We start from the raw sequence: 115,343 nt of genomic DNA on the forward strand, positions 1-115,343 counted from the left end.
TGTCGCTGGCCACCCTGGCCGCGGCGGCGGCGCTGCTCGGGTAGGTCCGTCAGCTGACTCGTCCAGCATCATGGTGACCAACGAACACGAACCGGACTCGATTCGCCTACCGCCGTTGCAGGATTAAGCGTCGCGACGGCGGAAAGTGACAGCGGCAAGCGTTAGTACGGAGAGTGTCCATGTGACCGTGGCGGCGGCACCGCGGGTCGGGTCGAGGGCGGCCGTGTCCGGCAGGTAGGCGGCGTTGGTGCAGCTCCGGGCCCGCAGCAGCGGGCCTGCGATGAAATACAGACCGAGCAGCAGAACCACGGCGGGCACTGCACGGCGAACGACGCCGGCGACTGCGGCCCCCAGCAGCGTGGTGAGCGTCAGGTAGGCCGTCGCGGCCGGCATCCAGGTGCCCGCACCGCCCGCAAGGGTGCTGGTGGCCGCTGTCACGGCGGCCACCGGAAGCGCCACCACAGTCAGCGCGACGGCCTTCACCGCCTGTAGTGGCAGGCGCCGGGGCATCGCGAGCAGCGTGGTGCTGATTTGGCCGCCCTCCTGGTACTCGGACGCGGCCGCGAGCACGCCGAGCACCAGGAAGCCGGCCTGGGTGTAGCCGAGTGGGGCCAAGGCGGCGACCTCGCCGAGCGACTCACCGTGGAACTCGGCAGATGCGTACACGTACGTCAGCAGCAGGTTGGCGGTCCAGGTCAGTAGTGCGGTCAGGCGCAGCGACGGCAGGGTCAGCAGTTTGCGCAGTTCAGCGCGGGCGGTGTTCATACGTCCCGCCGCTCAAACAGGACCGCGCCGACCACGAGTAACGCGATGACCCAGGCCGTCATCACCAGGCCGGCGGTCACCGGGGCGATCTCGACCGGGAAGTCCGCGCTGCCGATGAACATCTGCGCTCCGACGATGTCCGGCAGATAGGAGGCAAGGTCGGTGACCTTCGTCAGCAGGTACGACACTGACACGACGGAGCTGTTGATGATCAGCAGCGTCAACGGCACGATGCCGTTGCGGGAAATCAGCGCGATCGCATACGCCAGTAGTGCGGTCAACGTCCAATAGAGGATCGCGGCCACGACTCGGGCCGGGGCGGGTGCCGGCGCGTGTTCGCCGTACAGCACCTGGGTGAGGGTGAGTGTGGCGGCTGTGGTGACCGCTGCCTGGGCCGCGACGACCAGCACGAGCGCGGTGGCTTTCGCCACAAGCAGACGCAGCCGGTCGGGGACTGCGGCGAGCGTCGCGGTGAGCTGGCGGGCGCCGGGGGCGTCCTGGCCGGTGGACGTGTATTCGCTGCTCACCACGATCACGCCGAGGACTATCGGACCGATCAGGCCGATACCCAGGTCGCGTAGGCCCAGGTCGGACGTGTCAGTGAGGGTGCCGGCGGCGATCGCGCGGCGGGTGTAGGGCGCGTTCAGCAGGAGGACCACGGGTGCTGTCAACGTACCGAGAACCAAGCCGACCCAGGCGGTGGGCAGGCCGAGCAGCTTACGGAGTTCGGCGCGGACCGGGCTCACCACGGGCCTCCGGCCTCGGTAGCGGTCAGCTCGAAGAAGGCGTCCTCGAGCGTGCGATGATCGCCGATGACGTCGGCGAGTCCGCCCTGGATCACGATCCGGCCCTTGTCGATCACGATGACGTCGTCGGCGGTCTCGGCCAACTCGCCCATCAGGTGGCTGGAGAGTAGGACCGTGCGGCCCTGCGCGGCGCTGTCGCGGAGGAATTCACGCATCCAGCGGATCCCGGCCGGGTCGAGGCCGTTGACCGGTTCGTCGAGAACCAGCACCGCGGGATCGCCGAGCAGCGCGGTGGCGAGCCCGAGCCGGCGGCTCATGCCGAGGGAGAAGCGGCCGGCGCGTTTCCGCGCGTCGCCGGTCAGGCCCACGACCTCAAGGACCTCGTCGGCACGGGAGTCGGGCAGACCGTTGCTGGCGGCTACCCAGCGCAGGTGCGCGCGGGCCGTGCGGGCCCGGTGCGCACCGCTGCCGTCGAGCAGCGCGCCGACAGTCAGGAGCGGACGGTCCAGTTTCTGGTAGCGGCGCCCACAGATCAGCGCGGTCCCGCTCTGGGGGCGGTCCAGGCCGAGCAGGATACGTAACGTCGACGTCTTCCCGGCGCCGTTCGGCCCGAGAAAGCCGGTGACCCGGCCGGGTCGGGCCTCAAAGGTGACCTCGTGCAGGATCTGGGTCCTGCTCTTGGTCTTGCTGATGCGATCGATCGTGATCATAAGCCCAGTCAACGCAGGTTCCGGCCCTCGCGCATCGGACCGTTCTCGGATCCCGACGGCCGGGTCGGCCCGCAGACCGTCAGACCCTGGTCTGAGAACTACAGTCGGGGTGGTGAACGCCCATCCGCGCCCCTCCCGGCGGTCCACGGCAGTGCCGGCGGCTGCCGCGGTGATGAGCGTTCTGGTGATGTCCATGTGCACGGTCGGCGCGCAGGGCCCGTTCGCGCTCGTACTGCCACCGCTGATAGTCGGTGGCGCTGTCGCGGCTGCGCTATGGGCTGTGCGGCGGTCACGCGCCGACCGGACCGCCTACGAATCACGGCTGACCGCCTGGGCGGCCTCCGAGGCGGTGCTCGCCGAGCGGTTGCGGATTGCCCGCGACCTGCACGACATCGTCTCGCATGGCTTGGGTTTGATCACGGTCCGCGCGGCGGCCACCCGACATCTACCCAAGCCTGTGGAGGTCGAGGCGGCGCTCACCGACATCGAGGAGGCGAGCCGGCACGCCACCGCTGAGCTACGCCGCATGCTCACGGTCCTGCGCGAGCCGTCGGCCGCCAGCCGCCGTGCGCCCGTGGACAACCTCGACGACCTGCCCGGCATCGTGCACGCGGCGTCGCTCGCCGGGCTTCGGCCACGGCTGATGATCGAGCCGCTCGGCCCGGTATCGCAGGGTGTGCAAGTCGCCGTCTGCAAGACCGTGCGGGAGGCGCTCAGCAACGCGGCGCGGTACGCGGGACCGACGGACGTAGGGGTGCGGGTGTATCGGGACGGAACATCCGTAGTGGTCACGGCGGCGGACACCGGCCCAGTCGACGAATGGCGGGCATCGCCGGGCGCCGGACACGGGCTGGCCGGGTTACGGGAGCGGGTGGGCAGTCTCGGCGGAACGCTGTCGACGGAGCGGGTCGACGCGGGCTTCCGCGTCACCGCGAGGATCCCGGACGAGGCGGTGTGAGCGACATCCGCGTACTGCTGGTGGACGACCAGCCGCTGCTCCGACACAGCCTTGCCATGGTCATCAACAACGAGCCGGGCCTGACTGTCGTCGGCGAGGCCGGCGACGGCGCACATGCCGTGTCGTGCGCCCGCACCACCCGCCCCGACGTCATCCTGATGGACGTACGGATGCCGCACCTCGACGGCCTCAAGGCCACCCGCCGCATCTGCACGGACCCGGCACTGTCCACCGCCCGCGTCCTAGTCCTGAGCATGTTCGAGCTCGACGAGTACGTCTACGAGGCACTGCACGCGGGCGCGTCCGGTTTCCTGCTCAAGGACGCCCATCCCGAGGAACTGATCGAGGCGATCCGCCGCACTCACCGCGGTGAGTCGCTGTTCGCGCCGTCGATCCTCACCCGGCTCGTGGCGCATTACGTCGCAGCACCACGGCCGGATAGGCCGTCGCCGAAACTGAGGCGGCTGACTGGCCGCGAGGTGGAGGTGCTGACACTGATCGGCGGCGGCTTGTCGAACGACGAGATCGCAACTGCCCTGGCTATATCGGTGAAGACGGTGAAAACGCACATCACGCACCTGATGGCGAAGCTGACCGTTCGCGATCGGGCACAGCTGGTGATCGCGGCGTTCGACGCAGGGCTGGTGCGGCCACGCCCCTGACTGGAACGCGACGGTTTGCATCGATCGTCTGGCTCCGACACAAAGCAAATCTGCTGCGAAACCGAGGCCGGATCCGGGCATGCAGCCGGTCGAACTCCCCATGCCACCGATCAACATCAACGTCCGCCACAGGCAGACCAACGAACACGAGCCGAACTCGATTCGCCTACTGCCGTTGCAGTATTAATCCTGCCCTCAGGTTGATCGGGGAGGATGAGCGCAAAAGCATCAACTGGAGGGCGGGCCGGCGTGCAGATCATGATCGCCGATGACGAGGCGGCCATCCGTGAGTCGCTGGAGCGGGTGCTTCAGGTCGAGGGTTATGGCACTAGCACCGCCGCCAACGGTCTCGCCGTGCTCGACGGGATCGGTGGCGCGGCGCCGGATCTGCTGATCCTCGACGTGATGATGCCCCGCCTCGGCGGGTTGGAGACCTGCCGGCGGTTGCGGGCGGCGGGTCGGGATCTGCCAGTGCTGATGCTGACCGCCCGGGATCAGGTCTCCGACCGGGTCGCGGGGCTGGACGCGGGCGCCGACGACTACCTGCCCAAGCCGTTCGCCACCGAGGAGTTGCTGGCCCGGGTCCGGGCTCTGCTGCGCCGCCGTGCGCCGGGCGACGACGATTCGCAGATCCTGTCGTTCGCCGACGTCCGGCTCGATCCCGACAGGTTCGAGGCGTGGCGGGGTGGGCGGCCGCTGTATCTGACCCGGACCGAGTTCTCCCTGCTACAGGTTCTCGTGCGCAACGCGACCCGGGTGTTGACCCGCGACGCGCTGTTCGAGGCGATCTGGGGCTTCGACATGAGCACCACCGCCAACAACCTTCAGGTGTACGTGAGCTATCTGCGCCGCAAGATGGAGGCCGAGGGTGAGCCGCGATTGATTTACACGCTGCGCGGCTTGGGGTACACGCTGCGGGAGACTCCTCCGTGAGCAGGCGCGCCGGCCGGGAATCGCGTCGGCTGATCCGATGGTGGCGCCGGCGGTCCCTGCGGACCAGGCTGACGGTGATCGCGGCGACGGCCATCGCGGTCAGCGTGTTCGTGGCCTTCCAGGTGGCCAGCGAGCTGCTGGACTCGGAGCTGCAGGACAGCGCCGAGGATCAGCTGCGCGCGGACTCCCGCATTCTGGCGACGACCGTGGAGCACACCGGCCTGGCGCAGGTCCAGCTACCGCCGTATCCCGGATCCGGTCGGCTGGTGCGGGTCATCCTGCCCGACGGTTCGACCCGGACGCCGGCCGGCCAACCCGCGCTGCCCCCCGTCAGCGGGCACGCCGGGCGCGTGGCGCAGGGCGCGTCGGCCGACCTGATGGAGTCGAACGACAGCGACGACGACGGTTACCTCATCTACACGCTGCGGGCGGGCGACGGCGCGGTCCAGGTGGCCCGCAACAACGACGACAGCCCAATCAACCGATTCGGGTTGGGCATGCTGCTGATCGGACTGCTGTGCGTGGCCGGAGGCGCCCTTGTCGGGCGGACCGTGGCGCGGACCGGGCTGGCACCGATCGACCGGCTGACTGCCGCCGCGGTTCGTGTCGCGCAGACCCGGGACCTCGACGCCGACATCCCGGACGAGGGCGGCGGGGAGATCCGGCGGCTGATCCAGTCAATCAACGACATGCTCGCCGCGCTCCGGGACTCCCGGCGGGCCCAGCGGCTGCTCGCCGAGGACGCCGCCCACGAACTCAAGACCCCGCTCACCAGCCTGCGCCTCAACGTTGAGCTGCTGATCCGGCTCGATCGGCGCGGCACCCTGGACAGCGCACTGCCGGCGGAGAGCCGGACCCGGCTGCTCAACGATCTCGGCGCCCAGGTGGCCGAGTTGAGCACCCTTGCCGCCGAGCTGACCGACCTGGCGCGCGGCGACGTCAGCGACGAGAGCACCGAACTACTCGATGTCGCCGACGTGGTGGTGGCCGCCGCGACCCGGGCTCGTTCCCGCGTGCCCGACATCGAGGTCGCGCTCGACGTGACCTCCGTGTGGGTGAGCGGGCGTCCCGCTGCGCTCCAGCGGGCGGTGCTCAACCTCATCGACAACGCCGGCAAGTGGTCCCCCGCTGACCAACCGGTCCAGGTCCGGCTCCGTGCCGAGGGCACGTCGGCGGTCCTCGAGGTCGACGACGCCGGGCCGGGCATCGACGCCGCCGACGTACCGCGGGTGTTCGACCGGTTCTACCGTGCCGACAGCGCCCGGGCGCTGCCGGGATCAGGTCTGGGCCTGTCGATCGTGCAGCGGGTCGTCGACGCCCACGCCGGCCGGGTCACCGTCGCCCGGTCCGCACGCGGTGGCGCGCTGCTGCGGATCATCCTTCCGGCCGCCGCCCCGCCCGCCCGGATCGCGCAGCTCACCGCGGGGATGAACACGGTGGCGCGCTGACCCGCTGCGGCACGGCGCCGGGACCGCCACGGCGCGCGGTGCAACGACCCGCCGCAGCGGGCGACGCAGGACAAGGGCGGCGGACACGGTGACGGCCGCCGGGCCATGACAAAGATCCGGAACGGGCAGGAGCCCGTCCCGGATCTCGACTGTGCCGCCGCGCTCACCGTTGCGGCGCGGGCCCCTCCACGAGCGGCCGTTGATCGTCCGGCAGCTCCACCGGTCGGGACAACCGGCTCGGCCACCACATCCGCCGGCCGATCAGCAGGGTGAGGGCGGGCACCAGGACCGACCGCACCAGCAAGGCGTCGAGCAGCACGCCGAAGGCGACCAGGAACCCGACCTCGATCAGCATCACCAGCGGAAGTGAGGCGAGGACCGCGAACGTGGCCGCCAGGACCAGGCCTGCCGAGGTGATGACGCCACCGGTGGCGGAGAGGGCCTTGAGCATGCCCTCTCCGGTGCCGAGGCGCACGGTCTCCTCCCGGGCCCGGCTGGTCAGGAAAATGTTGTAGTCGATGCCGAGCGCCACCAGGAACAGGAATGCCAGCAGCGGCACCGAATAGTCGACGCCCTTGAACCCGAGGATCGTGTCGAAGACGAACACGCTGCCGCCGAAGGCTGCGGCGAATGAGACGATCACGGTCGCCATCAGGACCAGCGGGGCCACGATCGCTCGGAGCAGTAGCCCGAGGACGATCAGGACGACGATGAGCACCAGCGGGATCACCAGCTTCTCGTCGCGGGTGGTGGTGACCTCGGTGTCGAGGTTCTCCGCGCTCGGCCCGCCGACGATCGCCTCCGCCCCGTTCACCGCGTGCACGGCGGTACGCACCCGCTTGATCGTGTCGTACTCCGCGGCGGTGTCCGGCGCGTCGGTCGGGAACACGGAGATGTCGGCCCAGCCTCCGCTGGTCTGCCCCGGGACGGCCAGGGCCACACCGCGAGTGCCCTGAACGATGTCGAGCACCCGCTCCTGGTACGCCGGCCGCGTGAAGATCGTCATCGGCTGGCCGCCGAGCTCCGGGAAGTGCTGGCGGAGGACGGTGAAGCCGGTGACCGACTCCGGCGCGGACAGGAACTGGTCCTGCTCCCGCAGGGCGCCGGTGTTGCCCGCCAGCCCGATGGCGAGCACGCCGAGGACTCCGAGCGAGCCGAGCGTCGCCACCCACCGGCGGCGGCTGATGGCGGTGCCGAGCCGTCCCCACAGCCCGGGCTTCTCCTGGCCGGGCGTGTTGAACCGCGGGATGGCCGGCCAGAAGATCCGCCTGCCGAGCACCACGAGCACCGCCGGGAACAGGGTCAGCATGGCCACCAGCGCGCACAGGATGCCGGCGGCGCCAATCGGGCCCAACCCGCTGGTGCTGTTCAGGTCGGCGGCGAGCAGGCAGAGCAGGCCAGCGATCACTGTGGCCGCGGACGCGACGATGGCCGGCGCCGCGCCGCGTAGCGCGTGGACCATCGCGACCCGGACGTTCTCGTGGTGGTGCAGTGTCTCCCGGTACCGGGCGATGAGCAACAGCGCGTAGTCCGTTCCGACGCCGAATACCAGGATCGTCAGCAGCGCCGAGTTCTGGTCGTTGATCACGATGCCGAAGCCCTTGACGAGCAGGTAGACGGTCGCCATCGCGGTCAGCGCGGCCGCGCCCACAGCCATGAGCGGGATGAGCCACAACACCGGGCTGCGGTAGGTGAGGATCAGCAGGAGCGTGACGACGACGACGGTGGTGAGGAAGACCTGCAGGTCGATGCCGTCGAAGACGGCGTCCATGTCGCCGTCGACCGCGGCGGGTCCGGTCACGTCGAGTTCCAGGCCCGCGGGGCGGTCCTTCGCAGCCTCACGCAATGGGCCGACGATGGTCTCCGGTGCGCCGTAGGTCGTGCTCACGTCGAGGGTGAACATCATCGCCTTGCCGTCGGTGGAGGGTCTCGTCGGTTGGTCCTCCTCGTCCTCGCCGCCCGCCGCCGTCGCCTTCGGCGGGTACCGCCTGGCAAGGGTGTTGTGGTGGCGCTCGACCGACGCGCGGTCGGCGTCGGTCATGCCGCCGGCGCGGTGATACACGAAGACGAACGTGTTGTCCTCACCGCCGGGGAGGCTGTCCTCCAGCACCGCCACCTTGGTGGACTCGGCGCTGGCCGGCAGGGTGTCCACGGCTCTGTCGGTGGTTACCGAGCTCAACTTCCCGCTCAGCGGCACCATCACCGCCGCCAGCGCCACCCACAACCCGATCACCAACCATGGCACCCAGCGGCCTGCCAAGCGACCGGCCGGCGCTTCCCCGGGCGGCGCTGCCTTGACTGCCATCACTAGCTTCCTCCATACGGGTTAGTTCGCTCATCCGATGCCGACTTCGTACCGGGCGAATCTGAGACGACCGTTAATGCGCCGATCAGGCCGGGTGGCCGAACCAGGTGCCGAGCGCACGCACCAGCGCGGTGGTGTCCAGATCCTGCGCGGTGGGCAAGGCCCAGGCGACGCATCCGTCGGGCCGGATCAGCTACGCGTCGACGTCCACCCGGCCCGTGCGGGCGGTGACGGTGTTGACCCGTCCGGTCCACGCGGCCGGGCGTCGCGGACCTTTGTTTCCGCAGGCCAGCCACGCTGACAAGGTATGGGGGCAGAACGTATTCACCACATTGGACCGTCGGCTTGAGGTCCGCCAATCTCGACCAGGTGTTGAGGAGAGAAACGCACAGGCATCGCCAGCGATGTCAGCAAGCTCGACGACCTGGATCCGACCCGCCGATCCCGACAGATCCGGCCAGCCCTACGGCACCGGCACAGCAGTCGGATCGCCGCCGCCTTGCTGTCCTTCGCTGGTGGGATCTCGATTCCCTTGGCGATCACCGCCGGTGGCAACGCGTTCGGCGGCACGATCGCTCTTTGCTGGCAGTGGCGCAATTCCTCACCTGCGGCCGCGTTCGGTGACCTGCATAGGGCTTTGTCGACTGCTGCGCAAACCGTGAGCGCTTCAAGGCCGTTCAGGGCACCCCGCTGCTCCCAATCTGCTCCCCTAGACCGGGCTCGCACCAACATTCGGGCCATAGGATTCACTTCTATGGTCCGTACCACGCCTCCGCGTCCCCTAGCCCTCACCGAACTCTTCCCCGAACTGCGGGAACATTCCATCACCGCTACCCGCCTGCATCCCCGACCCGGCGCTCCGACCATTACGGACAGTTCGGTCGGCGGACCGCTGCTATGGCCGGCCGACGAGGTATGGCCGGTCTGCGACGACGCCGGGGCGCACGAGCCATGGAACCTGACGACCCCGGCCGCCCTGCACCGCAGGCGGGAGATCTTCGCGACCGCAGAAGCTCGGGAGCCGCTGCCGGGCGGAGACTTCTTGACTGCGGAGGAGCGGGCCGAGCTCGATGCGGCCGACGCTCTGGACCTGGACGACCTGATCGAGGTTCCCATCCCGTTGGTTTCGGTCGCGCAGTTGTACCGACGAGATATCCCGGACTACGTCGGTCCGGACGGCACCGACCTGCTCCAGGTGCTGTGGTGCCCGGTGGACCACTCAGACCGGCACTACAGCCCTCGCGTCTTTCTCTACTGGCGCGACAGTTCCGCCGTCGGCCCCCTGCTCGAAGCGCCTCCCGAGCCGCCGGTGATCAGTGACATGTACCTGCCGCTTCCGTGCGTGGTGCACCCGGAGCAGGTCCGCGAGTACCAATACGCCGACCTGCTCCCCGATGACCTACGCGAGCGGCTCGACGAGTGGGATGACGACGAAGACGAGAGCCGTCCCCACTATCAGAGCGACTTGTCGCTGGCGCCGGGATGGAAGGTCGGCGGGTACGCGAACTGGTCACTGACCGATCCGTACCCGATGGACTGTGCTGCCTGCGGCACCACGATGACCTTGATTCTCACGGTCGGCTCCAGCGACTGGAACGGCATGCATTGCAGCTGGCGCCCGTCCGAGGAAAATCCGACCGCGTCCCCAGACACCGTCGGCGTGCAGATCGGGCGCGGCTACTCGCTGTACACCTTCTGCTGCCCCGAATCAATCGATCATCCCCCGGCCACCGCTATGCAGTGACGCGGCATCCCTCCATGGCGTGCCGACAAGCGGGTCGTCCGCTACGAAGCCCCATCCAACTCGCCGCCATCGACGAATGGCTGTGACGGATTTGAACACATGCCCTGGACCGGGGCACCTTCTAGTGCAGTCACCGTCGGGCCACCGGTCGAACGGCTCGCTCACCGGCAGCGCGATCCCTTCGTGCCTCGGCAGCTCGGCTGGGCGTTACCGGCCGCACCCGGGTCGCCCGGAGCCGAGCGCCGCCGACACGGGCGAGCGTGATTCACCTCGCACAAATTTGCCCCTGACGTCAACGTGAGGTCTTAGCGTGGCGATATGCAAATCAACGGCTCAACAGCTCTCGTGACCGGAGCTAACCGCGGCCTCGGCAAGGCCTTCGCCGAGGCCCTCCTCGCCCGGGGCGCCACCGTCTTTGCGACCGCCCGTCGCCTGGAAAGCATCGACATCCCCGGTGCCGTCGCGCTCCAGCTGGACATCACGGATCCCGCGTCCATCGAGGCCGCCGCAGGCAAGGTGGGCGACCTCGACATCCTCATCAACAACGCCGGCACCTCCACTGAAGCCCCGCTGCTCGGCCCCTCCACGGAGAACATCCGCCGCGACCTCGACACCAACTTCTGGGGCACTCTCAACGTCACCCGCGCCTTCGCGCCCAGGCTGGCCGGTGGCGCCATCCTCAACGTCATCTCGGCGCTGAGCTGGTACACCTTCAGCCCCGGCAGCAACGGCTACGCCGCCTCCAAGGCCGCGGAGTGGTCCCTGACGAACGGCATCCGCCTCGAGTTGGCCGACCAGAAGACTCTGGTCACCGCCCTGGCGCTGGCAATCGCCGACACGGACATGATGGCTGGCGTCGACATCCCCAAGCTCGCGCCCCACGAGGTGGTCGCCCAGGCCCTCGACGGACTGGAAGCAGGCAAGATCGAAGTCATCGCTGACAAGCCCACCGCCAACGTCAAGGCCTCCCTCTCCCGCGATCCCGCCGACTTCTACGCCGACATCACCGGCAACCTCTTCGCCTGACTTCACCGGTAATCCGCCTGCCGGAGTAAGCGGCTTGGTCAACGGGCGTACGCCCGGCGGGCGGCCCGGATTCTCATGAAGCCGGGCCTCCGCCTGACCGCCGCAGGGGTGCGGACGTCGAGCGAAGTCCTGAAGGTCGTGATCGGCTTCGTGGTCTTGAAGCTGGCGCCCCCAAGGGGCGGCCGAGAGCTCCGGGAGGTCACTGGTCCGGTGCGGTGTGTCCGGGCGTCGGGATCACGTCGAGCGCGGCCATGGTCTCGCCGGTCCAGGGTGATCGCGCTCGCGGACAGGTTCTCGTCTAAGGGACGTCTCGTAATGGCTGCGCCGCCGCCGGGGCTACGATCGGCCGTGCAGTTCGGGATCTCGGAGTTGGGTGAGGCCGCAGCCTTGGATGCTGCCTTCCCACGTCGTCTCGGTGACGACGTGCGGGAAGCGTTGGCAGTCCTACCGCCGGCGCCGAACGCGCCGACGCCGCCGTTCCGTGTGCTGGTCGATGGTGAGCCGGTCCTGATTCCATACCGGATCTACTTTGACGAGCCGTCCGTTGCCGCGGAGGCGGCGAGATTCTGCTGGTCATTCGGCGAGTTCTCGCGCCGGAGCTGGTTGTTCCGCACAGCCCTACGGACGCCGTCTACGGGCGATTTGCCGCCGAGAACCCGGCTTTGGTGGCGCTCACCGGCCGGCGGATCGCCAGCTACTGGGACTGTTACCACCGACGGCACTACCCCACGCTGATCGACTACCCAGGGCACACCGTGATGGCAGCGCTGCAGGCGGCGGCACTGAGGCATGACGTCTCGGACGGTGATGCAAGTTAGCCGACTTCCCGCGCCCACCGCGATGTCGCACGCAGTCGTGTTGACCGTCGGTGCCCGGCACCCCACCGCCGTACGCGCTCCGGTCGACTGACCGCCGGCCACCGGCGCCCGCCCGTGACCGTGCGGACAGCCGCAAACGCGTTTCTCCGATTGACGTTCGCTGCGTAGCATCTCCGGCGATCAAGGGGGATGAAACGGTGGGCAATTTCCAGCAGTTCGTGGCGGATGTGACTTCGCGGCTGTCCACGATGTCCAGGGGTGAGTTGTACGCCGTCGGCGACGGTCTCGACGGGGACTCACTCTGGCTCACCTTTCTCGACTCCTTCCCCGCTGGCACCAATCTGCGGTTCCGTGAGCGATCCGAGTACGACTGCTCGACCTGCCGCGGTTTCATCAAGCACTTCGGCAACGTCGTCGAGATCCACGACGGGCGGGTCCGTACCGTCTGGTCCGGGGTGTCGGCATCCGACCCGGTCTTCTCCGTCGTCGCCGCCGCTCTCGACGAGTTCGTTCTTTCGCTCCCGTTGTCCACCATCTTCCGGTCCACCCAGGCGCAGTACGGGACGAAGACCACCCGAACGCTGCGCGACGGCCAGGTCGAGGTGTGGCACCACCTGCACGGCCGGGTGGAAGAGCGGCATCGCATCGAGGACGTCGGCGCGGCACGGGGCAACTTTGAAGCCGCGGTGCAGGTCTTCCAGCGTGGCCTGGCCGAGCTGACCCGGCACGCTCTGGACACCGTCGTCGACCTCGTCGACGGCAACGCCCTCTACCGCGGCGCGGAGCATCGCCGGGCGGTGATCGAGTTCCGCTCGCTGCAGAACCGGTGGACCCAGGCGACCGACCGGCGTGCCTTCGTCTTCGCCAACGCCATGAACCCGGCGGCCCGGTTCCGCAACACGGTGATCGGCACCCTCGTCCAGGATCTCGCCGCGGGCGTCGACCTGGAGCAGGCGGTCCGGTCGTTCGAGGCGAAGGTGGCGCCGCAGAATTACCAGCGCCCCACGGCGTTGATCACCCCGGGCATGGTCAAGGCCGCCATGAGGACCATTGCCGAGCTGGGCATCGAGGAGTCGTTGCAGCGACGGTTCGCCCAGCTGTCCGACGTGTCGGTCACCAACGTGCTGTGGGTCGACAACGACACCCAGGCACGGATGAAGGACGGCATCGAAGGGCTGCTCATGCAGGCGGCCACCATCCGGTCGTCAGGTGCGCTCCTTCGCGACGCCAAGCCGGAGGAGATCCCCGTGGTCTCCTTCATGAAGGACGTCCTGCCCGGCGCCGCCACGATCGACCTGTGGGTCGCCAACACCTACGAGCCGCACCTCGTCAGCCTCACCACCGGCCGGCGCCCGGCTGCTCCGCGGTTGTTCAAGTGGGACAACGATTTCGGCTGGTCGTACGGCGGCAACGTCACCGACTCGATCAGGGAGAAGGTCAAGCGGGCCGGCGGCAACGTCACCGGCAAGCTGCGGGTGAGCCTGTCCTGGTTCAACCACGACGACCTAGACCTGCACGTGTACGAACCCAACGGCGACCACATCTGGTACCAGGAGAAGCGCAACAAGCTGGACGTCGACATGAACGCCAGTGGGACGCTCTCCCGCGAGCCGGTGGAGAACGTCACCTGGACCGACCGTGTCGCCGACGGTGAGTACCGGATCGAGGTGAACCAGTACCGCAAGCGGGACAGCACCCAGGTCGGCTTCGTGATCGAGACAGAGAGCAACGGGAAGATCGAGCATTACAGCCACGAGCGCGCGGTCGGCCACAAGGAGACCGTCGAGGTGGGCCGGATGACTGTTGCCGGCGGGGTGATCACCGCTTTCCGGCCGGGTAAGGACGTGCATCCGGGCAGTGCGGGCAAGGAGTTGTGGGGCATCACCACCGAACAGTTCGTACCGGTGTCCACCATCATGTACTCGCCGAACTACTTCGACGACAACGAGGTCGGCAACCGGCACTACTTCTTCATCCTGAAGGGGTGCGTGAACGACCAGCCGACGCGGGGGATCTACAACGAGTTCCTCCGCAGCGACCTGCAACCGCACCGCAAGGTGTTCGAGGTTCTCGGCGACCGCACCAAGTGCGAGCCGTCTCCAGATCAGCTGTCCGGCCTCGGCTTCAGCTCCACGGTCCGCAGCTCTGTGGTCGCCAAGGTGACCATGACCGGCGGCCGGCGCCGCCTCATCAGCATCCAGTTCTGATTCCCTATCCAGATATTCCAGAGAGGCTACCGTGACCATTTTCGAGAAGGCCACACGGGAGAAGTTCCGCTATCCGTCGGCCAAGGGACTGCTGACCACGGAACAGCTGTGGGAGCTTCCGCTGACCGCCCGGTCCGGCTTCAGCCTCGATGATGTGGCCAAGGCGGTCAACGCCGAGCTCAAGGCCGTCGACACCGAGTCGTTCGTGGCCACCGAGGCCAATCCGGCCAAGGCAACCTTGGAGACCAAGCTGGAGGTCGTCAAGCACGTCATCGCCGTCCGCCTCACGGAGGACCAGGCGGCGAAGGAGGCGGCGGCCAAGAAGCTGGAGAAGGAGAAGCTGTTGGCGGTCCTGGGCCGCAAGCAGGACGCGGTCCTGGAAAACCTGACCGAGGCAGACCTACTGGCCCGAATCAACAACCTGTAGCCCGCCGACAATCAGCGTCTGCCAGCGGGCCCGCACATCGCCGAGAAGTACGGTCGCCATGCAATACCTGTGCGGCCAGGCCGGCACTGGCAGCGACATCGTCACTGCCGGCCAATGGTTTGCGGGACAAGCGTCCCGGCCGGTCGGAGCAACGCCAGGTTCTTTCGATCGTCATCGCATCTGAGCGGTGAGCGATGGCACACAGTTATGAGCCCTGGGTGTACCTCCTTTCGTGGGCCGCCATCCCGACATGGGCCGGCTCACCGTGGGGTGATCAGTGGGGCGTAGTCGGCGCGGCTGAGCGGCTGTTCGGACAGTGAACCGTCGGCGCGGGGCACGCCCAACGGCCTGCCGTCGCGCAGGAACGTCACGCTGGTGACGTCATCGCGGCTGGTGAGGGTGCAGACGATCTGCCCGAAGGCGAGGACTTCGTCGCTGCGCCCGGCGTCATCGCCGGGTTCGTCGACCGTGACGCGCGCCTGGGTGCCGGTCACTGTCGCACCGGCGGCGTTGACCGCCCCCGGCAGTGCGCTGGTCAGGTCGGTGTCGCGTTCGCCCTCGGTGGGTCCGGCGAGCAGGTGCCGCAGGTGGTCCTCGATGGTGGGTAGGCGGTCCACGCGCCGGAGCACCGGGACGATCCGGTTGTCGCGAACCAGGCAGAGGGTTTCGGTGGCCGGGCCGGCCGGTGCTGTGTCGGCGGGGTCGGAGGTCGGGAACGGCCCGCGCGGCGGTTGTACGGGGCGGGGGGCGTTGTCGGTGGGGATGCCGCAGCCGGTCAGCAGCGCGACGAGCCCCACGGCGAGAAATCGGCGATGGTTCACGTCAGGCTCTCCGGCAGCGTGATGCGGAAGCGGGCGCCCCCGCCGGGGCGGTCGGTGACAGTAACGTGTCCGCCGTGTGCGGTGGCGTGCTGGGCGACCAGCGCGAGGCCGAGTCCGGTGCCGTCGCCGGCACCCCGGGTGTGGGCGGCTCGCCCTCGAACGAAACGGTCGAAGATCACCTCACGGTCCTCGAGGGGCACACCCGGACCGTCGTCGTCGACCTCGATGACGCCCGCGCTGCCGTCGCGATCGAGCAGGACACACGTCGGCCCACCCCCATAGGTGACGGCGTTGTCCAACAGGTTCGCCAGCACCTGCGCGACACGCCGCCGCTCGACCAGCCACGTCGCGGACACCTCTGGTGCGAGGCGGACGATTGAAGCGGGCAGGTCCAGGGCACGGCAGGCGTCCCTGGCCAGCGCCACGACATCGACGGGAGCACGGTGGGCGGGCTGGTCGCTACGAGCCAGGTCGATCAGGTCGTTGACGAGCCGCTGAAAACGGTCGATCTCGTCGGCGACCAGCCCCGCCGCGATCGCCGTTCGCTCGTCCTGCTGTTCACGACGACGGGCCAGAACACTGGCCGCCGCCGCGAGAGTCTGCAGCGGCGAGCGCAGCTCGTGGCTGACGTCGGCGGCGAAGCGCCGGTCCCGCTCGATGCGCCGGGCGAGCTGGTCGACCATCTGGTTGAACGATGAGGACAACCGGGTCAGGTCAGGGTCGGTGGCCGGGTCCAGCCGGGCGGTGAAATCACCGGCGGCGATCTTCTCCGCCGCGTCGGCGACCGCCGTCAGCGGGCGCAGCCCGTGCCGGGTGGCGTACCAGCCCAGGGCCGCGCCGGAGCCGGCGACCATGATCGCGACGGTGGTCAGCGCGAGCGCCAGGACCTGGAAAGTCTGTTCCAGCTCGCGCAGCGAGTTGACCTCGAAATACGTCGCCGTCGCTGACAGAGGCACGCCGACGACCAAGGCGGGCTGGTCGTCGACGCGTACCCGCTGCACGGCGGGTTTGCCGGCGGTGACGACCCGGCGCAGCTCGACAGGGATGGCGGCGGTGGTGCCGGGGTCGGCGGTGCGGGCATACCACTCGCCGTCCAGGTGCAGCACCGGCCGCCGACTCCCGCCCGTGTCCAGCGACCGAAGCACCTGTACGACGTTGGGGGTCTCGGTGTCGATCCCGGCGCGGACGACGGTCGCGTCGAAGTAGGCGGCGCGCAGGGCGGCGCGTTCCCGCTCGTCGAGCAGGGATCGGCGGGTCAGATCGTAGGAGATCAGGGCCATCGACGCCGAGAGCAGGAGCGCGCCGACCGCGAACGCGGCGGTCACCCGGGTACGCAGCCCGAGGCGTCTCATCGCTGCAGCTTGTAGCCCAGGCCCCGCAGGGTGACCAGGTGCCGGGGGTTCGCCGGGTCTGACTCGATCTTCTGCCGCAACCGGCCGACGTGCACGTCGACGAGCCGTTCGTCGCCGCTGTCGTACCCCCAGACCCGTTCGAGCAGTTGCTGGCGGGACAGCACCCGACCGGCGTGTTCGGCCAGCTCGCACAGCAGCCGGAATTCGGTACGGGTGACCGGTACGGGTTGGCCGGCTCTGCGCACCTCTCCCCCGTCAGGGCTGATCTCCAGCTCGCCGACCACGAGCACTGGCACCGGCTCCGGCGTGTGCCCCGCGACGCCGCTACGGGCCCGGCGACGCAGGGCGCGCAGCCGAGCGGTCAGTTCCTTGATCGCCACCGGCTTGACGACGTAGTCGTCGGCGCCGGCCTCCAGGGCGGCGACAATGTCGTGGGTGTCGTCGCGGGCGCTGACCACCACGATCGGGACATCGTCGTCACGGCGCAGTTGCCGAATGCATTCGAAGCCGTCGAGACCGGGCAGCATCAGGTCGACCAGCACGTAGTCGGCGGGGTCGCGGCGCTGAGCGCGCAGCCCCTCCTCGGCCGTGGCCGCGCCCACCGCGTCGTAACCCTCGTCCTCCAGTGCGAGCAACAACGCCAAGCGGATGCGGTCGTCGTCCTCGATCACCAGTACGGCCGTCATACCCGGCATCATCCCCAGACGACCGGCTCGGAGGCCAACCGTGGCGGCCGGTTGGCTGATTTGTCACGGAACTGTCACAGATCTGCGTAGTGGCCGCCAAACCCGCCCGGCAGGGTGACAGGCGACCGGATCCGCGGAGGGAGAGGGGTGTGCCTGTGACAGGGCCACTGGCAACCACGCCATGCACGCTGCCGCTGGTCGAGGTGCGCGTCGCGGAGTTCGACCTTGCCTGCCTGCCGGCGACCGGAGCCGTGTTCGACCGCCTGCTCGCCCTGCATCCCGCACAGGTGGTGGTCGACCTGTCTGAGTGCCGGCACATTGACGCCGCTGCCATCGGCCTCCTCCTCGATGTGCACCGGCGGTTGGCCCGTGCCGACGGGGTGCTCACCGTCCGCGATCCGAACCCGCGGATCCGGCGCATCCTGCAGGCCGCCCGCCTGGACCAGATCCTGCCGGTCGTCGACACTGCCCCGTCGTCGCCGCCCGGCGGGCAGGCACCCATCCGCACACAGCCGACGCTGGTCGCTCATGGTCGCGCCTCGGTAAAAGTCGCTCACTGACGACCGCCCAGCGGGCTTCCCTGCCCACCATCGGGCGCAACGGCTATCAGCGCCGGAAACATCACGCTCGAGAGCCGGCCTCCGCATCAGCTCTGCACGATCGCCGTGTCCCACCCCATCGGTAGACATGGCCCCAGGAAGGACCAGCAGAATGACCGTTGTCCCGGACGACCACCTGATGACCCTGATCTGCGACACCTGCGGCGACAGCGTCAAGGCCACCGCGTGCGTGCTCCCCGATGCCGAGGTCGTCTGGACCCTGGTGTCCGAACAGGGTTGGAGCGGTTCCCCGTTCGCCACCGGCCCGCACCGCTGCCCGCACTGCAGTCTGCTGCCGCTCCCCGGTGGCGGCCACGCGTCGTGCGGCGACCACGGTCCTGGTGGCATCCTCGGCATCGACCACCTCGACGACGTGACCGTTGTCGCCGCCGGCGGTGACGTCGATCTCGACACCGGGGACACCCTGCGCACCGCCCTGCGGCACGCGGCGGACATGGGCGGACACGTCGTGGTCGACCTGAGCCGAGTACACCTCATCGACTCCACCGGCCTCGGTCACCTCGTCCGCGCCCACCGCGAAGCCCGAGATCGTGGGGCCACCCTCTGCCTGGCCGCACCGTCGCGGTTCATCCGCACCGTCCTGCACACGATGCGCCTGGACGGAGCCTTCCCCATCTTCGACAGCCGCGAAGACGCCCTCGCCCAACTGTCCAAGGGGTCGGTGTCGGAACGGCCAACCGCCACCGCCGCCACCCGTTATTGATCTCACTCCTCCGGACCGAAGGCATCCTCGCCGCCGGTAGCGACAACCGACACCCCTGGCATCGGATCACAAGAAGCCAGTGGCCATTCGAATGGCCGCTGATGGCGCGGCGAGTCTCGAGAACCGGCCCTCAATTGTCGTAGCACTCGTACTTGAAGGAGATCGAGGGAGCCCATGAGCATCGTTGGTCTCGTCACCGCGCTCCTCGTCGGCGTCGCTGTCGGCCTGCTCGGCAGGCTCGTCGTCCCAGGACGCCAGGAGGCCCCGATCTGGCTGACAGTGTCCGTCGGGGTGGTCGCCGCGCTGGCGGGCAGCATTGTCGCCCGTCTCGCGGGTGTCGATACCAGCACCCTCAACCTCCTGAACCTGGTCGTCCAAGCCGGCCTCGCCGGCATCGGCGTTGTACTCGTCGTGGCCACCGCCAGGCCCGACCCATCCGACTCCCCCTGAACGGGAGACGCGACGCAGCGCCAGCACCAGAAGGCCAGCCCCAAGCACGGTCAGGCCGGTTTCCGTTCAAGTTCATGAGTCCCATCCGATCGGGTATCTGACCGGCCTGAGGACGTCACTGGCTCGCCGTCCGCTATCCCACCCGGCCTCGTCACAATCAAGGAGCTGACCATGTACATGCCATGGCCGTTGCCCGATGAGAACTGGTTCGCCGACACCTCGCGCCAGCCCGAGCCGGACCACGAGGACCTGAGACTTGAGGCGCTGGTCGCGCAGCGATTGAGCATCGACTGGACCACGCGGCGCCAACAGATCACCGTCGCCGTGCAGAACCGAGTCGTCATCCTCGCCGGCGTGGTGAGTAACGCGAACGCGCGGCAGGTCGCGGCGGACCTCGCCTACGACGTGCCGGGCGTCTTCGACATCTGCAACACACTGCGGCTCAGCGGCCCGCGGCGTAGCCACCGGTGACTCCGGCTCAGAGCCACGTCGAAGGCGCGAATGACCGGTCAGGCTGCACGCTGCCCAGCCGTGGATGACACGCTCCTGTTTTCAGGCGCGGTGACAGGCTGATGGTCGTCGTTTGGCTAACGTAGTAGCCGGTGTGCCGGGAAGACTGGTCGGCGATTTCGTTACCGACCCCACCGGAGGACCACGATGAGCCGCCCCCCGGCTAACGGCACGCCACTCCTGCTCAGCCGCAGGAGTTGGCCTGAGGTACGCCGGATCGGAGATATTCTCCGGACCGAAACGGTCGGTGGGGTGCTGCTGCTGGTCGCCGCCGTGCTCGCTCTCGCCTGGGCGAACTCGCCCTGGTCCGACGCGTACCGCTCACTCGCCGACGTCACCGTTGGCCCCGAGGCGCTGCATCTGGACCTCTCATTGGCGCAGTGGGCCGCCGATGGCCTGCTAGCGATCTTCTTCTTCGTCGCCGGGCTGGAGCTCAAGCGCGAGTTCGTCGCCGGTGATCTACGCGAGCCCCGCCGAGCGATGCTGCCCGTCGCCGCCGCGCTCGGCGGAATGACGCTGCCGGCGCTGATCTACGTGGCGTTCAACGTCGGGGCCGGCGACGGGGCGTTGACCGGATGGGCGATCCCGACCGCCACGGACATCGCGTTCGCCCTCGCCGTGCTCGGCGTGATCAACACCAGCCTGCCCTCGGCGATGCGCACGTTTCTGCTCACTCTCGCGGTGGTCGACGACCTGCTTGCCATTGTGATCATCGCGGTCTTCTACACCAGTTCACTGCACTTCGGGCCGCTGCTGCTCGCGCTGGCCCCGATGGCGCTGTTCGGTCTGCTGGTTCAGCGCCGGGTGCGGTCCTGGTGGCTGCTGCTGCCGCTGGCCGTCACGGCGTGGGCGCTGGTGCACGCCTCCGGCGTGCATGCCACCGTCGCCGGGGTCGCGCTGGCCTTCACCGTTCCGGTGCTACGCCGCAAGCCGGGACCTGGCCCTGGCCTGGCGGAGCACTTCGAACACCGCATCCGGCCCCTGTCAGCCGGGGTCGCGGTCCCGGTTTTCGCGTTCTTCGCCGCCGGAGTCTCGGTTGCCGGGGCGGGTGGCCTCGGCGCGACCCTGACCGACTCGGTCGCTCTGGGCGTGATGGTGGGGTTGGTGGTGGGCAAGGCGGCTGGCGTCCTCGGTGCCACCTGGCTCGTGCAGCGGTTCACCCGGGCCCGGCTCGCGGAAGGGCTCGCCTGGTGGGACATGGTGGGGTTGGCGCTGCTGGCCGGGGTCGGGTTCACGGTGTCGCTGTTGATCGGCGAGCTGGCGTTCGGCGCCGGCACCGAACGCGACGACCACTCCAAGATCGGTGTTCTGCTCGGATCGCTGCTGTCGGCGGTACTGGCAACCGTCGTCCTCCGCGCTCGTAACCGGCATTACCAGGGTGTCTGCGCGCTGGAGGAGCGCGACAGCGACGCCGACGGGGTGCCGGACGTCTACGAGGAACAGCCGACCACGACAAGGCCGTCCTGAGCTCGGCTACGGTGGCCAGCCGAGCAGCCGAGCGCCGAGTACGGCTGTTTGCAGGGTGAACCTTTGGGTGGCTTCGCCGGGGTGGTAGCCGGTCAGGTCGCGGATGCGGTCGAGGCGGTAGGTGATCGCGCGGACAGACAGGTGCATCTGCCGAGCGGTCGCGGTGTGGTTGCCCTGGTTGTCGAAGAGCACGGTCAGGGTTTTCAGGTACGGGGCGGCACCGCCGCGAGCCGTGGTCAGTGGCCCGAGGACCGTGGTCACCAGGTCGGTGATGGCGTCGCGGTCACGCAGCAGCACGGGAAAAACCAGCAGGTCGGCAGCATTGAGTACGGGCGTGCTGAAGCCGAGCCTGACGGCGTAGTCGAGGGTTTGGCGGGCCTCGTCGAGGGACGTGGCCAGGCCGTGCACACCAGGTTGGGTGCGGCCGACGGCGATCTGCCAGTTGCCCGTACCGAGTTCGGTCAGAAGCAGGTGGGCGAGTTCGGCCGCGATGCCGCGCAGACCGCCGGCACTGATGCAGACCAAATCGCCGTCGCGCAGGGTGGTGAGGGTGTTGCCTTCGCCGAATCTGGCGGCAAGTACGGCATCGATGCGGTGTGTGATGCCGGAAGTCAGGCCGGCCGCACGGGCGATGAGGACGGTGTGGGTGGCCGACAGGCGGATGCCGTATCGGTGTGCGCGCTCGGCCAGTCCGCCCGGGTCGGCGCGGCCGGTGAGTAGGTCGTTGACGAAGGTGGCGCGTTCGTTGTCGTGGCGATCCAGCTCGGCGCGGTTTTGCCGGGTGTACCCGTCCACGGCGTCGGTGAGCAGGACACGGGCGGTGTCCAGCAGTGTCTCGGCGCGGGAATGCACGGCGACGGCGGTGTCGGTCGACGCGACCGGGGTGGCGTTCCAGTGGGCAGTGGTGGCATCTAGCAGGCCGGTAACGAGCTCGCTCAGCGTCAGCCCTTCGTCCGCTGCGCGGGCACCCAGGTTGACCGCTGCCTGACGCCGGGTACTGGCTGGGACGTACAGCAGATCCTGGCAGTTGGCCGCCAGCCAATTGTCGTCGCTCATGGGCTGTTCCTTGTCGGCGTGCTGGTGGCCGCCGGTAACCGGCGGCCACCAGCCTCAGGTTTACACACCGATGTCGCGGCGGTCGAACACGATGACTCCGGCGATCGTGGTTACCGCACCGAGGAGCACGAGGGTGAGAAGCTCGGGCGGGTGCCAGCCGGTGTGTAGAGGGTCAGTGCCGATGAAGTAGTGAAACGGTGACAGCCATCGCACCCAGTGCCACCCGTCGAGCATGCCGCCGATGGCGTTGGCCATGTAGGTGGCCACGGCAAGGCCACCGGTGATCGCGAGGACCGAGGCACGTTTTCCGGTGGCGGCGCCAACGAGGAAGGCGACGCCGGCGAAGCTCCACACCAGGGCGACCAGGCCGGCGGACGCGGCGGCGACGTTGGACAGGGGGATGTCCATGCCGATCCAAGGGACAATGATCATCAGCAGGATCCCGGGGATGGCGGCGATCCCGGTGAGCGCGCTGCCGGCGGCGCCCACCCGTTGCCAGGCGAAGGCGGTTCGCGAGACCGGGTTGGCCAGCATCAGCTCCATGCCGCCGTCCTCCTCCGGCCGAGCGATCGTGCGGGCTGCCAGCGTGATGGCGCACATCAGGACCAGCAGTGGGCCGACCAGGCTGAAGATGGTCGCCTGCAGATAGCCGGCGGGTGACAGCATGTCGGCGATGCCGAGGAAGTCCAGCATGCCCTGGGGCAGCGCGTCCTGCTTCAGCTCCGCGGCTCCCTGGAACTGGCTGTAGAACGAGGTGTAGATGGCGGTGAAAGCGGCGACGCCACCGGCCCAACCGATCAGTGCCAGGCGGTCGTCACGCCAGGTCTTACGCACCAGCGCGGGAAGCATCGCCGGCTCCTTCCCCGTGGTAGTAGAACGACAGGAACGTCTCTTCCAGGTCGGGCTCGGCCGACAACATGTCCACCACCTCATGACGCGCCGCTGCCTTGATCAGCGGGTCGATGCGGCCGTCAACGGTGCATTTCAGCACCGGGCCGGACACCACCACGTCACTTACTCCGGGCAGGACACTGAACTCCGCCGGGTCCACCGGGTCATCGAAATGAATCTCGACGGCGCGGACCGCCCGCTTCCCCAGTGACTCAACCCGCTCGACCGCGACCAACTGGCCGTCGCGGACGATGGCGACCCGGTCGGCCACCTGCTGCACCTCGGCCAGGACATGAGAGGACATGAAGATGGTCTGCCCAGCACCACTGGCGTCGCGGACCATGGCCAGGAACTCCTGCTGCATGAGTGGATCCAACCCACTGGTCGGCTCATCCAGGACCAGCACCGCCGGCCGGTGCATGAACGCCTGCACCAACCCGACCTTCTGCTTGTTGCCCTTACTCATCGTCCGTACCGAGCGCGAGAGGTCCAGGTCGAGCCGCTCCGCGAGCTCGGTCACCTGCGACCAGGCCACGCCGCCGCGTGCTGCGGCGAAGAAACGCAGCAGGTCTTCCGCCTTGTCCCGCCCGGGAAACACGAGCTCACCGGGCAGATAGCCGATCTGACGGTGCAGCGCGGCCTTGTCGCTGCGCGGGTCGAGCCCGAGCACAGACGCGTGCCCACGAGTGGGGCGCAGAAAGTCCAACAGCAGCCGGATCGTGGTGGTCTTCCCCGCTCCGTTCGGTCCCAGGAAACCCACCACCTCCCCGGCCCGAACCTCCAGGCTGAGCCCCTCGATACCGCGACGCTGACCATAGAACTTGGTCAGGTCCTCGGTGAGTAGAGCGATGTCGCTTGTCATGCCCACATCGTCGTCGGCTTTCCGGCCCGGCATCAGGTCCGCATCCGGCCGACAACTCGCTGATGCCGTTGCCGGACATCGGAAACCACAGCCCGAACGCCGCCAGTGCGGGCCCGCACCATCCTTGACGATGCTCCCTGCGGCGCCAAGGCCGTTCGTAACCGTGCAGCCGGGCGGTCCCCGAGCCTTGGCTGCCGGGAGTACTCTCAGGTCAGGTGCGCCGGGAAGTCTGGTCGGCAGGTCATGTCGTGCTGCGGCTCCTGGAGGCTCCGATGGGCGTTTCTGCCCTGCGCACCGAAAATCTGTCCAAGCGGTACGGGCGGCTACTCGCCCTCGATGACCTCACCCTCGACGTCGCGGCCGGCGAGGTGTTCGGGTTTCTCGGCCCCAACGGCGCCGGAAAATCAACCACGATCCGGCTGTTACTCGGCCTTGCCCGACCCACCTCCGGACAGGCGTGGATCTTCGACACCGACGCCACGGACGTCGCCGCCGCCCACCGCAGGCTCGCCTACGTGCCTGCGGATGTGGCGCTGTGGCCACGAATGACCGGCGCCGAGGTTCTGGACCTACTTGCCCGCATCGGCCCTGGCACGGACACCGCCTACCGCGACGAGCTCGTCCAACGATTCGCACTCGATGTGTCCAAACCGGCCGGCACCTACTCGACGGGCAACCGGCAGAAGGTCGCTCTGATCGCGGCGTTCGCCACCCGGGCGCCTCTGCTGGTGCTGGACGAGCCAACCAGCGGCCTGGACCCGCTCATGGAAATGCAGTTCCGGCAGGCGGTCGGGGTTGCCCGCGACAACGGGCAGACGGTGTTCCTCAGCTCCCACCAGCTCGCCGAGGTCGAGGCCGTCTGCGACCGCGTCGGCATCCTGCGCGCTGGCGAACTGGTCGAGGTGGCGTCCGTCGCGCAGCTGCGTCGACTGCACCACACCGAGGTGGCCGCGACGTTCACCGGCGCGCCACCGGACCTCACCGGCGTCCTCGGCGTCGACGGCCTGCACAGCGATGGCGCCACGACCGTGCGGTTCACCCTGAACGGCTCCCCCGCCGCCGCGCTGCGCGCCCTGGCCGACGCTGACGTGGCAACGATCGTCGTCCGCGAGCAGAGCCTGGAGGAGATCTTCCTCGCCTACTACGGGCAGAACGCCCGATGACCGCGACCACAACGACAGCAGCCCACCCGCAGCGGGCACTGAGAGGGCTCGCAGCGCGCCAGGTACGCCGCGGCGCCCTGGTCGTGACCACCGTATGTGCGGGCATCTCCGCCCTGGTGGTGGCTGGCTACCGCACGGACGCGCTGGATCCGACCGCCCTGGCGGCGCTGGCCCGCAACCCCGCGATCCGCACCCTGTTCGGCGAACCGATCGCACTCGACCAGGCAGGCGGGTTCACCGTGTGGCGCACAGGCACCGTCCTGGCCGTCCTGCTCGGCGTGTGGGCAATGCTCGCCGCCACCCGGATCACCCGTGGTGAGGAGGACGCCGGCCGGTGGAGTCTGTTGCTGTCCGGCCCCACCACCCTCGCCGAGGCTGTCCGCCAGCACCTCGGTGTCCTGGCCGTCGTACCGGTCCTCGTCGGAGCGGCGACCGCGGCGGCGATGATCGCTACGGGAGTGGACGCCCCCGGTTCCTTGTTGCACGGAACCGGGCTCGCTGCCATCGGGCTCTTCTTCGTCGCCGTCGGGGGCGTCACCGCGCAGCTGTTCGTCAGTCGGTCGGCGGCCAACGGCGTCGCGGCCGGCGTCCTGGTCGTCGGGCTCCTCATGCGGATGGTCGGCGACGGTGTACCCACGCTGGCCTGGCTCCGGTGGCTGTCCCCGATCGGGCTCTTGGCGCTCACCCGCCCGTTCGACACCAATCGAGGGCTACCGGTGTCGGTGCTGACGTGCGCCGCAGTGCTGCTAATGGCCCTCGCCAGTCGGCTCGCGGCGCGGCGTGACGTCGGCGCAGGGATTCTTGCTACGGCCGGCAGGCGGCCGGCGCGTACCGCCTTGCTCGGTTCGGTGCGCGCCTTCGCGGTACGGCGCACCACGCGGCCGCTGGTTGCGTGGTCGGTCGGGATCGGCGCGTACTTTTTGCTCCTGGGCCTGATCGCCCGGTCCATGACCGAATTCCTGACCGGCAACCCCCAGTTCGCGACCCTGGCGGCCCAGGCCGGCTTCCCCGCCCTCGGCACTGTCGAGGGCTACGCGGCCACCCTGTACGCGCTGCTGGCCGTTCCGGTCGGGGTGTTCGTCGCCGTGCGGCTCGCCGCCGTCGCCGCGGACGAGAACGCCCGGCGTCTCACCCTGCTGCTGGCCGCACCGGTGACCCGGGTACGGCTGTTGGGCGCCGAGGCGGTCGTCGCTGGCTGCGCCGCGCTGGTCCTGATCACGGTCGCGGGCATCGCCATGTGGGCCGGTACTGCCACTGTTCAGGCCGGCCTTGGGGTCGGCGACGCGCTCGCCGGGGCCTGGAACGTCGTGCCAGTTGTGCTGCTCTGTCTGGGAGCTGCTGTCCTGGCGCTCGGATGGGCACCGCGCGCCGTCGCGGCGATCGGCGCCCTGCCGGCCGCTGGCGGGTTCATCTGGCAGGTCATCGCCGACAGCATCAACGCGCCCACCTGGATCCGTGCGCTGTCCCCGTTCGCGCACCTGGCCGCGGTACCGAGCACCGCACCGGCATGGCCACCAGCGTTGGTGATGGTCGGCATCGCCGCGGCAGGAGTGGTCGCCGGCACAGTCGGCTACCGCCGACGTGACCTGAGTGCCTGACCAGCCCCATCACAAACACGGTAAGGGGTGTGGCGCACTCAGACGTCGCATCACCCACCTGCAGACCGCCGGCTCGGTGGCGTCTCAGAGCGCCGGAGTCATCGTGCGAGCCGTGACCTTGCCGTCATCCCCTGCCATGGTGGCGCTCGCGCTTGACGTCGGCCTCGGTGGCAACGTCATCGCCGTCGGCGCCACCCGCTCCGTTACTTCGCGTTTGCCTGACCGTCCTCGGCCTCACCGTCGATGTCCGGTGCGGCAACGGCCGCAGGGTCGCCGGCAGGCCGACTCGGGACCGTTATCCGCCGACGCACCCGGCGCAGCGCGTCGTGCCAGTTGGGCGTGTCGCGGGTGTCGTCAAAGGCCTGAGCGATCACGACGTCGGTCGAGGAGTGCGCCAGGATCGAGATGACGATCGTGAGCGCGACCAGGTGGAAGATCTCGTCGGCTGCGGCGATGCCAGACTCGATTACCAGCAGGCCGTAGACCACCGAGGCGAAGCCCTTGGGCCCGAACCACATGGCGGCCGCCTGCTCCCGCAGGCTCAGCCCTGAGCGCAGGAACGAGATCCACAGTGCGATCGGACGGGCGACCACGATGGCCAGAACGGCGAAGACCCAACCGGTCCAGGAGATGTCGCCGAGGAACTCCACCGAGATCAGGGCACCGAACACCAGCAGCGCCCCCAGCTTGAGCAATTCGGCGATGTTCTCCCCGAAATGCTCGAACGCCGCACGTTCGCGGGGCCCGAAGGTCGCGACAGTGATACCGGCAGCGAACGCGGCAAGGAACAGATTACCGTGGGTAGCCTTGCCGAGCGCCAGCACCAGCAGCCCGATCGCGACCCCGTTCAGCGGCGCGTACGCCGCCGAGGCAGCGAAGAAGCGTGTTCGCTCCAGCGCGAGCGCCGCCAGCGGCACCAGCACCCCGATCGCCAGGCCGACGGCCAGTTCAGTGGTCAACTCACCCAGGTGCAGGTTGTCGGAGCCGGCCGCGACCGCGAGCAGCACCACCACGAACGGCAGCGCTAGTCCGTCGTTCACCCCGGACTCGACGTTGAGGAGGTGCCGCAGCCGCGCGGGCACCTTGTCGTTGCCGACCAACGCGGCCGCGAACACCGGATCCGTGGGCGCCAGGATCGCCCCGATCAGGAGGGCTTCCGCCCAGCCCAACCCAGCCACGTAATGCGCCAGTACTGCGGTCACCAGCAGCGTCAGCGGCAGGCCCCAGCCCAACGCCCGGCCGGGCAGCCGCCACGCGCTGCGCAGGTCCGCCCAGCCCACGCGCATCCCGTCGGTGAACAGCACCGCGAACAGCGCCAATTCGGCCAGTTGAGCCACGATCGGTGAGTCGGCCTGCAGGTGCAACACCCCGGTGGTGTCCTCGCCAAGGACGAACCCGGCGACCAGGAACAACGCCGCCGTGGACAGGATCGTCCGGTGCGCGAGCGCCGACACGAGCACGGCGGCGAGCAGGACAGCGGCGAAGCAGAGGAGCAGCACAGGAAACCTCCGGGGCGCAGGGTTCAACACGGTGCCGACCAGACTTCCCGGCGCTCCACAGACCTCGCAGATCATAACGGCCCGCCGACGGTGCCGTTCTCGGCGTTCGGGAACGCAACGGCTGTGGCCGGGACGCTCGGCGGCCTCACCGACGGCGGCGATCAGGCCCAGCACGACAACGGCATCCAGCGCGGCCGGAGGCGGTGGCCGTCGCGCCAGGTGAACCGTCCGGACCTCGCCACTCTTCCGGCTGGGCTTGCCCCGCACCAGGGCGTTTCCCGAGATTCCGCCGCAGGCGGCTGCCTATGGTTGAACCAGCGCAACGGACATCAAGCGGCTGTGACGGCAAGACGGTCTGGGCTCAGATCAATGGCGCCCGTGCATGACCCCCAGGGCTTCCAAATCGCCGGGGTCGCGAGGGCCAGACGTGACCTCGCAGCCAACGGCGTGCAGTGGTACCGCAGCGCGGCTACACGTCAATAAACGACATCCACCACACGCAGCCGGGAGGTTGAGGGCAGCCGGCCCGATAGTCGTCATCAGACCGGCCCGCCCTCACCAGCGGCCACCGGCATGTGCTGCGGCCGGGGCACCCACCGTCAACGGCGTCCGTTGGACCGACTGTTACCGCTCCAGCGGGCGTAGCCGGTTGTTGACGTCGTGCACTCCCGCAGTGCTCCAGGCGCGGGCGTGGGCCTCGCTGCTCACGTCGGCGCACGTGACCACACCGTCCAGGATGACCACGCGGTTCTGCACTTCGATGCAGATGCGTTCGTGACGCAATCGGGGATCGCGCTGCATGCTCTCCAGCAGCCGGCAGGCCAGCTGGGCATCCGCAGAGGCCGGCTGGACCTGGATCAGCGATGGAAAATCGTCGGGCAGAAACCAGGGGACGTAGGTCATGACGTTTCCTCACAGGTGTTTCGGTGTTTCGGCCGTGTCCAGCCGCCGAAACACCGGTCGGTCGCGGGCACCCGGAAACTCAGCGTCGGGTCGGGGGCACCGGGTACGGCGCAGCAACCCCACGCGGGCTGAAGAACGGGGCGTAGCCGTAGTACCAGTACACGTCCTCGTAGTAGCCGGCCTCCTCGACGACCTCCGGGTCGTACGTTGGGGCCTGCTCGATCTTCTCCCGGGTCAGGTCGACCCGCACGGTGTCGTCGGTGACGTCGCTGACCGCCTCGACGGGGAGGAAGGTGGCGGTGGCGCCGATGCCGAGAATTCCTCCGTGCTCGACACGCAGGAACCGCACCTTGTGCTCCTCGCGATCGATCAGCAGGTCATCAACCTTGCCCAGGTCGTCACCGTCGACGTCGAGGACGCGCCGGCCGCGCACGTCGTGCTCGGCCTCCGCGATCGTCTGCCCGGAGTCACTGAGCTTGACCAGAATCGCCGTCGTATCGTGTGGCATGAGCTGCTCCTTCCGTAGCGTCTGATTCTTATTCGCTACCCAAGGGACGGCCGGGACTAGACGACGAAACGATGACGGTTGCTGCCCACTTTCGTGACGGCTCGCCGTGCCCGTTCGTGACGGGCCGTCGAGCGACTGGCGGAGACGACGAGGGGCCCCGCCGAACCGGCGGGGCCCCACGAGTCATGCGGTTTCAGGAGAGCGTGTTGGGAAAGTCCGGGTTGGCCTTCAGCCACTCCTCGACGGCCTTCTCCTCGTCGCCCTTGTGGGTGTTGAACATCAGGTCCTCCAGGGACGCGAGCTGCTCACCGTCCATCTTGAACTTCTTCAGCATTGCGGTGACCTCGGGGAAGTCCTTGCCGAAGCCGGTGCGGGCGAGTGTGTTGATCTGCTCGGCCTGGCCGAGGGTGCCCTTGGGGTCGGCGAGGTCCTTCAACTCGTACTTGGCGTAGGCCCAGTGCGGGTGCCAGAGGGTGACAACGATCGGCTTCTTGTCGGCGATCGCGCCGTCCAAGGCGGCCAGCATCGCCGGGGTGGAGGAGGTCTTCAGCTTCAGCTTGCCGTCCAGGCCGTACTCGGGGATGACCTTCTCCTGGGTGGCCTTGGTCAGACCTGCACCCGGCTCGATCCCGATGATTTCCCCGTCGAAGCTGGCGGCCTTGCCGGCCAGGTCAGCCAGCGAGTTGATGCCCTCGACGTACTTCGGCACGGCGATGCTCAGGCTGGCGTCGTCGTACCAGACGCCGAGCTTTTCCAGCTTGTCGCCGTACTTCTCCAGGTAGGAGGCGTGCGTCTGGGGTAACCAGCTGTCCAGGAACAGGTCGATGTCGCCGTTGGCGAGACCGCCGTAGACGAGACCGGCCTCCAGGTTCTTGAGTTCGACCTCGTAGCCCTTGTCCTGCAGGATGTCCTGCCACAGGTGGGAGGCCGCGATCGCCTCGTCCCAGGCCATGTAACCAATGGTGATCTTCTTGCCGTTGTCGGACGCGTCGTCCTGCTCACTGCAGGCGGCAGCACCACCGAGAGCCAGGGTGGCGGTCACCGTGAGCGCGAGAGCGCGCTTCAGTGTCGTGAACAAAAGGGTTGTCCTTCCTCTTTCGGGTATGCCGGCTGACCCCGCGTAGGCGGGAAAGGGGATTGCCGGCGGAGAGCGACGGTCAGGCGGCCTGCCGCGCGAGGCGTTGCGCCCGGGCGGACGGGAAACGGTCGCCCGCCGAGTCGGTGAGGCGGTCGAGTACCACGGCGAGGATCACGACGGCGATCCCACCTTCGAAGCCGCTGCCCACCTCCACCTGGGACAACGCGAACATGATCACGTCGCCGAGGCCGCCGGCGCCCACCATGCCGGCGATAACCACCATGGACAGGGCCAGCATGATGACCTGGTTGACGCCGGTCATGATCGTGGGCAGTGCCAGCGGCAGCTTGGTCCGCAGCAGCACCATCCACGGCGGCGCACCGAAGGACTCGGCGGCCTGGACGATTTCCTTGTCGACCTGACGCAGACCCAACTCAGTCAGGCGGACGCCGGGCGGCATGCTGAAAACCAGGGTGGCCAGCACGCCCGGCACGGTGCCGATGCCGAAGAAGAAGATCGCCGGAATGAGGTACACGAACGCGGGCATGGTCTGCATCAGGTCCAGCACCGGCCGGGCCACCGCGGAGGCCCGCTTGTTCTCGGCGACGAGCACACCCAGCGGGACAGCCATCAGCAACGCCAGGGTGCTGGCCACGAGCACCTGCGCGAGCGTGCTCATGGTCTCCTCCCAGTACGGCATTCCGGCCACCAGGCCGAGGCCGACCGCGGTACCGAGGGCGAACTTCCACCCGCGCAGCCACCAGCCGAGCCCGGCGAGCACCAGAACGACCACCACGGCCGGTACGCCGGTGAGCAGGTCGTTGAGCGGTCGCACCAACGCCTCGACCACCGCGGCGACACCGTCGAAGAACGGGCCGAGGGCGCCGGTGGCCCAGTCGACGGCGGACTCGGTCCAGGCGCCCAGCGGCACCCGGGGCAGCCAACTGTCCAGCGGCGACTGCGTCAGGCTCATGCCGGCTCTCCCTTCGTTCCGACCAGGTCCACCTGGTCCTGGCCCTGTGTCGGCTCGTCCGGGGTCGCGGCGGCCAGCGCACTGAGCAGGGTGATCCGGGGAATCACCCCGATCAGCCGGTCGCGCTCGTCGAGAACGGCCACCGGGTGCTGACTCTCCGCGCAGTCGGCGAAGAGGTCGGCCACCGAGGTGTCCGCGGTGACAGTGCGGACCCGCTCGGTCGACACGTAACCGTCGAGGTGGGGACGGGCCTCGCGGAGCGCCCGCAACACCTCGTCCTCAGTGACCGTGCCGAGGAACTTTTTCATCGGACCGGTCACGTAGACCACCGAGGTTTGGCTTTCCCGCAACGCCTTGGCGGCGACCCGGGGGCCGGCGTTGACGTCCAGCACCTGCTGGGGCTTCTCCATCACCGACGCGGCGGTGAGGATCCGGGTCCGGTCGACGTCGGCGACGAACTGCGCCACGTAGTCGTTGGCCGGGTCGGTCAGGATCTCCTCGGCGGTGCCGATCTGAACGATCCGACCGTCCCGCATCACCGCGATACGGTCGCCGAGCCGCATGGCCTCGTTCAGGTCGTGCGTGATGAAGATGATCGTCTTGCCAAGTTCGGCCTGCAGCTCCAGGAGCTGGTCCTGAATCTCCCGGCGGATCAGCGGGTCCAGCGCCGAGAACGCCTCGTCCATCAGCAGGATCTCGGTTCCGGCCGCGAGCGCTCGGGCCAACCCGACTCGCTGCCGCATGCCGCCGGAAAGATCGTGGGGCAGGTTGTCCGCCCACTCCGTCAGGCCCACCATGCGCAGCGCGTCCATGGCCCGCTCACGTCGCTCGGCCTTGGGCAGCCCAGCGACCTCCAGCGCGTACCCGGCGTTCTCCAGCACCGTCCGATGCGGCATGAGCGCGAAGTGCTGGAACACCATGCTGATCTTCTCGCGGCGTAGCTTGCGCAGCGCCGCCGGCTTGAGCGTGGTCAACTCGACCCCATCGACGCGCACGCTTCCCCTGGTGGGCTGCAGCAGGCCGTTGAGCATCCGGATCAGGGTCGACTTTCCGGAACCGGAGAGGCCCATGACGACGAAGATCTCGCCGGGGCGTACCTCGAAGTTCGCATCGATAACCGCGGCCGTGGCCGGCAGCCCGGCGAGCGCCTCGGCGCGGGGCTTGCCGTCCGCCAGGCGTCGTACCGCTTCGTCAGCCCGGTTGCCGAAAATCTTGTAGAGCGACTGCACTATGAGCGCGGACACGATCCCCCTCTCGACGGAAACCGGCTGGTGTATCGCATCACCGGCGCCATCTTCGCGTCTCTTCGTCGATATCAACATCGATCACATTCCGCGGGTCACATAGGCCCGGCGGCGAAACCTACCGACGGTCTCGCCACAAATCCAGTCGGCACCGCAGGGTTGTGGATATGCACACAAAAATTTGCGAGTACCGGTGCCGGACTGGTCGTCCGGGGGATGTTGCGCAACCCATCGCCCACAGCGGTCAGACCGGGCAGGATTGATGCAGCCTGCGTCGATCGTCCCGCTGGAACGCCTCCCACCGGCGGATCGGCGCTCGACCGGGGAGAGCAGTTCCAGAATTTGTTGGGGTTGATAGAGAACTGTCATACAACTGTCATATTCCATCATGGGTCGATCGCGTAATCTCATCTTCGGCGCAGTGCCGCAGCTTCCGATTTCGGCCGGCTTCGAAGACACCATCTCCATTCAGCCGACACCCCAAATCGTCGTGACAAGCGATCAGGCAGGCGTGGGGTTACGTGATCGGTGCGCCCTCTTACCACGGTCTCCCCTTAGCGACTCACCGAGGCGTCGGTATTCTTGATCGGGCACTGCCGACACCATTGCCCGTCAGCTGAGGGGGAACCGTGCCCGATCAGATCGACCTCGCTCGCCTGCGGGACGTGCTCGACGGACCGTGGGCCGCAGTCCGCAACGCGCACCGGGAGCACCTCGACGCGCGTTTCCTCCCGGTCTACGGCGAGACCGGTGACCAGGCACGGGAGCAGATCACCCGGTTGCTCACCGAACTCCCCGCCGAGCTCGGTATGGCGTCGGCCTTCCCCACCGAGTACGGCGGCAGCTCCGACGTCGGCGGCTCGATCATCGCCAGCGAGATGCTGGCGCAGGTAGACCTGTCACTGATGGTCAAGGCAGACACCGCCGACCCTGCGGTTCGAGCGCTGCTGTCCCGGGTCTGTGACCTGTAAGCGCTCAGCATCATCGAGACCAACAAGGGCTGGTTCCTGGAACACAACCGGCATGACCGGTGACGGTATGACGAATAACCGTCACCGCGAAGCTCGCCCGGCGGTGGTCACCGAGAGTAGCGCCAGGCGCGGTGTCGGACGGGTTTCGGCGTGGTCAAGCATCCTTGACCACCGCTACGTCTACGTCGCACATATGAGACGTACCGGTATCCGATGATCGACACGAGTTGTGCTCAGCTAGTGCTGCGCGTTCACGACGCCGTCCCGATCGGCGGATAGCAAGCCAATCCGCCTGTGGGCCTGGGCTGTCAGCCCCAGCTAAGACGTGAGCGGGAAGAACTCGTGGGGCAGGCAGGCGCCGAGCTGGCTGCCGCCCCGGGAGAGGAAGATCTCGATGTGTACGTGTGAGTTGACGGCGCTGCCGGTGGAGCCGGTGAGCCCGAGCTGGTCGCCGACACTGACCTGAGTGCCGGAGCGCACCGCGATCTCATACATGTGGGAGTAGTAGACCGTCACCGTCAGCTCGTCGGGTGTGCGGCCGCGGTAGGTGTGGCACACCGACACCGAGGCGGCGCGCCGGTGGTCGTCGGCGCCAGCCGAGCGCAGCCACAGCAACAGCTGCCAGATCCGGTTGACCAACCTGCGCCGTTCGGTGTCGTACGCGGAGCTGCTGTCGCTGGAGAGCAACTCCCGTACCGAGGAGAGCAGCTCGCCCACCGTGATGTGGGGGGTGACGATGCGACCCAGCCCGAACGCGCCCGAGTCGGCGTGCAGCCGATCCGGGCGGAACAGCACCGTCCCCACCGGCAGGCCACGGGCCCGCACCACACCGGCTTCCAGGTCCCGGACGATCCTCGCGCGCAGCGCGTCGAAGGCTGCGGCGTTGTCGATCGGGGTGAGATTGCGGGCGACCAGACCGGTAAGCAGCCGGGACACCTCGCTGCCACTGGACGAACGGATGAGCACCTCGGCCGGGGCGATCTCGTCGTCGCCGTGCGCGCGCAGCAGCGCCCCCAGCTCCGTCTCCCGCGATCCCTGCCGGCCGAGCAGGCCGTACGCGATCTTGCCGAAGATGTCCTGGATGTCGTCGGACGCGCGCGCCTCGACCACCGCACTTCCCCCCGCCAGGCGGTACGCCGCCGCGTCGTCCGGGGTAGCGCGGAACCGCTCGGGAAGCCGGAACTCCTGCGGGGCCGAGAGCACCAGCGGCAGGCCGGCATGACAGTTCCAGTCAACGGCGTTGTCGCCGTGGCCGGGGTAGCTCAACCACTGCACCTGGCCGGTCATGTGTGCGGAGATTCCGATGTCCCGGCGCCGCTCCGCCGACGAGCTGACCTTCAGGAACGAGTCCATGAACAGCTCCAGCCCGAGGTTGTGGCTGTTCTTCAGCAGCCGCTCCAGTAGCAGCTCGTACCGCTGCCAGCGGCCGGTCTCGTCGGCGACTGACAGCCGGTGGCTCGTCAACGACGTGAGTTCCTGGTCCATGCGCTGCAGCAGGGCGTCGCGTTCCTGGCGGGCCTCGTCGTCCCGGATCCCGCGGCGTTCGGCGTCCTGGTAGGCCGCGATCCGGCTCATCGTCGCGCCGCTGAGCGCCCGGCGGAGGCTGGCGATCTCGCGGCTCATAGTCGTAAGCTCCTGCTGTTGCTCCTGAATTTGGGGCCAGAGCACCCGCAGCTGGGCCCTGCTAGCGGATCGGGTCTCGCGGGTCTCCGCAGAGGAGCCGGCTTGCCGGCGCAGCCGCTCCCGTTCCGCCCGGTCCGCGCTCAGCACCGCCTCCAAGTCGGTCCGGCGGCGGGCCAACGCCCGCAGCCGCTGGTACACCTCCAGGTCGGCCGGCGACGGTGGTGCTACCCCGGCCAACTGCGCCACCAGTTGTCGCCGCTGCCAGTCGGTCCGCCGGCCAGTGAGCATGGTGAGTTGCCGTTCCACCAGCGCCTGGTGGGTGTGCGGCACGTGGACGGTGGCGTCGACGAGGGCGCGTACTGCGGTGCTGAGCCGGTTGCGGCCCAGCCGCACCGCCCTGGTCAGGTCGCGAAACATGGCTGGCTCCGAGTCGCGGCGGCCCAACCGTTCGACGGTGATCACCACGCTGAGTGCGACCGTCCGCTCGTACCAGGCGAGCAGCGCGTGCAGCCGGGTCAAGGCGGCACCCCACGCCGGTCCGTGTAGCAGCGACAGCAGCGCCGCGAGCACCATGTCGTGCGGCGCGGCGGCTGGTACGGCAAGATCCAGCTCGCTTCGGTACGCGTCCGTCGCGGTGACGACGGCGCTCACGGTACGCCGCACCTCGTCGCGCGCCGCGGGGTCCAGTAGCGCACGCACCGTAGGTGAGCTGGCGCGCCCCAGCGTGGCGGTGCCGCCGTCGGCGAGCACCGCCGCCAACGCCTGCCGCAGCGGAGACGACTCGCTCCCGCCGTCGGCACCACCGCCGTCGGGCGGGTCACCGCCGCCGTCCTCACCGGCCGGGGGCAGAGTGACGCGGTACGGCGGGATCACCTCACCGGTCAGTGACGCCGATGAGCCCGCCGCGTCCGGATCGAACCAGCCGGCGGCGATGCTGTCGGCCAGCAGCAGTTCCAGGAACCGTCCGAAGTCCTCGTTACCGTCCATGCTGGAGCCGAGCCGCCAGCCCCGTCACCGGGCGTCCGATTCGTCCGGCCGCCAGGTGCCGTCGTCATGCTTGACCCAGCTCGGCAGCCCGCCTTCCGGGCGCAGCCGGACCAGTCGGGTCGGCACGCGTACCCGCCAGGGCGCCCCCTCCGGCACCTCGTCGCCCGGGGCGCCGGTACGTTCCTGGATCTCCTTGACGATCGGCAGGTACTCGGGGTCGGTGATCTCCGGTGGCGGCCCGCCCTGCCACACCTGCCCGGTACGCATGAAGTGCTCCACCGAGGTCTCGAACCCCTCCCGCACCGGCAGCAGCACCCGGGCGGCACCAGAGCGTACGAACTCGGCGAACTCCGGATCGCTGCTGTCGTACCGCACCCGGTCCAGCCAGGTGCTCTTCCGGCCCCAGAAGTACGGGTAGAACAGGAAACTCATGAGCTGCCACTCGAAGGCGTGTTCGAAGAACCGGATGTAGTTGCCCTGTTCCTCGACCACGGCCACGTCCACCTGCGGCACCCCCATCGCACCGGTCTCCACCGCGCCGAAGGCGTCGAAGTGCTGGTGCGTCAGCACCGAGATGCACGCCTTCTTCAGCTCGGTGAGCTCCAACGCCCGGTTGGCCCCCGGATTGCGGCCGTCGATGACCACCCCGTGGTTGGCCGCCGCACGGGCCGTCGCCTCGTCAAACCGCGCCTGCTGCTCCAGGTACGCCTGCTTGATCTCGGCGTGGGTACGGATCTGCCAGTCGAGCATCGCCCGCTCCGTGCGCCGGCAGACCACCTCGATGCTGACCGCGAACAGCGGCGTGTCGTTGGCGACCATCGTGATCGGGATCGTGCCTTCCTCCAAGTCGAGGTTCGTCGACCGCAGACCGGAGTGCGACTCGTACAGGAACACCTTGCGCCCAACCGAGATGTAGATTTGGGACCCGGAGAAGCCCGCGGTGACGTGGGCCTGCACCGCGTTGTACCCCTCGGGGATGGGCAGGTCCTGGCGCTGCGACATGTCGCCGGCCTCACCGCCGCCACCTGAGGAGAACGTCACCGAGCGGGTCTCCTCGAAACGCGGCGGCGGCTGGACGCCGGTGGCGTGGTACTTGTTCGCCCAGTAGAGGTAGTCGGCTTCGGTGAGCTGGCTGGCGTCGAGTTGGAACGGCTCCGGGCGCGGTCGCCCCACGTCCCGGGTGGCGTCCTCCTCCAGCGCACCGGTGAGGAACATCGCCGGCTCCGGAATCACGAAGTCGTACATGGTGCGACCGCCATAGCGGAACAGTTGGGCTTCGTACCACTTGTCCACCCACTGGTAGACACCCACCACGTGGCCGTCCCCGTCGACGTTGTCGACGCTGTGGTCGTTGATCTCCTCCACCTCGCGGGTCACCCGCAGCGTCTCCTGGGTACGGATTCGCTCGGCGAGCCTGTTCACCGACTTGTCGACCACCTCACGGGCGTACTCGCTGGCCTTCTTCCGGGAACTCTCGCGGGCGTTGGTGTACGCCGCCCGTGCGTTCGCCTCAATCAGCACGGCGGGGCTGACCTGGGCGCGGATCCGCAGCCCGCCCTCGACCTCCGCCTCCTCCTTGAGCACCTCGGACGCCTCGTGGCTGAGCTCGAAGCGCTCGGTGGTCTCCAGGTCGCGCTCCTCCTCCCGCTCGATCTCGCGCTCGGTCACGAAGATCTCCTCGGTGACCTCGCGCCGCCGGTGGGTGCGCTGCTTGTTCTCACCCCGCAGCACGTTCTCGATGTGGGCGACCTCGCCAGGCTCGTATCCGGTGAGCTGTTGCCGCACCACCAGCAACTCACCCTCCCCGATGGGCCGTACCGTGCCGTGCGTGGTCGGCAGCGGCTGCCGGTCGCCTCCGGGGAACCGCCACAGGAACGCACCACCCAGCCCGTACGAGCCGGCACGGAACATGTCGGCCAACGCCAGTACGGTGTTCCCCGCCGTGGGGCGCAGGTCGCGTACCAACCCGGCCTTCTCCGTGTCCAGCCGAGCCACCACCTGGCTCACCGAGTCCCGCGACAGGTCCAGCCCCAGTTGACCGAGGTAACGGCGACTGGCTTCGCTGATCACCTTGACGCCGGCCTCGGAGAGCGCGAGGCGGGGGCCGTCCCGGGTGCCCGCGATGCTGATGCCAGCGCCCTTCGCGGCAGCTTTCGGCGTGGGTCTGCCGTCGTCGAGCCGTGCGCCGCCCGGCTCCTGCGGATCGCCGTCCTGGGTACGGAAGAACCGGGGAGCGATAGTGGTCAGCTCTCGCACGACGCTGTCGATGACCTGCCCCTGCCGCCCGACCTGCTGCAAGTCCGCAAGCGGCGGCACCGCTCGTGCCGGAGGCGCGGTGGTGTTCGGCCGCTGTGGCGCCAGCTTCAGCCCGGAGAGCACCGGCAGCACCAGTGGCATGTCGAGGATCGGCAGGGTGGCCGCCACCCGGTCGGCGCCGTTGCGGTCTACCCAGGCTTCGACGAAGCGCACCGCGCGTAGCAACCCGACCAGCTCTGCCATCGCGCCCGGATCGCTGGTGGACAGCAGCTTCAGCGCCAGCGCGCTGTCGGCCAACTGTTCATTGCGTTCCCGCCACGTCGTAGCGCCGACCTGCTCGGCGTAGCCGTCACCGAGCATGTCGCGTACGGTCTGCTCCACCTGCTCCTCGGTAGGGTCCCGCAGCTCCGTCAGCCTGGTACGCAGCTCGCGCAGCTTCGGCCCGCCGGCTACCCGCTCGGCGTCGTCGACGAACCGGCTACTGGCGACGAACGCCTTCGCGCGCTCCATGACCTCGCTACGTGACTCGTCGCCGGTGACGCTGCCCAACTCCTGCTGCAGCGGTGTGTTCGACACCGATACCGCATCGGTCTGGGGATCCGCCGCTTCGGCGTTGCGCACCAATAACATCCGAAAGACCTGTTCCATGCGGCTGGCTCCCCACCGAGCGACGTCCATGATCGATAACGGTCCGACAACATGAGATATCCACGCCGGTGCCGGCGAAAGGCCTTGGTCGGCATTCCGTCAGCGGCGAATGAGCAATCTCCCGAGAGATAACCCACGTGAGGGGCCGCGTTACGTCGATGTGACTCGGCGGTCCTCGCCACGGGACTTGCGGGAAGCCAGGGGGACCAGATGCTTCACCCGCGAATAGCGGGTACCCCGCCGTACCGGCGTGGCCGGCAGCTAAACAGCGTCACGGACACCATGCGCGACAACCTGCGGTATCAGATCGCCGAAAGGCACCGCTGGACAGGGCAACGACGAACCCGCAAACCTGGGAAGTCATCACCGGCTACAGGGCGCCCTGGCTTACGTGCAACAACTCGCCCGCTCACGCGAGTTCACCTGGCAGCACATGCTGCTCAACGCACCGCACTTCATGATGCTCCACCATGACCTCAGCAAATGGCCGGGCCGCTTCCGTCCAGGAGACATCCACATCGACGAGGCGCACACCGGCCGACGCGTCTACACGGGCCCAGACGCCGACGACATTCCGTCTCTGATCTCCGAACTGATCGACTGGCTGGCCGGCGGCGAACCGAAGTCACCGCTGCTCGTCCGAGCCTCCATGGCCCACCTGAACCTGGTCAAAGCCCATCCCTGGCGAGACGGAAACGGCCGACTGTCACCCTGTTCTGATGGGAGCGGTCAACGCCCTGCCGGAGACCGTCACCGCCGCCGTGCGCCGCGGCGCGGTCACCCTCGCCGTCGCCGCCGTCCTCGGCGGGAACATCCTCGACGTGCTCACCCTCGTCGCCGGCGACATCGCCTACCGGCAGGGCTCCACCTACCACTCCGCCCGAGAGCAGAAGCTGCTCGCGACCACCACCAGTTGTTCATGACCGCCACCCTCCTCGGCGGTCTTCTCATCCGCAAGACCTGCGGCTGGGCCGCCTCTGCCCATTGGGGCTCAACGATCGTGGGTTCTTCCTGCGGTTACCGGGAATTCGGGTGGGGGTGTCGTCACAGAGGCCGAGCTTACCCAGTCTGTGGGTGGCAGGAATGCTCGCTGCGGGCGAGCGCCGTACCGGTATCCGTCTTGATGGCGACCAGCGTGCTGAGGTGTCGTAGCCGCGGACTAGACAGTCGCGGCCGGGGCGTACTCGGGCTCGCGACCCTCGCTCGCACCCGTGGCGTTGTTGCGGTCCGCTGTGGAACGCCGTACCACCAGCGCCAGCCCGGCGAGGACGGTCGCGGCTGCGGCCAGCTCCGTCGGGCCGACGGGCTCGTCGAGCAGCAGCCACGCCGCGCTGAGCCCGAAGACCGGCACCAGGAGGCTGAACGGCGCCACTCTCGCGACCGAGTACTGGGCGATCAGCCGGTTCCAGATACCGAAGCCGACGAGGGTCGACACGTACGCGACGTACGCCACGGCTAGCAGCCCGCGCCACGACAGACCGGTGATCGCATCCAGCACCGCCTGTCCGCCGTCGACAACGCCGGCCAGGCCGAGCAGCGGCAACGGCGGCACCAGGCTCGACCAGACCAGCAGCGAGAGCGGGCGCGTCTCGTCGCTGGCCCGCATGACTAGGTTTGCCAGGGCCCAACTTGCCGCCGCGAACAGCGTCAGCACGAAGCCGATCACGGAGGCGTGGCCGCCGCTGTGGATCGCCAGCAAGCCAATCCCGACCGATCCGACCAGCACGCCGGCCACCTGCGCCCGCGCCGGCCGCTCGCCCAGCACCGCCGCCGCCAGCAGCACCGACATCAGGGCCTGCGCCTGCAGCACCAGCGAGGCCAGACCGGCCGACATGCCAGCCGCGAGCGCCGTGAACAGCGCGCCGAACTTCAGGACGCCGAGCACCAGCCCGTAGGCGACCACGTAGCGGAGCCGGGCGCTGGGGCGCGGTACCAGGAAGACCAGCGGCACCGCCGCCGCGACGAAGCGCAGCGCGGTCAGCACGAGCGGCGGCAGGTCGCGCAGGCCCAGCTCGATGGCGACGAAGTTGACGCCCCAGATAGCGGCGACGAGCAGGGCTAGAAGTCGGTGTGATGCTTTCATGCCGGCTACGCTGCCCGAGGCAACGCTTAAGGACCAGTTCAACGTTCTTCATTGCTGCTGTAGCGTGGCTACATGAATATCGACGTGCGCCGGCTCCGCGTGCTGCACGAGGTCGCGCTGCGCGGCAGCGTCACCGCCGCCGCCGCGGCGCTGCACGTCACTCCGTCGGCGGTCTCCCAGCAGCTCGTCCAGCTGTCCCGAGAGGCCGGGCACGAGCTTGTCGAGCGGGCCGGGCGCGGAATCGTCCTCACCCCGGCCGGCCAGGTTCTGGCCAGCCACGCGAAGGACGTGCTGGGCGCGGTGGAGCAGGCGGTGGCCGGACTCGCCGCGCTCCGCCACGGCGTCAGCGGTACGGTGCGGGTCGGCGCGTTCGCGTCCGCAGCCGGCGCTCTGGTGGCTCCCTCCGCCGCCCGCCTGCGGGCGAAGCACCCTGAGCTGGACGTGCGGGTGATCGAGGCCGAAGACCAGCAGAGCCGCCTCGACCTGCGCTCCGGCACCCTCGATGTGGCGGTGCTGCAGGAGTACGACCACGTGCCCGCGCCGCTGGTCGACGACCTGGACCGGCATCCGGTCACCACCGACCCGATGCACCTGATCACCCCGGTCCGGTGGCGCCGTCACACCGGCCGGCTGACCGAGCTGAGCGACGTGCCATGGATCGCCAGCGCCGAGCACACGCCGTGCCTACGGTCCACATTGCACGCTTGCCGGCTCGCCGGCTTCGAGCCGGACATCCGGCACCGTGCCGTCGACTTCGCGCTCACGCTGGACCTCGTCGCGGCCGGGCTGGGCGCCGCGCTCGTGCCGGAGCTGGCGCTGCGCCACGTGCCACCCGGGGTGCACGTGGAGCCACTGGTCGAGCCGGTCACCGAGCGACGCATCTTCGCAGTCACTCGCGCCCTCGGCGGCACGCCGCAACGGCCCGCGGTAGACGCCCTCCTGGCGGAGCTAAGCGGCTCCGCCGACATCCCCCGTGGACAGCATCCGCCGACCATCGCCTGATTTACGACCGCAGTGCCCAGGCTGGTCGTCAGCGAGGAAACGTCCTGGTTCCGGCGGCTCAGAGGGCATCTGTTGACGGGATCGAGGTCTCGGTTTTGTCGATGGGCGCGGATGTCTTCGTGGAGTGGGCGTGCGGTGGGCGCCTGGACCACCTCGGCAGTAGCCCTCGCTGACGAGGACGGCACTCAAGTCCGCACCTGCGTGCCCTGCTGAGTAGGGCAGAGGCTGTGCCGCGGACGGCCGGGCCGGCGTACCGGTACCCGGCCATCCGCGTTCTGACCACTGGCGAAACTACCGGTCCAGCGGCTCGATCCAGATGTTGCGGTACTGGACCGGATTGCCGTGGTCCTGCAGTCGGATGGCACCCGTCGCCGGGCCCTCGGGCCGGCTGCCGCCAGTCGGGCCGAGGATCTCGACGTCGTCGTGCACCTTGACGCCGTTCCACACCACGGTGACGCGAGGGTTGGCGACCTTCTGCCCGGATGCGTCGTAGCGGGCCTGCCGATAGACGATGTCGTACGTCTGCCAGGTCTGCGGCGGCAACGCCGCGTTCACGTCGGGGGCCTTCTGGGTGTAGATGGCCGCGGCGTCGTTCTTCTGCGGCAGGTCGATGCCAAAGGAGTCCAGCACCTGGATCTCGTAGCGGTCCTGCAGGTACACCCCACTGTTGGCGCGCGCCTGGCCGGTCACGTCCGGCGGATACAGCGGCAGGTTGAACTCCACGTGCAGCCGGAAGTCACCGAATGCCTCCACCGTGCGCAGGTCCCCGTTACGCACCGTCATGGCGCCGTCGGCGACGGACCACGAGGGTTCGCGCCCGTCGGTGTGCTGCCACTCGGTGAGCTCGCCGCCGTTGAACAGCGTGATGCGTTTGCCGTGTGGCCGGACGGCGAGCACGTCCAGGTTCAGGTGCCCGGAGTCCGCTGCCTCCTTGCGGTACTCGACCACGTTGCGACCCTTGTTCAAGCGCGCGGTGGTGGTGACGGTGCCCCACTCTTCCCAGGTCACGGTGGAGGGGAAGACCGTCTGCTCGACCCGTTCACCGTTGACGTAGAGGCTCAGCTGCTTCTCGCCGGAGTACGGATTCGGGCCGTTGCTGTAGCGCATCGCCAGGTCGTATGTCCCGGCCTCGCGGACATCGGCAGAGATCCTGGTCGACGAGCCGTCCTGGGCGAACCCGGCGGCGAAGCCGGCACCGGAGTAGGCGGCGTGGTCGGTCGCCATGCCGACGCCGGCCGTACGGCCCTCCTCGGCCTCGAAGAAGGTCTGCGGCTGCACCACCCGGCCCGGAATCTCGTTGAGCGTGTACCAGGCCTCAGTGTTCCACAGCTCCTCGCCGTCGGCGGACGAGAACGGACGCGGGGAGCGCACGTGCACCACGCGGTTCTCCTTCAGGCCCGGGATCTTGAGCTTGACGGTGCGGCCGTCGGGCGACAGCTCGGCCTTGGCAACCTTGAGCGTCTCCAGCTCGAGCTTCGGACCGCCGTACTGGCTCGTCGCGCCGTAGCGCCACTGCGTCACCTGGTACGCGTCGGCGAGTTCCTGCGCGGTCTCGGCCGACAGCGGCTCGGTGTACTCCAGCTCGAACCCGACACGCGACGCGCGCATCTGTTTGACCTCGAAGACCGAGGTGCCGTTGGGCGTGAGCTTCTGCAGGCCGTAGGAGAGCTTGCCCTCCTGGCCCCAGTTGCCGCCGGCGCCCAGGCCACCGGTGTAGAGCGCGCCGTCGGGGCCGAGGGTGACCTCGTTGACGCCGGCCTCCAGGCCCTGCGTGTGCCGGAACACCGCGCCCTGGTACTGCCCCTCGATCTTCTCGAGGAACACGCGCTGCAGGCCGCCGTAGGTCACGTCGCCGACGACCAGTTGCCCCGCGTACGGCCCCTGCTTCAGCAGCACCGGAGTCGACGGCGAGTTACCGATCTCGTTCTGCGGGATCCAGACGATGGGACGCGTCACGGCCTTGTCGTCGAACGGACCCGCGGGCGTCGTGTAGTGGTTGTAGAACGCCCCCTGCTGGATCTGGACCAGCTTGGACGCGGGCAGCCAGCCGCCCTGGTTGTCGGTGACGAGGACCTCCCCGCGAGGGCCCCACCCGATCCCGTTGGGAGTGCGCAGCCCTCCTGCGACATAGGTGATCTCGCCGGTCTTGGCGTCCACCTTGATCGAGGTTCCGCGGTTCGGTGCCGGCTGGGGCACGGTGGTGGCGCCGCCCAGGTCGATGGCGACCGAGAGGTTGAGGTAGAAGTACCCGTCCCGGTAGAGCAGGCCGAACGCGAACTCATGGAAGTTGCCGCCCCATGGCCAGGTGGCGACCGTGCGGCGGTCGTCTGCGAGGCCGTCGCCGTCGGTGTCGCGCAGGGCCGTCAGCTCGTGCTTCTGGCTGACGTAGACGGTGCCGTCGACGACCGCGACGCCTTGGGGCTCGCGCAACCCCTCCGCGAACTTACGGTAGGCCACCTGCTCGGGGCTGGTCTGTCCGGTGACGCCCTCGACAACGTAGATCTCGCCAGTCGCGTTGTCGGTGCCGCCCCAGGTGGACATCATCAGGTCGCCGTCGGGCCGGAACGCCATACCGGTGACCTGCGGCTGAAGCCCTTCGGGGCGCAGGCCGGTGAGGGTGTAGCCCGGGTGCACCCGGTCGAGCGGCAGGCCGTCGCCGGCCGAGTCGGTGGCCCCCTCGCAGTACTTCCATCCCGGGGCGGTGACGCGTACGACGTCGGCGTCGGTGCTCAACGCGGAGTTCGGTACCAGCTCGAAGCTGGTCGCACCCGGGCGGCGCCATTCGAGCCGCAGGACCTGGCCGCCGCCGTTATCGAAGAACTCGATGCGCAATGGGTGCACGCCGGCGCTGAGGGTGGTCGACCCTTCCTTGGAGGTTTCGCCGTGCAGCCCGTCGTGGTCGACGACACGCTGATCGCCGATCGTCAGCCGTGACCCGTCGTCGCTGGTGAGCCGGAAGGTGTACTCGCCGTCGACGGGCGCGGCGAGGTTGGCGATGACGTGGCTGATGAACCGGTCGGAGAGGCCGAACTCGTCGGTGGTGGTCCAGCTGACCTGCGACATGAGCTTGTCGACGTTCGGTGTCTGTGCCGGCTTGAGGTCGCACAACGCCGACAGCGGAGCTCCCATGTCGTACGAGCGCAGGGTGACGCCGGGTTCCTGCGGCGGAACATCGGCGGTGATGGGTGCGGCCCCGGCTGGGGTGATGGGGACCGCAGCGAGCAGGGCCGCGACAGCGGCACCTGCGGCCACGAGACTGACGCGACGGCGACGGCGCCATCGGTTCGGTGCGGGCATGGTTCCTCCCGGTGGGTGGGTCCTGGCCGAGGTAGGAGCGCTTTCTCCTCCCTGGACGGGCCAGTACGGTCTCGGAACACAAAAGATCGATCGCAGACGCTATCACTTTGGATTGACCAAGCTGAACTTTTAGATTTTTGGATAAAAGTGGCCCCTGTTGGCCCATGACCTTGGTGGCATTTGGGGCAGCGCGAGCGGGGCATGTGGCGGCGTCGCGGAGCGGAGGCAAGGGCAGCGCGAGCCCGACGAAACGCCGCTACCACGGTGGCGCGGTGACTACCGACCGGCGCTGGGCGCCGACGAAGGACGCCTCACCGGCTGGCGGTTGGCACCTTGCCGTAGGTATCCCTCAGGGCCCGGCGACGGAGATCGGAGTGCCGAGTCGGCCCTCGTTCCCGCTGCGATCCAGCCCGGACACGCAATAGGAGAGGGAACGGTCGGCCGGGGCGGTGCGATCGATCCAGCCGGTTCCTCGGGCGGTGCCGACGAGCCGGGCCTCGTCGCCGTCCACCCGGTAGACGGCGTAGCTGGTGGCGCCGTCGCCGCGCCAGGTCAGCGTCACCCCGCCGGCGTCCGCACGCCGGGCGTCGGTGAGCGTGGGTGCGGCGGGCGGCGCCGCCGGGAGCTGCGCCATCGTGGGCACCAGCGCCGGGCCGGCGTAGTGCGCGCGGCTGTAGCGGCTGACCGCCCCGAGCTTGTCGGCGCGGACCTGCTTGGCACTGAAGTGCACGCTTCCGTGCACGCCGTTTCGGCGGTTGAGGGCCAACTGCCGGTCCAGTTCGGCCGGGTCGCGCCAGGCGCCGCGCTCACCCACCCGGTAGTCGGCCTGACCGATGTAGAGCTGCACCCTGGTGCCCCGCACGGTGTCGACCCACCACGGCAGCAGCTTGGCGTAGTCGGCCTTGGCGAACCCGACGTGCCAGTAGAGCTGTGGCACGACGTAGTCCAGCCACTGTTTCCGCACCCACAGCCGCGTGTCGGCGTAGATGTCGTCGTAGCTCTGCAGGCCGGCGGTCGCGGAGCCGGCGGGATCGGTGCGCTTGTTGCGCCAGATGCCGAACGGGCTGATGCCGAACCTCACCCAGGGTTTGATCGCCTTGATCCGCTCGCTCATCTCCCGGACCAGCGTGTTCACGTTGTCCCGGCGCCAGGCGTGCTTGTCCGCGAAGCGCCGGCCGTACCGGGCGAACGTCGCGTCGTCCGGGAAGTCCTGCCCGGCCTCCGGGTAGGGGTAGAAGAAGTCGTCGAAGTGCACCCCGTCGATGTCGTACCGCTGGACCGCCTCCAGCATCGAGTCCTCGACGAACGTGCGCGCCTCCGGGATGCCCGGATTGAAGTAGAGGCGGCTGCCGGGCCGGTCGGCGCTGGGGTAGGTCACCATCCAGTCGCGGTGGTGCCGTAACGGGTGGGCCGGCGCGAGCTGGTCCAGCCTCGGTCCGGGGCCGCCTACCGTGGCCGGTTGGCCGCCCCGGTAGGGGTTGAACCAGGCGTGGAACTCCAGGTTGCGGGCGTGCGCCTCGGCGACCATGAACTCCATCGGGTCCCAACCCGGGTCGCGGCCGTCGCGGTGCCCGGTCAGCCACTCCGACCACGGTGCGTAGCTGGACGGCCAGAGCGCGTCCCCGCTGGGCCGTACGTGCACGAAGACCGCGTTGTGGTTGTGCCGCACGGCCAGGTCCAGCCAGCCCCGGAACTCCGCCCGCACTGTCTCGGCCGGCAGCCCGCGCCGGCTCGGCCAGTCGATGTTGTTGACCGTCGTGATCCACATGCCGCGCAGCTCGTGGGGCGCCCGGGCTGGCCGGCCGGCGCAGCTGGGCGGACCGCCCGCCGGGCTGGCGTCGGTGGCCGCGCCGAACGCGGCGACGTCCCCGGTCTTCGGTGCGCCGCCGTCGCCGACAACCCGGTGCCGCAGCGACCATCCGCCCACCCCGAGCGCCACAGCGAGCGCGACGACCACCGCGACGAGAGCCTGGGTGCGACGACGGTGGGTGGTGGGAGCGGACGGCTCGGCGGCGGGCATTGTCACAGTCTGCCGAGTGTGGCTCACCGGGTGAACCAGGCGGCCCGTTACTTAACGGTCAGCTAAGGCCGGCGCGAAGCCAGCTCGCTCCCCCGTTTCGCCCGTCCGGGCAGTGTCACGCGGGAACGCCCTTTCGCGTCGCCCGACGTGGTCGTCTTACCAGCTCGCCAGACCTTATTCCTCGCTCCGACACCCGAGACTCGGAATGCGCCGCGTCAGCCCATGCGCTGGTCGTCAGACGTCACGAACGTCCGCAGATGGTCAACCGCCGCAGAGAGCGCGTCCTGCAGGGGGCCGATGTCCCGGGCGACCTGAGCGAGGAGCATGCCGCCTTGATACGCCGCGAGGAACATGTCGGCGAGCCGCGCGGGGTCGGCGGACGCGTCGATGCGGCCGAGTTGCCGCATGCGATCGAGCCCGACGCGGAAGATCTCGCGCCACTGCGCGAACACCTCCGCGAGCCGGTCGTTCACGACGAGATCGGTCTTGACGATCTCGCTCGCGAGCGAGCCGAGGCTGCAGCCGTCCTCGAACGGGCGCCCGGAGAGGACGAAAAAGTCCATCCAGTCCTGGAATGCCTCGACGGTGTCGAAGCTGGCAAACCGTTCGCTGCGATGGAAGCCGAGGACGCTGTCGGCCTGCCAGTCGACGACCGCCAGGACGAGGCTCTCTTTGGTGGGGAAGTAGTGACTCAGCTGTGATCCGCTCACGCCTGCAGCGCGGCGGACGAGCTCGTTGTTGGTTGCGTGGACCCCTTTCCGGTAGATCAACGCGGCCGCGTGCTCCAGTATTCGCTCGCGCGTGGCCTGGCCCTTGGCTGTGAGCTTCTGGGCTGCATCCGCCCCGTTGTCCACCTGCATGTCATCAAGGTAACACCACTGGGCTTGCCAACCCATTTTCTGTGGTGTTCACTCAAGCGAGTGGACGGAATGGTCCAGTAACGCCACACGGAGGTTCATCACGATGGCTCGCCTGACCGCTCCCGCACCCGCCGACATCGACGCGAAGACGCAAGGCGCCCTCGACGCCATCGCGAAGCAGTTCGGCTTCGCACCCAGCATGTTCACCATGCTCGCCGCTAACCCGACCGTGCTCGAGATCATGATGGGCCTGCAGGGCAGCATCGCGAAGCTCCTGGACGCGAAGACGCGCCACACGATCGCTCTCGCGGTCTCTCAGTCGAACGGCTGCCGCTACTGCCAGGCACTCCACGGTTTCATCTCGTCGAACCTCGGCGGTATGTCGGCGGGGGAGATTGAGCTCGCCCGCACAGGGCCGTCCAGCGACCCGAAGCGCGCCGCCGTCGCGAAGTTCGCGCAGCAGTTGATCGAGACGCGTGGCCAGGTCAGCGACGAGGACCTCGCAGTGATCCGCGAGGTCGGGTACATCGACCCGGAGATCCAGGCGATCGTCGCGATCGTAGTCGTCACCCTGCTCACGAGCTACCTCAACAACGTCAGCGACACCGTCGCCGATGTCCCCGGCGCCGACCATCAGTCGGCCTGGCTCTCCTCTCCATCCGCCGCTTAAACGAAAGAAACCACGACGTTGAATCTCGATAAGCTGATCACGAAGCACCTCACCCGCTACTTCGACCCGAGCAAGAGGATCCCGGAGGAGACGTTCCAGCAGCTGCTGCGTTACCTGCGCACCTCGCCGACGACGATCAACATCCAGCCGAACCATTTCCATGTGCTGGAAACGCAGGATGGCAAGGACAAGCTCGCGGACGCACTGGTCGGCCGCTTCGCGGACAACGCGGAGAAGGTGCGCAACGCGTCGCACGCCATCGTCTTCACAACGCGCAAGGACATCCCCGACACGCACCTGCAGGAGATCTTCGAGAAGGAGCGCTCCGACGGGCGCTTCGCCGACCCGGAGATCCAGAAGGGATGGGAGGCGGGCGCCTCCAACTTTGTGGAGATCCAGACCGAGAACTATGGCGGGGACGTGCTCCACTGGCTTGAGAAGAACACCTACCTCGTCGTCGGCGCCACGATGATGGCCGCGGCATCCCTCGGGGTGGACGCGACGCCGCTTGAGGGCTTCGACCGCACGACCGTGGACGCGGCCTTCCACCTGACCGACACCGACTACACGACCACGCTGCTTCTGGTGCTCGGCTACCCCGACGAGGCCCGGGTCTCCCGCCAGCCGGTCTCGCGGTTCGACGCGGAGAAGATCTTCACGCGCATATGACGGACGGGGCGGCCACGGGACCGCGGTGCCGGCCCCGTTCACGTCGACTCGGTTGCCCGGCTTCCGCACCTCCTCGCTGACGCTGGGCAATCGACCCCTTAAGGACTTCGAGGAGGTCAAGATGCAGATTGATAAGGCAGTGCAGGATCGGGCCACGGCCCGCGCCGCCGAGCTTCCCGGCTCCGAGCACACACACCAGTTCACCGGCGACTGGGAGGTATGGAAAGTCGGCGGCAAGGTGTTCATGCTGCAGACGTCCATGCCCGGCGAGCCCGTCGTGATCCTGAAAGCGGATCCATCCGACGCGGAGTCGCTCCGCGCAGCTCACGCGAGCATCTCGCCCGGCTACCACATGAACAAGAAGCACTGGATCACGGTGCGGGCAGGTGCGGACGCCGAGCCCGCGCTTGTCGACAATCTCGTGACCGAGTCGTACCTCCTCGTCGTCGCCGGCCTGCCGAAGCAGAGCCGTCCCGTCGATCCCGCTTCCTTCCGCGTCCCGCCCTCTGCCGACTGATCGCGATGACGCCGATCGCGCACAGAGCGCTGTTGCCCCTCATCCGAGCAGCCGCACCGGCGCATGGCGCCCTTGCCGGTTTCGGGAAGCGCACGTCAGGCCACCCCTCGCCTCGTTTCGATCTCCTCATTCCCTCCGGGCGAGTGTCACGAACCGTGCCGCCACCGCGGCGCTACCCCTACGCCTGCCGAGACAACCGTTACCCGTAACGACCAGCCTGCGCCCATGGCGCATGTTCAGGAAGGCTTGAGCGGCTGCTCGCGGCGACTGGCACCCGGGTCGCAGGCATGAGTGGTGTCGGTTGGCCGTGGAGACTCTCGCGCCGTGGACGTTGACGAGTTTTGGGCGGTCGTGGAGTTGGCCGGGGCGGGTCTCGACGGGCAGACTGGGGACGACGGTGAGGCCGTTGCCGCGGCAGTACACGATCGGACGCCTGCTCGACCGTCTCGAGGCAGCAGGCGCGGACAACACGCTGCTCGCAAACCTTGAGTGGTTCTACCAGCCGCTACTCGAGCACAGCCGCAGGCCAATCGCCCTGCATCGAGAACTCGCCCGCGATCCCGCCCGCTTCATCGGCCTCGTGTCCTCGATGTACCGGCCGGACCCGGACACCGGCGCGAACTCAGCCGACGAGGAGGCAAACGAGGAGTCAGCGTCATCACGGGCCTTCAGCGCGGCCTGGACCGTCCTGCGGGAATGGCGCACGCCGCTCCCGGGCTCCGTAAACGGGCACTTGCCGACCACCGAGGACATGCTGCGATGGGTGGAATCGGTACGCGAGATGCTCACCGCGTCCGACCGGGCCCAGGTGCTGCCCATCGTTTTGGGCGATGCACTATCCGGAGCCGTCGCGGACGAGGACGGCACGTGGCCCAGCGAGCCAGTCCGGGACGTCCTCGAGATACTCGGAGACGCGGACCTCGACGAGCATCTCGCTATCGCGCGAATGAACCAGCGGGGCGTCACAACTCGCGGTCTCTACGACGGCGGAACGCAGGAGCGCGCGCTCGCCGACCAGTACAGCGCGGCGGCGGACCGCGTGCGCGACCGGTGGCCCCGTTCGGGAGCACTACTCGACGGGCTGAGCCGGTCGTACCGCGATGATGCCCGCCGGGAGGACCGCTCCGCTGAGAGCCATGGCGATCGTTGACGGCCGGTCAGCTTGGCTCACTCGACCCGTCCCGTCACTGTCCACCGGGTCTGAGGCTCAAAGCACTCCGAGTCGGATTATTCGCATCCGCTCACCGGCACGTGCGGACGCCGCCCTGCCGCCTCCGCATGAGGCACCAACGCTGACGGCTTCGGATCCGCCGAAGAGGTCTTCAGCCTGAAGGGCCCGGTCAGCGCACTCCCCGTCGGATCGGTGTCTCGGATGACGGAACCGCGGCGACTCCAGCGTGCCCACCCGCAACGCTCCACATCGATCTGCAGCACGCCTTCAGGGGCGTGGCCTTACTAACCGAGACGCCGGCCGGCGCCAGCCATCCCTGGAGCAGCAACACCTGACCACTTCGACATCTACTGGGCGGTCACGCCGCACCGCGCCACCTCATCACCACAGGTCTCAGCCATCGTCTCTCTCCGGCGTCGGTGAGCACTTCGGGCGCGGAGACCACTTCGCCAACCCGCACCCAATCTGCTCCCAGTTGCAAGGCCAGGCCCACCAACAGCTCCTTACCGCCTCGACCTGCGCACACTCCCCTGCCAGGCGACATAGAACCTTGTCCTCCGCCGTGCAGAACCGCAGAGCACTCCGCGGGAAACAGGACCCCGCACCGACTCTGACCTGCGGCAACGTGGAGCCGCAGGCAGGGGAGGGTACAGTTGAGCGCCGTTCGACGCCGTTGGGCGCAGTTCAAGGCCGTTCAGGGCACCCCGCTGCTCCCAACCTGCTCCCCCACCCGGGCCCGCGCCGGGCCGCCGACCGCCGACCGACCGTGAAATGCCGGCCCAGTACCCATGCTTGGCGACAGCGCTGCCGCAACCGCTGCCCTGACCTCGACACCGTCGCCGACCTCGCCCGCGGGTTCGCCGCCCTGGTCCGCCATGCCGAGCGCGGGCACTAGGCGTGAGCCGCCGGGCGGTCACGAAGATGGGCGTTCGAAGCGAGATCGGAACAGACCGAAGCCCAGAGCCGGGATCTCCACACCGTTGTGCAGCTTAATCGCGGGAAGGCTCATGGCCCCGACGCTACGTACAGGTCGGACACCCAGGGAATGCTCGCGGAACCAGGGCCACCAGTGCCTCCCCGCTCGACGGTTAGACCAGCGGTGTGAAGAAGAACGTTTCGCGTCGGGCGAAGTGGCCAGTGTCGTCGAAGGTAAAAAAGTCAGCGAAACGGAGTTGAACATGACGCCCGTCGCGGAGCACGCCAACGAACTCGCCGTGCGCCGCCACCGCCTGCGCGGCATCGACGAGCAGGGCGATGCGGTGACAACCCTCGCGGATCACTCGCTGCTCTCGATAGAAACGCTCAATTTCCGCACGACCAACGATCGGCTGGTACCCGGGACGGAGGTACACAGCATCGACAGAGAACAGCTGCAGCAATCCGCCGACGTCGCCGGCATCCACCAAACGGTAATAGGCGGATACGGTTTCGCGCTCTTCTGAGGTCCGGGGCGCTCTCGCAGCGGCGCATACCTGGACGTCTTGCTCTTCGCCTGCTCGCAACGACGGTTCGCTCATCAGATGGCGGCCATGTCGCCAGTGGCGAGTCCCAGCCGACCGGCCAGGTCGCGGAAGGCGACACCTGCCCCGGAAGGTATTGGCGCCCCGTGTGCGAACAAAGCACGTTGTGCCCCGGTTCCCGCGAGCCTGACAAGCTGTGCGACCGCGCGGGAATGGTCCTCGTCGAAGGGTTCGATAGACGGTTCGAGGCTGGTCATGTTGACGGCAGCATCTCCGACGAAGAGGGTCGATGTAGTGTGTTCCAGGAAGCATACGTGACCGATGGTGTGGCCGGGCGTGGCGATCACTTCCAGGCCCCACACGTCGTCTCCGTCATTCAGAACGCTTACGTCGACGCCGCACTCCTCGGCGACGACTTCGGCGTCCCCAGAGCCGGCGTAGAGGCGGGCCTCGGGTGCCGCGCGCATCACGGCTGCCAGACTTCCGATGTGGTCCGGATGAGCGTGCGTGACGACCACGGCGCGTACGGCGGCGAAATCCAGGCCGCCGCGGTGAAGAGCCGCAGCGATAAGGTCCTCGTGGTCGGGCAGCAGAGCGTCGACGAGCACGGCCTGACGGTCCCTGACGACTGCGTAGGACCGGATGTCGAAGGTCTTTTCCGTGTCGCCGAACGGCCCGCCGGGCGGGAAGGTGTAGTGGGTGATCGCTGTCTCGACCCGTACCTCGTCTTTCACATGCCACCTGCCCTAACGAGATCGCGATTCAAAGCTTCGGCAATGGATGGGCGCAGGAGGCGAATGGGTTCGGATGGGGTCGCCGTCACCTGCTTCAGCAACCTGACGTATCCGACGACGAGGCACCGGACGGCCTCGCGGGCGAACAGTTCACTGGCGTAGTCGACGCGCACCATGGACTCGTCGTCGTCGACCCACACATTCCAGTTGGTGTCGTGCTCCACGAAGCCGCTCTCCGGTTCGTCGAACGGCTGGGCGCCGAGATGGCTGCGGTCCTCCGTTGCCGGAGACGACTCCTCCGTGGAGAACTGGTGTCGATGGAGCAGGACCCCCTCGCCATAGCCGCCCAGGCGATCGATCACCAGGTCGGTCGGGGCGTCCTGAGCCGTGAATCCCGCGAGCTGGTCAGCTCGCGCCCGATGCAGCACGGCCGCAAAGCTGTCACCCGGCAGGAAACGCGTGCGCATGACAGCCGTGGTCTGGAAGAGCCCGACGACGTTCGCAGCCGCCGGTCGGGTACGACCCATCATCGGCACACCGACGTTGATGTCGTCCTGCCCGCTGAGAAGATGCAGCAAGGTCACGAACCCCGCGAAAAGCGTCAGGAAGGTGGTACATCCGGTCGATCGACTCAGGTCCCGGACCTGCGACATGACCGCCGGATCGACCCGGACGCACAGCGTCGCCCCGTGACCGCCGGCATCGTCGGGTCGGGACTGGGCGATCGGCAGCTCCACGGTTCCCCGACCGCCGCCGAGGTAGCGGACCCAGAAGTCGATGTGGCGCTCGAGATCCCCCTGCTGGAGTCGACGTTGCTCCTTGAGTGCAAGCGTCCCGTACTGCTCCGCCACGAACGGCAGCGGGCTGGGGCGACTAGACCGCAGAGCTCCGTACAGCACGTCCAGCTCAGCCTCGAGCAACGCCCTGGACCACGCGTCGCACACCATCCGGTGGCTTGTGAAGATCGCCACGTGGTCATCGGACGCGAGACGCACCAGGTGGACTCGCAGCAGCGGTCCGACGGCGAGGTCGAACGGCAGACGGGCCGCCCGGCGGCCGAGATCGGCGACCAGACGATCGCGGTGTGGAGCGTCGTACCCGCCGAGGTCGGTGAAGGACCATGCTGCGGCAGCCCCATCCTCCACCACCTGCGTCGGTGTGCCGTCGACAACCATGAAGCGAGTCCGGAGGGCCTCGTGCCGCTGGACGACCCCGTCGACCGCAGCATGGAAGATGTCGGCCTCCAGCGCGGTATCGTACCGGCTGATCCAGCACTTGTTGCCGACCGGCCGGTCGGGATGCCGTTGTGTGAGGTGCCAGACGGCCCGCTGCTGCGGCATCAGCGGGTAATGGCTCGTTCCCACCGCTGCCCCCTTTCCCCGGCGTCGTCGTTCAGCGGTGTGAGGCCGGCAAGGGCAGTCGCCCCATTCCGCTTCAGCCGCACCCGCACCGGCAGGCGCTTGATCCCGGCGATGAAGTTGGAAGCGAGGTGGTCGACTGGCCCGGCGATCTCGAAGGATTCGACCAGGTCCCGTGTCTCCTCCGCGAACACACGTAGGGCAAGCCGCGCCAGCGGAGCACCAATGCACCGGTGCGCGCCGACGCCGAAGGCGATGTGCGCGCGCGGATCACGGTTGACGTCGAAGTCGTACGGCCGTTCGAACACCTCTTCGTCACGGTTGGCCGCACCGAGCCATACGGTGACCGGGTCGCCGGCCCGAATCGTGGTACCGGCGATCTCGATAGACCGAGTCGCGTGCCGTAGAAAGTGGTTGGCCGGTGAGGACCAGCGCAGCACCTCCTCGACGAGCGTGTCCGTGCAGCCCGTGGCACGCCAGCGCTCGTCCGCGCCGGGATTCTCGGCCAGCGCCAACACGGCGACGTTCGCGGCGTGGGACGTCGTCACAGTGGCGCCGAGCAGAACGCTGTAAGAGTTGAACAGCATCTCCTGCTGGGACAGCGGACAGCCGTCGACAGTAGCGTTTGCGATCGCCCCGATCAGATCGGCCCGCGCCGCCGGCTTGTTGGCGAGCTCACCTGCGAAGTACGAGAAGATCTCCGAGTGTGACCACTCCAACGCGTGGTCCCGCCGACCCGAGGTGACATCCGGGTCCTGATCGGCGATGGCGACGTAGGCGAACGTTCGCAGTCGGTGCCAGTGCGCCGGGTCGATGCCCATGAGTAGAGCCGTGATCGCGATCGGAAAAACCGCCGTCTGCGCGGCGAGGTCGAAGACCTGTCCGTCCAGGCCGGGCACGAACATTCGGCGTGCAAGCAGGCGGATCTGTGGTTCCATCGCCGCGACCGTGGCGGGCGTGAAGCAGCCGATGATTTGCCGCTTGATGGCGGTGTGCCGGGGTGGGTCGGTGACCGCCAGCATCTTGCCACCGGCGATGTCCCGTTGCCCCAGAGTGGTCAGCAGGTTGCCGTCCTCGGAGGTGAAGTCGCGGAAACTTCGCAGCACACGGCAGACGTCGGCGTGCCGGGTCAGCACCCAAAAGCCACGACCATCCGGAAGCTGTTGCCAGTACACGGGCTGCTCCGCACGCAGCTGCCGCCAGGCACTGTGCGGATCGCCGGTGGCGTACCAGGAGGGGTCGTAAAGGTTGACGGTGGTCAGGTCGACGTGTTCAGCGCCAGAGCTCAGTCGCATCGCTGCGCCCTTTCCACGTGCGGGACCGGCTGGTCGGGATGGGTAACCACGAACCGCAGAAGCTCCAGGTAGTCCTCTGCCATCCCGGCGATCTCAGCAGCGCCGTAGCGGTCCGTGCGGTACTGCAGGTGCCCGCCCATGCCGTCCGCGGACTCCGTGACCGTCAGGGTGAGGTCCCACACCGTCGTGCCAACGGGCGCGTCACGCACCGGCTCCACCAGCAGCCCGGGCCACCGCAGCGGCGTCTTCTGCTCGTACTGCATGGTGAACACCGCCCCGAAGAGCGCGGACTGGGTGAGGCCCCGCTGCGGGCGCAACTCCTCGACGAGCCGCTGGAACGGCACCTCTTGGTGCGCGTAAGCGCCCAGCGCTGTCTCGCGGACCTGCCGCAGCACTGCCCGAAACGACGCCGAGGCTGCGGACACGTCGGTTCTCAGTACGAGGGTGTTGACGAAGAATCCGATCAGGTGCTGCACGTCGGGCCGCTGCCGGTTGACGATCGGCGTACCCACCGCGATGTCGTCCTGTCCGCAGGCGCGGGCCAGGAGAAGCTGGAAAACGGCGAGTAGCACCATGAAGGGCGTGGCGTCCTCCTGCCTGCCCAGCCGTGCCACCGCGTCCACCGCTGACGGGGGGATCTCGAAGGTGTGGTCCCCGCCGTGAACGTCGCGCCGTGCTGACCCACTCGCCAAGCGCGGCAGGTAGGCCACCTCGGGCAGTTGGGCGAGTTTGGTACGCCAGTACTCAAGCTGCCGCTCGCAGTCGTCGCTCTGCGACCATGTGCGCTGCCACGCCGCGTAGTCGGCGTACTGGATCGGCAGCTCTTCCAGCTTCGCGGGTAGGCCGGTTACGTCGCCCCGGTAAAACTCCCCCAGTTCATGTAGGAGCAGGTCGGTCGACCAACCATCGGAGACCAGGTGATGCAGGTTGATCACCAGAATGTGGTCGTCTGGCCCCAGTCGGACCAGTTCGGCGTCGAGCAACGGACCGTTCTCCAGATCGAACCGGTGCTCGCTCACCTCGGCGAACAGCCGCCGCACCTCGCTCTGCCGATCACCGTCGGGCAGGCCCGACAGATCACGCTGACGCACCCGGCTGTCCAACTGGTCGCTGATTCGCTGCCACAGTCGTCCGCTTCGAAACACAAAGGTGGTCCGCAACGCTTCGTGCCGTGCCACGACGGCACGCAGTGCGCCGTCGAGTGCGGGGTGCGACACCGCACCGCGCAGGCGGTACAGCATCGGCGTCACGTAGAGTGACACGGACTGGTCGAGCTGCTCCAGGAACCACACCCGCTCCTGATCTGTCGAGCATGGCTCGAGCGCCTCCCTTCGGACCGGTGTGATCGACTTCGCCGGCAACCCGGTCACATCGGCGGTTGGCGGATCGGCGACGGCCGCTTGCAGCGCCCGGTCCACCTCGGCGGCGAAGGCGTTGACGGCCGGATGCTCGAACAGGGTCCGGAGGCTGATCTGCACCCCGACCTCGGTTCGCAGCCGGGAGACGATTCGGGTGGCCAGGAGAGAGTGGCCGCCGAGATGGAAGAAGTTGCCGTCGACCCCCACCTCGGACGTCCCGAGCACCTCGGCGAACAGCGCGCACACGAAACGCTCAGTGGCCGTCCGCGGGGCGCCGCCGGTGGTTGAGCCGTCGCTCTGCGGTACCGGCAGCGCCCGACGGTCCAACTTCCCGTTCCGGGTGAGCGGCAAGTCATCCAGCAGCGTGAAGGACGACGGCACCAGATAGCTCGGTAGCAGGCGCGCGACGTACGCGCGTAGCTCGGCGGCCGAGGGGCGCCCCCCGGCCACCACCACCACGTACGCGGCGAGCCGAACGTCGCCCGGCACGTCCTCCCGGACGATCACGGCAGCCCGGCTCACCTCAGGGTGACGTGCGAGGGTGGCCTCAATCTCCCCCGGCTCGATCCGGTACCCGCGGACCTTCACCTGCTCGTCGGCGCGACCAACGAAGTCGAGCAACCCGTCCCGGCGAACCCGGGCACGGTCCCCGGTCCGGTACATCCGACCGCTCACCGGTCCGAACGGGTCAGGAAGGAAGCGCTCCGCCGTGAGGCCCGCCCGACCCAGATATCCACGTGAAACGCCCGCACCACCCACGTACAACTCGCCGACAACACCGGGCGGCACCGGGCGTCCGGCTCCGTCGAGGACGTAGATCGGCAGGTCCGGGATGGCGGTACCGATCAGGCTGTGACCGTCCCGCCGGACCGTCTCCCCGTCCAGCGCCAGGTACGTCGCATGCACCGTGGTCTCGGTGGTCCCGTACATGTTGACGACAAGTGGCGCCCGATCGGGGTGCCGGTCGTACCACTGGGGAAGGCGACCAAGGTCCAGCGCCTCGCCCGCCAGGACGATGTACCGCAGCGCCAGCAGATCCCCCGTGTCCGGATCATCCTGATCCGCCTGGATGAGTTGGTAGAAGGCGGACGGGGTCTGACTCAGCACGGTGACGCGCTGCTCTGCCAGGAGCCGCAGGAACTCCTGCGGTGAGCGCGCCGTGTCCCATGGCACCACGACGAGCCTGCCGCCGTGCAGCAACGCGCCCCACATCTCCCAGACGGACACGTCAAAGGCGTATGAATGGAACAGCGTCCAGACGTCGTCCTGGTGGAACCCATACCAGTGCCGGGTGGAGCTGAACAGCCGGACGACATGTCGGTGCGAGACGACCACACCCTTCGGTCGGCCCGTCGAGCCCGACGTGTAGATCACATACGCCGCTTGATCCGGATGAGGGGCGGTCGTCGGCCCACCCGCCGGCACGCTCGACTCAACCGCGCCGACATCGATGACCGGCAGGTCCGGCGGAAGGAGTCCGGCCCCGGCCGGGTTCGTGACCACCGCGGTCGCTGGGCAATCGGAGAGCAGATATCGCACGCGATCGGCGGGTAGGTCCGGCTCGATCGGCAGGTAGCACCCGCCGGCCTTGAGGACGCCGAGTAACGCCACCACCAAGTCGGCGGAACGCGGCAGCACGACCGCCACCGGGCGCTCCGGCCCCACACCCAGCGCCGCGAGGGCAGCCGCCACCGCGTCCGCACGCTGCTGCACCTCGATGTACGTGAGCTCGGTGGCGCCGTCCACCACGGCCACCCGGTGCGGTGTGCGGCGCACCTGATTGTCGAACAGTTCCGGGAGCGTGGCCTCCAGGGTGTGCGATCTCGCGGGATCTGTTCCCAGCGGCGCGGCAGGTGCGGCCGGCAGCAGGGGCAATTCGGAGATCCGGGCGTCCGGGCTGGTAACGACGCCTCGCAGCAGAACCCGCCAGGAGTCGATGATCTGTTCCACGGTCGGCGCGTCGAACAACTCCGTGCGGTACCACAGGTCGCCCTCAAGGCCGTCGACCGTCTCGGTGAGGCTCAGGCTGAGATCGAACTGGGCGGTACTCGCGTCGAACGGCTCGGGGCTCACGGTCATGCCAGGCAACTCGACCGCCTCGGGCGGGGTGTTCTGAAGGGCGAACAGGACTTGAGCCACCGGGTTGTATCCGGGGCTGCGATCAGTGGCGACCTCAGCGACCACGCGCTCGAACGGCACGTGTTGATGTGCGAGGGCGTCCAGGGCCATGGCCCGCACTTGGTGCAGCAGGCTGCGGAACGGGGGGTCACCGGAGAAGTCCGCCCGCAGCGCCAGCGTATTGACGAAGAAGCCGACAACTCGGTCGAGTTCGACGCGGCCACGGCCGGCGGTGGGCGTGGCGACGACGATGTCAATCTCGCCGGAGAACCGCGCCAGCAGCGTCTGAAAGGCCGCGAGCAGCGTCATGAAGAGCGTGACGTTCTCCGTGTTGCTCAATGCCCGCAGGCCTTCGCACACATCTGCCGGGATGCCTACCTTGACCGCGCGTCCCCGGAACCCTCGAGCGCTCGCCCTCGGGCGGTCGAAGGGCAGCTCGATGGCGGCCGGCGCTTCTGCCAGTTGCCGCCGCCAGTACACCAACGACCGGTCGAGCACCTCACCCCGGAGCCATCCACGCTGCCACACCGCGAAATCGACGTAGTCCACCGCCGCCCGGGGCAGATTCGGCGCCTGACCGCTCGCGTAGCCGGCGTAGAGCGTCGCGAGCTCCTGGAAGTAGATGCTGCCCGACCACCCGTCGGTGACGATGTGGTGCATCGTCAGCAGTAGCACGTGCTCCTCGTCGGCGAGGCGCAGCAACGCGGTACGCATCAATGGACCCCGAGCCAGATCGAAGGGCCGCTCCGTCTCCGCCTGCACCAACCTGGCAACTTCCGGGTCGCGTTCGGCCACCCGCAGGAACGTCAGATCCCGGACAGGCAGCTCCCACCGGGGCACGTCACGGACCCGCTGGAACGGCACCCCGTCCTTGCTGCCGAATACCGTACGCAGCGACTCGTGTCGCTGGACGAGCGCCTCGAAGCTGCTGCGCAGTGCCGCCACGTCGAGCGGACCCTTCAGGCGCAACGGTGTCGCCAGGTTGTACGCGCTGCTCCCTGGCTCCAGCTGGTCGATGAACCACAGCCGCTCCTGATGGAACGAGAGGGGGTATTCGTCGAGGTCGCCGCGAGGCACCGCCACGATCGGCGGTGCGACCGGCAGCGCATCCGTGACGTCGCGAGCGGCCATCACCTGATCGGCGAGCCCGGCGATCGTGGGATTGTCGTAGATGGCCCGGACCGGGAGTTCGACGCCGAGTGCCGCGCCGATGCGCGCCAGCACCCGGGTTGCCAGCAACGAGTGGCCGCCGAGGGCGAAAAAGTTGTCCTCCACCCCGACGGCGCCGATCCCTACGAGATCCTGCCAGATCCCCCGGATGATCTCCTCTTCAGGCGTGCGCGGCGGCACCAGGTGACCGGTCGGCAACAGCTCCAGACCGGGATCCGGCAGCGACCGTCGGTCGAGTTTGCCGTTGGAGTTCAGCGGCATCCGCTCCAGGACCACCAATGCCGAGGGAACCATGTAACCGGGCAGTAGATCCCGCAGATGAGCGAGGATCTGCTCACGCACCTCGTCCTGCCACCGGGCGTCCGCGGCGTCGGACGGCGCGGGTCCGACCGCGATGTACGCCACCAGGTGTCGGTCACCGGGGGACTTGTCGCGTACGAGCAGAATCGCGTCCCGGACGGCGGGGTGACGCCGTAGCGCCTCCTCGATCTCGCCCAGCTCGATTCGGAAGCCGCGAATCTTCACCTGCTGGTCGGCCCGGCCGAGAATCTCGATCGTCCCGTCGGAGCGGAAGCGGGTCAGGTCGCCCGTGCGGTAGAGCCGAGATCCGGGCTGCCCACCGAATGGATCCGGAAGGAAGCGGTCGGCGGTCAGCCGTGGGCGCCCCAGATAGCCACGTCCAACGCCAGTGCCACCGATGTAAAGCTCGCCGATCACACCCACCGGCACAGGCTGCATGCTGCGGTCGAGGATGTAGAGCCGGTTGTTGCCGATGGGCCGACCGATCGGGACGACACTGTCCGGGTCGTCACCGGCGTGCTCGCCGACGAAGTGGGCATTGTCGATCGCGGCCTCGGTAAGCCCGTACGTGTCGATGAGCACGGTCGTTGACGCGCTCAGCCTCTTCGCCCGGTCGAAGTCACGCACGTACCAACTGTCGCCACCGGCCATCAGGAGATCCATGAACGCCAGGGAGTGTCCGCCCTCCTCGACGTAATCCAGCAGCAGACGCAGCAACGGCGGAATGAACTCGGCGCTGTTCACGCCCTCCCGGACCATCAGTTCGTAGAGCAGGCGCGGGGAGAGAGTCACCTCACGCGGACAGAGGACGAGGGCCGCCCCAGTGAAGAGCGCCCGCATGACGTCCGCGATGAACAGGTCGAACGCGAAGCTGGCCATCTGCAAATGCGCCCGCACTGTTGCGCTCAGGCCATACTGGCGATCGAAGTAGTGGAAGTAGTTAGCGAAGTTCTCGTGCGTCAGCATGGCGCACTTGGGCGTACCCGACGAGCCGGACGTGTAGATCAGGCAGGCGAGCTGTGCGGGCGTCGCCGTATTGATGGTCGAGACCACGGGCAGGGCGGCCAGCTCGGCCGCGTCGGCGTCCACAAGCAGCGTCGGCATCGTGCCGTCCGTCACCGCGGCGACAACCGAAGCCTGCGTCACCAGCAAACCGGCGTTGGAGTCGTCCAGCATGAACCTCACCCGGTCCACCGGATGCTCCGGGTCCAGGGCCACCAGGGCGCCCCCGGCCTTGAGGACGGCGAGCAGCGCTACGACCGAGTCGGTCGACCGGTACAGGCAGACGCCCACGATAACCTCGGGTCCGACCCCCCGGGCCTGCAATGCCCATGCCATCTGGTTCGCACGCTCGTCCAGTTCCCGGTACGTCAGCCGCTCACCCTCGAACACCACGGCGACGGCGTCGGGCGTACGACGAGCTTGCGCCTCGAACAGCTCGTGCAAGCAGTGCGACTCGAAGTCGACCATATCGGTGTCGTTCCACTCCGCCAGCAGTTGACGGCGCTCGGGCGCGGTCAGCAGGCTGTGCGACCGCCACGGCCGATCCGGCGCCCTCACCGCTGACTCGAGGAGCTGGTGCAGGTGGCCGGCCATCCGTCGAACAGTCGCCGGGTCGAACAGGTCAGTGCTGTACTCGAATTCGCAGAGCACGCCGTCCTCGGCGATCCGAAGGTCGACGCTGAGGTCGAACGGCGCGGTTTGCCGTGGCACCTCCACCGCCTCGACGAGCAGGCCCGGCAGCTCTGGCAGGCCGAGCATCTCCTCGTGAACGGCGTTGAACATCACCTGGAACAGGGGCGTGGAACTCGCGTCCCGCTCGGGCGAGACCGCCCGGACCACCTCGTGGAACGGCACGTCCTCGTACGACATGACGTCCAGCAGTTCGGCGGCCACGCGGCGCACCGCCGTCCGGAAGGTGGGCGCGCCGGACAGGTCGGCCCTCAGTACCACCGTGTTGGCGAAGAAGCCGATGACCTGATCGAGCTCGCTGTCGAGTCGATTGAGCATGACGGTGCCGATCGTCACCTCGTCTTGGTCACCGTAGCGGCCGAGCAGCATGGCCAGGCCGGTCAACACGGCGGTCGACAGGGTCGTCCGCTCACCCCTGCCGAACTCGACGAGCCGGGCCACCAGGTCGGCCGAGAGTGAGAGACGTTCAACCGCCCCACGCCCGCTGCGGACCGGCGCCCGCAGCCGGTCCACCGGCAGTTGCACCGGAGCTGGCGCGTCGTCCAGTCGTCGCCGCCAAAACTCCAACTGTTCCGCGTACGAGCGCTGCCGCTGTTCGCCGGCGTGGTCCACGTACTGAACCGTCAGCACCGGCAACTCTGGCCGTCGACCCGCCCGCAGGGCGCCGTAGGCGGTGCCGAGCTCCTCGTAGAGGATGCCCACAGAAGCCCCGTCGAAGACGATGTGGTGGGCCGTGACGACAAGCACGTGGTCCTCGGCGCCGAGGCGCAGCAGTCTGAGACGGATCAACGGCCCGGTCGCCAGGTCGAACGGCGTGTTGGCCTCCAACCCGAGCAGCCGCTGCACCTCGACGTCACGCGAGTGCGCGGCCACGGCGGTCAGGTCCACGATCGGCAGAGGGATGTCACTGCGAGATGCCACGACCATGACCGGCGAACCGTCTGCGGCGGGGAAGCGGGCCCGGAGGATCCCGTGCCGTCCGACGATCTCTGCGAAGGCTCCGCCCAGTGCGGCCACGTCGAGCGGTCCGCGCATCCGCAGCGCGACCGAGATGTTGTAGAACGCGCTTTCCGGCTCAAGGCGGTCGAGGAACCACAACTGTTCCTGCAATGACGAAAGTTGGGCGAGAGTGTCCGCGCTGTGGGTCACGTCGGCAGTCCTGGGTCGGTCCGGACAGGTGAGATGCGGTTGCCGGACGGTCGTGAGAATTCCCGGCACAGGCATGGCACGACGGATGCGGTCACGGCTTCGTTCCCGCAACTATCGACCCGAAGCGCGCAAGCCAGGTCTGCTCCAGCTTGGCGAACAGATCCTCGCTGTAGATGCGACGGGACTGCTCGAGCGCGTACTCGGCCAGGTACTGACGGAAGCGGTCCTCCGGTTCCTCGGCGAGACGCAGCATCCGTCGGTTCGGCACCACGGCCGGGTCGGCGAGCCGCGCAGCGGCCGACGCCACGGCCTCGGCCATCTCGTCGGCGTCGACGACCGCGTCGCACAACAGGGCGCCGTCGGTGTCCCCTGCCCGGATCGTGTGGTCGGAGAAGATCGCCTTCCGCGCCCGCCGCGACGGCACCAAGCGCGGCAGGCGCAGGTTCGCGACCCCTGGAACAAGCCCTTCCCGCAGCGCAGGCAGGCTGAAATAGGCGTCCTTCTCGGCAACCACGTGATCGGCGGCCAGCAGGATCTGCAGTCCCCCGCCGATGGCGAACGTGTCCACGGCGCCCACCCAGGGCTTCTCCGCGGCCGGCCGGCGCGTCGGGTCGTCCGGATCCGGCGCGAGTCCCCGGACCATCTTGGCGATGTAACCCATCTCCCGTCGCATGAGGAAGCCGAGGAAAGTGATCCCTCCGCGGTACAACTCGGTCAGGTTGATGCCGGCACTGAACACCCGACGACCGGCGTAGCGCGGGTGCCGCATCACCCCACCCCGCAGGACGCCGACGCGCACGTCATCGTCGAGCAGTACGAGATCCACGGCCGTCTCCAGTGCTTCCACCACTGCGTCGTCCTCCGCGTTGAGGCAGCGCTGGTTCTGGACGGTCACATGCCCGACGCCGGCCCGCCGTTCCACTGTCACCTCACCCAAGTCCACGAACCCGTCGGCACGGAATGCGGGTAACAGCGTCGAGGCGCGCGGCGTGGGCCGCGCCATCGCCTCCATGAGGTGCGCGCCAGAACCCGGAGACCGCAGCACACTCCACAGCAGAAGACCCTGGTCGATTTCCCGCCCCTCCTTGCGCGGCTGCTGGTAGCGCCCTTCCTCCGCCAACTGCTCCGCAGTGGGCACGAGGCCCGGCATCAGCTCGCCGGCCGCCGTACACAACACATCGACGCGCAAGTGCCGTCGCCGCCCGTCGGTGAGCTCGGCATACAGCTGGTCGGCGTGCACCGCCAGAAAGGCGAGTCGGACCGTCCGGCAGGCCTGGTGCACGGCGCGCGCCCGGGGGTCCTGCGGCCGGGAGTGGCGCTGGGTGGTCGAAAGCGTTCCCAGCATCTGCTCGCCGACGTCGAGGAAGCGCCGGGTCGCCGCGAAGTCCGATTGATAGCGCCCGGTCATCCTCGGTGGATCAAGACGGGTAGGAGGCGAACCCATCCCGAGGACCACCTCGCCCCCTGCGAAGGGTGCCAGCGTTCGGCCGGCTTCCTCAGACGTGTGCGTAGCGCCGTTCACAATGTCCATCGTCGACACCCGACTACTGCGAAGAGTCGGCGGAGCCGACCCTGCCGCTGGTCCGCTCATCGATGACGGCGGCTTGACTCCGCACCGTGTTGAGCTCGAAGAGCTCAGCCAGTTCCAGGAGACCGGGATAGATCTCGGAGAGGCGCCAGAAGAGCTGGAACATGCGCAGCGAATTGCCGCCCGCCTCGAAGAACTTGTCCGTGACGTTCAACTTCGCGGTCGACTCCAGTGCCTCCCGCCAGATCCCCAGGACGGCAGCTTCGGTCGGTGTACAAGGATTGGTCACGACGGATTTCCCCCATGCAGGACGGTCGAACATGACGACGTGATGGAGCAGCGCCTCGCGGTCCACCTTGTCGTTGGCGGTACGTGGCAGGTCGGGCAGCGAGATGAACTGGTCGGGGATCATGTAGGCCGGCAGGATGTCGGTCAGGTGCCGGCGCAGGGCCGGTGCCAGGGCGTCGTCCGCGCCACCAATCGGTACGAAAAAGGCGACCAGGCGCTTCGTGTGTCCCTCGTCCACGGCGAGCACGCAGCTCCGCCCAACCCCGGCGTACTGGTTCACGGCAGTCTCGATCTCGCCGAGTTCCACCCGGTATCCGCGGACCTTGACCTGTTCGTCGGCCCTGCCGAAGAATTCGATTGAGCCGTCGGACAGGTACATGCCGAGGTCGCCGGTGCGGTACAACCTCGAGCCCGAGCGCCCGCTGAACGGATCTGGGACGAACCGCTGCGCCGTCAGGCCTGGACGCCGCAGGTAACCGTGAGCGACGCCGAGGCCACCGACGTAGATTTCGCCTGTGGTGCCCACCGGCACCGGCTCGCCCCACTTGTCCAGGATGTAGCACTCGGTGTTTGAGATGGGCCGTCCGATCGGCACGGTGTGCGCCGAGTCTTGCGGATTCGTCACCGGGAAATGGGTGGCAAAGAGAGTTGTTTCCGTTGGCCCGTACACATTGGATATGCGGGTGTCCGGCAGCGCCGTCACGGCACGGCGGGTGTGTTCGGCAGACACCACGTCGCCGCCCACGAGTAACTGCCGCACCGATCGCAGGTCGGCCACCCGGTCATCCACGAGCAGGTGAAACTGGGGCGAGATCAGCAGGGCCACCGTAACCTGATGGCGCCGGATCGCCTCGACGGTGGTCTGCATCGATCCGTCGCCGTGCGGCGCGATGGCCATGGTGGCCCCGTTCAGCAGCGGGCCCCACAACTCCAGCACAGACGCGTCGAAGGACAACGAGGACTGGTGCAGAATCACCTCGCTCGGCTGCAGGATGGCGTAGTTCGCGCCGATAACCAGCCGGACGACGGCCTGGTGGGGGACGACGGTGCCCTTCGGGCGGCCCGTCGACCCGGAGGTGTAGATGACGTAGGCGGCGCTCACCGGAGCGCACGTACCAGCCGGCGGCCACCAGTCGTCAGCCCCGCCGACCGGCCGGCAGTCCTCTAGGTAAACGGCCGGGACCGTGCTGTGCACCGGCAGCACCACGTCGTGCTGCGTCAGCAGCGCGTCCAGCCCGCAGTCCTCCATGACGAAGGCCAACCGCTCGGCCGGATAGTCAGGGTCCAGCGGCACGTAGGCCGCCCCGACCATCAGCACACCCAGCAGCGCCGCGACCGCGTCGATGCTCCGCCTGGCATGGACACCCACGAAGGCCCCCGGCCGTACGCCCATATCACTCAAGCGACGGGCGACGGCCCGGGCGCGGAGGTCCAACTCCCGGTAGGTCACCGCCTCGGCACGGAAGAGCACCGCCGTGCTGTCCGGCCGCACCCGGACCTGTTCGGCGAAGAGACCGGTCACCGTCTGGTCGGACGGCAGTGTCACCGCAGTGCGGTTCCAGTCCTGCAGGACCCGCTGGCGCTCCGGCTCCGACATCAACGGCAGCCGCGAAATCCGCTCGTGGAGGCGCCCTGGCAGGGAGGTCAACAACACCTCCAACTGGGTGGCGAGCCGCCCTGCGGTATCCGACCGAAGCCGGTCCGTGCCGTACCGGAGGTGACCCACGAGGCCGCCGCCGATTTCCTCGACGGTTTCGAGATTCAGCGGGTGCGGAGAGGCGCCAGCCTCGTGTCCGCCGAGCACTGGCACGAACGTGCTCTCGTCCTGCCTGGCGCCTGACGCGGTGCGATGCACCGCCCGCACGGTGAAGGGCCACACCGCATCCTCCTCGCCGGCCCCCCGCAGGTGCTGGAGAGCTGCCGCAAACGGGGCGTAATCCCGCGTATTGGCGGCTTCCGTGGACCGGTGCAGCTGCTCAACCAGCTCGCGCATTATCGGATCGCCATCCAGCTTGACGCGCACGAACGCATCGTCAACGTATGGACCCACCGGGTCGGCGCCCTCCGGCGGTCCAGGCCGCACCGCGGTGCCGATGATCACGTCGGCGTCCCGGCTCCAGCGATGCACGAGCACCGCGAAGGCCGCCCGCAGCAGCACCTGTAGCGTCGTGGAGGCCCTTTCGGCGGCGGCCCGCAGGGCGTGGGTCTGCTCATCAGACAGGCGCAGAATGATCGTGCTGGTTGTGTACGTCGGGTCCGGCACCGGTGGATCGTCGTACGGGATGTCGGTAGGCCCTGGGAGTGCCGTGAGTGCGGCACCCGAGTCCACGGCGTCCACCGGCTCGAGGGTCACGGCCGCCGGTATCGCCGTCGGTAGGTCGCGCGGATGATCGTGCGGCCCGGTGTCGTCACGCGCCTCGCCTGACAGCACGGCATAGCGCTCCGCCAGCTCCCCGGCCAGTACGTCCATCGAATCCGCATCGGCGGCGACCGCGTGGGCCGACAGCAGGAGGAGCGACTGACCGTCGCCCCACCGGATGACGTCGGCCCGCAGCAGCGGACCTCGCTCAAGGTCGAACTGAGCCTTGCTCAGCGTATCGAGCAGGCGGTCGAGGTCCTGGTCGCGCCGGTCGTCCGAGGAGCGATCGAGGCGGTGGACGGTCAGCGGCACCACTGGCTGTTTGGGTTTCGTCGACACGCCGGTGTCGGCAGGTGCGGCGCAGGCAGACCCCCCGGTCAGGCTGGGGTGCCGGCGGACCAGCTCGGCCAGCGACGCATCCAGCGCCTCCTGGTCCAGCTCGCCGGATCGGGCGAGCAAGGTCCGGCAGAGTGGTGCCGTTGCCGCCCAACGGCACCAGGACAGCAGGCGTCGCGGGAAACCGGCAAGGATGTCGTCCCCGTGGATGGGTTCAGACGCGTTCAAGATATGGTCCCATCGATCTGGCTAGTCCGCTGAAGTCGGGTCGCCGACGTTGAGGGCAGGGCGAAGCACTTAGGCCGTCCAGCCCGTCCACGAGCGCGTGTGGAAACGGCGGGTCGAGGACGCGGTCGGCCGTTATCACGGCGTCGCCTCCCGCACGGTCGCATGGCGTCGCAGCTCACGGGAGAGGTAGGACAGCACCTCGGCCGGCTCGTCCCGAACGAAGAAGTGGTCGCCCGCGAAGGTGGTGAGGGTGAAAGCGGACTTCGTCTCCCGCTCCCACAACCGTGCGCGGGCAGCAGTCACGCCCTGGTCGCCCTCGGCGACGAGGGCATGGATCGAACAGCTCAGCGGCTCCGGTTCGGAGTACGACCAAGCGGCCGCAAGTGCGAGGTCTGCTCGCAGAGGCGGCAGGACGACGGCCATCACCGCAGGATCGGCGAGGACCTGCTGAGGCGTGCCGCCGACAGCGGTGAGATAGGCGATCAGGTCGTCGTCCGACGGTGCCCACCCCGGAGTGGGCGCCGAGAGGCAGGGAGCGGCGCTGGCCGCGACGTAGACCGCACGTGGTGCGGCGACGGCTCGGGCACGCAGCTCGTGGGCGAGGGCGAAGGCGACCTTCGCCCCCATGCTGTGCCCGAAGAATACGAATGGGATCTCGAGCAGTGGCCGGATCTCGTCAGCGAGGTACCGGACGAGCGGCTCCATCCGCCGGAACGCCGGCTCCGCGTAACGTTCGGCCCGGCCGGGCAATTGCACAGCGACCGCGTCGACATCGTTCGGCAATCCGGCGGGCCAACGCGAGAACATGGCTGCCATGCCACCCGCATGATGGAAGCAGAACAGCCGGACACTGGCGTCGACATGTTTACTGAGGCGCAGAAAGGAATCACTCATCGTTACGCCCGGCCCCGCCCCGCCACGGGATCGGTCTCTCGGATTGATCGACGAGGTGGGCGTCGGAGATGGTCCTACCGTCGATGGCACAATCCAGCCCAGCCACGTGGTTCTGGTGTGCTTCCAAGGCCATGTCGGGATGCCTTCGCATCAGCCGAGGAGACTCGCGTCAAGGTCTACAACGCGCAGACGACGAGTTCTCACCTCGGCGGACTTTTGCAGATCCTTTGTGATGCTTACGCGTTGCAGCCAGCGGTCGGTGCCGTCGAAGCGAGGGCTGTAGGCCGTACGTGCATGCAACGTGCGGTAGTTGTCCAGGATAAGTAGGTCACCGGCGGCCAGCGTGAGGTACCGCGCGGCGCTGGGGATGTCTCGCCGGAACGCTTCGAGGGCCTCGGCTGCGCCGATGTCGCCGGCCACCGCACACACCTGGTCCGTGTCGAGCCGGATGGTCAGGTTGCCGTCGGCATCCTCGCCCAGAATCGGCAGCATCGGTCCGTCCTCGGGGCGCCCGGACCCGCCGCTCGCCGGGTCCACCCCGATGTGGAAACGGGGCTGCATCAGAATCTTCCGATGCTCCGGGGTAACCGGCACTTGGTCAGCGTCGACGATGGCTGTTTTGGCGGACGGATCTGAGCGCACGCACAGGAGGGCAACGAAGTCGGCGCGCAGGCGGTCGTAGGCGTCCTCGGTGTGCCACTGAAGGAAGACTTTGCTGCCCGTGCCCTTCTGGGTGTAGGCGTCGGCGGAGATCGGTACAACGTTCTGGACGACATTGCCGTCGTGCTGCCGTGCGAATGCGAAGACCTCGCCCAGGACGGACGCGACGGCCAGCAGGAAGGTCTCCGTCTCCCACGTCCTCTTGGCCAGCGCCTCGACCGTCCAGTCAGCCGGCGTCGGACCGAGCGTGGCGTCGGCGATCGGCAGGCCGCGCAGCAGCAGTGCGCCACGTCCGCTGAGCCGACTGCCGAAGCGGATCAGTTCGCTGCGCACCTCATCGGGAAAATCCTCAACACACCGCTTCGCGTGCTCCCATAGTCGCTCCAACTCGGCGTCCGACCGGTAAGGCGAGAACGGGGCGGCCAAGAGGCCGTCCATCATTTCCCGGGCCCATGGCGCGGGAAGGTCGATCGTGAATTGGTGCTGCGTCCCGACTGATGTCATGCGCCCTCCTCATGCCACAGGTGCTTAATCTCAGAACTGGCGCGCAGCACATCTTCCAAAGTCCCTTGCGCCTCGATCCGACCGTCGGCCATGACGATGATGTGATCGGCCCGCTCCCATGCCACACGACGGTGGGACACTGCGAGACAGGTGCGCCCGGACACCTCCGCCAGTCGCTCCCACAGCCGACGTTCGGTGTCCACGTCCAAGGCGCTGGAAAGGTCGTCGAAGACCAACAGTTCCGGCTCACGAACGAACATCCGGGCCGCCGCCACCCGTTGCAGCTGACCACCGGAGAGCTTGGCCCCGCGCGGACCGACCAGGGTGGCGAGACCGTGCTTGAGGTGGTCGATGTCCTGTTCCAGAACCGCCGACCGCACCGCCAACCGCAACCGCTCGTCGTCCTCCGGCAGGCCGAGCAGGATGTTGTGCCGCATCGTGTCGCTGTACAACCGGGGAACCTGCGGGGTGTACGCGCTCTGCGGCGGTACGAAGAACTGCGCCGGATCAGTAACAAGCTCGCCGTTCCACCGGATCTCGCCGCGCTGGAGGGGTATGAGGCCGAGCAGCGACCGCAGCAATGTGGACTTTCCGGAGCCGACGCGGCCAGTGACCACGACGAACGTCCCGCGCTGCACATCGAAACTAACGTCGTGCACCCCCCTGGCGGAGTTGGGATGCACAGAGGTCAGGTCTCTCACCTCTAGGCACATCAGCGGAACGCGACGCGGGGCGTCAACGTCGACCAGTCTGGTGGATGCCGACGTGGTGAGGCAGGCCAACGATCCCCCGGCAGGCAAGATCTCCTCCAGCCTGTTGAGTGACGCCACCGACTGCTTGTACATCGCCAAGTTCTGACTGAACAGCGACGTGAAGTCCGCGATCCAGCCCAGATAGGCAACGAACAATGCCAGTTCACCGACCGTAAAAGTGCCCTCGTTCATTTGACCCGCGACGATGATCAGCACCAGGCCCACACCGACGTGGGCGGTGTTCGTCCACAGCGACACCATGAACGTCTCAGTGAACAGCCGACTTCGCAGGGTCCGGCGGCGCCGCTGCTCGTTGAGAGACGTGAGGCGCGCGATGATCGGACGCTGAGCCCCAGCCAACTGGATCGCCTGCACACCGTTGAAGGCGTCACCGAGGAACGCGCTGACCTCACCGGCGGCGAGACGACTTGCCCGGTGGTAGTCCTTGATCCTGCTGCTCGCCAGATTGATGAGCACGCCGGCCGCCGCGAGCGGAACGAAGACCACCAGGGTCACCAGCGGGTCGATCGTCATCATCACGATGACGGCCAACAGTGCCTGGACACCCGCACCAGCCACCATGAGCGCGTAGACGAACATCTCCGCAATGGTCGTGGTGTCCCCGCCGAGTCGGCTGACGACGTCACCCACTGGTTTCCGCAGCGCGGCGGCGCCCGGCGCATCGAGAATGCGAGCGAAGGAGTTACGCATGAGCATCGAACCAACGGCGGACTCGACCTCGGCGTCCATGGCCACGCTCATGAGAAGAACCGTCACCCGCGCCACCGCGATACCGGCGAGGAGCCCCACCATGACCCAAACGCCGCTCGTCAGGTTCGAGCCGTGGGAGTACTGGTCCAGCACCTTCCACACCACGAGGGCGGGTAGGAGCGGGATGGCACTGCGAAACAACTGCAGCACGATATCGGTCACGTACAACTTCGGCGTAGCCCGCACCATGCGCCAGAGCGCCTGTCGTGGTTTCACGCCCCACGCTCCGCAGACAGTGCCAGCAGGCCGTCGGTCCCGGGCCGGACCAGTTCGTCCGGCCTGCCGTGTCGGACGGCTTCGCCGTCCTGAAGAACCAGCACGCGGTCGAGCCGCGTCACGGTCGCCAGACGGTGCGCGATCACCAGCGAGGTACGACCTTCGAGCAGCCGGGACACGGCCCGTTCGACGAGCCTCTCCGTGGCTGGGTCCAACCGTGAGGACGCCTCATCCAGGATGACGATGTCGGGTTCCCGCAGCAGGACACGAGTGAAAGCCAGCAGCTGGGCCTCACCCGCGGACACGCCCCGGTCATTGTCGATCGGTGTGTCGAGACCGGCCGGTTGCGACAGGTACCAGCCGGACAGTCCCAGGCTGTCGATTGCCGCCTCGATGCGGTGGTCCGGGATGCCGGCATCGAACAGGGTCAGATTGTCCCGCAGACTCGCCCGGAAGAGTTGCACGTCCTGGGTGACGACACCGATGCGGGAGCGCAGTTGGGCCAGCGTCAACTGGCGCACGTCGACACCCCCGATGCGCACCGCTCCGCCGCCCACGTCGTACCCGCGGAAAAGCAGTCGCCCGATGGTGGTCTTGCCGCTTCCGGTACGCCCCACCAGTCCGAGCGACTCCCCTGGTGCGATATCGAAGGAGAGGTTGCGCAGGGTCTGCCGGTCGGGACCGTACCGGAACGAGACGTCAGCGAATTCGACCGAAAGCGCACCGGTCGGCAATGGAGAGCCGGAGCCCTCGGTCACCGCGCTCCGGGTGAAGTACAACTCGGCAATGCGCTGCATGCTCGCGGTCGCGGCCTGAAACTGATCGAGCTGTCGGGTGACCCGGAACAGCGTCATCGACAACAGGTTGGTGTACGTGTAGACCAGGTAGATCACACCGACGGTGACGGCGTCGCGCTCCAGCAGCACACCACCGACAGCGATGACGGCGGCGGACGCCATCGACACCGTCACCTCCAGCACGCTGGAGGAGTACCGGGAGCTGACTGACGCCTTGCGGTTGGCCACGCGGTACTGCTTGAGCAAGCCGGCGAGCATGCTCATGGCATACGGACGGGCACCGCTCGCACGCAGATCCTCGGTGACGCTGAGTTGTTCCTCGAAGAATCCGGAAAGATCGGCTCTGGCCTGTCGCAACGTCTTGAATTGGGGCACTGCGACGCCCTGTATCCGGCGCAGGGCGATCGCGCCGATGACTGCGAAGCTGGCGAGGACGAGGCCGAGGCGGAAGTCAGCGAGGAACGCCAGCGTCAGTATGCCGAAGATCAGCAGGCTACGCCCGATAACCTCGAACACGAAGCTGGAGAAGAAGGTCGCCAGCGCGGTTACGTCGCCGTCGACCCGCTCGATGAGTTCACCCGGGCGGTGCGACTTGTGGAAGGACATGTCCAGATCGAGGCAGTGCGCAGCCAAATCCGCACGAACGCCGTTGGTGGCCACCCAGCTGACGTCCTCGCTGACGTACCCGGCCGCGCCGACAATCACCTGCCGACCGAGGGCCATCGCGAGGAATACCAGTGCGGTCACCTGCAACACGGCGAGCTGCGCACCTGCCAGGGCTTGGTCGATGAAGCGAGCGAGCCACAACGGCACGAGCAGTTCGAGGACGATGTTGGCCAGGAGCAGGACAACCAGCACGCCGACCTTGCGCCACTGTGGGCCGAGATAGGTCCGCAGTAACGTGGCTTGTTGCCGCAGGACGAAACGTGGCTCAGTGGTGCCCATCTGACCGATCCGGCCCCACGCCCGTTGACGGCTGGGAGCCGCCGGGCCCGCCGAGCCCGGCCAGGTGCTGGCGCACACTCAGCGGTCGCATGTCCGTCCACACCTCCTCAATGTGGGCGAGACAGTCATCCCTGGTGCCGCGGTGCCCGGTCGCCAACCATCCAGCAGGCAACTCCCTGTCAACCGGCCACACGGAATACTGTTCCTCTTGGTTGACGACGACACGATACATCTCGTCGGGCACTGTTTCTCCCGGTACTCGTGGTGAATGTGGGCACTTACCCGGCGATGAAAGGCAGGAGCCGGCGCAGGTTAACCGGCACTGCGTACCGGTAGAACATGGCGCGATCTGGATCCAGCTCGGCGACGCTGTTTCGCCATTCTATGGCGCGATTGACGATGCCTGCGGTGACGGACAACCGCAGGATTTCACGGAGCTCGCTCTCATCGGCGAACTGCGTCCATTCGGCGAGGTACGCGTCGGCTATCCGGACGATTGCGGACTCCGCCTCTTCGGCTGGCACGGACTCACGCACGTCCCGGTAAACCACCGCAAGCGTCAGAAACGGGTGCCCAACTGAGCTCTCCGCCCAGTCGAATATCAGTGGACCCGCGCCCGGGCGCGGAGAAAGGAAATTCCCCCGCCAGGCGTCGCCGTGCACGAGCGTTTCCGGAATCGGCGCACCCGCCAACTGCTCGGTAGTTGCGGTGAACTCACCCACATATTTTCTGAGACGCTCGTATTCATCTTCCCCGAGACCGTTGGGGTCGTCCAGATACAACATCTCGGTGTCGGCGAGCAGCTCTTCGTAGAGCTTCGGAAGAACCGCCGCCGGGCGCCGCGGGCACCCTAGGGCAACGAGCTTGTCCGCGTCTGCGGCGAGTGCCACCTGCATCCGGGCCAACACCGGCATGACCTGCGTATATGCCTCGACGATTTCAGCTGTGTCGGCATACTCCGACTCCGGCCCGAAGTCCTCCGTCAGCATCCAGCCGCGCTCGGCGTCGACGGCGAGAACAGTCGGCACCTGGGCGGGGAACCGCTCGCCGAGCAACCGGGTCAGCGCCGGCTCGTGCCTGAACACCGGCGGGACCGCCTTGAAGTAGGCCCCCCCGGCAGTCGTCGGCACCCGCAACAAAGCCGACCACAGCCGCGAATCGACCTGCTGCACCCGGCCGGTCGGAGACAGACCGGATTCCACCAAGCGCTCGGCGATCCAGGTGGAGGCGTCGGCGAACCAGCCCGGGCGGGCCCAGGGCAGTCGCCGACCGCGGCATTCCGTAGAGGCTGACTCCTCGAACCAGGCCCGCAGCACGGCACGGTGCTCCGGCACGGCGAACGGCACGGCCGTCAGATCCCGCGCCGACAGCCAGGCCCCGTGGCGGAAATTCGCCGGCGGCGGTGTACGAATCTCGTGAACGAACACCCGTGATCCGCCCGCACCGAGCCCTTGCGTCGACTCTCGAAAGCATTCGAGTGTGATGACGTCGAGCCCGAAACTCCGCTGGATAAACGAATTGATCGCAGCGGCCTCGAAGTGCGGATGCGCCGGCAAGGAAAATCCATCGGATAATTCGGTGAGAAGCACCCGGGTCGCCGCGCCGCTATCGTACGAGATTATGCTGTAGCCGGTTGTTTCTTGTGGATCTGCCACCAGCCATCCTTACGCCTTGAGAAGCCCCCGCTTGCTGCCTGGCAGAAACTTTCTACCTCACCTCATGCACGCCAGTCAAGACGATGTCGCCACAAAAACGAACACTTACAGATAGCTCTTCCTTGGGCTCGCGACACGCTATAACGCCTGGTTGAAGCCGCACGAGACCCCACGAGCGGCAGTGCGCGAACGGCGACGCGACGCGTGACCCGCAGTTGAGTGAGCGTTAAGTCACGAAGCCACTACCGTCCGCTCGACGAGACCGTTACACCTTTTTCCGTCCTGACGGGCAGCGTCTACTGCGCTTGTTGGGGTAGCATCCATGTGGCTGCGCGGTCGTGTCCCACCGACCACCAAAGAATTACACCGCAAGAAGGCCGCAGCCGTTGAACAAGGGTACGGTCTGCGCTAGGAATGCCGTGCACCGAGAAGTGCAGGATTCCGACAACGACCGTCGGACGAAGGGTGGCGGCAACTGCCTCCCTGATGGCCGGGGCCAACCATTAAGCGGCACCGCCCAACCGGCAACCTTTCATTATTCGGCAGGTTTTCGCAACAGAGCGCTGGAGGAGACTCGCGTTGCCCGACACCTCACCAGGGTTCGCACCTCCTGCTGAACCGACCGCCATCCCGCAAACCAGCCTGCTGCACAAACTCGTCGAGCAGCAGGTGGATCGCAGCACGTACGCGGAGGCCTTCCGCTGCGGCGACGAGGTCGTCAGCTACGGCGGCCTGGACGAACTGGCCAATCGGATCGCGCACCGGCTGCTGGCCGACGGCGTGCGTCCGGAGGACCGCGTGGCGATCTGCTTGCGCCGTGGGCCAAACCTGATCGCGACAATGCTCGGTGTCCTGAAGGCAGGCGCGTGCTACGTGCCCATCGATCCTGCCTACCCCGCTTCACGGATCAGCTACCTTGCGCGGGACTCCAGGGCTCGCCTGGTCATCACCGAGCGGGAGCTGGCGAGTCGGGTCTCCGAGGTTCGCACCGTCCGGTGCATCGATGACTTGGATCTCGCGACGGCCCCCGCGCACCGGCCCGACGTGCGGGTCGATCCCCGCTGCCTCGCATACATCATCTACACCTCCGGTTCGACCGGTCGGCCCAAGGGCGTCGCGATCGAGCACCGGTCGGCGGCAGCACTCCTGCGATGGGCTCGGGACGCCTTTCCCTGGCCGCAACTCGACGGCGTGCTGGCCGCAACGTCCGTCTGCTTCGACCTCTCCGTCTTTGAGATTTTCGCGCCGCTGGCGTGGGGCGGTCGATTCGTTCTGGTCCCCGATGTGCTGCAGATACTGCGGCTACCTCCCGACGCGAAGGTCCGGCTGGTCAACACCGTCCCATCGGCCATGTCGGAACTGCTGGGCGTGGGCGGGCTGCCGGCCGACCTCGCGATCGTCTGCCTGGCGGGCGAGGCGTTGACGTCCGCGTTGGTTGAGCGGGTGGGCAGGTTGCCGCACGTGCGGCGGATCCTGAACCTGTATGGACCTTCGGAGGACACGACGTACTCCACCTGCGCCGAACTGGAGTCTGCTGATCCGGGCACCCCGTCAATCGGGGCTCCGCTACCCGGAACCCGGGCCTATGTCCTCGACGAGCAGCTCCGGCCTGTCCCGCCGGGTGCTGTGGGTGAGCTGTTTCTCGCCGGTGCCGGGCTCGCCCGGGCGTACTTCGGGCGGCCAGCGGAGACGGCTTCAAGGTTCCTGCCCGATCCCTTCGATCGCACGCCGGGCGGCCGGATGTACCGGACCGGTGATCGGGTGCGTCAGCGCACCGATCGACAGCTCGCATTCGTCGGCCGGACCGACGAGCAGGTGAAGGTCCGCGGCTACCGCATCGAACTCGGTGAAGTAGCGGCAGCGCTTCAGGCAGTTCCTGGTATTCGGCAGGCCGCAGCAACCGTCGTTACCGGACCTGGCGGCGACACTCGCCTCGTCGGATACGTCGTGGGCGACGCGGTCGTGGACAGGGCCGCGGTCGTCGCTCACTTGCGCACCTGCATTCCGGGGCACCTGATCCCCGCCCACATCGTCGGGCTCGCCACACTGCCGACGACCCCGAACGGCAAGGTCGACCGGGCAGCGCTGCCTCCACCTCAGTGGTCGACCGGCACGCGGGCGGTCGGAACCAGCACACCGTCCGGCGAGGACGAAGTCCACGCCACTTCGTCAGCGGTCTGGCAGGAACTGCTCGGCGTCTGGCCAGGCCGTACCGACGACTTCTTCGCCTTGGGCGGTGACTCACTGTCGGCCACCCGTGCGATCAGCCGGCTGCGCTCCCGCCTACACGCCGACCTGGCCGTCGGCGCGCTGTTCGAACACCCGACGTTCGACTCGTTCACGGCCCACGTCCGCGCGGCGCCCCGCCGGCCCGCGCGGCCGGCGTCCATCACGCGGGCGGTGGCGGGTCCCCTCTCTTTCGGTCAGCAACGCCTGTGGTTCCTGGACCAGCTCACGCCCGAGGGAACGGCATATCTGATCACTGCGGTGGTCGAGGTCCGCTCCATGGGAACCGCCGCTCAGCTGGAGGCGGCGCTTGGTGACGTGGTTGCCCGGCACGAAGCGTTCCGGACGTCGTTCCACTGGCGCGACGACGCACCCATGCGGCAGGCCCACCCACGGGCCACCGTGCCGGTCACGCGGGTCGCGGTCGCCGCGACAGTGGACTTGCAGGAGCAGCTCCGCCACGTCGCCGCGGACACCGCCGCCACGCCGATGGACCTGGAAACTGCGCCGTTGCTGCGGTGCCGCATCGTGGTTGTGGCCGGACGACCGGTCGCGCTGGTGTTTACCACACACCACATCGTCTTCGACGCGTGGTCGCTCAACGTGTTCGTCCGTGAGCTCGGCTCCTGTTATGAGAGGCGCATTCAGGGCAGTCCGCTTGCGCCGACCGGCTCGTACGCCATGGTCGACGCCGGCACCCGGCAACGGGAGTGGCTGGCCAGTGCCGCTGGGCGAGCGGCCCTCGACGCCATGGTCGCATCACTGCGTACCGCTCCGCATTTCCTCGCCCTGCCCACCGACCGGCCGCGCCCCGTCGACCGGGGCCACAGCGGCGCATTCCTGCTCTCCGCCCTCCCTGCGTCGGCTGCGAACGCGGCGTCGGCCATCGCCCGACGCCACGGTGCGACCCTGTACATGGTTGGCCTTGCAGCGTTCGCCGCCCTGCTCGGCACATGGTCGGGGCAAGGACAGATGGTGATCGGAACCGCGTTCGCCGGACGCACCGACCTCGCCACCGAAGAGCACATCGGATGCTTCGTCAACACCGTCGCGCTGTGCATCGACGCGCGGCCTGACCTGGGGTTCGGCGTGCTGCTCGCGCAAGTCCGGGAGACCGCTCTGTTCGGCCTTGCTCACCAGGACGTGCCGTTTGAGAAGGTGGTCGAGCGGTTGCAGCTTCCGCGCACGACAGGACACCAACCACTGGTCCAGGTCGCGTTCGGCGTGCAGAACACCGCCGCCGCCACCTACGAGGGTGCCACGGTCGGGCTGCGGGCCTGGGAGGTCCAGTCCCAGGACGCGCGCTTGGACCTCACCCTCTGGCTCGAACAGAAGGACTCACAGGTTGAGGCGCTCTGGACGTACAGCACCGAGCTGTTCGGCCCGGCCACGGTCGCCCGATTGCATCATCGCTTCGGGCACCTCCTGGCCGCCGCCGTCGAGGACGAGCACCGACCAATCACGGAGCTCGTCGCCGATTCTGACCAGACTTACCGAGACAAGGAGCGCCGATGACTGACGACACCCAGCGGCGACCGGTCATCCGACGGCGCGACCCGGTTCGTGAGTCCGTTTCGGTTCACCGCGAATGGCACGGTGCGACGCTACCTGCCCTCGTCAGAGCCCGAGGCCTGGACGTCGACCTGCAGCAGTGGATCCGCGACCACTCCGACACCGTCGACGCGCTGGCCCACGCGGCGGGGGCCGTGCTGTTCCGCGGCTTTCCCGTCACCGAGGCTGCGGATTTCCGCCGCGCCATGGACGCCCTGTCGAACGAGGTGCTCGGATATGGCGAGCGTTCGTCGCCGCGCAGCGAGGTGGTGTCTGGCGTGTACACGTCGACGGACCACCCTCCGGATGAGCCAATCGTGCTGCACAACGAGCAGTCGTACACGCTCGACTGGCCGATGCGGATCGTCTTCTGCTGCACTATCGAGCCGGATGCGGACGGCCGTACCCCGCTGGCGGACAGCCGCCGGGTACTCGCCAGGCTGCGTCCCGACGTCGTCTCCAAGTTCACCCGAACGGGTATCCGGTACGTCCGCAACTACCTTCCGGGCATTAGTCTGTCCTGGCAGGAGGCGTTCCAGACGGAACGGCGGGACCACGTCGAAGACTACTGCCGCGCGGCGGACATCAGGTGGGAATGGCTCGGCGCCGACCACCTGCGAACCACCCAGGTTCGTGCGGCCGTGCGTACCCATCCCGTGACGGGCGAAGCCAGTTGGTTCAACCACGCGCTGTTCTTCCACGTGAGCTCGTTGCCCCCCGAGGTGAGCGAGGAACTACGGACCGCGCTTCCCGAGGAGCACCTTCCCTACAACACGTACTACGGCGACGGTCAACGGATCGACGACGAGGTCTTGGCCGAGCTACGCGCGGCGTACGACGCGGAAACGATCGCCTTTGACTGGCGGCAGGGCGACGTGCTGCTCGTGGAGAACATGCTGGTCGCCCATGGAAGGGAGCCGTACCGTGGGCGACGACGGATCCTTGCGGCCATGTCCGATCCGTACTCCTCCGCCGGTGTCCCGGCATGAGTACGTCGCGGGTCGGCTCGGGACCCCGTCGGCGCTCCGATCGCACCACGCGCTTGACACCTGTCCGGCGCAGTCCCCTGCACAACACATTCGGACTTTTGTTTGAGGCCAGGGAGCCTGACCTCGACCTCGCTGCCTTCCTGGATGGGAACCAGCCGCAGGTCCTGGCCGACCTGGACCTGCACGGCGCGATTCTCTTCCGTGGCTTCGCGGTGAACTCGCCCGGCGAGTTCGGCGACGCGGCGCGGGCGCTCAGTCCCGAGCTCCTCAAGTACCTGGAACGGGCGGCACCACGCAACGAGGTAGTAGACGGGGTCTTCACGTCGACCGAGCTCGCGGCCGACCGGTGGATCGAACTGCACCACGAAATGTCGTACGCCCACAGCTGGCCGAGCCGTCTGTACTTCTACTGCGAGGTGGCGGCCGATCAGGGTGGCGCCACGCCGCTCGCGAGCGAGCGGACGGTTGTGCCGGCGATCCCCACCGAAATCCGGGAGCGCTTTCTGCGGCACGGTGTGTGCTACGTCCGCAACTACGGTCCGGATCTGGATCTGCCCTGGCAGGAGGTTTTCCAGACAGTGGATCGTACGGTGGTGGAGGCTTACTGCCGGGCGTCCGGCGCCGAGTTCACCTGGACCGGGCGAGACGCCCTGCGGACGCGATCTGTCCGCCAAGCCATGGCCCACCATCCCCGCACCGGGGAGGCCGTCTGGTTCAACCACGCCCATCTGTTCCACGTCGCGGCCATGGCGCCCGAGGTCGCGGCGACGTTGGTCAACGAGGTGGGCATCGAGGGTCTGCCCCGCAACGCCTACTACGGGGACGGGCAGGCCATCGATGACGAGGTCATCACCCTCATCCGCTCGCTGTACCAAGAAAGCGCCATGACCTTCTCCTGGCAGCGCGGTGACGTGCTCGTCGCCGACAACTTTCTCGTAACTCACGGGCGGGAACCGTTCACCGGTGACCGCCGGGTTCTCGTGGCCATGTCCGACCTCTACGTGACACAGGAAAGCTCGTGAATCAAGCCAGCGGATACCGTCTCTCGCCCGCCCAGCGTCAGCAGTGGGCGCGAACCCAGCGTCACTACGATCGCCCGATCTCGGCACGGCTCGGCCTCGCCGGGCCCGTCGACCGGGCCCGGCTGCGAGCCGCCCTCGACGCGGTGACCGCACATCACGAGGCGCTTCGACTGCGCCTCGTCGCCACCCGCGACGTGCGAGTACCGGTACAGTTCGTCGACGACGACCATCGGGTCGCTCTGCACGAACGGTCGGCCCCCGCAGCGCCGGATCCGATGACTGATCCGGTGCAGGTCATCGTCAGCGACGACGAACTGGTCGTGGCGGCCTCGCCGCTCGTGTTGGATTCGGCCAGCATCACGGTCGTGCTCCGCGACATCGCAGCCTGCTACGGCGGCGTCGAACTGCCCCACGATCCCGACCGGCTGCAGTTCCTGGACGTCTCCGAGTGGTTGCTGGAAGAACGCGATGTCGCCCCGCGGACCGGCACGCCGAGCGAGGCTGCCGGAACGCGTGCGCTCGAACTCCCCGTCGTCACCGAGAACGGCGCGCCCGACGCGGGGCGAGAGCATGCTGAGCTGCGCATTGACGTGCATGGCGCAGAGCTGGCAAGGCTGTTGCGAACGGCCGAGGCCCATGACGGCGACGTGGAGACACTCCTGCTCGGGGCCTGGCTGACGGCCCTGGCCCGGTACGTCCCCGCGGAGCCCGCGGACGGCGGCACCTCGGGGGACGCGCTCACCGTCGCGTGGTACGACCCTGCCCGATCGGCCGACGGTACCGCAGACGTCGTCGGCACTCTGGGATGTTGGGCATCGCTGGCGCTGCCGCTGCCGCTGCCGGCCTCTGTCAAGCAGCTACTCGCGGCCGTCACAGCCGCCCGCGCGGCCGTCGCGCCGGAAATGGCGTCAACTGACGTGGTCGAAGGACTCGTTGGCGTGCTCGCAAGTTTCGCCACGACTCGGCTGCCGAGTGCGACCGCCTTCGAGCCGCTGCCCGTCAGCGGCGTGGCGATCGATCCCCCTGCGGCCTTCGGACCGATCCACCTCCAGTGCGTGCTCAGCCCGGAAGGCTTGGAGCTGACGCTGCACGGCGAGTTGCCCGCGCCCCGGCGAAACAGCGCGCGCTGGCTTTTGCAGAGCGTCGCCGAAATCCTGCGCACCCTGGCTGTGGCGGACGACGACGCGTCGCAGCAGCTGATGGGAGCCGATGAGGCCGACGTGCTTCGGCGCTGGGCTGGCACGCCGACCAACGAGACACCGGAGACGCTCGTCCGGCTGCTCGACCGCGGCATCGCTCAGGCCGCTCCTGACACCGCGGCCGTGGTGGCCGACGACGGCAATCTGACGTTCCGGGAGCTGGACGCCGCCGCCACCGCCGTCGCCCGACACCTGACGGCGCTCGGTGTGCGGACCGAAGACCGTGTCATGCTGCTCGCCGCACGCTCCCGCTTGTCGGTCGTGGGGTTGCTGGGCGTGCTGCGCGCCGGCGCCGTGTACGTCCCCGTGGACCCGGACCAGCCGGAGGAGCGAATCCGGCTCTTGGCGCGTGCCGTGGACCCCCGGGTCGTACTCGGTGGCCCGGCCCAGGGTGAGCTGCTTGCTCGCCTCAGCCACGAGTTCATCACCGCCGACCTCGAGGCACGGGCCGACGACGGCGGCATCGCCGACGCGGTGGTCGAGCCCCACCATGGCGCCTACATCATCTTCACGTCCGGCTCCACAGGTGAACCGCGGCCGGTCGTCGTGGAGCACCGCTCCGCTGCGCACCTCTACTCGGCGCTGCGCCAAGTGGTGTGCGGGTCCGCCGACGGGCCACTGCGGGTGTCGGTGAACGCACCCCTGAGCTTCGACGCGTCAATCAAGCAACTCATCCAACTCGCCGGCGGCCATACGCTCTGCGTCGTACCGGACGAGGTCCGCCACGACGGCAAGGCCCTACTTAGATTCCTCGCCGACAACGAGGTCGACGTCTTCGACTGCACGCCTTCCCACGTCCGGATTCTGCTGGACGTGCTCGACGACTCCGTGCGGTGGCCAGCAACGCTGCTCGTCGGCGGCGAGGCGATCAGCGAGGACCTTTGGCAACGCCTGGCGGCGATCGACAACGTGCGGGCAATCAACCTCTACGGCCCAACTGAGTGCGCGGTCGACGTCACCGCAGCGGAGATCGTGGCTGACGCGGCTGTGTCGATCGGTCGTCCACTGCCCGGGACGTGCGTATGGATCCTCGACGAGAACCTGCGGCCGGTACCACCGGGAGTCGCGGGTGAGCTCTGTGTCTCGGGGCCGCAGGTAGCGCGGGAGTATCTGGGCGCCACTGCTGCCACGGAGCAACGGTTCGCCATGGCCGGGGTGCCTGACGGCCGCCGCGTGCGGGTGTACCGCACCGGCGACCGGGCGCGTTTCCTCCCGGACGGTACGCTGTTGTACCTCGGGCGCCTGGATGACGAGGTGAAGGTGCGCGGCCACCGAGTGCAGCCGGCCGAGGTGGCGGCCGTCCTGGCCCGGCACCCCGACGTCGACCAGGCCGTGGTGGTGGCTCGCAACGACGAGACGACCGGCGAGCCGCAGCTCGTTGCCTATGCCGTGGCGAAGCGCGGCGGCGTCGCAGTGGTCGATCCCGCCGAGGTGGACGGCCTCAACCCACACGAAACCCGGTACCTGTACAACGAGATCTTCATCCAACGGGTGTACCTGCGCGGCGGGGTCGTTCTCAAGCCCGGCGCTGTCGTCTTCGACGTCGGGGCGAACATCGGCATGTTCTCGCTCTTCGCGCACGCCCAATGTCCCGATGTCGCGTTGTACGCGTTCGAGCCGCTGGCCCCCGCGTTCAACAAACTCGAGAGCAACCTGACCCGGCACGGCGTCGCGGCGCACCGCTTCCCCTTCGGTCTGTCTGCTGAAGAGAAAGACGTCGCCTTCACCTATTACCCCGGCTATTCGATGATGTCCGGGCAGAGCTCCTACGCCGATCCCGATGCCGAGATCGACGTCATCAAACGCTATCTGGCCAACGAACGGGCACAGGGGGCGGCAGGTCGCGACGATCTGCTCGCCGAGGCCGGCGAGGTGCTGGCCGACCGGTTCGACGGTGTCGAGCACCAGTGCAGGTTGCGCCGGCTCTCCGACGTGATCGACGAGCAGGGAGTCGAACGCATCGACCTGCTTAAGATTGACGTGCAGCGTGCCGAGCTGGACGTGCTGCGCGGCCTCGATGACCGCCACTGGCCGCTGGTCCAGCAGGTGACGATGGAGGTTCACGAGGCACCGCGAACACCGACCGCCGGGCGGCTGGCCGAAATCACGCGGCTGCTTGAGAGCCACGGGTTCACCGTCGCCGTCGAACAGGACATTCTGCTCGACGGCACCGACCGCCACTCCCTGTACGGCGTCCGGCCCGGCTATGCGGGCCGGGAGTCATCCATGGTGGAGAACTCCGTCACCATCAGCCCGCCGCCGCCGATCGCGGCAAAACCCGGGGCGTTACGCGACTGGTTGGCCGAACGGCTCCCTCAATACCTCGTGCCCGCCTTCGTCGTGGTTCTGGACGCCCTCCCCCGTACGCCTCGGGGAAAGCTGGACCGCGCAGCATTGCCAGCGCCCCACGGGGAGCAACCAACAGTTACGCCGGCCGCCGCAGAGAACCCGATGGAACAGGTGCTCGTCGAGGTCTGGTCGGAGCTCCTGGGTCGCACCGACGTGGGTGTGGAGGATGACTTCTTCCAGGTCGGCGGCGACTCGCTGCGCGCGATCCGGATGCGGGCGGCGGCCGCCCGGCGTGGCGTCACGTTCCCGCTTCGCCAAGTCTTTCGGCACCACACGATCCGTGCACTCGTCCGTCACGGTGGGGCGTCGATGTCGGCGAGCGCCGAACGACAGACACAACCGGGTGACAGCAACTTCCGGCTGGTTCGCCCGGCAGACCGGACCAGGTTGCCCGGTGACGCCGAGGACGCGTACCCCCTCACGGCGTTGCAGCTCGGCATGGTATACCACACCGAGATGACGGGCGGCAGCAGCGCCTACCACGTCGTCACCGTCCATGAGATCAACTGCGGGCTGGAGCCGGACGCCCTGGCCGCGGCCCTCGCCGGGGCGAGCGCCGCCCACCCGGTGCTGCGCACGTCGTTCGACCTCGGGCGCTACAGCGAGCCGCTCCAGCTGGTGCAGCGGTCGACGCTCATCCCACTCAGCGTCGAAGACGTCAGCGGGCTCGACGAGGCGGGACGGTCCCGCCGCATCGCCACAGTCGTGGACGAGCAGCGCGCACAACCGTTCACATGGGCGACGGCACCGTTGGTACGGATCCAGGCCCTTCGCACTGGCCCCGACTCGTCCACCCTCGTCGTCACACACCACCACGCGGTCATGGACGGGCTGAGCCTCAACCTGTTCCTCGACGACGTGCTCGAGCGGTACGACCGGCATCGGACGGGCATCACCAACGAACGCCGTACCGAACCGGCGCTGCCGTTCTGGCGGCACGTGCAGCTCGAGAGTGAGGCCCGCCACCGCGAGGAATCGCGCCAGTACTGGCGGCAGGCGCTGCACGGCGCACAGCCGGCCCGCCTCGCGCCGTCGGCCGAGACGGACGCCTCGGACATCCCTCGGATGACCGCGCTGTGGGTGGAGCCGCTACCGGCCGGGCTCGGCAAGCGGCTCGGTGAGGTCGCCGCAGCCAGCGGCTTACCGCTCAAGTCACTGCTGCTGGCGACGCACGTGCGAGTCCAGGCCGAGGCGACCGGCCGAGCGGACCTGTTGACCGGCCTGGTGGTGAACTGCCGGCCGGCGGAGACGGGCGGTGACAAAACCCTCGGACTGTTCCTCAACACGTTGCCGGTACGCCTGACGGTCGGTCCGGACAGCCTTCTGAGCCTCGCGGAACGGGCGTGGCGCGCGGAGCAGGACCTCATGGGCCACCATCTCGTTCCCCTGACGGAGGTGGCACTTCTCGCCGGTCAAGGCACCCTGTTCGACGTCTTCTTCAACTACACCCGGTTCGACGGCGCGCGCGGAGCTGCGATCACACACCGGCGTGGCCAGGAGGACAGGCCGGTGGACGTCGCCTTCACGCTCGCCGTCGACTGTGCGATCGACCCGCAGGACGACTCGTTGCACCTGGAGTTGCAGTACGACGGCCGCTGGCTGTCCGGCTACCGGGTACAGTCACTCGCTGCCCGCTACCGCGAGCTGTTGGAGGGGCTGGTGCGCGCCCCGGAGCAGCCGCTGCCGGACCTCGCCGCCTCCCCGGCGGTCGACGGCGGCGGGCCGGTATGGGCCGACCGGTTGTCCGACCTCTGGCAAGAGACCACAGGTACGGCGCCGAGCGGTGACGCCGACTTCTTCACCAGTGGCGGAAGCTCGCTGTCGGCCCTGCGGTTGACCGCGATCCTCCGGGACCGGCACGGCGTTACGGTGGACCTTGCGGAGGTCCACCGTAACGCGCGCTTCGACACGCTGGTGGCTCTGGTCATGGCAGAGGCGTCCCGGCAACGCGTGAACTAGCCCGGCCGTGGCACGCGTCGCCCGACGGGTGCCACGGCCGGGCTCCTGACTGGCTCGTCCGGTGCCCGAAAACCACCGACGGAGCTGTGGGCGATGACGAAGGACGACGTACAAGAGGACGGTGAGCGATGCTCGCTCCGGAGCAGTTGAACAGGACAGGGTCCCCCGGCTCACCGAACGCCTTGCCACTCGATGCGCTGGTACGCCGCCACGCCATCGAACGGCCGGACGCGGTGGCCGTCGTCCACGAAGGTCGGCGGCTGACCTACCGCCAGCTCGACGAGTGGTCCGCAGTGGTATCCAGCCGTTGGGCGAGCGAGGGTGTGCAGGCCGGCGATTGGGTTTGTCTCGCGTTGCCCCGACGCGTGGAACTCGTCGTCGCCGTGCTCGCCGTCTTGCGCGCCGGGGCAGCGTATTGCATCGTGCCGCCGGATTGGCCGCCCGCCCACACGTCACTGTTGATGCGGCAGATCCGGCCTGCACGGGTGGTTTCCACCGCCGACGACTGCCTCCATGCTCCGAGCGGGCAGCGAAGCACCCTATCGAGTGAACCGCACGGCCACGACGCCGACAGTAGCTGCTGCATGTTCTTCACCTCCGGCACGACGAGCACCACAAAGGCAATCAGCGTGCCGCACCGGGCGATCAGCAGGCTGCTCGCGGAGTGCCGCTTCGCAGACCTGGGACCCGCCACTGCCATACCAGTGGTGTCGCCAGCGCACTGGGACGGATTCGCACTGGAGTTGTGGGCGGCGCTGCTCAACGGCGGGAAGGCGGTTTTGTTGGACGAGCCGTACCTGGTGCCGACCAGGCTGCGTGCACTCATCGCGGAGGAAGGTGTCGACACTGCGTGGCTCACGAGCTCTCTGTTCAACCTTTTCGTTGATGAAGATTCCGGCAGCTTCACTGGCATGAGGCAGGTGCTCACCGGTGGTGAGCGGATGTCGCCTACGTACGCCCGTCGTTTCCTGACGGCGCACCCCGATGTCACACTGGTCAACGGCTACGGGCCCGCAGAATGCACCATCTTTTCGACGACCCATCGAGTCACAATAGATGACTGTGACCGAGGGGAGATCCCGATCGGTGTTCCCACCGTGGGTACCGAGGTTTACGTCGTTGGTGAGGGCGGCCTGCGCGAGCCCGGCGACGTGGGGGAACTGTTCATAGCCGGAGACCGTCTGGCGAACGGCTACGTCGGCGATCCTGAGGAGACGAACCGTCGCTTCGTCACAATGGACCTTCCTGTCGGTCGACGCCGGGTGTACCGCAGTGGCGACCTGGGCCGGTGGGAGACGCCGGGAGTCCTCTTCTTCGCTGGCCGGGCGGACCGGCAGGTAAAGGTCCGCGGTCGTCGTATCGAGCCGGAACGCGTGGAGGAGTTTCTGCGGCAACAGCCTGGGGTCGAGGCTTGCGCCGTCGTACCCGTTCCGGACTCACAGGGTCACTACACGCGCCTGGCCGCCTTTTACACCGGAGCGCCCGACGGAAAGAACCTACAGGAAACCCTGCGGACGGAGCTTCCCGACTATCTGGTGCCCGACCTGCTCCGCCATGTTCGAGCGCTTCCCCTGACGACGAACGGCAAGTTGAACTCCGCAGCGCTGCTGGCTGGCACCGACGACGAACCGACCGCCGCTGCGGCCTCCGGTGACGGTCCGCCGGGCGACGACGACACGGTGTTGACTGCCGTCGCGGCCGTCTACCAGGAGATCCTCGGCCTTCCGCGGGTCCCGGACACCGCGTCCCTGTTTCATCTGGGCGGCACGTCATTGGACGCCGCCCGAGCCTGCGCGCGAATCACTGAGCGGTTGGGCGTGCCGGTGCCCATTTCGGAATTCCTTCGTCATCCCGGACCGCGGGCCTTGGCGGATTGGATCCGGACCGCGTCGGACCGATCTCTCGGTGCGCCCCAGGGCGACGCGGAGGGCGACCGAGACGTTGTACGCCTGACGAGCATGCAGGCCGAGGCCCTCATCGAGGGCATGCTCCGGGAGGACCCTTTGGCGGGCCACTGCATGATGGCGTGGTGGATCGACGGGGAGTTCGACGTGTCGGCCATGGCGCAGGCGGTGCAGGACGTACACCAGCGACATGAGGCGCTGCGCGCCAGATACCAATTCCAGGAGTCGGTGGTCGCGGACGTACCCAAGGGGCCGTCCGCCCCCGAGTGGGCGGTGTTGTCGGGACACGAGCATACGGCCCGGCAGGACTTGCTGGCCTGGCTGCTTCGAGAGTTCACCCCGGAGGAAGGCGAACTGTGGCGGGCCGCAATCGTCTGTACCGGCGACCGGCACCTGCTCGGCGTGGCGATCGACCACGCCGCGTTTGACGGCTGGTCGGAGGCGCTGATTGCCGCAGACCTCAGCACCGCCTATCAGGCGCGATCGGCGGGCTCGGCACCGACCTGGCCGTCGGCACCACGACTGGCCGAGGTCAGCCGCGAGCATGCCGAAGCGATGGCTCGGACCGACCTGGACGCCCAACGTGCCTACTGGAAACAGGCCCTGAGCGGAATGCCGGACCTCATCTTCCCGTCGCCCCCTTCTCCGCCGGCCGACGCATCGCCGGTGCTGGAGATCATCTTGGAGCCTGCCGTGGTGACACGATGCCAGCGCGAGGCGCGCGGGCATGGCACCACCCCATTCGTGGTGTGGCTGTGCGCTTACGCCGAGGCGGTCCACCAGGTACTTGGCAGCGCGGACTTCGGGGTGGGCGTCCCGGTGGCCCAACGCGGAACCCCTGCCAGCCAACTCGCGGTGAGTTGCCTCACCGGCATCGTGTGTTTCCGCCTCCGTCCCGGACGCCACGCGGCCTGGAAGGATTCCCTGAACGCGTGTCAGCAGACTGTCGAGGATGGAATGGTCGCCGCCGACGTCCCGATCTCGGAGATCGTGCCACTGCTCGGCCGGGACCGGGGCGACCGGGCGTCATTGTTCCAGACGATGTTCGCCCTGCAGGATAACCGTAGCCCCGAATTGACTCTGCCTAAAGGGACGGCCAGTTTCTTCCGACCGTCGCCCGACGCACCGGTGACGGAACTCTTGACCGAAGTCTGGCCGGCACAAGACGGTGGTGCCACGCTGCGACTGCATTTCTCGGTCACCGCGATGTCGTCGAAGGTTGTGGCGCAGATCGGTGAAGCCTTTGTCACGCTCCTGCGGCAGTTGCGATGCTGCGGTGACTTCACCGATTAAGGCGCTCTTTCTGGGACGCCGCGTCGGCGAACCTCACCGCGCCTTCTACGGCAACCAGTTCGGCCTCACGGTGCCACTGTTCGCCCATTACGGCGTCGAACTCTGGGTCCCTGAGATTGGCGGCCCCATCGCCGGCGCCATCTACAACGACTCGGAGTGGCTGGGCGACTTCCCTCTGCACACCGCGGCGGGCACGACGGACGGCAGCCGGCCCACCCTAGAGTCGCCCCGACCGAGTTCCGGAAGCCGGGCAGGTGTTCCACGTGACCGAAACCACCACGTTCCGTTGGTTCTCCGTCCACAGCGCCGGCAATATCAAGAAGAACTACGACCCGACGAAGAGCGACAAGCGCGGCAACTACCGCACGGCGACGATCACGATCGCCAAGAAGTAGCGCTCTTCCCTTGACCATCGCCTCGTCGGTGCGGTCCACCCCCATCGACGAGGCGATGGTCGCACAAGCCGGCCCGCGCTACGAATGCTCGGTACCCCATCAGCTGGCCGGATCGACGAGGACGCCAGGGTTGAGGATCCAAGACGGATCGACCGCGCTCTTGGCGGCCCGCAGCGCGAGCGCGACAGGGTCGGGACGCTGCCGGTCGTACCACGGCCGGTGGTCGCGGCCGACGGCGTGATGGTGGGTGATGGTGCCGCCTGCGGCGAGCAGCGCGTCGGACACGGCGTGCTTGATCTGGTCCCACTGGTCCACGGTGGCGCCCCAGCGGCCGGTGGCGTATACGCCGAAGTAGGGTGCGGGGCCGTCCGGGTAGACGTGGGTGAAGCGGCAGGTGACCACGCCTGTCGCGCCGACCGTTCGGAGCGCCTCGCCGGCCGCGGCGAGCACGGCCGCCCGCAGGGCGGAGAAGCGGTCCCAGGTGCACGCGGTCTCGAACGTCTCCACGATCATCGACCGGGCGGCGAGCGCGTCGCGTTGGTACGGCATCCGTAGGAACGCCGACCGCCAGGCCTCGGCGGCGGCGGTCCGTTGCCGTGGACCAGACGAGTCGTCGCCTCTGGGTGGCTCCGGCAGGGCTCCCCCGTGGTCGCGGCACAGCTCGACGGCGCGGTCCAGCCATGGTGTGACCGGATGGTCGGCGGACTCGAACCCCAGGACGAGAACGCCGCCAGTGGTGGCGGCGCCGGCGTTGAGCAGCGCCTCCGCCGGGTCGAGCAGCCGGCAGTTGCTCGGGTACAGCCCGGCCTGGGCGATGGCCCGGGTGGCGGCGACCGCAGTGTCGTAGTCGGTGAAGTGCACCGCGGCGTCCGCCCGCCAGCGCGGCCGCTGCTGCAGCCGCATCCACGCCTCGGTGATGACGCCGAGCGTGCCTTCCGAGCCGAGGAACAGCCGGTCCGGCGCGGGTCCGGCGCCGGAGCCGGGCAGCCGCCGCGACTGGCTGATGCCCGCCGAGGTGACCACCCGCAACGACTCCACCAGGTCGTCGATGTGAGTCAGCACGGTGGCGTAGTGACCGCTGGCGCGAGTGGCCAACCAGCCACCCAGGGTGGAGAACTCGAACGACTGCGGGAAGTGCCGCAGCGTGAGGTCGTGCCGCTGGAGCTGGTCCTCCAGCGCCGGGCCGAACACGCCGGCCTGGATGCGGGCCGCCCGGCTGGTCTCGTCCACCTCCAGCACCCGGTCGAGGCACCCCAGGTCGAGACTGACCACCGCGCGATACCGGCCGTCCAACCGGGGCTCCACGCCGCCAACCACTGACGAGCCACCGCCGTAGGGAATCACTGCGACGCCCCGGCCCGCGCACCAGTCCAGCACGTCAACGACATCCTGCTCGGTCGCCGGCCGAATCACCAGGTCCGGCGGATCGTGAACGTCCCCGTGCAGGTTGCGAACGACGTCCCGGAACGCCTTACCGTGTGTGTGCGCCGCCCGGTCGCCCGGGTCCGTCGAGCACAACCGCACGAGTGACGCCGGCGGATCGACCCGCGGCAGGCGCAGGCCGAGCTCGGCTACCGGCGGCGCGACGTGCTCGGTCAGGTCAGCATCGGGCAGCAGGGTACGCACCCGGTTGACTAACGCCGTGGCCTCCGCGCCAGTCACCGCGTCCTCGACGTTCCCCCAGCCCCACCACGAACGGTGCTTTTCGGCCACGCGGCCTCCCCGCCGTCCACGATCACCGGATCGACTCGCCGGTAACGTACTCGACAGCTGAACTCCCGTCGATGTGGCAGGGGCGCGCGCGACCCGGGGCGCCGGGTCGCCGCGTGGGTCCAGTAGTGGGGCCCGGCTCGTCGGTGTCCGGGGTGACCACCAGCTCCAGCCCGGCGCAGGGCCCACGGGCCATGACCAGCGACCGCACTGCGCTGATCAGCGCCCGGTCGACGGCGGCCAACCTGACCACTACGATCATCGATCGACGGCCCGGATCGACCCGTCACGAGCTACGGAGAGCACGAAGGAACGTTCCGTCCGGTGGACCTGGCGAGAGCGTGATCGGCGTGACGACGGTGTCCCGGACCGGTGTCAACGGGCCTCGGGCGACGCTGCGCAGCATCGGTCACGCGCCCCCGTGCTGGCCAGCGTGATCGGCAGAGGCAACGTCCGACTGGGCCGCGGCCCATGCCTGAAAGGCGAGAAGACCATGGCACACATCGATCTCGGCGTCGACGAGACCCGGTTCCCCGGCATCACCGGCCTCATGCGGTACCGCCCGGAAACGTCCAAGCCGCTCAGCGAGCTGGCCGAGGTACTGCTGCGCACCCCGCATTCGCTCCCGGCCGGCGAGCGCGAACTGATCGCCGCATACGTCTCCGGGCTCAACGAGTGCACCTTCTGCTGCGCGTCGCATTCGGCCTCCGCCGCAATGCAGCTTGAGCAGGGTATGACCCTCGTCGACCAGGTGCGCGCCGACCTCGATACCGCCCCGATCCCGGCCAAGCTACGCGCGCTGCTGCGCATCGCGGGCGCGGTACAGGTCGACGGCCGCAGCGTCACCGCCGAGATGGTCGCGAACGCTCGCGCGGAAGGCGCCACCGACCTGGAGATTCACGACAGCGTCCTGATCGCCGCCGCGTTCTGCATGTACAACCGTTACGTCGATGGCCTCGGCGCCTTCGCGCCCGATGGGCAGGAGGCCTACACCGACTCCGCACGCCGGATCGTCAAGTTCGGCTACCGCCCGACGGGCGACCCGAACCAACCGGATCACCGACTGTCTGAGCACAGACAAGCGTGATCCCCGCATCGAGTCCTGTTTCCGGTTTCGACACGTAAGCACCGCGGCCGGGCCAGTCGCTCTGCAGGAGCGTCCAGCAATTGGCCGGGAGGTCAACCAATCCGGCGCGGGGTTGCTGGTCGGGTAAAGCGCCTGGCGTGATCCGGGAATGATCGAAAGAATAGAGTCCTCTGTCCGCCGGTGAGCGTGACTCCCGAGCCTGGACTGCTCGGACCCCACTTGTCGTTATTTGATCATGCGTTGCGGATGCATCGCGAGGATCCCGGCGTGCCTCTTGTCCGTGGCGGCGAGCCGTATCCGGATGATGGACAGCACCGCGACCGCCGACCGATCGTCAGCTGCCGGCCCAGTGCTGTGAATGGCACCAGCGCTGGCTCCCGCGACCGCATTGGTCGATCCGGGAGAGCACGCCCACGATCTCCGCGTCAAGCCACCAATCTGATCCGTATCCACCCGTCAGCAGCGACGATCCCGCTGGCGGCGCCTGGAGCCCTGCCCTCAGGCGTTGCTCGCTCTGGCTCACCTGCGTAACGGCGACACCTTCACCCGCTTGGCCGCCGGGTTCGACATCGGTGTGGCCACCGCCTGGAGCTACGTCCGCGAGGCGATCACCCTGCTCGACGCAGACACCGACGACCTACAAACCGCGATAAGCGGGATCCGCCAGCTGGCGTACGCAATCCTGGGTGGCATCCTGATCCCGATCGACCGCGTCGCCGATCAGAGGCGTACTACTCCGCCGGGTGCACACAACCCTCGGCCGTGCGAACAACTAGAAAACGGTGCGGGCCGCCTGAAGGCGGCCCGCACCGTTACCGAACGCCGGGCGCGTTACGCCCGTCTGCCGGAATGCTGGCGGGTGGGAGTTCCCGGCCTACAGGTCGGCCTTCGTCACGCGGGAGGATTCGTACGTCGTGGAGGACTGGGGGAGGCCCGGCACGGTGGAGACGTCCTTGACCAGCATGCCGGTCTTGGCGTCGATGGTCAGCACCTCGCTGACCCCGCCGCCGAACACCTCGGGGCCAGCGGTGATCGTCAGCGTGGCCTTGCCGTGGGTGGTCGAGTTCTTGACGCTGACCGCGGAGATGGTGGACAGCAGACGCAACACACCGGCCCGGACCTGCGTGTTGCCGTCGCCAGCGGACAGCGCTTGGGTGCTGAACGTCCACAGGGCGTTGTCGAAGTGCCGCTGAACGGCCTGGGGGCTGTACGGCTTCGGCTCGGCGTTGCCGCCCTTCTGCTTGATGATCACCTGGGCGGCCGCCTGCTGCTTGTCCCACACCGCCTTCTGCGCTGCGGGGTCGAGGCCCACCAGCGGATCCTTGGCCGCCTTGAGCATCTGGGTCCGGCCGTCGGCCGGGCTGATGTCCGCCGCGGCGACGGCTGCCTTGAGGAGCGGAGCGTAGCCGCCGTCCGTCATCTGGTCCTGGTGACGGGCGATCGAACGCTTGATGTCCTGCACGCTGTTGCCCGTATAGATCGCGTGACCGTCGGTGTACAGCGTGTAGACGACCTGCATGGTCTTGGTGCCGTGGACCTGCGTCGCCTTCACCAGCCACGCGTCGCCCGCCGACGGGGTGACCGTCGTGATGGACCCGGCCAGGGTCATCAGCGGTGCGCGCTCGGCGGACCCGTCGACGGTGGTCGAAGCCGAGGTGGCGGCCGACGAATCCTTGCCGGCCTCCAAGCCCCCGGTCGCCGGCGAGTTGAGCACCACAGCGACGACTGCCGCCGCGGCGGCAACCCCCACCCCGGCACCGATGCCCAGTCGGCCCGCGATACCGATCCGGCGGCGGCGCTGAATCGCCGGGCTGGATTCGTGGTCCCGCGTGGTTGTCGTCGTTTCCATGGTTGAAGTCGCCTCCATAGTCGTGTCCTCCGCTGATATCGCGCCCAGCAGCCGCACGGTTCCGGGGTCGGCCATAGCCGCCCGCAGCACCGCCCGCGCCCGCTGATACGCCTCCGGGCGCAGTGGTTCTGCGCTGCCCAACGCACCGACCAGATCGAGCTCGTCTGTCATCGGTGTCTCTCCTTCGCGCTGTTGCGGTCCTTCAGAAGCGCGGATACTCCCGGCGCGTCGCGCAATGCCGTCCTGGCCTGGCTCAGCAGCCGCCGCGCGGTGCCGGCCGGTATGCCGAGTGCCCGCGCGGCGTCGGCTGCGGTCAGGTCCTCCCAGGCGACGAGCCTCAGGACCTCCCGCTCTTCGGGTTTGAGCCGCGTCAGGGCCGACCGGAGCACCGCCCGGGCGTCCACGCCGAGGTCCACCGCCGACCACGGATCCCACCCAGTAGCCACGTCCGGTACGTCCGCGACCAGGTCCTCGGCCGGCCGGGACCGCCAGTAGCGCCGCAAGCGATTCAATGCCACCCCGTACAGCCACGGCCGCGCATCGTTGTACGACCGGTCGTACAACCGCCGCGACTCGAACGCCGCAACCCAAACCTCGCCCAGGAGGTCCTCAGCCGCATCCCGCCCCGCCCGGCGAACGAGGTACAAACCGACAGCGGCCTCATGACGCTCGACCACCTCCACGAAGGCGTCGACATCGCCATCCAGCGACCGGCCTATCAAATCCGCATCCGAAGCCATGGCCCTCCTCGGCAAAGTCGGCGCTTCAACCTGTCATTGCCGATCAGGCGGGAAAGTGTTCAGGCCCCGAGGTCCGACGGCAAGCGGTCGCCCAATAGCGACCTCTGGGCAGCATGAGCGGCTGCGGCGCGGTCAGCGTTGGGCCCAAGCGTGGCGCCCAGGCCAGGGCCGAGGGTCGATGTCGGGAGGTAGAAGCAGCGTCGCGGCAGCGAGGCTGCCACCCCACATCGACAGTCTCTCCGCCGTTTCAGGGCTGGATCTGGTTCTCGACGGGGCTGCCAGAGGCGCCGAGAAATGGCGGCTCGCCCGACTTGGGCGCGACGACCGGGCCTACCGATCCGAGACCGCCCGACGAGTGGCCCTACCCCTCTGGACGGCCCTACCCGCCTGGCTCCACGCCTACAATCACCACCGGCACCAGACCGCACTCGTGTCCCACCCGTCAGCCGCGTCCCCAACCTCGCTGGGCAGAACACCTAGGGCGTGCTGACCTGAGCGACGTTTGACGCCGTTGGGTGCAGTTCAAGTCCGTTCAGGGCATCCGGCTGCTCTCAGTCGGCTCCCCCAAACCGGCTCGGGCCAGACCGGTGACCACCGACTGATCGTGAGCTGGCACCCCTAGACCTTGCTGTTACCAGCGTTGGCTTCCGCGCCCACATTGGTCGCTGGGAAGCACCGTCACGGACGCGGCGTCCTATCAGCGGCAGATCCGTGCGCGGCCGGTCGATCGGCGTCGTCTCGGTGGTCGAGCCATTGACGTACCGCTACGAGGTCGATGTCGGTTGATCCGAGATATGAATGGACGCGATGCAGTAGCGCCGGTTGGGGAGGGTTTCAAGGCTCGCTGAGCCCGCCGGGGTGCTGCCTCTTGGCCAAAGCTATCGTCCCGGCGTGAGTGACTTCTGGTCCTTGATCGAGGATTCTGCGGGGCACGCGGACCGGGCAGGGTGGATCGAGTGTCGGCTCGCGGCCCGGACGCCGGCCGAGATCGTGGAGTTCGACGTCGCCTTCACCGCGGCGCGTCGCCGGGCCGAGACGTGGACGATGTGGGCCGCCGCATATCGGATCACGTCCGGACTGTGCTCCGGCGACGGCTTCTGGTATTTCCTACCGTGGCTTGTCAGCCTCGGCCGGGACAGCTTCGACCGCCTCACCGCCGACCCCGACGCGCTCGCCGAGGTCCCGCAGGTGCGCCGGCTGGCCACTATGAGGGCGGACCAGTGGACCGACGATGACTGGCCGGAGTGGGAGGCCCTCAACTATGTCAGCCGTCAGGCGTATGACACAGCGACCGGTGAGAGCGAGGGCATCATCGACGCGTTGCGGGCACTCCACCACGACTATCCGGAAGACCCGGCGCCCACCGGGGACCGGTGGGCCTTCGACGACGAGACCGAGATGGACCGGCGCCTCCCGCGGCTCAGTGCGCTATTCCCATCCATGCGCTGAGCCTCGGACACGCAGCAGACGGGCCACTTTTGAACACCTGAAGGCAGACGGTCGACTACCTCGGGTCTCACACGCGCTCGTCGACATGAGCGGACGTCGCCCGGCTGATTACTGGGAGCACCATGACTAACATCTTCGGATCCACCGAAAGGGTCTGCCAGCAGGCATCATCATCGTGTGGAAGCCCGCCGAACGATCGTCATGGTGGATGACCTGCGTTCGTTTGTGGATGGCCGTATCGCCGAGGTGGCCCGCACCAGCGACGCCGGAGTTGAACTACTCGGTCGGTACCGGGATCGGCGCTTGGATGAACTGTGGCTGGACCATGACCTCGGCGGGGATGACACGATCTGGCCGGTCGTGGAGGTCCTGGAGCGGGCGGCCTTCGACAAACGCCCCCTTGACGTCGGTGTCATCAACGTCCACTCCGCCAACCCGGCGGGCGCCGCGAAGGTCGCCCTGGTCCTAAGACGCTGGGGGTATTACGTCCGTGTCGCGTCGGGCTCAACCGAGGTCGGCTATCTCGACGGCCAAGCAGTGAACTGACCGGCTCAAACGCGCGTGACGGTGTAGGTCAAATCGCCGGTGCTGATCCGACGGACGGTCGGGTCCAGGGTGGCGAACAGCACGTCATGGACCTGGGCGTCGGCGCGGGTCGGCCGGTTGAGCAGCGCCGATTTGCCGACGTTGGTGTAGCCGGTGATCGACATCGAGGGCACCTGGTTACGGGCGCGGCGGGTGCGGGTGCGGGTGCGCTCGCGCCGTCGGGCGAGTTCGGAGGCGTTGCGGCGTAGTCGGGTGGCGCGCTGGCGCAGGGTGCGGCGCTACGTTGCCAGCCGCATCTCACCGGGACCCCGGACACCCATGCCGGCGCCCCCGGCCGTCCGGCCGCCGCCGACGCGGGACATCGTGCGGCCCCTGCCGCGCAGACGGGGCAACCGGTAGGCAATCTGCGCCAGTTCCACCTGTACGCGACCCTCGCTGCTGCGGGCGTGCTCGGCGAAGATGTCGAGGATCAGTGCGGTGCGGTCGACCACCCGTACGCCGACGCGTTCCTCCAGGTTGCGTACCTGACCGGGGGTCAGTTCGCCGTCGGCGATCACCAGGTCGGCGTGTGCGCTTTCGGCCAGCGCGGCCAGTTCGTCGACCTTGCCGGAGCCGCCGTAGGTCGCCGGGTCGGGGTTTGGCCGCCTCTGCACCACCTCGTCGGCGACGGTCAGGCCGTCGGTGGCGGCGAGCCGGCGCAGCTCGGTCAGCGAGGTCTGCGAGCCGGGACTACTGTCGGCTGCGCCGTCGTCACGTACCACCACCAGAACCGCCGTCGGGCGCTCGCCCTGGCCACCGGTGTCCGGCCCCAGCAACCACGATCCGGCCTTAGTGCCACCTCACCTCGTCTCAGGTGCGTGTCACCTATCCCCGCCGGAAGCGACCATGCCGGCCACCCGCTCCCAGCCCGGCTGGTCGACTGCGCCGCGATCGCCGCGTCGGCCCTTGGTGGCGCCGGCACCAGTCCCCCACGCACGAGGCGTACGCCCCCCTCCCCGGCAGCGAGATGGTCTCAAGAACGGGCCCGACAACGGGCCGGCAGACAGCACCGCCGCCCTCCGCGCTCAGAGAGCGGTGCCGTCTTCGGCAGAGCCTGAGACCGTCATGACTGCCGGCATTGGAGTGCGCCACCGCCGTGGCATGAGGTTTGGGGAGTGCACGACGTCCGCATGGGTAGGACTACTGGACGACGCGTGCGAACGCGGCCCTGAGGGGAAGGAGAGCACATGGCTACCGGAGAAACCGGCTTCGACGACGTGACGTTCGACCTCATCTCCGTGCAGTACCACTCGCTCAAAGCGGGGCACGACTACGGGCAATACGTCCGCGACGCCAAGAACGCCGGCCAAGACGAGATTGCGTCGTTCTTCGAGCAGGTCATGGCGGAGGACTCCGCGCGTGCCCACAAGTGCCACGAGTTCCTGGCCCGCCTCGGCGGCACGGACAACACCAGCCCGCAGAACGGCTGAACCACCGGCGTCTCCGCAGGCTCAGATAGCGCCGAGACTGCGGAGACGCCCATTCACGCGGACCGAGTCGGACAGTACGCTGACTGATCCCCCGCACGCGCCCTGGCAACGGTTGTGCTCGTTGGGTTGCAGCACGCCTATGAGCGCCGTTCGGTGCCGTTAGACGCAGTTCAAGGCCGTTCAGGGCACTGCTCGCAACCTGCTCCCCCGAAACGGGCTGCCGGCCGATCGTGAGCTGCCGGCTCAGTGCTTTGGTTGGCACCAGCACTGGCTCCCGTAGCCGCATCGGTCGACCGGGGAGCACGCCCACGATCGCCGAGCCTTGTCAGCGGCAGATCCGGATACCCGCTAGGTGCGATGTTTCAAGACGGACGGCGGTTGATTGCTCCGCCTGGGTGACTCAGGCCGGCCCACCCGGACACATCGAACAAACGATCACCGCGAAGACCGAAGCCCAACCCTTAGATCATCCGCCCGCAGCGGCACAGCAGCTCAGACGATCAGCACCGAGTGCGACGCCAAGTTGGAGCGCTACCGCGCCGCCCTCGACGCTGGAGCCGACCCAGCGGTAGTCACCGGCGGGATCGCGCAGACCCAGGCCGAACGCGCCCGTGCGGAGGTAGACCTCCGCGCGAACACGAGCACCGCCCCGCGCATCAGAGGCTCGGATTCGTGCGCTCAGCGGCCGATGACACTCACCGACTGACAACCTGTCATCGGCTAGATCCGCACGTCCCGAGGCGCACTGATGTGCCCCTAGCTTCATCGCGCGGTTGCGCATCACCTGGCGGAGATGTGTCGCGCATCAGTTGCCGGAGCACAGCCGGCGGCCGGCCGGGATTCTGTGTGGATTGGACCGGGGGGGTAGCTGCCCGCGACCTGTCACGATGGTGCGCCTGGTGGCGACGGTGGTTCGGCTGGATGTGCTCGAGCGCGAGTGGCGTCGGAGATGGCGACACCGGCGAGGACTGCGGTGGGGGCGAGGGCGACCAGCAGCGGCGGCAGGAGGAGCATCGCCGGTGTCAGGGCAGCCATCACGACCAGGCCGATCGGCCGATCCCGGGATACGCGGGCGAAGACCGCGTACTCGAAGCCGGCACGCCCGGCGAGGAAGAGTGCGGGTCCGCCGAGGATGACGGCGATCCAGGCCGGTTGCGTATGTCCGAACGGGTGGGTGATGACGAGTTCGTCGCCGACGGCGGTGACGACGATGCCGGCCACCATGACCAGGTGGGCGTATGACGTCGATCCGGCAAGGCGGGCCGGGTCGGGGGCCGTTTTGATGGCTGCGGCCGCCAGTTCCCCGGCGCGGTAGATGTAGATCCGCCACAGCAGCACGGTGGTGGCGATCGTCACGAGGAACGCAGCGGTCCGGTCGGGCGTGAAGGCGGTGTCGCGAAGCGTCAGCCCGGTGACCAGGATCAGCTCGCCGAGCGCGATGATGTAGAACTGCCGGTAGCGCTCGGACAGGTGTTCGGCCATGGCCGGCAGATCCGACGGGGGCGTGCGGCCGATCCTCGGCGTGGGGTAGTAGAGCGCGTATGCGGCGTAGTCCAGGGCCACCGCGAGTGTCCACAGCGCCACACGCGCCGTCCCATGCGAGAGCGCACCGGCGATCCACGGCACGGCGGCCACGCCGTACCAGAACAGTATCCGCGCGGAGGTGCGTCGCGGTGCGTGGCCCCGCAGGGCGGTCACAAGGAAGATGTTGGTGCCGATGAATAGGGCGACGAATACCCCTGCGAAGACCAGGCCTTGGCTGCCGAACGCGTCGGGCAGCGCGATCGCGATCACCAGGGTGCCCACCAAATTCGCGATGACCAGCAGCTGTATCGCCGGTTGTTGCGGGTTGAACCTGTCGGTTATCCACGCCGTGTTGAACCAGACCCGCCACAGGGTCAGCAGCAGCAACAGCGTCTGGAAGGCGCCGCTCCAGGTGAGATCCTGGATCAGCGCGTGCGAGAGTTGGGTGAGCGCGAAGACAAACGCCAGGTCGTAGAACAGTTCCAGGAACGTTGCCATCTGCGGATCCTCAGGCGTGCGCATCAGCTCGCCCGCCCTGCTCGTCGTCATCGGCTCGCCCGTTCTGTCGGCTTCGTGGCAGCGTTGAAGCAGTCGTACCATGCTGCCGCGCCTCCCAGTGCCGACAAGACGATGCCCAGGGTTCTCGCAACGAGTGACGAGCTGACGCGGCGTGGCGGGTGGGCCAAGCAGTTTGGGTGAGTCTGAATCGAGCGTCATGCCCGCTCAGGGCCCCGGTAAAGTCGTCAGGTGATGCCGAGTAGGGCCAGGGGCCGGGTGCTGTCGCGGGCGTGATGTCGGTTGGCGGCGGCGATGTTGGCGATTCCGGCGGTGCGGAGGGCGCCGATGGCGGCGTTGCGTAGGGCGGCCATGACCTCCGGCCCGGTTTCGGTGCGAATCTGGCAGCGGTCTTCGTCGTAGGTGACGTCCCGCTCCCAGTGGATCTTGTTTTCGGTGGACCAGTGGCCGCGAATCCACGTGGCCCAGGATTATGTACTTGCGAACGATGTCCGCTTAAGCTACATCGGTGCCGAATTTTGGGGTGGAGGGTCCACTTCACCCGCCGACGACTGCTCACTCCGAAGGCGCCAAGACCTCTCCTGCTGGCCTTACCGCTCGGACAGATCAAGTCCTGGCTGGATGAGGAAGACATCCCCGACCGGTTGCCGTGCCTCATCGCACTTGACGGCACTTACGACTTGGAGCTGAACCGGTACTTTCTTCAGGACCACCTGATGGCCGCTTCGGAGAACACGCAGGCGGCAGTGGCCTACGACCTGGCAACTTCTGACCAGGACGCCGCACCGACTCCGACCTGCGACAACGTGAAGCCGCAGGTAGGGGTGGGTGCAGTTGAGCGCCGTTCGACGCCGTTGGACGCAGTTCAAGGCAGTTCAGGACACACGGCTGCTCCCACGCTGCTCCCCCACTCCCGGGCCCGTGGCCCTTGCGTCGCCCAGGCGCCTTGGGACTCCGCTTCGGCACGTCTTCATCGATCAGTGCGCGGCAGACGTTTAGTCAACGCGACCGGGGCGCGGAGGCGCAGAGCGAACAGCCGGCGGGCAGATCCGGACGGCGAGGTGAGTGGTGTTGCCCCGATGAGCACCGGCTTTGCCCTGGGTGCCGCCGCATCCGTTGGGCCACCTTTGGCAGGCCGGTGTGATGATGCGCGGTTTGTGTCAGTCGTGGCGTCGAGGTGCGGGCGGGTGACCGCAATTCGGGTCGTGTTTTCGGAGGGAGTCCTCGCTCTCGTTGGCGAGTCGTTGTAGCAGCCATTGGGTTGCGGCGTGTACCTCGGTGGCGGTATCGAGCGGGGTCTCGACCGGCGTACTGGTATGGGCGTCGACCTGGTGGCCGCTGCAGCCGATGGGGTCGGAGTCACAGCTGAGGGAGATTGTGGTGTGCACCTGCCATGGCGGTCCGGGGCGGTGGTAGGGCATGCTGCCCGCCGGGGCGCAGAGAACGTCCACCCAGATCTGATTCGATCCCCCTTCGCCCGCCAGTATCGTGACCAGGAACTCCGGTTCGGGTCCGAGCCGCTGATAGCGGAAGCGGTTCAGGGTGACGCCCCAGAGCTGGGCGTCGGATCGTGCACCCAGTCGCTGTCCAACCCGGAAGAGGGTCTCGTCGGCGGACTGCAGAAGCTGACGAACGCGGTCGTGTTCCGTCTGATCTGCCAGGGCGGGGAACAGCCAACCGACCTCGCCTAGCGGCAGCGGAATGTCCCGAGAGGTCACGGCTCAGTCTGTGTGGCCGAACCATGCTGCGTCCACCCGTTACCTGTGCCGCCGCCGCGCTGGTCGCGGCAGATCCGGTGTTCGGTCGAGGCCTGCCCGTCGTGCAGTGCTGGCTCCCAGGCAGACTGAAGCCCATGGAAGACACGGCGTACGCGAGGCCGCTGAGCTCGTGGAATTACGTCAACCGTGGTGGGCTTGAATGATAAGTAGCTGGTGGAACGGCTCCACTGATCAGCTGGCGGTCTGCTCGCGCAGTGGTCTGGTCGAGCTGGCGGCGGTGTTACCGGCAACGGGCAGGTTCGTCGTCGCCCGGCTCGACGGAACGAGGATGACGGACGCGGACCACACCTTCTACGAGTTCTCCGACGCGCTGCTCTTTCCCGGCTACTTCGGCTGGAACTGGAACGCGTTGTCCGACTGTCTTCGTGACCTGAACTGGTTGCCCGCGGACGGGTATCTGATCGTTGTCGAGAACGCGCCCCGGTTGCTGTCCAGCAATGCCGAGGATCGGCACACGCTGTTCCAGATCCTGTCGCAGGCCGTTCAGCACTGGGCGTTCCCGTTCGGCAAGCCAGAGTTCAAGGTGCTGCTGCTATGCGACCGCGACGACGAGGCGGCTCTGTTGCGGCGGGAGATCGCCTGCGCAGTCTCTAACACGCGGTGAGATCGCCGATACTCGCTACGCCGCCTGCCAACCGCTCATCGACATGAGCGAGCGTCGCTCGACTGATGACCGGAAGCACCAGGCTGACCTCTCCGGATTCGCCAAAGATGTCTCCAGTCTGAAGGGCCTGGTCAGGGCGTTGCCCGTGGGATCCGTGCCTCAGATGACGGAACCACGGCGTGCCCCAGCAAGCCCTCCCAACGCTTCACCTCGACCTGCAGCACACCGACGGGCGTGACGTTAGGCGACCCGAGACACCGGCCGGCGCCCGCCGCCCGGAGCAGCGACGCCTGACCACTTCGACGTCTACTGGGAGGTCAACCGCTCCGGAGCGCACCAGCGCTGCGGCTCAGCGACCTGGCCAGGACACAGCTGGGTGACCTCTTCGCTACGGTGACCACTTCGCCGAGCTGCACCCAATCTGCTTCCAACGCAAGGCCCAACCACCACACCAGGTCGTTACCGCCCTGACCTGCTCACACTCCTCCATCAGGCGAGATAGAGAACCGTTGAAGTCCGTCCAGTGGCGTTGAGCACTCCGCGGTGAAACAGGACGCCGCACCGACTCTGACCTGCGGGAACGTGGAGCCGCAGGTAGGGGTGGAGTGCGGTTGAGCGCCGTTCGATGCCGTTGGACGCAGTTCACGGCCGTTCAGGCACCCCGCTGCTCCCAACCTGCTCCCCCAACCCGGCTCGCACCGGCTCGCCGACCGCAGACCGCTCGTAAGCTGCCGGCCAGTGCTTTGGCTGGCACCAGCGCTGGCCCCCACAGCCGCATCGGTTGATCGGGAAGTACGCTCACGATCGCCGCGCATTGTCAGCAGCAGAAGAGTGCGTCGACGGCTCCACACTCTCGCGGCCGCTTGTGATCAGTGTGCAACGACGACGGTGCGTACGACGCCATCAGCAGGTCTCGGATGCTCGGTCGAAAGCCTAACCAGATCACACCCGGTAGTACTGCACGACGCAGAACTCGTTGTCCTCCGGGTCGGTCATGACGAGGACTGCGCCCTCTTGGTAGTCATGCCGTTCACCTGTCCACCGCCCGCCCAACATCCCGATCCGATCGACCGCTTCGTCAACGTCGGTAACGGCGATGTCGAGGTGTAGTCGCGTCTTGCCGGCCTTGGTCTCCGGGACCGGCTGGAATGTCAGCACCGGGCCGCCCCCGGCGACAGTGACGCGCCGCCAGCCGGGAAGAGACTCCGTCACGCGTCCTCCAAGCACCACGGACCAGAAGTCAGCCAGTCGCTGCGGATCCCGGCAGTCGACCGTGACTCCGGCAAGTCGGCCCAGTGTCTCCACGACACCGACCATAGCGACGATGCGCAGCCCGCTCCACTGGGGCGCACTCATCTCGGCTATGAGCGGACGTCGCCGCTGGCCGAGTTGCTGGCGACACAGGCGGACGAGCCGGTACCCCCGGCGGTTCCGGTGCAACTCAACTGGACGGCGTGACCGGGGACCGCATGCCGAGCCACTGGTCGGCGTCCCAGGAATGGAACCTTTCTACCTCGGTAACCCCCAGCTTCGCCACAAGGCGCATCGAGCCGACGTTAGCGGTCTGGGTGGCGAGCACCACCGGCTCACCGGGAAGGACATGGTCAAGCCAGCCGAGTGCCGCCGCGCACGCCTCGACGGCCTACCCGAGTCCCCACGCCCGCGGCAGAAACAGGTAACCGAGATCGACCTTCCCCATAGCAGCCGGGCGGTGCCTGGCCGGTCTCCTGAGCAGGATCTGGCCGATCATCATTCCGTCGAGGTCGACGACGAAACGTCCCGGCCACTGCTCGGGCACCTCGGGCAGTTCGCCCTCAAGCACGTCGCTCGGGCGCGGACCGCCGAGATAGGTATGCACCTCTGGCGAGGCAAGCAGCTCGATGAACGCCGCACGGTCCCGGGCCTCGGTCTCACGAAGCACGAGCCTCTCAGTCCTGATCGGCTCAGGCGGCCAAGCCACAGATCCAAGATCTTGTATCCGCGCACGCTAGCAGAACGTCCAACGCCCCAACTCGATCAAAGCTCCGAGGCCGCAACGTTCGGACCAGATCGACGTCTGCGGCCACGCCCAGCTGCCCTACCCGTGCCCCCGGAGACCGCACCATGAACTCCCACATCAACGATGACCCTGCCATCCCCGACCCCGAAGAACGCGCCGCACGTAATACCGCTCTCTTCAGAGACAACATCGAGACCGGCTTCTGGGATGACGACGGCCGTCCCGCACCCTGGCCCGACGACATCGACGAGTGGCAACAACCCGCCACCACCAACCCGTGGCACTCCTGCCCGGAGACCAGGTCAATTCCATGAGCCGAACCCGGGCCAATTAGATGAGCGCCCACACCGCCCTGCCCCGGCTGTGTGCTGAGGGTGCCACCGTGATCTGGACCAGGGCGCGGCGGGACTCGGACCTGACGCCAGCAGTACGGGAGTGGCTTCGGGATGCCGGCTTCGTGGAGCAGGCATTCCACGCTCCGGACGACGTTCGATTCTCTGTCGGCGTGCACCGGTTCGAAACTTCGCCGCAGCCCTTGGATACTGCGGGAAGCCTCTTCACGTTCCTGCACTGACACCAGCTGGCCTGCCAGCCAACGTGCCCGGTTGAGTTGAAGCGGAACTTGGAGCCGCTACGCCGCCACCAGCGGGAGTGGTCCTCGGCACCTGCTCACGGGGCGTCTCAGGCTGCCATTGTTGGTCGCTGGCCGGCGACGTTTGACAGTGTCTTGTGCCCCCTGTGTGCCCCACGCTGCCAGGATCGGCCAGACGTACCTCAGCCTCGCCCGGCACTGCTTGGCGGTGTCGCCGAAGTACGGGGTGTTCCGGCCGGGCACCCCGCCTTGGCTACTTCGGTGGCTACTCAGCCCGCTGGGAGTCGTCTGATGAATGAGCAGCCGGGCCAACGCCAGCGTCGATGAGGTGATTTCATTTGATCATGATGCAGCCCCTACGCCGTGCCGCCTACCGGCTCTACGCGCACCGCCTCCGCACGCAGCTCGGCGGTAAGTCGCTGCCACGGCACGTAGCCATGGTCATGGACGGGAACCGCCGGTGGGCCAGGCAGGCGGGCTTCAATGACCCTGGAGTCGGCCACCGGTACGGCGCAGAGCACATCCACGAGGTACTGGCCTGGTGCGCCGATATGGGCATTCATCACGTCACTCTGTTCGTCGCCTCTGTCGATAACATGCGTAAGCGGGCATCCGAAGAGGTCGAGAACCTGATGCGGATGATCGAGGAGGTCGTCGCGGAGCCGCTTCTCCGTCCGTCCAACCCCTGGCAGCTCCATTTGGCCGGCCGCGCCGACGTCCTACCCGACTCGACACGACACGCACTGAAACTCGCGGAAGACGCCACACGTGAACGCGGTGCCGACTTCCACCTCACGGTCGCCATCGGCTACGACGGCCGCGAGGAGATCGTCAGCGCAGTCCGTTCTCTCCTCGAACAGGAAGCACAGGCGGGCGCCACACTGGAAGACGTCGCGCAGCGGCTAACCGCCGACGATCTCGCGGCGCACCTGTACACCGGCGGTCAGCCCGACCCTGATCTCGTCATCCGTACCAGCGGAGAACGCCGCATGTCCGGGTTCCTGCTCTGGCAGGCCGCCTACTCCGAGCTGTACTTCTGCGACGTGTACTGGCCAGGCTTCCGAAAAATTGACTTCCTCCGCGCCCTGCGCTCCTACTCGGCCCGCAGCCGACGATTCGGAGCGTGACCAGCTCCACATAGCCAGCGATGACCGGCTCGACGCTGTCCACAATTCGCGGCGGCGCAGGCTGCGCAGTTTCGTCGGTCATGTGCCCCGTAGTGATCGACTCATCCGCCCACGGCAGTCGCCCCACCACAGCGTCGAGCGAGATCCGGGCCATGATCGCCGTTAGGTCAGCGAGGGGCCGCGTCACCGCCGGGACCGCACCAATGGGACGGCCGCAACTTCCAGCGAAAATCATCGCTGAAGAGTTTATCTAGGCGAGAAGCTGCGGCAGCCGCGCCTACCATGACCTCACATACGGCTGGAGCTGACCGAAGTGATCCCGCGCCTCAGGTAAGCCCCACCTGGTGGCTCAGGATGGCGAGGAGCAGACCGGCGAGGACTCCGATGACGAGCATCCAACGCTCACGGCGGATGCTCTGCCGCCTCTCGGCATCAGCTCGCTCGGTGGTCTCCTGGTCTCGTTTCAACATTACGTCGGTGCTGCTGAGCGTCGTTTCGGTCAGCCGCACAAGACGATCCAGGGTGATTCTGAGGCCCAGGGGCACCCCTTCGGAACGCGCTGCGTCGTCGGTCTCTCGCAGGCTCTTCAGGATGCTGCCGAGCTCTGCTCGCTGGCGCTTCAGCTCCGTCGTCTCCCGGTGGAGGTGGTCCCGTTCCGACAGGTGGGGGTCGAGGTTCTCCCGCTCGACCAGGGCGTCAACGGCGGCCCGGAAGGCTCTGCGTCGCGTCGAACGGGCCCAAAACAATACGCCGAAGGACGCAAGCCAACCCACGCCCCACAGCAGCGTAGGCAGGTCGCCGTCCTCGACGGGGAGATACGAATAGTGGTCCGGGAGGATCGTCGTAGCCGTGCTAATCACCCAGCCGTGGAAGGCCACGGACGCGATACTGACCGGCACTGTCGCCAGCACGGCCAGGCGGATCAGCGGCCTGCCGGGATTGCCGCCCTCCTTCCACCACCATGGGTGGGTCGGAACGTCCCCGACGCTCAACGCGTCATGTATCCGTACCTGCCCCAGGAGACTTCTGTCCTCACGAACGGAGTGCTCCCGTCCGAGATAGGCGTAGGGCAAGGCCCAGTAAACAACCACCGCCAGCACGCCGGTCACTACCGACGCGGCACGTCCGGAGAGAGTCAGACGCGCCAGCAACAGCAGAATCAGCGAGCAGAGTTCGGCCAGGAACGCCACAGCGAGAGGGTCGGTCCAGGAGTCCACGATGACCCGTCCCCGCTCGTCGCGTCGGGTCCTCGATCGGGAGCGGTGATCGTCCGGTGACCACATACCAGACAGCATGTAACACCCGGTCGACCCTCGAGAGAGGTGGCTCTGGCCGAGTTCGGGGGACATGTGCGGGTTGTCCGAGCCGCGCCCGCCGAGGTTGGGCACGCGCAGACCGCTCGGGACAGTCGGCCCGTCCGTCACAGGAGCGACACCGCACGCACGTGCGCCCCCGGGTGCAACGTCAGACCGATGAACTTCTACGGCCCGGCACCAGGTTCCCACTCGGGTGAGGAGTACGTGTACTTAGGGAGAGCTGGGTACGCGCGCCCATCCATCGGTTGCCAGCGATGTAGAGGATGGTTCGTATGCGAAGGACACTGATGGTGATGACGGCCGTGATCCTGGGGCTGGTGTCGGCGAGCGGGCCGGCGGCGGCGCAGCAGCGGCCACGGGGGATCCCTGACCGGGTCATGTTGCAACCGGACGATCTCGGCGGGACCGTGCCGGGGCCGGTGGAGGACGGGCTGGTGTGGTCGCTGCTACCCCAGCCGTGCGCGGACACGCCGGTGCCGCAGCCGGTCGTGAACCGCACGCAGGCAGCCGATCTCGGTACCCGATTTCGGATCTACGAGAACGTCGCCCGGTACCGCGGCGATGGGGCACACACGTACATCACCGAGCTGAAGGCGCAACTCGCCCGGTGCGGGGCGGGCGGCGACGAGGAGGGCTTCGACCCGGTCGCCGAGGACCACCTCGGGCCGGACACGGTGCTGTTCCTCGGCACCTACGACGAGGGCGACCACTACGTCGGTTATGTCGCCGCCGCGGTCGGCCACTACGTGGTGGTGGTCATGATGTCGGACTCGTACCTGGGGGCGGCCGACCTGACCACATTGAACGGGCTGGCCAGCGCCGCGATGAGCCGAGCGGCGGCGTGACGCGGGGAGGCCGGCCATCTTGAGAGGGCCGGCCTGCTCGGCCAGGGGCAGCGTGACTGGGCAATGAGGGTGCCCAGACTCGCGAAGCTGCTGTGTGGCATCGCCCCATAGGTCGGTGAGGCCAGTCGATGGGTGACCGCAGGACTGAGTCGCCGGCTTGGTTCGGCGCCACGCCGGCTCCGGCATCCTGTCATCGACTACACGCGGACGCCGCCCAACCGCCTCGATGGGGTGCCAGCGCTGACGTCTTCGGGTTCGCCAAAGAGGTCTCCAGCCTGAAGGTCCTGGTCAGGGCACTGCCCGTGGGATCGGTGTCTCGAATGACGGAACTACGGCGGACTCCAGCAAGCTCACCCGCAACGCCAAAGCTCCAGCGAGCTGTTTGAGGCGACCGCCGCAGGTTCACCCACCACGACGGTCACCGCCAACCCCGATGGCCTGGTCGAATTGACCCAGAGCGCCGTGCCGACTCGCAAACGTATCGACGGCCAGTGGAAGGACCTTGGTCAGCCCTTAACGGAGGGCCGAGGCGCTAACGGATGGTGAAGGTCAGCGGGTTCGAGATGCCGAGGCCGCCGTGGGAATCGTGGACCCGCACGGTGAAGGTGGACGACGTGCCGGCCGACAGGGCCGTCTGGAACTGGTAGCGCTGTCCGCTGTTGGTCGGCGTAACGGCCAGCCGGGTTGCGCCGAGGTAAAGCTCCACCCGGGTGACGAGGTCCCCGGGATCGGTGTCGGCGACGTCGGCGACCAGCGTGACGGTCGTCGGTTCGAGGAAGTAGGTCTGCCCGCCGGGGGTGCTCAGCGCCGCCGCCGGCGGGTGGTTGGTGCCGGTGGACGCCGGCGTCACCACCGTGACCAGCAGCGGCGGCGCAGCGCCAGGCAGCGACTGGTCGGTGCCGGCCGAGACGTACAGCACGAAGGTGGTGCTGGTGCCGGGCTCGCCGATCGGTGGTGTCCACAGCGCTTCGTACCGGTCACCGGTCGTCCTCACCCCCCGGGCCGCCGTGACGCCGTCCACCCGGAACGACACCGAGGTGATGCTGTGTCCGCCTCCCACGGTCGCGGTCGCCGCCAGCGGGACGGTTCCCGGCGTGGTGTACACCGCGCCGGCGGTCGGGCTGAGCCAGGTGACGATCGCCGGGTAGTCAGCGACCGGCGGTGTGGTCGTCCGGGTCGGCGTCACGCTGGGCAGGACGCCGCCGGTGCACGTGACGCCGTTGAGCGTGAACGACGCCGGTATGGGGTTGCTGCCCGACCAGGCGCCAACGAAACCGATGTTCGCGGAGCCATTGGTGCCCAGGGTCGCGTTCCAGCCCAGATTGGTCGCGCTGACCTGCTGGCCCGCCTGGGCCCAGGTGGCGCTCCAGGTTTGCGTGAGCCGCTGGTCGACTGCAGGGAACGCGAACCGCAGCGTCCACCCGTTGACTAGGTCACCCAAGTTGGTGACCGCGATGTCGGCGTGGAAGCCACCGGTCCACTGGCTGGTGACGACGTAGTTCACCCGACACCCGGCCGCCGCGTTCGCCGCACTGGCGTGTGAGATCGCGGCCATCATCGCGATCATGGCAACAGCGATGGCGGCCACAGCAGTCAGCGACTTCCGCATGGCACACCTCGCCGTAAATAGTTAGACGTCTATGAATATGTCGACTGTCCTGCTGCTCCGCCTTCCTGTCAAGGCACGCACGGCAGTCCTGCCGCCGGCAGGACAACGGACAGCCCACCCATGGCTGATCGGTAGCGGCCACAGCGCCGAGCAGGCAGAAGAGTGGATAGCGCAGCTTCCCGCCTGGACCGCGACTGACCGCCAGGTCCTGGACGACTTCGCGTCAAAGAACGCAACGAAGTGGGCGGCCAAGTCCCCGCAGAAAACCGAGCGCCGGGTACGCGACTTCGCAACGTGGACGGCGAGTGGGCAGATCACCAGACCGACGGCCATCAGTCAGCCCCGAGCCACAGCGCGGGGCACCCTCGTGATGTGGGCGCCGGTGCCGCTCTCCCGCCACAGTGGAAGCTGGCCGACACCGGCTACCTCATGACGACGACCTACCGGGCCGATTCCGACACAACTCCTCCATCGCCGTACACCGCACGGCTTCAGACCTCCGGCGATGTTGTCACCGCTATCGTTCTCGACCTTGAGGGGTAGGTCGCCGCGTCCGGCAGGCTCACGACCGCCGACGCATTCGGGATCGTCGACCAGGTCGAAACCGCACCTGCACACCGGAGCCGCGGACTGGGCAACGTGGTCATGCGCTCGCTCGCGCCGCACGCCCTCCGACTCGACGCGGACACCGGTGTCCTGGTCGCTACTGACGACGGTCACCGTCTTTATCGAGCTCTCGGATGGACAGTACGCACACCCGTCGCGGCCGCGTACATACCAGAGCCCAGAAGTGCCTGATCCACGCACCCTCGTCGGCATGACCGAACGTCCCCGACTGGATAACCGAAAGCAACATGGCTGATATCCTCGGTGCCGCCGAAGAGGTCACCGTTCAGGAAGCCCTGCTCATAGGTTCGCCAGTGGGATCTGGGTCTCAGCTCGCGGGATCCGTACCGACGCCACCGCGACGACAGCCACAGCCGCGCATTGATACGGGCTGGCCTCGTGATTTGGCTCCGACAGGCCCAAGTTCAACAGCCGGCACCAGCCAGTCGGGAGGCTGGAGACTTGACCTCTTCGGTATCCACTGGGAGGTCACACCGCACCGCTTGAGCGCATCACCGTAGGTCAGAGCCCTCGTCTATGCACGGCGTCGGTGAGCACTTCGGACGCGGTGACCACTTCGCCAACCTGCATCCAATCTGCTCCCATTTGCAAGGCCAGGCCAACCAACGACTCCTTACCTCCTTGACCTGCGCATACCGCCCTGTCAGGCGACATAGAGCACTGACGATCGCGGTCTAGAACCGCAGAGCACTCCGCGGGAAACAGGATGCTGCGCCCACTCTGACCTGCAGAAACGAGAAGCCGCAGGTGGGGGCGGTGCGGTTGAGCGCCGTTGTGCGCTATTGGATGCAGCTCAACGCCGTTCAAGACACCCGGCTGCTCCCACCCTGCCCCTCATTCCCGGGCCCGTGGCCCTGGCGTCGCCCAGACGCCGTGGGCACCGCTTCGGCACGTCTCCAGCGAGCAGTGCGAGGCCGATGTTAGTCAACCGCAGCCGGGGCGCCGAGGCGCAGCGCGCACGGCCGGCGGCATATCGGGGTGGCTGGGTCGCCGGGCAGATCCGAATGTTGGTCTTAAAGGGTGGTCACCCAACGAGCCGGCGGCACGCACTCCGGCTGCGCGGTAATCCGGCCTGCTTGAAGACGAGACCGCAACTTCCGTTCGTCGAGTCCCAGAGCTCGTCGTTGGTCACCAGCGCCCGAACCAACGCGCGCTGCGGTTCAGTAAGGGGCCGGCTCGTCGCGTACGGCTCGGGGAACGCGAACCGCACCAACGCACCCCAGCCGTCGCCGAAGCCGGCCCAACTGTCCCGACTGGCCACCTGACAAGCAGCCGTGGCGATCTCGTCGAAGTCAGCGGCGACGCGGATCGCCGCGGCGACGAGCGCGAACTCGTGCACTCCCAGAGGTGGTGGCTCAGCCAGCGCGGCCAGGATGACCTCACGGCCGCGCGGGTCATCCTCGTGAACCAGCGCGGCCCGGAGCCGGACCGCCGGATCCGGGTCGACGAGCCGGTCGCGGAGGTCAACGCCGAACTGGCCGAGGAAGCGCAGCCACTCCGCCTGCGGCCCGGCACCGCGTTCCGACCACTCCAGAAGGAGCACCGCCAGTTCCTCCCGCCGATCCGCCAGGGACCGCATCCGGGCGATCGCCACAAGGTTCTCCGCGCGGAACAACGCGCGGTCCGGCGGGGACGCCGTGACCAGCGGAAGCACCACCGGGTAAGCCTGCGCGACGGCATCAGCGAGGTCCGGCAGTATCCCCGCGAAGTAACGATCGTCAGAAAGGTTGATCACGCTCATAGCCGCGTCGCCGAGGAACTCCAAAAGCGACTCCACGGTGTCCAGGTGGGCTCGCCCCTCGGCGAGCAGTGCGGTCACGGCCCGAACAGCCGGCGCGGTAGCTGTCTCCGGGAAACCCTGATGCAGGACCGCCATGTCGAGGTGGTCCAGCGCGGCCTCCCGGGCCTCGGCGTCACCGAACTCCAGCGCGGCCAGGTGCCCCGGGGTGTCAATCGCCCGGCCGTACGCGTGCCCGAGCCGAGTCCAGTCAACCGTCATCGCCACGTCCTCCGCAGTTCGCCGGCCGACGGGAATGGCTGCGCCTTACCCGAGTCGATCAACCACGTCGGGTTGGCTGGTCGCGCCGAAACCAACCGCGGACCTCGGGGCGGCTGGCAAGGAAGAGCAGCGCGACCACCACGAGCGCCTTCGCGACGTTGACCGCCCGCACCCACCAGGGGAACGGCTGAAAGAGGGTCAGCCCGGTGCCGAGCAGCACGATCACCGAAATGAAGATCACCTGCCGGTACGCCTTACGCCGGCCCGACCGCAGCCCGCCGACCACCACCAGGTAAGCGAACGCGACCAGCGCCACGGGCAGCACCCGCGACCACACCGAGGAGCGCAACTCCTCCCGAGCGGTAACCAGGTCGGTGCCGGCTGGCACATCGAGGTGGGCAACCTGGTAGTCCAGCAGATGCTCCTGGAACACCAGCATCAGACCGGCGAGCAGGACGCTCAGGGCCAGGTTGGCCAGCATAAGCACGATCATGCGAGGTACCTGGGACGGCGTAGCCGTAGCGGCGTCGGGATCGGTGGCGTCGGTATCCCGTGTCGTCATCGGCAGGGATCAGATCACACGACGGTTTCCCTTG

General features: G+C 68.0%; 86 protein-coding genes and 4 pseudogenes. 39 read left to right on the forward strand and 51 right to left on the reverse strand.

All coding sequences use genetic code 11. The annotated features are described in order from the left end of the window. Positions 1 to 123 precede the first annotated feature (123 nt). Genes GUI43_RS13590 through GUI43_RS13600 form a run of 3 tightly spaced genes read right to left on the reverse strand, consistent with a single transcriptional unit; the run spans position 124 to position 2,221 of the window. Positions 124 to 765 (reverse strand): hypothetical protein, encoded by a 642-nt coding sequence (locus tag GUI43_RS13590; protein ID WP_112583124.1) that lies wholly within the window; start codon positions 763 to 765, stop codon positions 124 to 126. Next, positions 762 to 1,511: an ABC transporter permease gene (locus tag GUI43_RS13595; RefSeq protein ID WP_112583321.1), complete on the reverse strand. Its 750-nt coding sequence runs from the start codon at positions 1,509 to 1,511 to the stop codon at positions 762 to 764. The genes GUI43_RS13590 and GUI43_RS13595 overlap by 4 nt, the downstream gene beginning before the upstream one ends. Next, the gene (locus GUI43_RS13600; protein WP_112602291.1) at positions 1,508 to 2,221 is read right to left on the reverse strand and encodes an ABC transporter ATP-binding protein; all 714 of its coding nucleotides are present in this window, start codon (positions 2,219 to 2,221) and stop codon (positions 1,508 to 1,510) included. Before GUI43_RS13600 ends, GUI43_RS13595 begins: the two co-directional genes overlap by 4 nt. Before the next feature lie 112 nt (positions 2,222 to 2,333). Between GUI43_RS13600 and GUI43_RS34565 the strand changes: the two genes are divergently transcribed. The 4 genes from GUI43_RS34565 (at position 2,334) to GUI43_RS13620 (ending at position 6,222) form a co-directional block, all read left to right on the forward strand. Continuing rightward, a complete protein-coding gene (locus tag GUI43_RS34565) occupies positions 2,334 to 3,179 on the forward strand; it encodes a sensor histidine kinase (RefSeq protein ID WP_249037738.1) in 846 nt (281 codons plus the stop codon). Beyond that, positions 3,176 to 3,841, forward strand: a complete 666-nt coding sequence (locus tag GUI43_RS13610) for a response regulator (protein ID WP_225855008.1) — start codon at positions 3,176 to 3,178, stop codon at positions 3,839 to 3,841. The genes GUI43_RS34565 and GUI43_RS13610 overlap by 4 nt, the downstream gene beginning before the upstream one ends. Positions 3,842 to 4,099: 258 nt before the next feature. Next, positions 4,100 to 4,774 carry a response regulator transcription factor gene (locus GUI43_RS13615; RefSeq protein ID WP_181518534.1) on the forward strand — a complete coding sequence of 225 codons (675 nt, stop codon included), beginning with the start codon at positions 4,100 to 4,102 and terminating at the stop codon, positions 4,772 to 4,774. Then, positions 4,771 to 6,222 carry a HAMP domain-containing sensor histidine kinase gene (locus GUI43_RS13620; RefSeq protein WP_112698928.1) on the forward strand — a complete coding sequence of 484 codons (1,452 nt, stop codon included), beginning with the start codon at positions 4,771 to 4,773 and terminating at the stop codon, positions 6,220 to 6,222. The genes GUI43_RS13615 and GUI43_RS13620 overlap by 4 nt, the downstream gene beginning before the upstream one ends. Before the next feature lie 163 nt (positions 6,223 to 6,385). Here GUI43_RS13620 and GUI43_RS13625 read toward each other — a convergent pair whose 3' ends face one another. Together GUI43_RS13625 and GUI43_RS35130 are read right to left on the reverse strand one after the other, a co-directional pair. After that, complete coding sequence (locus GUI43_RS13625) at positions 6,386 to 8,527, reverse strand: MMPL family transporter (protein WP_112698929.1); 2,142 nt, start codon at positions 8,525 to 8,527, stop codon at positions 6,386 to 6,388. 85 nt (positions 8,528 to 8,612) lie between these two features. Beyond that, a complete protein-coding gene (locus GUI43_RS35130) occupies positions 8,613 to 8,720 on the reverse strand; it encodes an aromatic-ring hydroxylase C-terminal domain-containing protein (protein WP_369074187.1) in 108 nt (35 codons plus the stop codon). Positions 8,721 to 9,281: 561 nt separating this feature from the next. Here GUI43_RS35130 and GUI43_RS13630 point away from each other — a divergent pair. The 4 genes from GUI43_RS13630 to GUI43_RS13645 all read left to right on the forward strand — a co-directional run bounded on the left by GUI43_RS13630 (position 9,282) and on the right by GUI43_RS13645 (position 14,749). Further along, positions 9,282 to 10,271, forward strand: coding sequence for a hypothetical protein (locus GUI43_RS13630; RefSeq protein ID WP_112698930.1), 990 nt, complete (start codon positions 9,282 to 9,284; stop codon positions 10,269 to 10,271). A gap of 318 nt (positions 10,272 to 10,589) precedes the next feature. Then, on the forward strand, positions 10,590 to 11,297 hold the full coding sequence (locus GUI43_RS13635) for an SDR family oxidoreductase (RefSeq protein ID WP_112583118.1): 708 nt from the start codon (positions 10,590 to 10,592) through the stop codon (positions 11,295 to 11,297). 1,015 nt (positions 11,298 to 12,312) lie between these two features. Continuing rightward, the gene (locus GUI43_RS13640; RefSeq protein ID WP_112698931.1) at positions 12,313 to 14,322 is read left to right on the forward strand and encodes a DUF8224 domain-containing phage-derived protein; all 2,010 of its coding nucleotides are present in this window, start codon (positions 12,313 to 12,315) and stop codon (positions 14,320 to 14,322) included. A gap of 31 nt (positions 14,323 to 14,353) precedes the next feature. After that, a complete protein-coding gene (locus GUI43_RS13645) occupies positions 14,354 to 14,749 on the forward strand; it encodes a hypothetical protein (RefSeq protein ID WP_112583116.1) in 396 nt (131 codons plus the stop codon). Between the two features lie 260 nt (positions 14,750 to 15,009). Here GUI43_RS13645 and GUI43_RS13650 read toward each other — a convergent pair whose 3' ends face one another. Genes GUI43_RS13650 through GUI43_RS13660 form a run of 3 tightly spaced genes read right to left on the reverse strand, consistent with a single transcriptional unit; the run spans position 15,010 to position 17,608 of the window. After that, positions 15,010 to 15,570 (reverse strand): GerMN domain-containing protein, encoded by a 561-nt coding sequence (locus tag GUI43_RS13650; protein ID WP_112583115.1) that lies wholly within the window; start codon positions 15,568 to 15,570, stop codon positions 15,010 to 15,012. Next, positions 15,567 to 16,922 (reverse strand): sensor histidine kinase, encoded by a 1,356-nt coding sequence (locus tag GUI43_RS13655; protein ID WP_112698932.1) that lies wholly within the window; start codon positions 16,920 to 16,922, stop codon positions 15,567 to 15,569. The genes GUI43_RS13650 and GUI43_RS13655 overlap by 4 nt, the downstream gene beginning before the upstream one ends. Beyond that, positions 16,919 to 17,608: a response regulator transcription factor gene (locus tag GUI43_RS13660; protein WP_112583113.1), complete on the reverse strand. Its 690-nt coding sequence runs from the start codon at positions 17,606 to 17,608 to the stop codon at positions 16,919 to 16,921. Before GUI43_RS13660 ends, GUI43_RS13655 begins: the two co-directional genes overlap by 4 nt. A 155-nt stretch (positions 17,609 to 17,763) precedes the next feature. On the opposite strand from GUI43_RS13660, the gene GUI43_RS13665 reads away from it, so the two are divergent. From GUI43_RS13665 to nhaA, 5 genes are all read left to right on the forward strand, one after another. Next, entirely contained in the window at positions 17,764 to 18,168 is a 405-nt protein-coding gene (locus GUI43_RS13665) for an STAS domain-containing protein (protein ID WP_112698933.1), read from the forward strand. A 151-nt stretch (positions 18,169 to 18,319) separates the two neighbouring features. Next, positions 18,320 to 18,931, forward strand: coding sequence for an STAS domain-containing protein (locus GUI43_RS13670; protein WP_112583111.1), 612 nt, complete (start codon positions 18,320 to 18,322; stop codon positions 18,929 to 18,931). A 174-nt stretch (positions 18,932 to 19,105) separates the two neighbouring features. Continuing rightward, positions 19,106 to 19,381 carry a GlsB/YeaQ/YmgE family stress response membrane protein gene (locus tag GUI43_RS13675; RefSeq protein WP_112583110.1) on the forward strand — a complete coding sequence of 92 codons (276 nt, stop codon included), beginning with the start codon at positions 19,106 to 19,108 and terminating at the stop codon, positions 19,379 to 19,381. A 171-nt stretch (positions 19,382 to 19,552) separates the two neighbouring features. Then, positions 19,553 to 19,852, forward strand: a complete 300-nt coding sequence (locus GUI43_RS13680) for a BON domain-containing protein (RefSeq protein ID WP_112583109.1) — start codon at positions 19,553 to 19,555, stop codon at positions 19,850 to 19,852. Between the two features lie 186 nt (positions 19,853 to 20,038). Further along, positions 20,039 to 21,358, forward strand: coding sequence for a Na+/H+ antiporter NhaA (gene nhaA / locus GUI43_RS13685; RefSeq protein ID WP_112583108.1), 1,320 nt, complete (start codon positions 20,039 to 20,041; stop codon positions 21,356 to 21,358). 6 nt (positions 21,359 to 21,364) lie between these two features. Here nhaA and GUI43_RS13690 read toward each other — a convergent pair whose 3' ends face one another. The 3 genes from GUI43_RS13690 to GUI43_RS13700 are packed head-to-tail and all read right to left on the reverse strand — an operon-like array spanning position 21,365 to position 24,167. Beyond that, on the reverse strand, positions 21,365 to 22,414 hold the full coding sequence (locus tag GUI43_RS13690) for a PucR family transcriptional regulator (RefSeq protein WP_112698934.1): 1,050 nt from the start codon (positions 22,412 to 22,414) through the stop codon (positions 21,365 to 21,367). 60 nt (positions 22,415 to 22,474) lie between these two features. Then, positions 22,475 to 23,263, reverse strand: coding sequence for an efflux permease Rv1217c-related protein (locus GUI43_RS13695; protein WP_112698935.1), 789 nt, complete (start codon positions 23,261 to 23,263; stop codon positions 22,475 to 22,477). After that, a complete protein-coding gene (locus GUI43_RS13700) occupies positions 23,241 to 24,167 on the reverse strand; it encodes an ABC transporter ATP-binding protein (protein ID WP_112602367.1) in 927 nt (308 codons plus the stop codon). The genes GUI43_RS13695 and GUI43_RS13700 overlap by 23 nt, the downstream gene beginning before the upstream one ends. A gap of 272 nt (positions 24,168 to 24,439) precedes the next feature. On the opposite strand from GUI43_RS13700, the gene GUI43_RS13705 reads away from it, so the two are divergent. Beyond that, positions 24,440 to 25,330, forward strand: a complete 891-nt coding sequence (locus tag GUI43_RS13705; protein ID WP_112602368.1) for an ABC transporter ATP-binding protein — start codon at positions 24,440 to 24,442, stop codon at positions 25,328 to 25,330. Further along, on the forward strand, positions 25,327 to 26,928 hold the full coding sequence (locus tag GUI43_RS13710; RefSeq protein ID WP_146765899.1) for an ABC transporter permease: 1,602 nt from the start codon (positions 25,327 to 25,329) through the stop codon (positions 26,926 to 26,928). The genes GUI43_RS13705 and GUI43_RS13710 overlap by 4 nt, the downstream gene beginning before the upstream one ends. A gap of 203 nt (positions 26,929 to 27,131) precedes the next feature. On the opposite strand, the gene GUI43_RS13715 is transcribed toward GUI43_RS13710, so the two are convergent. The 6 genes from GUI43_RS13715 to GUI43_RS13740 form a co-directional block, all read right to left on the reverse strand. Continuing rightward, positions 27,132 to 28,427 carry a cation:proton antiporter gene (locus GUI43_RS13715; protein ID WP_249037740.1) on the reverse strand — a complete coding sequence of 432 codons (1,296 nt, stop codon included), beginning with the start codon at positions 28,425 to 28,427 and terminating at the stop codon, positions 27,132 to 27,134. Between the two features lie 624 nt (positions 28,428 to 29,051). Beyond that, positions 29,052 to 29,330: a BON domain-containing protein gene (locus GUI43_RS13720; RefSeq protein ID WP_112698937.1), complete on the reverse strand. Its 279-nt coding sequence runs from the start codon at positions 29,328 to 29,330 to the stop codon at positions 29,052 to 29,054. A 79-nt stretch (positions 29,331 to 29,409) separates the two neighbouring features. Continuing rightward, positions 29,410 to 29,838, reverse strand: coding sequence for a PRC-barrel domain-containing protein (locus GUI43_RS13725; RefSeq protein ID WP_112583098.1), 429 nt, complete (start codon positions 29,836 to 29,838; stop codon positions 29,410 to 29,412). Positions 29,839 to 30,031: 193 nt separating this feature from the next. After that, positions 30,032 to 30,916, reverse strand: a complete 885-nt coding sequence (locus GUI43_RS13730; RefSeq protein ID WP_112698938.1) for a glycine betaine ABC transporter substrate-binding protein — start codon at positions 30,914 to 30,916, stop codon at positions 30,032 to 30,034. 79 nt (positions 30,917 to 30,995) lie between these two features. Next, positions 30,996 to 31,889: an ABC transporter permease gene (locus GUI43_RS13735; protein WP_112698939.1), complete on the reverse strand. Its 894-nt coding sequence runs from the start codon at positions 31,887 to 31,889 to the stop codon at positions 30,996 to 30,998. Continuing rightward, positions 31,886 to 33,136, reverse strand: coding sequence for a quaternary amine ABC transporter ATP-binding protein (locus GUI43_RS13740; protein ID WP_428842210.1), 1,251 nt, complete (start codon positions 33,134 to 33,136; stop codon positions 31,886 to 31,888). Before GUI43_RS13740 ends, GUI43_RS13735 begins: the two co-directional genes overlap by 4 nt. A 626-nt stretch (positions 33,137 to 33,762) precedes the next feature. On the opposite strand from GUI43_RS13740, the gene GUI43_RS13745 reads away from it, so the two are divergent. After that, a complete protein-coding gene (locus GUI43_RS13745) occupies positions 33,763 to 34,104 on the forward strand; it encodes a hypothetical protein (protein WP_249037742.1) in 342 nt (113 codons plus the stop codon). Positions 34,105 to 34,422: 318 nt separating this feature from the next. On the opposite strand, the gene GUI43_RS13750 is transcribed toward GUI43_RS13745, so the two are convergent. Continuing rightward, positions 34,423 to 36,714: a M23 family metallopeptidase gene (locus tag GUI43_RS13750; protein ID WP_112698941.1), complete on the reverse strand. Its 2,292-nt coding sequence runs from the start codon at positions 36,712 to 36,714 to the stop codon at positions 34,423 to 34,425. 24 nt (positions 36,715 to 36,738) lie between these two features. After that, a complete protein-coding gene (locus GUI43_RS13755) occupies positions 36,739 to 39,546 on the reverse strand; it encodes a hypothetical protein (protein ID WP_146765900.1) in 2,808 nt (935 codons plus the stop codon). A 532-nt stretch (positions 39,547 to 40,078) separates the two neighbouring features. Between GUI43_RS13755 and GUI43_RS34570 the strand changes: the two are divergent. Both GUI43_RS34570 and GUI43_RS13765 read left to right on the forward strand, forming a co-directional pair. Next, a pseudogene (locus tag GUI43_RS34570) lies at positions 40,079 to 40,264 on the forward strand (Fic family protein); the annotation flags it as partial. 67 nt (positions 40,265 to 40,331) lie between these two features. After that, positions 40,332 to 40,627, forward strand: a pseudogene (locus GUI43_RS13765) (cation transporter); the annotation flags it as partial. A gap of 150 nt (positions 40,628 to 40,777) precedes the next feature. Here the strand turns inward: GUI43_RS13765 and GUI43_RS13770 are convergent. Next, a complete protein-coding gene (locus GUI43_RS13770; RefSeq protein ID WP_112698943.1) occupies positions 40,778 to 41,701 on the reverse strand; it encodes an EamA family transporter in 924 nt (307 codons plus the stop codon). 72 nt (positions 41,702 to 41,773) lie between these two features. Between GUI43_RS13770 and GUI43_RS13775 the strand changes: the two genes are divergently transcribed. Further along, a complete protein-coding gene (locus GUI43_RS13775; RefSeq protein ID WP_112698944.1) occupies positions 41,774 to 42,703 on the forward strand; it encodes a LysR family transcriptional regulator in 930 nt (309 codons plus the stop codon). 291 nt (positions 42,704 to 42,994) lie between these two features. Here the strand turns inward: GUI43_RS13775 and GUI43_RS13780 are convergent, their stop codons facing one another. The 3 genes from GUI43_RS13780 to GUI43_RS13790 form a co-directional block, all read right to left on the reverse strand. Beyond that, complete coding sequence (locus GUI43_RS13780; RefSeq protein ID WP_249037743.1) at positions 42,995 to 45,955, reverse strand: 3-keto-alpha-glucoside-1,2-lyase-like domain-containing protein; 2,961 nt, start codon at positions 45,953 to 45,955, stop codon at positions 42,995 to 42,997. A 394-nt stretch (positions 45,956 to 46,349) separates the two neighbouring features. Further along, a complete protein-coding gene (locus tag GUI43_RS13785) occupies positions 46,350 to 48,020 on the reverse strand; it encodes a glycoside hydrolase family 10-like protein (RefSeq protein WP_112698946.1) in 1,671 nt (556 codons plus the stop codon). A gap of 215 nt (positions 48,021 to 48,235) precedes the next feature. Further along, the gene (locus GUI43_RS13790; RefSeq protein ID WP_112698947.1) at positions 48,236 to 48,880 is read right to left on the reverse strand and encodes a TetR/AcrR family transcriptional regulator; all 645 of its coding nucleotides are present in this window, start codon (positions 48,878 to 48,880) and stop codon (positions 48,236 to 48,238) included. A 103-nt stretch (positions 48,881 to 48,983) separates the two neighbouring features. Between GUI43_RS13790 and GUI43_RS13795 the strand changes: the two genes are divergently transcribed. The 4 genes from GUI43_RS13795 to GUI43_RS13810 all read left to right on the forward strand — a co-directional run bounded on the left by GUI43_RS13795 (position 48,984) and on the right by GUI43_RS13810 (position 51,886). Next, entirely contained in the window at positions 48,984 to 49,550 is a 567-nt protein-coding gene (locus tag GUI43_RS13795; RefSeq protein ID WP_112698948.1) for a carboxymuconolactone decarboxylase family protein, read from the forward strand. 18 nt (positions 49,551 to 49,568) lie between these two features. Then, positions 49,569 to 50,219: a nitroreductase family protein gene (locus tag GUI43_RS13800; protein WP_112698949.1), complete on the forward strand. Its 651-nt coding sequence runs from the start codon at positions 49,569 to 49,571 to the stop codon at positions 50,217 to 50,219. A gap of 121 nt (positions 50,220 to 50,340) precedes the next feature. Further along, positions 50,341 to 50,736, forward strand: a complete 396-nt coding sequence (locus tag GUI43_RS13805; RefSeq protein WP_112583317.1) for an MmcQ/YjbR family DNA-binding protein — start codon at positions 50,341 to 50,343, stop codon at positions 50,734 to 50,736. Positions 50,737 to 51,142: 406 nt separating this feature from the next. After that, on the forward strand, positions 51,143 to 51,886 hold the full coding sequence (locus GUI43_RS13810) for a hypothetical protein (protein ID WP_146765901.1): 744 nt from the start codon (positions 51,143 to 51,145) through the stop codon (positions 51,884 to 51,886). Positions 51,887 to 52,995: 1,109 nt separating this feature from the next. Here GUI43_RS13810 and GUI43_RS13815 read toward each other — a convergent pair. The 13 genes and pseudogenes from GUI43_RS13815 to GUI43_RS13875 form a co-directional block, all read right to left on the reverse strand. Further along, positions 52,996 to 53,424, reverse strand: coding sequence for a nuclear transport factor 2 family protein (locus GUI43_RS13815; protein ID WP_112583084.1), 429 nt, complete (start codon positions 53,422 to 53,424; stop codon positions 52,996 to 52,998). Next, a complete protein-coding gene (locus GUI43_RS13820; RefSeq protein ID WP_112698951.1) occupies positions 53,424 to 54,101 on the reverse strand; it encodes an MBL fold metallo-hydrolase in 678 nt (225 codons plus the stop codon). The genes GUI43_RS13815 and GUI43_RS13820 overlap by 1 nt, the downstream gene beginning before the upstream one ends. Then, positions 54,098 to 55,465, reverse strand: coding sequence for a condensation domain-containing protein (locus tag GUI43_RS13825; protein ID WP_146765902.1), 1,368 nt, complete (start codon positions 55,463 to 55,465; stop codon positions 54,098 to 54,100). Before GUI43_RS13825 ends, GUI43_RS13820 begins: the two co-directional genes overlap by 4 nt. Next, complete coding sequence (locus GUI43_RS13830) at positions 55,441 to 56,754, reverse strand: cytochrome P450 (RefSeq protein ID WP_112698953.1); 1,314 nt, start codon at positions 56,752 to 56,754, stop codon at positions 55,441 to 55,443. Before GUI43_RS13830 ends, GUI43_RS13825 begins: the two co-directional genes overlap by 25 nt. Beyond that, positions 56,745 to 64,541: a non-ribosomal peptide synthetase gene (locus tag GUI43_RS13835; protein ID WP_170158726.1), complete on the reverse strand. Its 7,797-nt coding sequence runs from the start codon at positions 64,539 to 64,541 to the stop codon at positions 56,745 to 56,747. The genes GUI43_RS13830 and GUI43_RS13835 overlap by 10 nt, the downstream gene beginning before the upstream one ends. A gap of 91 nt (positions 64,542 to 64,632) precedes the next feature. Then, on the reverse strand, positions 64,633 to 65,949 hold the full coding sequence (locus GUI43_RS13840; RefSeq protein ID WP_112698955.1) for an enoyl-CoA hydratase/isomerase family protein: 1,317 nt from the start codon (positions 65,947 to 65,949) through the stop codon (positions 64,633 to 64,635). Positions 65,950 to 66,085: 136 nt separating this feature from the next. After that, positions 66,086 to 69,280, reverse strand: a complete 3,195-nt coding sequence (locus GUI43_RS13845) for a non-ribosomal peptide synthetase (protein ID WP_112698956.1) — start codon at positions 69,278 to 69,280, stop codon at positions 66,086 to 66,088. A gap of 135 nt (positions 69,281 to 69,415) precedes the next feature. After that, positions 69,416 to 70,174, reverse strand: a complete 759-nt coding sequence (locus GUI43_RS13850; protein WP_112602315.1) for a thioesterase II family protein — start codon at positions 70,172 to 70,174, stop codon at positions 69,416 to 69,418. A 150-nt stretch (positions 70,175 to 70,324) separates the two neighbouring features. Next, complete coding sequence (locus GUI43_RS13855) at positions 70,325 to 71,338, reverse strand: TauD/TfdA family dioxygenase (protein ID WP_112698957.1); 1,014 nt, start codon at positions 71,336 to 71,338, stop codon at positions 70,325 to 70,327. Continuing rightward, positions 71,335 to 73,077, reverse strand: a complete 1,743-nt coding sequence (locus GUI43_RS13860; protein ID WP_146765903.1) for an ABC transporter ATP-binding protein — start codon at positions 73,075 to 73,077, stop codon at positions 71,335 to 71,337. Before GUI43_RS13860 ends, GUI43_RS13855 begins: the two co-directional genes overlap by 4 nt. Next, positions 73,074 to 74,819 (reverse strand): ABC transporter ATP-binding protein, encoded by a 1,746-nt coding sequence (locus tag GUI43_RS13865; RefSeq protein WP_112583074.1) that lies wholly within the window; start codon positions 74,817 to 74,819, stop codon positions 73,074 to 73,076. The genes GUI43_RS13860 and GUI43_RS13865 overlap by 4 nt, the downstream gene beginning before the upstream one ends. A gap of 58 nt (positions 74,820 to 74,877) precedes the next feature. Then, a pseudogene (locus GUI43_RS13870) lies at positions 74,878 to 75,051 on the reverse strand (MbtH family protein); the annotation flags it as partial. 46 nt (positions 75,052 to 75,097) lie between these two features. Then, positions 75,098 to 76,474 (reverse strand): phosphotransferase, encoded by a 1,377-nt coding sequence (locus GUI43_RS13875; protein ID WP_167457594.1) that lies wholly within the window; start codon positions 76,472 to 76,474, stop codon positions 75,098 to 75,100. A gap of 579 nt (positions 76,475 to 77,053) precedes the next feature. Here GUI43_RS13875 and GUI43_RS13880 point away from each other — a divergent pair. From GUI43_RS13880 to GUI43_RS34905, 6 genes are all read left to right on the forward strand, one after another. Next, complete coding sequence (locus tag GUI43_RS13880) at positions 77,054 to 80,215, forward strand: non-ribosomal peptide synthetase (RefSeq protein WP_112698959.1); 3,162 nt, start codon at positions 77,054 to 77,056, stop codon at positions 80,213 to 80,215. After that, positions 80,212 to 81,240, forward strand: a complete 1,029-nt coding sequence (locus tag GUI43_RS13885; RefSeq protein WP_112698960.1) for a TauD/TfdA family dioxygenase — start codon at positions 80,212 to 80,214, stop codon at positions 81,238 to 81,240. Before GUI43_RS13880 ends, GUI43_RS13885 begins: the two co-directional genes overlap by 4 nt. Continuing rightward, positions 81,237 to 82,262, forward strand: coding sequence for a TauD/TfdA family dioxygenase (locus GUI43_RS13890; RefSeq protein ID WP_112698961.1), 1,026 nt, complete (start codon positions 81,237 to 81,239; stop codon positions 82,260 to 82,262). The genes GUI43_RS13885 and GUI43_RS13890 overlap by 4 nt, the downstream gene beginning before the upstream one ends. Further along, positions 82,259 to 87,769 (forward strand): non-ribosomal peptide synthetase, encoded by a 5,511-nt coding sequence (locus GUI43_RS13895; protein ID WP_112698962.1) that lies wholly within the window; start codon positions 82,259 to 82,261, stop codon positions 87,767 to 87,769. Before GUI43_RS13890 ends, GUI43_RS13895 begins: the two co-directional genes overlap by 4 nt. Before the next feature lie 128 nt (positions 87,770 to 87,897). Beyond that, on the forward strand, positions 87,898 to 90,966 hold the full coding sequence (locus tag GUI43_RS13900) for an AMP-binding protein (protein WP_112583068.1): 3,069 nt from the start codon (positions 87,898 to 87,900) through the stop codon (positions 90,964 to 90,966). 263 nt (positions 90,967 to 91,229) lie between these two features. Then, positions 91,230 to 91,361, forward strand: a complete 132-nt coding sequence (locus GUI43_RS34905; RefSeq protein ID WP_258397758.1) for a hypothetical protein — start codon at positions 91,230 to 91,232, stop codon at positions 91,359 to 91,361. A gap of 99 nt (positions 91,362 to 91,460) precedes the next feature. Here the strand turns inward: GUI43_RS34905 and GUI43_RS13910 are convergent, their stop codons facing one another. Together GUI43_RS13910 and GUI43_RS13915 are read right to left on the reverse strand one after the other, a co-directional pair. Further along, the gene (locus GUI43_RS13910) at positions 91,461 to 93,074 is read right to left on the reverse strand and encodes an FAD-binding oxidoreductase (protein WP_112698963.1); all 1,614 of its coding nucleotides are present in this window, start codon (positions 93,072 to 93,074) and stop codon (positions 91,461 to 91,463) included. A 22-nt stretch (positions 93,075 to 93,096) separates the two neighbouring features. Further along, a complete protein-coding gene (locus GUI43_RS13915) occupies positions 93,097 to 93,333 on the reverse strand; it encodes a hypothetical protein (RefSeq protein WP_112698964.1) in 237 nt (78 codons plus the stop codon). A gap of 231 nt (positions 93,334 to 93,564) precedes the next feature. Between GUI43_RS13915 and GUI43_RS13920 the strand changes: the two genes are divergently transcribed. Both GUI43_RS13920 and GUI43_RS13925 read left to right on the forward strand, forming a co-directional pair. After that, positions 93,565 to 94,158, forward strand: coding sequence for a carboxymuconolactone decarboxylase family protein (locus GUI43_RS13920; protein WP_112698983.1), 594 nt, complete (start codon positions 93,565 to 93,567; stop codon positions 94,156 to 94,158). Positions 94,159 to 94,612: 454 nt separating this feature from the next. Continuing rightward, positions 94,613 to 94,885: pseudogene (locus GUI43_RS13925) on the forward strand (helix-turn-helix domain-containing protein); the annotation flags it as partial. A gap of 147 nt (positions 94,886 to 95,032) precedes the next feature. On the opposite strand, the gene GUI43_RS13930 reads toward GUI43_RS13925, so the two are convergent. Together GUI43_RS13930 and GUI43_RS13935 are read right to left on the reverse strand one after the other, a co-directional pair. Continuing rightward, positions 95,033 to 96,178 carry a hypothetical protein gene (locus GUI43_RS13930; RefSeq protein ID WP_146765904.1) on the reverse strand — a complete coding sequence of 382 codons (1,146 nt, stop codon included), beginning with the start codon at positions 96,176 to 96,178 and terminating at the stop codon, positions 95,033 to 95,035. After that, positions 96,175 to 96,747, reverse strand: a complete 573-nt coding sequence (locus GUI43_RS13935; RefSeq protein ID WP_112583064.1) for an RNA polymerase sigma factor — start codon at positions 96,745 to 96,747, stop codon at positions 96,175 to 96,177. Before GUI43_RS13935 ends, GUI43_RS13930 begins: the two co-directional genes overlap by 4 nt. Before the next feature lie 891 nt (positions 96,748 to 97,638). Here GUI43_RS13935 and GUI43_RS13945 point away from each other — a divergent pair. Both GUI43_RS13945 and GUI43_RS13950 read left to right on the forward strand, forming a co-directional pair. Then, on the forward strand, positions 97,639 to 98,196 hold the full coding sequence (locus tag GUI43_RS13945) for a DUF4240 domain-containing protein (protein WP_170158727.1): 558 nt from the start codon (positions 97,639 to 97,641) through the stop codon (positions 98,194 to 98,196). A 201-nt stretch (positions 98,197 to 98,397) separates the two neighbouring features. Beyond that, entirely contained in the window at positions 98,398 to 98,742 is a 345-nt protein-coding gene (locus GUI43_RS13950) for a cyclic-phosphate processing receiver domain-containing protein (protein WP_373861041.1), read from the forward strand. 5 nt (positions 98,743 to 98,747) lie between these two features. Here GUI43_RS13950 and GUI43_RS34240 read toward each other — a convergent pair whose 3' ends face one another. Both GUI43_RS34240 and GUI43_RS13955 read right to left on the reverse strand, forming a co-directional pair. Then, positions 98,748 to 98,906, reverse strand: a complete 159-nt coding sequence (locus tag GUI43_RS34240; protein WP_211326686.1) for a GTPase — start codon at positions 98,904 to 98,906, stop codon at positions 98,748 to 98,750. A 114-nt stretch (positions 98,907 to 99,020) separates the two neighbouring features. Then, a complete protein-coding gene (locus tag GUI43_RS13955) occupies positions 99,021 to 99,557 on the reverse strand; it encodes an HflX-like GTP-binding protein (RefSeq protein ID WP_211326687.1) in 537 nt (178 codons plus the stop codon). A 411-nt stretch (positions 99,558 to 99,968) separates the two neighbouring features. Here GUI43_RS13955 and GUI43_RS13960 point away from each other — a divergent pair, with 411 nt between their 5' ends. Beyond that, positions 99,969 to 100,211: an acyl carrier protein gene (locus GUI43_RS13960; RefSeq protein ID WP_112583061.1), complete on the forward strand. Its 243-nt coding sequence runs from the start codon at positions 99,969 to 99,971 to the stop codon at positions 100,209 to 100,211. An 882-nt stretch (positions 100,212 to 101,093) separates the two neighbouring features. Here GUI43_RS13960 and GUI43_RS13965 read toward each other — a convergent pair. From GUI43_RS13965 to GUI43_RS13975, 3 genes are all read right to left on the reverse strand, one after another. Then, entirely contained in the window at positions 101,094 to 102,452 is a 1,359-nt protein-coding gene (locus tag GUI43_RS13965) for a low temperature requirement protein A (protein WP_225855018.1), read from the reverse strand. 26 nt (positions 102,453 to 102,478) lie between these two features. Continuing rightward, a complete protein-coding gene (locus tag GUI43_RS34910; RefSeq protein WP_258398233.1) occupies positions 102,479 to 102,604 on the reverse strand; it encodes a hypothetical protein in 126 nt (41 codons plus the stop codon). Positions 102,605 to 103,411: 807 nt separating this feature from the next. Next, positions 103,412 to 103,969 carry a hypothetical protein gene (locus GUI43_RS13975; protein WP_112698969.1) on the reverse strand — a complete coding sequence of 186 codons (558 nt, stop codon included), beginning with the start codon at positions 103,967 to 103,969 and terminating at the stop codon, positions 103,412 to 103,414. 199 nt (positions 103,970 to 104,168) lie between these two features. Between GUI43_RS13975 and GUI43_RS13980 the strand changes: the two genes are divergently transcribed. After that, positions 104,169 to 104,633, forward strand: coding sequence for a barstar family protein (locus GUI43_RS13980; protein ID WP_112583056.1), 465 nt, complete (start codon positions 104,169 to 104,171; stop codon positions 104,631 to 104,633). A gap of 942 nt (positions 104,634 to 105,575) precedes the next feature. On the opposite strand, the gene GUI43_RS13985 is transcribed toward GUI43_RS13980, so the two are convergent. Together GUI43_RS13985 and GUI43_RS34245 are read right to left on the reverse strand one after the other, a co-directional pair. Further along, positions 105,576 to 105,938 (reverse strand): VOC family protein, encoded by a 363-nt coding sequence (locus GUI43_RS13985; RefSeq protein ID WP_225855020.1) that lies wholly within the window; start codon positions 105,936 to 105,938, stop codon positions 105,576 to 105,578. A 337-nt stretch (positions 105,939 to 106,275) separates the two neighbouring features. Further along, positions 106,276 to 106,554 (reverse strand): GNAT family N-acetyltransferase, encoded by a 279-nt coding sequence (locus GUI43_RS34245; RefSeq protein ID WP_211326688.1) that lies wholly within the window; start codon positions 106,552 to 106,554, stop codon positions 106,276 to 106,278. A gap of 182 nt (positions 106,555 to 106,736) precedes the next feature. Here GUI43_RS34245 and GUI43_RS33480 point away from each other — a divergent pair, with 182 nt between their 5' ends. Next, positions 106,737 to 106,946: a hypothetical protein gene (locus GUI43_RS33480; protein ID WP_146754545.1), complete on the forward strand. Its 210-nt coding sequence runs from the start codon at positions 106,737 to 106,739 to the stop codon at positions 106,944 to 106,946. A 622-nt stretch (positions 106,947 to 107,568) separates the two neighbouring features. Further along, complete coding sequence (gene uppS, locus GUI43_RS14000) at positions 107,569 to 108,351, forward strand: polyprenyl diphosphate synthase (protein WP_309251444.1); 783 nt, start codon at positions 107,569 to 107,571, stop codon at positions 108,349 to 108,351. A gap of 326 nt (positions 108,352 to 108,677) precedes the next feature. Here uppS and GUI43_RS14005 read toward each other — a convergent pair whose 3' ends face one another. After that, positions 108,678 to 109,541: a hypothetical protein gene (locus tag GUI43_RS14005; RefSeq protein ID WP_146754546.1), complete on the reverse strand. Its 864-nt coding sequence runs from the start codon at positions 109,539 to 109,541 to the stop codon at positions 108,678 to 108,680. Between the two features lie 398 nt (positions 109,542 to 109,939). On the opposite strand from GUI43_RS14005, the gene GUI43_RS14010 reads away from it, so the two are divergent. After that, positions 109,940 to 110,512 (forward strand): hypothetical protein, encoded by a 573-nt coding sequence (locus GUI43_RS14010; protein WP_146754547.1) that lies wholly within the window; start codon positions 109,940 to 109,942, stop codon positions 110,510 to 110,512. Positions 110,513 to 111,044: 532 nt separating this feature from the next. On the opposite strand, the gene GUI43_RS33850 is transcribed toward GUI43_RS14010, so the two are convergent. After that, positions 111,045 to 112,121 carry a cellulose-binding domain-containing protein gene (locus tag GUI43_RS33850; protein ID WP_167457738.1) on the reverse strand — a complete coding sequence of 359 codons (1,077 nt, stop codon included), beginning with the start codon at positions 112,119 to 112,121 and terminating at the stop codon, positions 111,045 to 111,047. A 585-nt stretch (positions 112,122 to 112,706) separates the two neighbouring features. Between GUI43_RS33850 and GUI43_RS14020 the strand changes: the two genes are divergently transcribed. Beyond that, the gene (locus tag GUI43_RS14020) at positions 112,707 to 112,919 is read left to right on the forward strand and encodes a GNAT family N-acetyltransferase (RefSeq protein ID WP_112583051.1); all 213 of its coding nucleotides are present in this window, start codon (positions 112,707 to 112,709) and stop codon (positions 112,917 to 112,919) included. 853 nt (positions 112,920 to 113,772) lie between these two features. On the opposite strand, the gene GUI43_RS14025 is transcribed toward GUI43_RS14020, so the two are convergent. Together GUI43_RS14025 and GUI43_RS14030 are read right to left on the reverse strand one after the other, a co-directional pair. After that, the gene (locus GUI43_RS14025; RefSeq protein ID WP_112583050.1) at positions 113,773 to 114,747 is read right to left on the reverse strand and encodes a hypothetical protein; all 975 of its coding nucleotides are present in this window, start codon (positions 114,745 to 114,747) and stop codon (positions 113,773 to 113,775) included. A gap of 58 nt (positions 114,748 to 114,805) precedes the next feature. Then, entirely contained in the window at positions 114,806 to 115,240 is a 435-nt protein-coding gene (locus tag GUI43_RS14030; RefSeq protein ID WP_112698971.1) for a hypothetical protein, read from the reverse strand. Positions 115,241 to 115,343: the final 103 nt, after the last annotated feature.

Source organism: Micromonospora noduli, assembly GCF_003264365.1.
Lineage (GTDB): Bacteria > Actinomycetota > Actinomycetes > Mycobacteriales > Micromonosporaceae > Micromonospora > Micromonospora noduli.

Excerpts from the sequence above, each read along its gene's own strand:
- GUI43_RS13695 (WP_112698935.1), bottom strand. The coding sequence starts at position 23,263 with ATGCTTCCCGCGCTGGTGCGTAAGACCTGGCGTGACGACCGCCTGGCA.
- GUI43_RS13865 (WP_112583074.1), bottom strand. The coding sequence starts at position 74,819 with ATGGGCACCACTGAGCCACGTTTCGTCCTGCGGCAACAAGCCACGTTA.
- GUI43_RS13830 (WP_112698953.1), bottom strand. The coding sequence starts at position 56,754 with ATGCGACTGAGCTCTGGCGCTGAACACGTCGACCTGACCACCGTCAAC.
- GUI43_RS13815 (WP_112583084.1), bottom strand. The coding sequence starts at position 53,424 with ATGAGCGAACCGTCGTTGCGAGCAGGCGAAGAGCAAGACGTCCAGGTA.
- GUI43_RS13795 (WP_112698948.1), top strand. The coding sequence starts at position 48,984 with ATGGCTCGCCTGACCGCTCCCGCACCCGCCGACATCGACGCGAAGACG.
- GUI43_RS13655 (WP_112698932.1), bottom strand. The coding sequence starts at position 16,922 with ATGAGACGCCTCGGGCTGCGTACCCGGGTGACCGCCGCGTTCGCGGTC.
- GUI43_RS13690 (WP_112698934.1), bottom strand. The coding sequence starts at position 22,414 with ATGAGCGACGACAATTGGCTGGCGGCCAACTGCCAGGATCTGCTGTAC.
- GUI43_RS13960 (WP_112583061.1), top strand. The coding sequence starts at position 99,969 with ATGGCTACCGGAGAAACCGGCTTCGACGACGTGACGTTCGACCTCATC.
- GUI43_RS13900 (WP_112583068.1), top strand. The coding sequence starts at position 87,898 with ATGCTCGCTCCGGAGCAGTTGAACAGGACAGGGTCCCCCGGCTCACCG.
- GUI43_RS13840 (WP_112698955.1), bottom strand. The coding sequence starts at position 65,949 with ATGACCGGGCGCTATCAATCGGACTTCGCGGCGACCCGGCGCTTCCTC.
- GUI43_RS34240 (WP_211326686.1), bottom strand. The coding sequence starts at position 98,906 with ATGTCGATCACCGGCTACACCAACGTCGGCAAATCGGCGCTGCTCAAC.
- GUI43_RS13590 (WP_112583124.1), bottom strand. The coding sequence starts at position 765 with ATGAACACCGCCCGCGCTGAACTGCGCAAACTGCTGACCCTGCCGTCG.
- GUI43_RS13630 (WP_112698930.1), top strand. The coding sequence starts at position 9,282 with ATGGTCCGTACCACGCCTCCGCGTCCCCTAGCCCTCACCGAACTCTTC.
- GUI43_RS13920 (WP_112698983.1), top strand. The coding sequence starts at position 93,565 with ATGGCACACATCGATCTCGGCGTCGACGAGACCCGGTTCCCCGGCATC.
- GUI43_RS13680 (WP_112583109.1), top strand. The coding sequence starts at position 19,553 with ATGTACATGCCATGGCCGTTGCCCGATGAGAACTGGTTCGCCGACACC.
- GUI43_RS13930 (WP_146765904.1), bottom strand. The coding sequence starts at position 96,178 with ATGACAGACGAGCTCGATCTGGTCGGTGCGTTGGGCAGCGCAGAACCA.
- GUI43_RS13915 (WP_112698964.1), bottom strand. The coding sequence starts at position 93,333 with ATGATCGTAGTGGTCAGGTTGGCCGCCGTCGACCGGGCGCTGATCAGC.
- nhaA (WP_112583108.1), top strand. The coding sequence starts at position 20,039 with ATGAGCCGCCCCCCGGCTAACGGCACGCCACTCCTGCTCAGCCGCAGG.
- GUI43_RS13775 (WP_112698944.1), top strand. The coding sequence starts at position 41,774 with ATGAATATCGACGTGCGCCGGCTCCGCGTGCTGCACGAGGTCGCGCTG.
- GUI43_RS13615 (WP_181518534.1), top strand. The coding sequence starts at position 4,100 with ATGATCGCCGATGACGAGGCGGCCATCCGTGAGTCGCTGGAGCGGGTG.
- GUI43_RS13850 (WP_112602315.1), bottom strand. The coding sequence starts at position 70,174 with ATGAGTGATTCCTTTCTGCGCCTCAGTAAACATGTCGACGCCAGTGTC.
- GUI43_RS13635 (WP_112583118.1), top strand. The coding sequence starts at position 10,590 with ATGCAAATCAACGGCTCAACAGCTCTCGTGACCGGAGCTAACCGCGGC.
- GUI43_RS13770 (WP_112698943.1), bottom strand. The coding sequence starts at position 41,701 with ATGAAAGCATCACACCGACTTCTAGCCCTGCTCGTCGCCGCTATCTGG.
- GUI43_RS13785 (WP_112698946.1), bottom strand. The coding sequence starts at position 48,020 with ATGCCCGCCGCCGAGCCGTCCGCTCCCACCACCCACCGTCGTCGCACC.
- GUI43_RS13625 (WP_112698929.1), bottom strand. The coding sequence starts at position 8,527 with ATGGCAGTCAAGGCAGCGCCGCCCGGGGAAGCGCCGGCCGGTCGCTTG.
- GUI43_RS13980 (WP_112583056.1), top strand. The coding sequence starts at position 104,169 with ATGATAAGTAGCTGGTGGAACGGCTCCACTGATCAGCTGGCGGTCTGC.
- GUI43_RS13705 (WP_112602368.1), top strand. The coding sequence starts at position 24,440 with ATGGGCGTTTCTGCCCTGCGCACCGAAAATCTGTCCAAGCGGTACGGG.
- GUI43_RS14025 (WP_112583050.1), bottom strand. The coding sequence starts at position 114,747 with ATGACGGTTGACTGGACTCGGCTCGGGCACGCGTACGGCCGGGCGATT.
- GUI43_RS34910 (WP_258398233.1), bottom strand. The coding sequence starts at position 102,604 with ATGGCCGCCCTACGCAACGCCGCCATCGGCGCCCTCCGCACCGCCGGA.
- GUI43_RS14030 (WP_112698971.1), bottom strand. The coding sequence starts at position 115,240 with ATGATCGTGCTTATGCTGGCCAACCTGGCCCTGAGCGTCCTGCTCGCC.
- GUI43_RS13750 (WP_112698941.1), bottom strand. The coding sequence starts at position 36,714 with ATGGACGGTAACGAGGACTTCGGACGGTTCCTGGAACTGCTGCTGGCC.
- GUI43_RS13950 (WP_373861041.1), top strand. The coding sequence starts at position 98,398 with ATGGTGGATGACCTGCGTTCGTTTGTGGATGGCCGTATCGCCGAGGTG.
- GUI43_RS13855 (WP_112698957.1), bottom strand. The coding sequence starts at position 71,338 with ATGACATCAGTCGGGACGCAGCACCAATTCACGATCGACCTTCCCGCG.
- GUI43_RS13725 (WP_112583098.1), bottom strand. The coding sequence starts at position 29,838 with ATGCCACACGATACGACGGCGATTCTGGTCAAGCTCAGTGACTCCGGG.
- GUI43_RS13675 (WP_112583110.1), top strand. The coding sequence starts at position 19,106 with ATGAGCATCGTTGGTCTCGTCACCGCGCTCCTCGTCGGCGTCGCTGTC.
- GUI43_RS13710 (WP_146765899.1), top strand. The coding sequence starts at position 25,327 with ATGACCGCGACCACAACGACAGCAGCCCACCCGCAGCGGGCACTGAGA.
- GUI43_RS13660 (WP_112583113.1), bottom strand. The coding sequence starts at position 17,608 with ATGACGGCCGTACTGGTGATCGAGGACGACGACCGCATCCGCTTGGCG.
- GUI43_RS14010 (WP_146754547.1), top strand. The coding sequence starts at position 109,940 with ATGCGAAGGACACTGATGGTGATGACGGCCGTGATCCTGGGGCTGGTG.
- GUI43_RS13790 (WP_112698947.1), bottom strand. The coding sequence starts at position 48,880 with ATGCAGGTGGACAACGGGGCGGATGCAGCCCAGAAGCTCACAGCCAAG.
- GUI43_RS13700 (WP_112602367.1), bottom strand. The coding sequence starts at position 24,167 with ATGACAAGCGACATCGCTCTACTCACCGAGGACCTGACCAAGTTCTAT.
- GUI43_RS13735 (WP_112698939.1), bottom strand. The coding sequence starts at position 31,889 with ATGAGCCTGACGCAGTCGCCGCTGGACAGTTGGCTGCCCCGGGTGCCG.
- GUI43_RS33850 (WP_167457738.1), bottom strand. The coding sequence starts at position 112,121 with ATGCGGAAGTCGCTGACTGCTGTGGCCGCCATCGCTGTTGCCATGATC.
- GUI43_RS13805 (WP_112583317.1), top strand. The coding sequence starts at position 50,341 with ATGCAGATTGATAAGGCAGTGCAGGATCGGGCCACGGCCCGCGCCGCC.
- uppS (WP_309251444.1), top strand. The coding sequence starts at position 107,569 with ATGATGCAGCCCCTACGCCGTGCCGCCTACCGGCTCTACGCGCACCGC.
- GUI43_RS13890 (WP_112698961.1), top strand. The coding sequence starts at position 81,237 with ATGAGTACGTCGCGGGTCGGCTCGGGACCCCGTCGGCGCTCCGATCGC.
- GUI43_RS13600 (WP_112602291.1), bottom strand. The coding sequence starts at position 2,221 with ATGATCACGATCGATCGCATCAGCAAGACCAAGAGCAGGACCCAGATC.
- GUI43_RS13935 (WP_112583064.1), bottom strand. The coding sequence starts at position 96,747 with ATGGCTTCGGATGCGGATTTGATAGGCCGGTCGCTGGATGGCGATGTC.
- GUI43_RS33480 (WP_146754545.1), top strand. The coding sequence starts at position 106,737 with ATGAACTCCCACATCAACGATGACCCTGCCATCCCCGACCCCGAAGAA.
- GUI43_RS13885 (WP_112698960.1), top strand. The coding sequence starts at position 80,212 with ATGACTGACGACACCCAGCGGCGACCGGTCATCCGACGGCGCGACCCG.
- GUI43_RS13670 (WP_112583111.1), top strand. The coding sequence starts at position 18,320 with ATGACCGTTGTCCCGGACGACCACCTGATGACCCTGATCTGCGACACC.
- GUI43_RS13965 (WP_225855018.1), bottom strand. The coding sequence starts at position 102,452 with ATGACGCTCGATTCAGACTCACCCAAACTGCTTGGCCCACCCGCCACG.
- GUI43_RS13720 (WP_112698937.1), bottom strand. The coding sequence starts at position 29,330 with ATGACCTACGTCCCCTGGTTTCTGCCCGACGATTTTCCATCGCTGATC.